Source organism: Arthrobacter melezitosi (genome assembly GCF_054511055.1).
Genome location: NZ_JBTNDJ010000006.1, coordinates 112222 through 214731, shown reverse-complemented (window position 1 = coordinate 214731; position 102510 = coordinate 112222). Strand labels below are relative to the sequence as shown.

101 protein-coding genes (1 of these 101 only partly in view) are annotated in these 102510 nt (G+C 70.8%); 18 read left to right on the top strand and 83 right to left on the bottom strand.

Translation table 11 applies throughout. From position 1 onward, the window contains the following. Positions 1-481: 481 nt before the first annotated feature. Genes tyrS through ACX80W_RS09465 form a run of 4 tightly spaced genes read right to left on the bottom strand, consistent with a single transcriptional unit; the run spans position 482 to position 5338 of the window. On the bottom strand, positions 482-1810 hold the full coding sequence (gene tyrS, locus ACX80W_RS09480) for a tyrosine--tRNA ligase (RefSeq protein WP_459282601.1): 1329 nt from the start codon (positions 1808-1810) through the stop codon (positions 482-484). A gap of 13 nt (positions 1811-1823) precedes the next feature. Next, on the bottom strand, positions 1824-4076 hold the full coding sequence (locus ACX80W_RS09475; protein WP_459282599.1) for a HelD family protein: 2253 nt from the start codon (positions 4074-4076) through the stop codon (positions 1824-1826). Between the two features lie 60 nt (positions 4077-4136). After that, positions 4137-4691: an adenine phosphoribosyltransferase gene (locus tag ACX80W_RS09470; RefSeq protein ID WP_459282597.1), complete on the bottom strand. Its 555-nt coding sequence runs from the start codon at positions 4689-4691 to the stop codon at positions 4137-4139. Further along, entirely contained in the window at positions 4688-5338 is a 651-nt protein-coding gene (locus tag ACX80W_RS09465) for a DNA-3-methyladenine glycosylase (protein ID WP_459282631.1), read from the bottom strand. The genes ACX80W_RS09470 and ACX80W_RS09465 overlap by 4 nt, the downstream gene beginning before the upstream one ends. A gap of 146 nt (positions 5339-5484) precedes the next feature. Between ACX80W_RS09465 and ACX80W_RS09460 the strand changes: the two genes are divergently transcribed. Further along, a complete protein-coding gene (locus ACX80W_RS09460) occupies positions 5485-7098 on the top strand; it encodes a DNA-3-methyladenine glycosylase 2 family protein (protein ID WP_459282595.1) in 1614 nt (537 codons plus the stop codon). Further along, positions 7095-7628, top strand: a complete 534-nt coding sequence (locus ACX80W_RS09455) for a methylated-DNA--[protein]-cysteine S-methyltransferase (protein ID WP_459282593.1) — start codon at positions 7095-7097, stop codon at positions 7626-7628. The genes ACX80W_RS09460 and ACX80W_RS09455 overlap by 4 nt, the downstream gene beginning before the upstream one ends. 6 nt (positions 7629-7634) lie before the next feature. Here the strand turns inward: ACX80W_RS09455 and ACX80W_RS09450 are convergent, their stop codons facing one another. From ACX80W_RS09450 to argC, 9 genes are all read right to left on the bottom strand, one after another. Continuing rightward, complete coding sequence (locus ACX80W_RS09450) at positions 7635-8582, bottom strand: SRPBCC domain-containing protein (protein WP_459282591.1); 948 nt, start codon at positions 8580-8582, stop codon at positions 7635-7637. Positions 8583-8671: 89 nt separating this feature from the next. Further along, positions 8672-10111 (bottom strand): argininosuccinate lyase, encoded by a 1440-nt coding sequence (gene argH, locus ACX80W_RS09445; protein ID WP_459282589.1) that lies wholly within the window; start codon positions 10109-10111, stop codon positions 8672-8674. Between the two features lies 1 nt (position 10112). After that, positions 10113-11315, bottom strand: coding sequence for an argininosuccinate synthase (locus tag ACX80W_RS09440; RefSeq protein WP_459282587.1), 1203 nt, complete (start codon positions 11313-11315; stop codon positions 10113-10115). Further along, a complete protein-coding gene (locus ACX80W_RS09435; RefSeq protein ID WP_459282585.1) occupies positions 11312-11905 on the bottom strand; it encodes an arginine repressor in 594 nt (197 codons plus the stop codon). Before ACX80W_RS09435 ends, ACX80W_RS09440 begins: the two co-directional genes overlap by 4 nt. Beyond that, positions 11902-12852 (bottom strand): ornithine carbamoyltransferase, encoded by a 951-nt coding sequence (gene argF, locus ACX80W_RS09430; RefSeq protein WP_459282583.1) that lies wholly within the window; start codon positions 12850-12852, stop codon positions 11902-11904. The genes ACX80W_RS09435 and argF overlap by 4 nt, the downstream gene beginning before the upstream one ends. Next, positions 12849-14054 carry an acetylornithine transaminase gene (locus ACX80W_RS09425; RefSeq protein WP_459282630.1) on the bottom strand — a complete coding sequence of 402 codons (1206 nt, stop codon included), beginning with the start codon at positions 14052-14054 and terminating at the stop codon, positions 12849-12851. Before ACX80W_RS09425 ends, argF begins: the two co-directional genes overlap by 4 nt. Positions 14055-14140: 86 nt before the next feature. Further along, on the bottom strand, positions 14141-15088 hold the full coding sequence (argB, locus tag ACX80W_RS09420; protein WP_459282581.1) for an acetylglutamate kinase: 948 nt from the start codon (positions 15086-15088) through the stop codon (positions 14141-14143). Positions 15089-15102: 14 nt separating this feature from the next. Further along, positions 15103-16272 carry a bifunctional glutamate N-acetyltransferase/amino-acid acetyltransferase ArgJ gene (argJ, locus tag ACX80W_RS09415; RefSeq protein ID WP_459282579.1) on the bottom strand — a complete coding sequence of 390 codons (1170 nt, stop codon included), beginning with the start codon at positions 16270-16272 and terminating at the stop codon, positions 15103-15105. Then, positions 16269-17300, bottom strand: coding sequence for an N-acetyl-gamma-glutamyl-phosphate reductase (gene argC / locus ACX80W_RS09410; RefSeq protein ID WP_459282577.1), 1032 nt, complete (start codon positions 17298-17300; stop codon positions 16269-16271). The genes argJ and argC overlap by 4 nt, the downstream gene beginning before the upstream one ends. Before the next feature lie 128 nt (positions 17301-17428). On the opposite strand from argC, the gene ACX80W_RS09405 reads away from it, so the two are divergent. After that, a complete protein-coding gene (locus tag ACX80W_RS09405) occupies positions 17429-18394 on the top strand; it encodes a quinone oxidoreductase family protein (protein ID WP_459282575.1) in 966 nt (321 codons plus the stop codon). Between the two features lie 90 nt (positions 18395-18484). Here ACX80W_RS09405 and pheT read toward each other — a convergent pair whose 3' ends face one another. Further along, positions 18485-21028 carry a phenylalanine--tRNA ligase subunit beta gene (pheT, locus tag ACX80W_RS09400; RefSeq protein ID WP_459282573.1) on the bottom strand — a complete coding sequence of 848 codons (2544 nt, stop codon included), beginning with the start codon at positions 21026-21028 and terminating at the stop codon, positions 18485-18487. Then, positions 21029-22111, bottom strand: a complete 1083-nt coding sequence (gene pheS, locus ACX80W_RS09395) for a phenylalanine--tRNA ligase subunit alpha (RefSeq protein WP_459282571.1) — start codon at positions 22109-22111, stop codon at positions 21029-21031. It lies immediately after the preceding gene. A gap of 145 nt (positions 22112-22256) precedes the next feature. On the opposite strand from pheS, the gene ACX80W_RS09390 reads away from it, so the two are divergent. Then, positions 22257-22700 (top strand): eCIS core domain-containing protein, encoded by a 444-nt coding sequence (locus tag ACX80W_RS09390; protein ID WP_459282570.1) that lies wholly within the window; start codon positions 22257-22259, stop codon positions 22698-22700. 56 nt (positions 22701-22756) lie between these two features. Here the strand turns inward: ACX80W_RS09390 and pcp are convergent, their stop codons facing one another. Then, positions 22757-23395 (bottom strand): pyroglutamyl-peptidase I, encoded by a 639-nt coding sequence (pcp, locus tag ACX80W_RS09385; RefSeq protein WP_459282568.1) that lies wholly within the window; start codon positions 23393-23395, stop codon positions 22757-22759. Positions 23396-23464: 69 nt separating this feature from the next. Here pcp and ACX80W_RS09380 point away from each other — a divergent pair, with 69 nt between their 5' ends. After that, on the top strand, positions 23465-24568 hold the full coding sequence (locus ACX80W_RS09380) for an Rv2578c family radical SAM protein (protein WP_459282566.1): 1104 nt from the start codon (positions 23465-23467) through the stop codon (positions 24566-24568). Here the strand turns inward: ACX80W_RS09380 and ACX80W_RS09375 are convergent. Continuing rightward, a complete protein-coding gene (locus tag ACX80W_RS09375; protein ID WP_459282565.1) occupies positions 24533-25021 on the bottom strand; it encodes a (deoxy)nucleoside triphosphate pyrophosphohydrolase in 489 nt (162 codons plus the stop codon). The two genes, ACX80W_RS09380 and ACX80W_RS09375, sit on opposite strands and share 36 nt — an antisense overlap. 39 nt (positions 25022-25060) lie before the next feature. After that, entirely contained in the window at positions 25061-25306 is a 246-nt protein-coding gene (locus tag ACX80W_RS09370) for a hypothetical protein (protein ID WP_459282563.1), read from the bottom strand. Positions 25307-25497: 191 nt separating this feature from the next. On the opposite strand from ACX80W_RS09370, the gene ACX80W_RS09365 reads away from it, so the two are divergent. Beyond that, on the top strand, positions 25498-26721 hold the full coding sequence (locus tag ACX80W_RS09365; protein WP_459282561.1) for an MFS transporter: 1224 nt from the start codon (positions 25498-25500) through the stop codon (positions 26719-26721). 140 nt (positions 26722-26861) lie between these two features. Here ACX80W_RS09365 and ACX80W_RS09360 read toward each other — a convergent pair whose 3' ends face one another. The 4 genes from ACX80W_RS09360 to infC all read right to left on the bottom strand — a co-directional run bounded on the left by ACX80W_RS09360 (position 26862) and on the right by infC (position 29757). Next, positions 26862-27812 (bottom strand): TrmH family RNA methyltransferase, encoded by a 951-nt coding sequence (locus ACX80W_RS09360; RefSeq protein WP_459282559.1) that lies wholly within the window; start codon positions 27810-27812, stop codon positions 26862-26864. 39 nt (positions 27813-27851) lie between these two features. Continuing rightward, entirely contained in the window at positions 27852-28292 is a 441-nt protein-coding gene (rplT, locus tag ACX80W_RS09355; protein ID WP_459282557.1) for a 50S ribosomal protein L20, read from the bottom strand. Between the two features lie 93 nt (positions 28293-28385). Then, positions 28386-28580: a 50S ribosomal protein L35 gene (gene rpmI, locus ACX80W_RS09350; RefSeq protein ID WP_120166546.1), complete on the bottom strand. Its 195-nt coding sequence runs from the start codon at positions 28578-28580 to the stop codon at positions 28386-28388. 115 nt (positions 28581-28695) lie between these two features. Then, positions 28696-29757 (bottom strand): translation initiation factor IF-3, encoded by a 1062-nt coding sequence (infC, locus tag ACX80W_RS09345; protein WP_459282555.1) that lies wholly within the window; start codon positions 29755-29757, stop codon positions 28696-28698. 352 nt (positions 29758-30109) lie between these two features. Between infC and ACX80W_RS09340 the strand changes: the two genes are divergently transcribed. Then, positions 30110-30565, top strand: coding sequence for a DUF1844 domain-containing protein (locus ACX80W_RS09340; protein WP_459282553.1), 456 nt, complete (start codon positions 30110-30112; stop codon positions 30563-30565). 171 nt (positions 30566-30736) lie between these two features. Here the strand turns inward: ACX80W_RS09340 and ACX80W_RS09335 are convergent, their stop codons facing one another. From ACX80W_RS09335 to ACX80W_RS09300, 8 genes are all read right to left on the bottom strand, one after another. Further along, positions 30737-32044, bottom strand: coding sequence for an MFS transporter (locus ACX80W_RS09335; protein ID WP_459282551.1), 1308 nt, complete (start codon positions 32042-32044; stop codon positions 30737-30739). Between the two features lie 30 nt (positions 32045-32074). Further along, a complete protein-coding gene (locus ACX80W_RS09330) occupies positions 32075-32914 on the bottom strand; it encodes an SseB family protein (RefSeq protein WP_459282549.1) in 840 nt (279 codons plus the stop codon). Then, positions 32911-33669, bottom strand: a complete 759-nt coding sequence (gene priA, locus ACX80W_RS09325; RefSeq protein ID WP_459282547.1) for a bifunctional 1-(5-phosphoribosyl)-5-((5-phosphoribosylamino)methylideneamino)imidazole-4-carboxamide isomerase/phosphoribosylanthranilate isomerase PriA — start codon at positions 33667-33669, stop codon at positions 32911-32913. The genes ACX80W_RS09330 and priA overlap by 4 nt, the downstream gene beginning before the upstream one ends. A 139-nt stretch (positions 33670-33808) precedes the next feature. Further along, complete coding sequence (locus ACX80W_RS09320; RefSeq protein WP_459282546.1) at positions 33809-33964, bottom strand: CG2302 family histidine operon protein; 156 nt, start codon at positions 33962-33964, stop codon at positions 33809-33811. Positions 33965-33966: 2 nt separating this feature from the next. Next, a complete protein-coding gene (hisH, locus tag ACX80W_RS09315) occupies positions 33967-34605 on the bottom strand; it encodes an imidazole glycerol phosphate synthase subunit HisH (protein WP_459282545.1) in 639 nt (212 codons plus the stop codon). Then, positions 34602-35219: an imidazoleglycerol-phosphate dehydratase HisB gene (gene hisB / locus ACX80W_RS09310; RefSeq protein ID WP_459282543.1), complete on the bottom strand. Its 618-nt coding sequence runs from the start codon at positions 35217-35219 to the stop codon at positions 34602-34604. Before hisB ends, hisH begins: the two co-directional genes overlap by 4 nt. A 91-nt stretch (positions 35220-35310) precedes the next feature. Continuing rightward, the gene (locus ACX80W_RS09305; RefSeq protein ID WP_459282541.1) at positions 35311-36405 is read right to left on the bottom strand and encodes a histidinol-phosphate transaminase; all 1095 of its coding nucleotides are present in this window, start codon (positions 36403-36405) and stop codon (positions 35311-35313) included. A gap of 77 nt (positions 36406-36482) precedes the next feature. Continuing rightward, positions 36483-36908, bottom strand: coding sequence for a LysM peptidoglycan-binding domain-containing protein (locus tag ACX80W_RS09300; protein ID WP_459282540.1), 426 nt, complete (start codon positions 36906-36908; stop codon positions 36483-36485). Positions 36909-37291: 383 nt separating this feature from the next. Here ACX80W_RS09300 and lexA point away from each other — a divergent pair, with 383 nt between their 5' ends. Both lexA and ACX80W_RS09290 read left to right on the top strand, forming a co-directional pair. Beyond that, positions 37292-37981, top strand: coding sequence for a transcriptional repressor LexA (gene lexA / locus ACX80W_RS09295; protein WP_459282628.1), 690 nt, complete (start codon positions 37292-37294; stop codon positions 37979-37981). A gap of 131 nt (positions 37982-38112) precedes the next feature. After that, positions 38113-39261: a GGDEF domain-containing protein gene (locus ACX80W_RS09290; RefSeq protein WP_459282538.1), complete on the top strand. Its 1149-nt coding sequence runs from the start codon at positions 38113-38115 to the stop codon at positions 39259-39261. Between the two features lie 150 nt (positions 39262-39411). Here ACX80W_RS09290 and ACX80W_RS09285 read toward each other — a convergent pair whose 3' ends face one another. Both ACX80W_RS09285 and hflX read right to left on the bottom strand, forming a co-directional pair. Continuing rightward, complete coding sequence (locus ACX80W_RS09285) at positions 39412-41442, bottom strand: ATP-dependent DNA helicase (RefSeq protein ID WP_459282536.1); 2031 nt, start codon at positions 41440-41442, stop codon at positions 39412-39414. Beyond that, positions 41435-43042, bottom strand: coding sequence for a GTPase HflX (hflX, locus tag ACX80W_RS09280; protein WP_459282534.1), 1608 nt, complete (start codon positions 43040-43042; stop codon positions 41435-41437). The genes ACX80W_RS09285 and hflX overlap by 8 nt, the downstream gene beginning before the upstream one ends. Before the next feature lie 127 nt (positions 43043-43169). Between hflX and ACX80W_RS09275 the strand changes: the two genes are divergently transcribed. Continuing rightward, positions 43170-43781, top strand: coding sequence for a class I SAM-dependent methyltransferase (locus ACX80W_RS09275; RefSeq protein ID WP_459282532.1), 612 nt, complete (start codon positions 43170-43172; stop codon positions 43779-43781). A 129-nt stretch (positions 43782-43910) separates the two neighbouring features. Here the strand turns inward: ACX80W_RS09275 and dapF are convergent, their stop codons facing one another. The 6 genes from dapF to ACX80W_RS09245 form a co-directional block, all read right to left on the bottom strand. Then, positions 43911-44858, bottom strand: coding sequence for a diaminopimelate epimerase (dapF, locus tag ACX80W_RS09270; protein WP_459282530.1), 948 nt, complete (start codon positions 44856-44858; stop codon positions 43911-43913). Positions 44859-44862: 4 nt separating this feature from the next. Next, positions 44863-45750: a tRNA (adenosine(37)-N6)-dimethylallyltransferase MiaA gene (gene miaA, locus ACX80W_RS09265; RefSeq protein ID WP_459282626.1), complete on the bottom strand. Its 888-nt coding sequence runs from the start codon at positions 45748-45750 to the stop codon at positions 44863-44865. A gap of 155 nt (positions 45751-45905) precedes the next feature. Next, positions 45906-47465 (bottom strand): tRNA (N6-isopentenyl adenosine(37)-C2)-methylthiotransferase MiaB, encoded by a 1560-nt coding sequence (gene miaB / locus ACX80W_RS09260; RefSeq protein WP_459282528.1) that lies wholly within the window; start codon positions 47463-47465, stop codon positions 45906-45908. A gap of 180 nt (positions 47466-47645) precedes the next feature. After that, a complete protein-coding gene (locus tag ACX80W_RS09255; protein WP_459282526.1) occupies positions 47646-48740 on the bottom strand; it encodes a regulatory protein RecX in 1095 nt (364 codons plus the stop codon). A 5-nt stretch (positions 48741-48745) separates the two neighbouring features. Then, positions 48746-49795: a recombinase RecA gene (gene recA / locus ACX80W_RS09250; protein ID WP_459282524.1), complete on the bottom strand. Its 1050-nt coding sequence runs from the start codon at positions 49793-49795 to the stop codon at positions 48746-48748. A 195-nt stretch (positions 49796-49990) separates the two neighbouring features. Further along, the gene (locus ACX80W_RS09245) at positions 49991-50227 is read right to left on the bottom strand and encodes a DUF3046 domain-containing protein (protein ID WP_459282522.1); all 237 of its coding nucleotides are present in this window, start codon (positions 50225-50227) and stop codon (positions 49991-49993) included. 149 nt (positions 50228-50376) lie between these two features. Between ACX80W_RS09245 and ACX80W_RS09240 the strand changes: the two genes are divergently transcribed. Next, on the top strand, positions 50377-50850 hold the full coding sequence (locus tag ACX80W_RS09240) for a MarR family winged helix-turn-helix transcriptional regulator (protein ID WP_459282520.1): 474 nt from the start codon (positions 50377-50379) through the stop codon (positions 50848-50850). A gap of 90 nt (positions 50851-50940) precedes the next feature. Here ACX80W_RS09240 and ACX80W_RS09235 read toward each other — a convergent pair whose 3' ends face one another. The 6 genes from ACX80W_RS09235 to dapA form a co-directional block, all read right to left on the bottom strand. Next, entirely contained in the window at positions 50941-51381 is a 441-nt protein-coding gene (locus ACX80W_RS09235; RefSeq protein ID WP_459282518.1) for a helix-turn-helix domain-containing protein, read from the bottom strand. Between the two features lie 133 nt (positions 51382-51514). After that, entirely contained in the window at positions 51515-51988 is a 474-nt protein-coding gene (locus tag ACX80W_RS09230) for a CinA family protein (RefSeq protein ID WP_459282516.1), read from the bottom strand. Continuing rightward, positions 51985-52581 carry a CDP-diacylglycerol--glycerol-3-phosphate 3-phosphatidyltransferase gene (gene pgsA, locus ACX80W_RS09225; protein WP_459282624.1) on the bottom strand — a complete coding sequence of 199 codons (597 nt, stop codon included), beginning with the start codon at positions 52579-52581 and terminating at the stop codon, positions 51985-51987. The genes ACX80W_RS09230 and pgsA overlap by 4 nt, the downstream gene beginning before the upstream one ends. A gap of 12 nt (positions 52582-52593) precedes the next feature. Beyond that, positions 52594-55422 (bottom strand): FtsK/SpoIIIE family DNA translocase, encoded by a 2829-nt coding sequence (locus ACX80W_RS09220; RefSeq protein ID WP_459282514.1) that lies wholly within the window; start codon positions 55420-55422, stop codon positions 52594-52596. A gap of 105 nt (positions 55423-55527) precedes the next feature. Continuing rightward, the gene (locus ACX80W_RS09215; protein WP_459282512.1) at positions 55528-57216 is read right to left on the bottom strand and encodes a ribonuclease J; all 1689 of its coding nucleotides are present in this window, start codon (positions 57214-57216) and stop codon (positions 55528-55530) included. Continuing rightward, complete coding sequence (dapA, locus tag ACX80W_RS09210; RefSeq protein WP_459282510.1) at positions 57213-58157, bottom strand: 4-hydroxy-tetrahydrodipicolinate synthase; 945 nt, start codon at positions 58155-58157, stop codon at positions 57213-57215. Before dapA ends, ACX80W_RS09215 begins: the two co-directional genes overlap by 4 nt. Before the next feature lie 102 nt (positions 58158-58259). On the opposite strand from dapA, the gene ACX80W_RS09205 reads away from it, so the two are divergent. Further along, the gene (locus ACX80W_RS09205) at positions 58260-59453 is read left to right on the top strand and encodes a heparan-alpha-glucosaminide N-acetyltransferase domain-containing protein (protein ID WP_459282508.1); all 1194 of its coding nucleotides are present in this window, start codon (positions 58260-58262) and stop codon (positions 59451-59453) included. Between the two features lie 94 nt (positions 59454-59547). Here ACX80W_RS09205 and ACX80W_RS09200 read toward each other — a convergent pair whose 3' ends face one another. Genes ACX80W_RS09200 through ACX80W_RS09175 form a run of 6 tightly spaced genes read right to left on the bottom strand, consistent with a single transcriptional unit; the run spans position 59548 to position 63487 of the window. Beyond that, positions 59548-60003, bottom strand: coding sequence for a tetratricopeptide repeat protein (locus tag ACX80W_RS09200; protein ID WP_459282506.1), 456 nt, complete (start codon positions 60001-60003; stop codon positions 59548-59550). Continuing rightward, complete coding sequence (gene dapB, locus ACX80W_RS09195; protein ID WP_459282504.1) at positions 59996-60772, bottom strand: 4-hydroxy-tetrahydrodipicolinate reductase; 777 nt, start codon at positions 60770-60772, stop codon at positions 59996-59998. Before dapB ends, ACX80W_RS09200 begins: the two co-directional genes overlap by 8 nt. A 16-nt stretch (positions 60773-60788) precedes the next feature. Further along, on the bottom strand, positions 60789-61220 hold the full coding sequence (locus ACX80W_RS09190) for a molybdenum cofactor biosynthesis protein MoaE (protein ID WP_459282502.1): 432 nt from the start codon (positions 61218-61220) through the stop codon (positions 60789-60791). Next, entirely contained in the window at positions 61207-61692 is a 486-nt protein-coding gene (locus ACX80W_RS09185) for a MogA/MoaB family molybdenum cofactor biosynthesis protein (protein ID WP_459282500.1), read from the bottom strand. Before ACX80W_RS09185 ends, ACX80W_RS09190 begins: the two co-directional genes overlap by 14 nt. Further along, positions 61689-62174, bottom strand: a complete 486-nt coding sequence (gene moaC, locus ACX80W_RS09180) for a cyclic pyranopterin monophosphate synthase MoaC (RefSeq protein ID WP_459282498.1) — start codon at positions 62172-62174, stop codon at positions 61689-61691. Before moaC ends, ACX80W_RS09185 begins: the two co-directional genes overlap by 4 nt. Continuing rightward, positions 62171-63487, bottom strand: coding sequence for a molybdopterin molybdotransferase MoeA (locus tag ACX80W_RS09175; RefSeq protein WP_459282496.1), 1317 nt, complete (start codon positions 63485-63487; stop codon positions 62171-62173). The genes moaC and ACX80W_RS09175 overlap by 4 nt, the downstream gene beginning before the upstream one ends. A 205-nt stretch (positions 63488-63692) precedes the next feature. Here ACX80W_RS09175 and moaA point away from each other — a divergent pair, with 205 nt between their 5' ends. Together moaA and ACX80W_RS09165 are read left to right on the top strand one after the other, a co-directional pair. Continuing rightward, entirely contained in the window at positions 63693-64763 is a 1071-nt protein-coding gene (gene moaA / locus ACX80W_RS09170; RefSeq protein ID WP_459282494.1) for a GTP 3',8-cyclase MoaA, read from the top strand. Further along, a complete protein-coding gene (locus ACX80W_RS09165; protein ID WP_459282492.1) occupies positions 64764-65018 on the top strand; it encodes a MoaD/ThiS family protein in 255 nt (84 codons plus the stop codon). It abuts the gene before it with no gap. 70 nt (positions 65019-65088) lie between these two features. Here the strand turns inward: ACX80W_RS09165 and ACX80W_RS09160 are convergent, their stop codons facing one another. The 8 genes from ACX80W_RS09160 to truB all read right to left on the bottom strand — a co-directional run bounded on the left by ACX80W_RS09160 (position 65089) and on the right by truB (position 73263). Beyond that, positions 65089-66459, bottom strand: coding sequence for a M16 family metallopeptidase (locus tag ACX80W_RS09160; RefSeq protein WP_459282490.1), 1371 nt, complete (start codon positions 66457-66459; stop codon positions 65089-65091). Positions 66460-66564: 105 nt separating this feature from the next. Continuing rightward, positions 66565-68823, bottom strand: coding sequence for a polyribonucleotide nucleotidyltransferase (locus tag ACX80W_RS09155; RefSeq protein WP_459282488.1), 2259 nt, complete (start codon positions 68821-68823; stop codon positions 66565-66567). Positions 68824-69095: 272 nt separating this feature from the next. After that, positions 69096-69365, bottom strand: coding sequence for a 30S ribosomal protein S15 (gene rpsO / locus ACX80W_RS09150; protein ID WP_120166611.1), 270 nt, complete (start codon positions 69363-69365; stop codon positions 69096-69098). A gap of 133 nt (positions 69366-69498) precedes the next feature. After that, on the bottom strand, positions 69499-70494 hold the full coding sequence (locus tag ACX80W_RS09145) for a bifunctional riboflavin kinase/FAD synthetase (RefSeq protein ID WP_459282485.1): 996 nt from the start codon (positions 70492-70494) through the stop codon (positions 69499-69501). A 260-nt stretch (positions 70495-70754) separates the two neighbouring features. Next, on the bottom strand, positions 70755-71435 hold the full coding sequence (locus ACX80W_RS09140; protein WP_459282483.1) for a DUF4345 domain-containing protein: 681 nt from the start codon (positions 71433-71435) through the stop codon (positions 70755-70757). Positions 71436-71534: 99 nt separating this feature from the next. Next, entirely contained in the window at positions 71535-71996 is a 462-nt protein-coding gene (locus tag ACX80W_RS09135) for a hypothetical protein (RefSeq protein WP_459282481.1), read from the bottom strand. Further along, positions 71993-72364: a hypothetical protein gene (locus ACX80W_RS09130; RefSeq protein ID WP_459282479.1), complete on the bottom strand. Its 372-nt coding sequence runs from the start codon at positions 72362-72364 to the stop codon at positions 71993-71995. The genes ACX80W_RS09135 and ACX80W_RS09130 overlap by 4 nt, the downstream gene beginning before the upstream one ends. Continuing rightward, on the bottom strand, positions 72361-73263 hold the full coding sequence (truB, locus tag ACX80W_RS09125) for a tRNA pseudouridine(55) synthase TruB (protein WP_459282477.1): 903 nt from the start codon (positions 73261-73263) through the stop codon (positions 72361-72363). Before truB ends, ACX80W_RS09130 begins: the two co-directional genes overlap by 4 nt. 86 nt (positions 73264-73349) lie before the next feature. Here truB and ACX80W_RS09120 point away from each other — a divergent pair, with 86 nt between their 5' ends. After that, positions 73350-74525, top strand: coding sequence for a pyridoxal phosphate-dependent aminotransferase (locus ACX80W_RS09120; protein ID WP_459282475.1), 1176 nt, complete (start codon positions 73350-73352; stop codon positions 74523-74525). 11 nt (positions 74526-74536) lie between these two features. Here the strand turns inward: ACX80W_RS09120 and ACX80W_RS09115 are convergent, their stop codons facing one another. The 16 genes from ACX80W_RS09115 to rimP form a co-directional block, all read right to left on the bottom strand. Then, positions 74537-75487, bottom strand: coding sequence for a metallophosphoesterase family protein (locus tag ACX80W_RS09115; RefSeq protein WP_459282473.1), 951 nt, complete (start codon positions 75485-75487; stop codon positions 74537-74539). Between the two features lie 234 nt (positions 75488-75721). After that, positions 75722-76672: a metallophosphoesterase family protein gene (locus tag ACX80W_RS09110; RefSeq protein WP_459282472.1), complete on the bottom strand. Its 951-nt coding sequence runs from the start codon at positions 76670-76672 to the stop codon at positions 75722-75724. 101 nt (positions 76673-76773) lie between these two features. Then, positions 76774-77823 carry a hypothetical protein gene (locus ACX80W_RS09105; protein ID WP_459282470.1) on the bottom strand — a complete coding sequence of 350 codons (1050 nt, stop codon included), beginning with the start codon at positions 77821-77823 and terminating at the stop codon, positions 76774-76776. Then, a complete protein-coding gene (locus tag ACX80W_RS09100) occupies positions 77820-78047 on the bottom strand; it encodes a hypothetical protein (RefSeq protein ID WP_459282468.1) in 228 nt (75 codons plus the stop codon). Before ACX80W_RS09100 ends, ACX80W_RS09105 begins: the two co-directional genes overlap by 4 nt. Positions 78048-78055: 8 nt before the next feature. Further along, positions 78056-78388 carry a hypothetical protein gene (locus tag ACX80W_RS09095; RefSeq protein WP_459282466.1) on the bottom strand — a complete coding sequence of 111 codons (333 nt, stop codon included), beginning with the start codon at positions 78386-78388 and terminating at the stop codon, positions 78056-78058. Next, a complete protein-coding gene (locus ACX80W_RS09090; protein ID WP_459282464.1) occupies positions 78385-80163 on the bottom strand; it encodes a glycosyltransferase in 1779 nt (592 codons plus the stop codon). Before ACX80W_RS09090 ends, ACX80W_RS09095 begins: the two co-directional genes overlap by 4 nt. Beyond that, positions 80160-81449: a lipopolysaccharide biosynthesis protein gene (locus ACX80W_RS09085; RefSeq protein ID WP_459282462.1), complete on the bottom strand. Its 1290-nt coding sequence runs from the start codon at positions 81447-81449 to the stop codon at positions 80160-80162. The genes ACX80W_RS09090 and ACX80W_RS09085 overlap by 4 nt, the downstream gene beginning before the upstream one ends. After that, positions 81439-82257, bottom strand: a complete 819-nt coding sequence (locus ACX80W_RS09080) for a glycosyltransferase family 2 protein (RefSeq protein WP_459282460.1) — start codon at positions 82255-82257, stop codon at positions 81439-81441. The genes ACX80W_RS09085 and ACX80W_RS09080 overlap by 11 nt, the downstream gene beginning before the upstream one ends. 9 nt (positions 82258-82266) lie before the next feature. Beyond that, on the bottom strand, positions 82267-83358 hold the full coding sequence (locus tag ACX80W_RS09075) for a hypothetical protein (RefSeq protein WP_459282458.1): 1092 nt from the start codon (positions 83356-83358) through the stop codon (positions 82267-82269). A gap of 89 nt (positions 83359-83447) precedes the next feature. Next, a complete protein-coding gene (locus ACX80W_RS09070; RefSeq protein WP_459282456.1) occupies positions 83448-84443 on the bottom strand; it encodes a glycosyltransferase family 2 protein in 996 nt (331 codons plus the stop codon). A 1-nt stretch (position 84444) separates the two neighbouring features. Beyond that, a complete protein-coding gene (locus tag ACX80W_RS09065) occupies positions 84445-85296 on the bottom strand; it encodes a glycosyltransferase family 2 protein (RefSeq protein ID WP_459282455.1) in 852 nt (283 codons plus the stop codon). 675 nt (positions 85297-85971) lie between these two features. Further along, the gene (gene rbfA / locus ACX80W_RS09060; protein ID WP_459282453.1) at positions 85972-86430 is read right to left on the bottom strand and encodes a 30S ribosome-binding factor RbfA; all 459 of its coding nucleotides are present in this window, start codon (positions 86428-86430) and stop codon (positions 85972-85974) included. A 109-nt stretch (positions 86431-86539) separates the two neighbouring features. Then, the gene (infB, locus tag ACX80W_RS09055; protein ID WP_459282451.1) at positions 86540-89485 is read right to left on the bottom strand and encodes a translation initiation factor IF-2; all 2946 of its coding nucleotides are present in this window, start codon (positions 89483-89485) and stop codon (positions 86540-86542) included. A gap of 152 nt (positions 89486-89637) precedes the next feature. Further along, positions 89638-89895, bottom strand: a complete 258-nt coding sequence (locus ACX80W_RS09050; RefSeq protein ID WP_459282622.1) for a YlxR family protein — start codon at positions 89893-89895, stop codon at positions 89638-89640. Positions 89896-90049: 154 nt separating this feature from the next. Further along, the gene (nusA, locus tag ACX80W_RS09045; protein ID WP_459282449.1) at positions 90050-91030 is read right to left on the bottom strand and encodes a transcription termination factor NusA; all 981 of its coding nucleotides are present in this window, start codon (positions 91028-91030) and stop codon (positions 90050-90052) included. 11 nt (positions 91031-91041) lie between these two features. After that, positions 91042-91671 (bottom strand): ribosome maturation factor RimP, encoded by a 630-nt coding sequence (gene rimP, locus ACX80W_RS09040; protein ID WP_459282447.1) that lies wholly within the window; start codon positions 91669-91671, stop codon positions 91042-91044. 106 nt (positions 91672-91777) lie between these two features. Between rimP and ACX80W_RS09035 the strand changes: the two genes are divergently transcribed. From ACX80W_RS09035 to ACX80W_RS09025, 3 genes are read left to right on the top strand one after another with little or no spacing between them, the layout of a single operon-like run. After that, positions 91778-92863 carry a DUF4439 domain-containing protein gene (locus ACX80W_RS09035; protein ID WP_459282445.1) on the top strand — a complete coding sequence of 362 codons (1086 nt, stop codon included), beginning with the start codon at positions 91778-91780 and terminating at the stop codon, positions 92861-92863. Beyond that, positions 92860-93582 (top strand): VIT1/CCC1 transporter family protein, encoded by a 723-nt coding sequence (locus ACX80W_RS09030; RefSeq protein ID WP_459282443.1) that lies wholly within the window; start codon positions 92860-92862, stop codon positions 93580-93582. The genes ACX80W_RS09035 and ACX80W_RS09030 overlap by 4 nt, the downstream gene beginning before the upstream one ends. A gap of 9 nt (positions 93583-93591) precedes the next feature. Next, positions 93592-94635 (top strand): aminoglycoside phosphotransferase family protein, encoded by a 1044-nt coding sequence (locus tag ACX80W_RS09025; RefSeq protein WP_459282441.1) that lies wholly within the window; start codon positions 93592-93594, stop codon positions 94633-94635. 55 nt (positions 94636-94690) lie between these two features. Here the strand turns inward: ACX80W_RS09025 and ACX80W_RS09020 are convergent, their stop codons facing one another. The 9 genes from ACX80W_RS09020 to dxr form a co-directional block, all read right to left on the bottom strand. Then, entirely contained in the window at positions 94691-95500 is an 810-nt protein-coding gene (locus ACX80W_RS09020; RefSeq protein ID WP_459282439.1) for a sulfite exporter TauE/SafE family protein, read from the bottom strand. Positions 95501-95505: 5 nt separating this feature from the next. Beyond that, entirely contained in the window at positions 95506-97305 is a 1800-nt protein-coding gene (locus tag ACX80W_RS09015; RefSeq protein ID WP_459282437.1) for a proline--tRNA ligase, read from the bottom strand. A 152-nt stretch (positions 97306-97457) separates the two neighbouring features. Next, complete coding sequence (locus ACX80W_RS09010) at positions 97458-98339, bottom strand: GNAT family N-acetyltransferase (RefSeq protein WP_459282435.1); 882 nt, start codon at positions 98337-98339, stop codon at positions 97458-97460. Then, complete coding sequence (gene ispG / locus ACX80W_RS09005) at positions 98314-99480, bottom strand: flavodoxin-dependent (E)-4-hydroxy-3-methylbut-2-enyl-diphosphate synthase (protein WP_459282433.1); 1167 nt, start codon at positions 99478-99480, stop codon at positions 98314-98316. The genes ACX80W_RS09010 and ispG overlap by 26 nt, the downstream gene beginning before the upstream one ends. Positions 99481-99580: 100 nt before the next feature. Next, entirely contained in the window at positions 99581-99871 is a 291-nt protein-coding gene (locus tag ACX80W_RS09000; protein ID WP_459282431.1) for a YciI family protein, read from the bottom strand. Positions 99872-99888: 17 nt separating this feature from the next. Then, positions 99889-100356: a hypothetical protein gene (locus ACX80W_RS08995; protein ID WP_459282429.1), complete on the bottom strand. Its 468-nt coding sequence runs from the start codon at positions 100354-100356 to the stop codon at positions 99889-99891. Beyond that, positions 100356-100976, bottom strand: a complete 621-nt coding sequence (locus ACX80W_RS08990) for a MarR family transcriptional regulator (protein ID WP_459282427.1) — start codon at positions 100974-100976, stop codon at positions 100356-100358. The genes ACX80W_RS08995 and ACX80W_RS08990 overlap by 1 nt, the downstream gene beginning before the upstream one ends. A 65-nt stretch (positions 100977-101041) precedes the next feature. After that, positions 101042-102388, bottom strand: coding sequence for a M50 family metallopeptidase (locus ACX80W_RS08985; RefSeq protein ID WP_459282425.1), 1347 nt, complete (start codon positions 102386-102388; stop codon positions 101042-101044). A gap of 26 nt (positions 102389-102414) precedes the next feature. Continuing rightward, positions 102415-102510, bottom strand: partial view of a 1-deoxy-D-xylulose-5-phosphate reductoisomerase gene (gene dxr, locus ACX80W_RS08980; protein ID WP_459282423.1) — the final stretch only. It continues 1200 nt past the right edge of the window; the window shows 96 of its 1296 coding nt (coding positions 1201-1296); the start codon falls outside the window, past its right edge; its stop codon occupies positions 102415-102417.

Sequence of the window (102510 nt, the reverse complement as noted above, 5' to 3'; positions counted from 1 at the left end):
CAGCCAAAAAAACCAGCCCACCACACGGGGTGCGGCAGACCAGCCAATTCAACCAATCAACAAACAATCGGTATCAACAAACTTGGCACACTATTGAGTTCTCAAACAACAGGCACTACCGGCACCAAACAACCCGCAAAACCAGGCCATCATCGCTCCGGAGCAACTTTACAAGCTTACCCGCACCAACCCATCCCCGCAAATCCGCTCCCCCGCCCCGGCACCGGACACACCGGCACCACCGACAGACAAACCAACCCGCAACAACAGACACCAAACCAAGACCACCCCGGCACACGTGCACAGCACACGCCGGAAACAGCCTCAGAAAGTAGTGTGGGTTTCGCCGCCCTCACCGGGGCAACTCAACAACTATACGACGCCCCACCACCAAACACAAATCCCCACCCCACCCCCCAAAACCCCGGGGATCCCCGCGCCCGGCAACCGGCTCCGACCGCCCGCCCGGTCAGGTCGGGATTCAGGCCGGCCCGACCTCCACCATGGCGAGGGTGCGCTTGCCCCTGCGCACGAGCGCGTAGCGGCCGTGCAGGAGCGCCTCGGGGCCGATGGCCGCGTCGGGGTCGGTGACCTTGATGTTGTTCACGTAGGCTCCCCCCTCGCCCACGGTCCGCCGGGCGGCCGAGTTGCTGGCGGAGAGGCCACTGGCGGTGAGCAGCTCAACGACGGTGGGGTTCCAGGCCGGAAGGGTCACGGCCGGCAGTTCCGCGGTGGCCGCCTTCAGGGTGGGCTCGTCCAGCCCGCCGAGATCGCCCTGGCCGAACAGGGCCGCGGAGGCGGCGATCACCTTCTCGGTGGCGTCGACCCCGTGGATCAGTGAGGTGACGTCGTAGGCGAGGGTGCGCTGGGCCTCGCGCAGGTGCGGCCGCTCGGCGGTAGCCTGCTCGAGCGCCTCGATCTCAGCGCGCGTCCGGAAGGTGAACACCTTGAGCCGGTCGATGACGTCGGTATCGGCCGTGTTCAGCCAGAACTGGAACATCGCGTAGGGGCTGGTCATGGCGGCATCGAGCCAGATGGCGTTGCCCTCGCTCTTGCCGAACTTCGTTCCATCGGAGTTGGTGATCAGCGGCGTGCCGATGGCATGGACGGCCTTTCCCTCGGCCTTGCGGATCAGCTCCGTGCCGCTGGTCAGGTTGCCCCACTGGTCCGAACCGCCGGTCTGCAGCACGCAGCCGTAGCTGCGGAACAGTTCGAGGAAGTCCATGCCCTGAAGCACCTGGTAGCTGAATTCGGCGTAGCTGATGCCCTCGTCGGAGTTGAGGCGGGTGGCGACGATGTCCTTCTTGATCATGGTGCCGACCCGGAAGTGCTTGCCGACCTCGCGCAGGAAGTCGATGGCGCTCATCGGCGCGGTCCAGTCGAGGTTGTTGACCATGCGCGCCCCGTTCGGGCCGTCGAAGCTGAGGAAGCGCTGCACCTGGCCCTGGAGGTAGCCGACCCATTCGGCCACCGTCTCCTTGGTGTTCATGGTGCGCTCGGCCGTGGGCCGCGGGTCCCCCACCAGCCCTGTCGAACCGCCGACCAGGGCCAGCGGCCGGTGCCCGGCAAGCTGGAGCCTGCGCATCACCAGCAGCTGCACGAGGTTGCCCAGGTGCAGGCTCGGCGCCGTCGGATCGAAGCCACAGTAGTAGGTGGCCGGTTCGCCGGCCAGGAGCTTCTCGAGTTCGACCTCGTCCGTCGAAACGTGGACGAGTCCGCGCCAGCGCAGCTCCTGCCACACGTTGGGGAATGAGGGGTCGTTCTGCTGGGCTGTCAGGCCCCGGTCTGAGGATTCTGTCGTCTGCGGCACAGCATCCAAATTATCAGCCCTCGATGCCCTCCGGGATCGTGCCGGTCGTAATCAGCCGCAGCCGCTGGGTGGGGCGCGTCATGGCCACGTACAGGTCCCCCACCCGGGCGGTGGCCGAATCGAGCATGAGCTGCGGCTCCAGGATGGTCACGCCGTCGAACTCGAGGCCCTTTGAGCCGCGCGGGGTCAGCAGCACGATGTCCTGGGTGGGGCCACCGGCTCCGGAGCCGACGCGGTCGCCGTATTCGGCCGTGAGCGCGCGCCGCACGGCCTCGAGCTGGTCCTCGGGGGCGATGACGGCGAGCAGACCGCCGTCGACAATCCCGAGTTCCTCCGGCACGGCCTTCAGCAGGGCGGGGATCAGGTCGGAGACCCGGTCGATGACGGGCGCGTACCGGCCCTCGCGGACGGCCTTGGGCGCGGAGATCACCAGGCCGGCGGCGGTGGCCATCCGGACGGCGGCCTCCGCGATCTGCGCCGGGGTCCGGTAGTTCACGGTCAGCTCCTCGAGCTGCCAGCGGTCGCCCACGAAGGGTTCGAGCGCCTGGCCCCAGGAGCGTGAGCCGGCGGCGGAACTGGTCTGGGCGATGTCCCCCACCACGGTGAAGGACTTCACCGGGCAGCGCCGCATCAGCAGCCGCCACTGCATCGGCGAGAGCTCCTGGGCCTCGTCGACGACGATATGCCCGAACGCCCAGGTCCGGTCCCCGGCCGCGCGCTCGGCGGCGCTGAGCCGGACGGCCGACACGGCATTGTGCTGGGCCAGGGCCTCGGCGGTGACGACGCCGTCGACGCCGGAGTCCGCCAGGGACGCGTTGACGTTCTCCAGGGTGCGCTCGGCGTTGGCGAGGTCCCGCCGGCTCTCCGCCTCGCGGGCGGCGGTGTCCCTGCCGGCGGAGGCGTCGAGTTCGCCCAGCAGTTCGGCGGCCTCATCGAGGAGCGGGACGTCGGCCTCGGTCCAGGGGGCGTCGGCCGGCCGCAGCAGCAGCGCACGGTCCGCCTCGCTCCAGTGCGGCGCGGCCGCTGCGAGGTGGGCCGGCTTGCTCAGCAGTTCGGTGATGAGCTTCTCCGGGGTGAGCGGCATCCAGGCGAGGTTCAGCGCGATCCGTACGTCCCGGGAACTGCGCACGTCTTCGGCGAGGTAGGAGCGGTCCGCGTTGTTCCCGGGGCCGGAGGACGCCTCGAGCTGCTCGGTCAGCTGCTCGGTCAGCTCGCGCAGCAGGATCTTCACGAACGTGACCCTGGCTTCGTTGTGCGGCTTCCCGGTGGCGCGCGCCCGGTCCCGTGCCCGTGCCACCTGGCGCGGGGTGAGGGTCAGCAGTGTGCCTTCGACATTGAGCCGCCGGGGCTCGGCCGGGATGCGCTGGCGGTTGGCGACGGCGTTCCGAACGATCTGCGCCATCTCGAGCCGGCCCTTGAGCGCCGCGGCCCCCTCATTGTGCTCGGGGACCGTGCTGATGCCGGGCATCAGGGTGCCGATGCCCGCCATCACCACGCCCGTCTCGCCGAGCGAGGGCAGCACCCTCTCGATGTACTTCATGAACGCGTCGGTGGGGCCGACGAGGAGCACCCCGGCGGACTTGAGGCGGTCGCGGTGGGTGTAGAGCAGGTAGGCGGCACGGTGCAGCGCCACGGCGGTCTTGCCGGTGCCCGGCCCGCCCTGGACGACGGTGACCCCGGAGAGCGGGGCCCGGATGATGCGGTCCTGCTCGGCCTGGATCGTGCCCACGATGTCGGACATCTGGCCGGTCCGGCGGGAGTTGAGGGCGGCCAGCAGCGCGCCCTCGCCCTGCAGCGACTCGTCGTCGCTCAGCAGTCCGGCGTCGAGGACATCGTCCTCGATGGCAACCACGTCGCGCCGGGAGAGGATCAGGTGCCGGCGGCGGCGGACGCCCATCCGCTCGAAGGCCGTCGCCTGGTAGAAGGTTCCCGCCTCGGGCGCCCGCCAGTCGATCATCAGCTGCTGGAGGTCCTCCGTGGAGAGCCCGATCCGGCCGATGTACCGCTCCTCCCCGTCATCGAGGTCGAGGCGGCCGAAGACGAGCCGGTCGTCCACGGCGTTCAGCTGGGCGAGGCGGTCCTCGTACATGGTGGCGAAGGCGTCGCGTTCGGAGCGGTTCTGGTGGGAACCCGCGGCGACGCTGCGGCGCACCTCCGCGAGCTGCCGGGCCTTCTCCTCCCGCAGCTGGTCAAGCCGCCGGTACAGGCCGTTCACGTACCCGCGCTCGTGCTCGAGTTCGCTCTTGGCCTGGGACGTTTCATGCATGATGGGTTCCCTCCCGGAAAGGCAGACCGTCAATTCTATCTGACTATCGTGCGCAGAACCCTACATGGTCGAGAGCGCATGCACCCGGTGCCCCGGCAGCAGGTCGCGCCCGGCCAGGGCCGCCAGTTCGAGCACGACGCCGCACCCGATCACCTGCGCGCCGCCGCGCTCGAACAGGCGGGCGGCCGCCGCGAGGGTCCCCCCGGTGGCGAGCACGTCGTCGAGCACCAGGACACGGGCGCCCGGGGCGATATCGTCCCGGTGGATCTCCAGGGTCGCCTGGCCGTACTCGAGGTCGTACTGCTCGGAGTAGACGCTGCGCGGCAGCTTGCCGGCCTTACGGACGGTGACCACCCCGGTTCCGGCGGCGTAGCCGACGGCGGCCGCGAGCAGGAACCCGCGCGCCTCGATGCCGGCCACCACATCGAAGGCGCCCCGGAACGGCTCGATGAGGGCGTCGATGACGGTGCGGAACGCCGAGGCATCGGCGAAGACCGGGGTGAGGTCGCGGAAGACGATCCCGGGCAGGGGAAAGTCCGGCACCGGGGCGCAGAGTTTTTCGACGAGGTCGCGGGCGGAGCCGGGTTCCGGGGGGCCCGCTGGGCTGATCTTCACCCCATCACCTTACGGGCACTCCGGGGTTTCGCGGGCCGGTACTTCGAGACGGTGGGCTCGTCCGGCAGCCAGAAGCGCCAGGGGTACTCCGCGGTCCCGCCGGGGCCGCTCAGCCCGACCCGCGGACCGGTGGCGTACCCTCCTGCCGGTACGGGCGTCCCGGGCAGCTCGAGGCGGAGCGGCGCGGCGAAGACGTCGGCGCCGTCGAACCGGCGGTCGAGGCCGAGCGCCTGCGCCAGGCGGGCGGGCCCCCGGGCGAGGTCGAGGTCGGTCCGGGGCTGCCCGCGGCGGGCGCAGGCCGTGGCGATTCCCTCGACGACCTCCCCGGCGCGCAGCAGCAGGCCCCCCGCGCGGCCGTCCTCGCCGCACACGACGTTGGCGCAGTAGTGCATGCCGTAGGTGAAGTACACGTAGAGGGTGCCCGCCGGTCCGTGCAGGGCACCGTTCCGCGCGGTCCTGCCCCGGAACGCGTGCGACCCCGGGTCCTCCGTCCCGAGGTATGCCTCGACCTCGGTGATGCGGATTGTCACCGGCCCCTCCTCGCCGGTATGGGTGAGGAACGCGCCGAGCAGCAGCGGGGCCGCCTCAAGCGGGCTCACGGCAAGGCGGCTGCGCGCCGGGTGGGAAACGGGCGCGGCAGCAGGCACTTCGGCAGCAGGCGCATCGGGGGCAGGCAGGTGGACCACAACGGTTCACGGTAGCAAGCCGGCCCGTCCGCGCTCCAACCCGCGGCACCGACGGCGATGTCCGAAACCCGCTAGGTCGGCGTCCGGAAAGCTGAAAGGATGAAGCAATGGACTTCTGGCAGCAGTACCGCGCGATCGACGCCCGTGACGTCCGTTTCGACGGCCAGTTCGTCACGGCGGTGTCGAGCACCGGTATCTACTGCCGGCCCTCGTGCCCCGCGAAGACCCCGAAGCCCGCGAACGTCCGCTTCTACCGCACCTCCGCCGCGGCTCACCAAGCGGGGTACCGCGCCTGCAAACGCTGCCTGCCCGAGGCCGTGCCCGGCACCCCCGAGTGGAACCTCCGCTCGGACGTGGCGGCACGCTCGATGCGGCTGATCGCCGACGGCGAGGTCGACCGCTCGGGCGTCGGCGGCCTCGCCGGCAAGCTGGGGTATTCGACCCGGCAGCTGAACCGGATCCTGCGCGGGGAACTCGGCGCCGGTCCGCTGGCCCTGGCCCGGGCCACCCGGGCGCAGACGGCGCGGACGCTTCTGACGGCGACGTCGATGAAGCTTTCGGAGGTCGCGTTCGCCGCCGGCTTCAGCAGCATCCGCCAGTTCAACGACACGGTGCAGGAGGTCTTCGACCTCACGCCGTCCCAGCTGCGCGGCGCTGACTCACGCCGCCGGCCGGCGGCCGGTTCCGCTTCCCGGCAATCAGGCGGTGCGGCCGCCGCCTTCCCCTCCCTGGTCCTGACACTGCCGGTGCGCGCCCCCTACGACAACGGCATCTTCGGCTTCCTGGCCGCCCGCGCGGTGCCCGGGGTGGAGCAGGGAAGCGGGGAAAGCTATGCGCGGCTGGTGCGGCTTCCCGGCGGGCAGGGCTGGTTCCGGGCGTTTCCCGTACCGACGGGCACTCCCGGCGGCCTGCGGGTGGAGCTGCGCCTTGAAACGCTCAGCGACCTGCCCGTGCTGCTGGCCCGCATCCGCAGGCTCTTCGACCTCGACGCCGATCCCGCGGCCGTCGACGGCGTCCTCTCCGGCAGCCCGCTGTTCGCACCGCTGGCGGCAGCGGTTCCCGGAATACGGCTCCCCGGCGCGGTGGACCCGGCGGAACTGCTGATCCGGGCCATCATCGGCCAGCAGATCACGGTGCGCGCCGCGACGGGCGCGCTCGCCGCCCTCGCCGGGGCGGGCGCGCCGTCGGCCCTGTCCCAGCCCGGCTTCGAGCGGCTCTTCCCCGACCCGGCCCAGATCGCGGAGGTGGCAGGAAGCGTGCTGCGCGGCCCGGCCCGGCGGATCGAATCGGTGCGCCGGACCGCCGCGGGCCTGGCCGACGGCAGCATCGGACTCGGCGTCGAGGACGACCTTCAGTCACTGACGGAGCGGCTGCTGCCCCAGCCGGGGATCGGCCCCTGGACGGTGAACTACGTGGCCATGCGCGTGCTTGGAGCAACCGACATTCATCTGGGCAACGACGCCGCGGTCCGGAACGGGTGGGCGGCCCTCACCGGGACCGGGAGGCCTGCCGGCGGGGCTGCCGCGGACCGGGCGCACGCGGCGGCCGCCCTTGCCGGGGGAATGGCGGCCGTCAGCCCCTGGCGTTCGTATGCGACCATGCACCTGTGGCGCGTGGCCGCCGGACCCCCGGCGCGGGCGGGCACCGGCCGCCCCTCAGCAGCCGGCCACCCCTCCCCCGAACCTCCGGCCCCCGCCAAGGAACCAAAGGACACTCAATGACAACCTCCATGACCACGACCATCCCCACCCCGGACGGACCCTTCACGATCATCGAGCACGATGGGGTCGTACTCGCCTCGGGCTGGACCGCCGACACGGCGGACCTCACCGGGCAGATCCACCTCACCCTCAAGCCGGTCTCGATGAGCGCCGCCCCCGCCGAACTCCGGCACATCACCAGCGCGGTCGAGGCCTACTACGACGGCGACCTCGCGGCCATTCTCGAGGTTCCCGTCCACCAGCTCTCCGGGCCGTTCCGGACCCGCGCCTGGGAGGTGCTGCGGGAGGTGCCGCCGGGCGAGCCCGTCACCTACGCCCAGTACGCGGCCCTGACCGGCAAGGCGACCGCCGTGCGGGCGGCCGCGGCGGCCTGCGCGCGCAACGCCGCGGCCCTCTTCGTTCCCTGCCACCGGGTGATCCGCACCGACGGCAGCCTGGGCGGGTTCCGCTGGGGTCTTGAGGTCAAGCGCCGGCTCCTCGACCGGGAGGCTTCGGCGGACCGGGCGCAGGGGCAGCTCGCGCTCGGCTGACGCGGTTCAGCCGGCGGGCTGCAGCTGGCGCCGGTAAAACTCCTCGAGGACCCGGATCTTGCGCTCGCTCCGGTGGGGTGAGCCGCCGGCCAGGCTGACGGTGACCGCGTCGAGGTGTGCATGCCAGCGGGCCATGAGCCGGGGAAGGCCCTCGCGGTCCTCCACCACGGCGCGCACCGTCACGCGGGTGCGCTTCTTGCCCTCGCGGGTGAGGTCCACCTCGGCCAGTTCGACGAAGGGCTGGTCCTCCGGGTCCGCGGTCAGCGCGTCGTTGACGAGGAGCAGTTTCCCGTCATAGCGGCGGTCGAAGCGGACCAGCGGCACGCCCTCCTCCTCTTCGAGCACGCCCATGCTGGGCGAGAGGGTGAAGCGCCGGCAGTAGGCGTCCCGGAGTGCCGTCCAGTCCGCGGCCGGTCCCCCGGCGGGCGCACCCGCGGCGGCCGCCCGCAGGGCATCGAGCATCAGCTGCCACCCCGCCGCCCCTTCGGCCAGGAAGTCGTCGGTCTCAGGGTGCAGCCGGAGCTGGAGCAGGGTCCCGCCGTTGCTGGGAAGCACCCGGAACTCGACGATGGAGACGAGGCCGAACCCGTCCTCCCAGGTGAACTGCAGGCTGGTCGGCGGCTCGATGTGCACTACGGTGCCGGTGACCGTCCCGCCGCCTAGCTCCAGGGAGAATTCCTTCCCCAGCTTCAACCCGGGGGTGAGCCGCCCCAGCCAGCGTTCGAGCTTCGGCGGCGAGGTCAGCAGCTCCCACAGGTAGGACCGGGGATAGTCGAACTGCTCATCGAAGGCCAGCACGTGGTTCCCCTGGACCTGCTCGACGCGCCCGGTGGGAACGGGGAGGGGCGCAACCGGGGCCCGGCCGGGCAGGGTGCCGGCCGGGGCACCCCCGGACGGGGCCGGGCCGGGCAGGGTGCCGCCGGCAGGGGTTTCGGTTTCGGTGCTGGCGTCCATTGTCCCTCCCGGTCGGTTAGCCACAACCTACCCCGGCTCCGGGCCCGGCGGAAGACTCCCCCGGCAGCCCGTCAGGGCCGCCGGGCGCCTCAGGGGACCGCGGGAGCCGCGAAGGCCGCCGCCTGCCGCAGTTCGCGCCCGAGGGCCTCGAGCTGGCGGGCCACGGCGGCCGGTGCGGTGCCGCCCTGGGCGTCCCTGCTGGCGAGCGATCCCTCGACCGTGAGGACCTCCCGGACCCCGGGGGTCAGGGCGGGCGAGATTCCCGCGTAGTCCTCGTCGGTGAGATCCTCCAGCTCCACCCCGCGGCCCTCCGCAAGCCGCACCGCCGCGCCGGACAGTTCGTGCGCCTCGCGGAACGGCACCCCCTGTCGAACCAGCCATTCCGCGATGTCGGTGGCCAGCGCGAAGCCCTGGGGCGCCAGTGCCGCCATCCGCTCGGTGGAGAAGGTAAGGGTGGCAATCATCCCGGACACCGCGGGGAGCAGGAGCTCCAGGGTGTCGACGGCGTCGAACACCGGCTCCTTGTCCTCCTGGAGGTCCCTGTTGTACGCGAGCGGAAGTCCCTTCAGGGTGGCGAGGAGCCCGGTGAGGTCCCCGATGAGCCGGCCGGCCTTGCCGCGGGCCAGCTCGGCGACATCGGGATTCTTCTTCTGCGGCATGATGGAGGACCCCGTCGAGAAGGCGTCATCAAGGGTCACAAAGGAGAACTCCCTGGTGGCCCAGAGGATGACCTCCTCGCTGATGCGGGAGAGGTCGACGCCGATCATCGCCGCGACCCAGGCGAATTCGGCGTAGACATCGCGCGACGCCGTGCCGTCGATCGAGTTGTGGGTCGCCGAGTCGAACCCGAGGTCGGCGGCCACCGCCCCCGGGTCGAGTCCCAGGGACGAGCCGGCCAGCGCGCCCGAGCCGTAGGGCGAAACCGCCGCGCGGCGGTCCCAGTCCTGCAGCCGCTGGACATCGCGCAGCAGCGCCCAGGCGTGGGCGAGCAGGTGGTGGCTCAGCAGGACCGGCTGGGCGTGCTGGAGGTGGGTCCGCCCCGGCATGGGGGCTGCCGGGTGGGCCCGGGCCTGGCCAACGAGGGCCTCGATCACCGAGATCACCCCGTCGGCGATGATCCGCGCATGGTCGCGCAGGTACATGCGTCCCAGCGTGGCGACCTGGTCGTTCCGGGAGCGCCCGGCGCGCAGCCGGCCGCCCAGCTCGGCGCCGGCCCGCTCGATCAGCCCGCGCTCGAGGGAACCGTGGACATCCTCGTCCGACTCCGCCGGGGTGTAGGCCCCCGACCGGACATCGGCGTCGAGCGCGTCCAGGGCCTTCAGCATCCCGGCCAGCTCGTTCTCATCCAGCAGCCCGGCCCGGTGCAGCACACGGGCGTGGGCACGGGAGCCCTCGATGTCGTACGTGGCGAGGCGCCAGTCGAAGTGCGTCGACTTGCTCAGCGCCGCCAGGGCGTCGGCGGGCCCGCCGGCGAACCGGCCACCCCACAGCGACCCGGCGTTGGTGCTTCCGCTGGCGCGGGCCTCCATGTCAGGCCCCCGCCCGCTGGTCGCGGCCCGAGGCCACCTTGGAGGACAGGCCGAAGATCTCGATGAAACCGCGCGCCATCGACTGGTCGAAGGTGTCCCCGGTGTCGTAGGTCGCCAGGTTGAAGTCATACAGCGCCGTCTCGGAGCGGCGGCCGGTGACGGTGGCCCGGCCCCCGTGGAGCTCCATGCGGATGTCGCCGCTGACGTACTTCTGGGTGTCCTCGAGAAAGGTGTCGAGGGAGCGCTTCAGCGGGGAGAACCACTGGCCGTCGTACACGAGTTCGGTCCAGCGCTGGTCCACCGTTTTCTTAAAGCGGGCCTGTTCGCGCTCGACGGTGACGTTCTCGAGTTCACGGTGCGCCGCGATCAGCGCCATCGCGCCGGGGGCCTCGTAGATCTCCCGGCTCTTGATGCCCACGAGGCGGTCCTCGACGATGTCGATCCGGCCCACGCCCTGGGCGCCGGCCCGGCGGTTGAGCTGTTCGATCGCCTGCAGCGGAGTCACGGGGCTGCCGTCGATGGCGACGGGGATGCCGGCCTGAAAGGTGATGACGACCTCGTCGGGCGCCGGCGAGAACTCCGGGGCGTCCGTGTAGTCGTAGACGTCCTTGGTCGGACCGTTCCAGATGTCCTCGAGGAAGCCGGTCTCCACGGCGCGGCCCCACACGTTCTGGTCGATGGAGAACGGGTTCTTCTTCGTGGTCTCGATCGGGAGGTTGTTCTCCTCGGCGAAGGCAATGGCCTTGTCGCGGGTCAGCGCCAGGTCGCGCACCGGGGCGATGCACTTCAGGTCTGGACCGAGGGTCTGGATGCCGACCTCGAAGCGGACCTGGTCGTTGCCCTTGCCGGTGCAACCGTGGGCCACGGTGGTGGCACCGAACTGGCGGGCCGCGGCGACGAGGTGCTTCACGATGACCGGGCGGGAGAGGGCGGAGACCAGGGGGTAGGCGTCCATGTACAGGGCGTTGGCCTTCAGGGCCGGCATGCAGTACTCGTTGGCGAACTCGTCGCGGGCGTCCGCGACATAGGCTTCGACGGCGCCGCAGCCCAGGGCGCGCTGGCGGATCGCCTCGAGTGACTCCCCGCCCTGCCCGACGTCGACCGCCACGGCGATCACCTCGGCGCCGGTGGCCTCGGCGATCCAGCCGATGGCCACGGAGGTGTCGAGTCCGCCGGAGTAGGCGAGAACAATGCGTTCGGTCACGGGGTGTGCTCCTTGGGTGTATCCCCGGACACGGCGTCCGGGTGGGGGTTTGGGGGGACAGCGGGTTCTCCCGCGCTGAGGGGGTCGCGGGCGAAGTTGAGGAAGCGTTCGGCGACCTCCGCGCCGCCGTTCGGGTCGCGGGTCACGAGCATCACGGTGTCGTCCCCGGCGATGCTGCCAAGGACCGAGGGCATCACCGAGTGGTCGATCGCCAGGGCCAGGAAGTTGGCGGCGCCCGGCGGGGTGCGCAGGATGACGAGGTTCGCCGAGGCTTCGGCGGTGACGAGGAGTTCGGCGCACAACCTGCCCAGCCGCGCGTCGAGGATCTCCTGGGTCAGCCCGGTCTGCAGGGCGCGGCCGCCGCCCTCGCCCGGCACCGCGTACACCAGGGCGCCGTCCTTGCCGCGGATCCGCACGGCGCCGAGCTCGACGAGGTCCCGGGAGAGGGTCGCCTGGTTCACCTGGACGCCGTCGGCGGCCAGCAGCGCGGCCAGTTCGGCCTGCGAGCGCACCGACTGCTCGGTGAGCAGGGAGGTGATCCGGGCCTGGCGGGCGGTCTTCGTCGCCGGCCGGTGCGATTCGCGGGTCATGTCGAACCCTCCGCCCGGTCGCGCAGCAGCCACGCCAGCAGCGCCTTCTGGACGTGGAGGCGGTTCTCCGCTTCGTCCCACACCACCGACTGGGGCCCGTCGATGACGTCCGCCGAGATCTCGTAGCCGCGGTAGGCCGGCAGGCAGTGCAGGACGATGGCGTCGGGGCGTGCTCGGCCCATCGCGGCCGTGTCGACGCCGTAGGGGCGGAACAGCTCGAGCCGTGCCGCCTTCTCCTCCTCCTGGCCCATGGAGACCCAGGTGTCGGTGGCGACGACGTCGGCGTTCCGGAGGGCCCCGGCCGGGTCCGTGGTGACGAGCACCGAGCCGCCGGTCGCCGCGGCCCGCTGCCGGGCCGCCTCGACGACGGCGCCGGCGGGCAGGTGGCCCGCGGGCCCGGCGATCCGCACGTGCATGCCGGCGGTGGCCCCGGCGAGCAGGTACGAGTTCGCCATGTTGTTGCCCGCGTCGCCCAGGTACGCCAGGGTGAGCCCGGGGAGGTCGCCCTTGCGCTCGCGGATGGTCATCAGGTCCGCGAGCAGCTGGCACGGGTGGTAGTCATCGGAGAGGGCGTTGATGACGGGCACCGAGGATGCCGCGGCCATCTCCTCGAGCCCGGCCTGCGCGTAGGTCCGCCACACGATGGCCGCGGTCATGCGCTCGAGGACCTTCGCGGTGTCGGTGATCGACTCCTTGTGCCCGAGCTGGGATTCCCCGGCGCCGATGATCAGCGGGGAGCCGCCCAGGTCGGCGATGCCTGCGGCGAAGGAGATGCGGGTCCGGGTGGAGGTCTTGTCGAAGATGACGGCCACCGTGCGGCGCCCGTGCTCTCCGCCGGCCAGGGGGGCGAGCGCGTAGGGGTCCTTCTTCAGCTCATCGGCGAGGTCGAGGACCTCCCGCTGCTCCGCGGGGCTGAGGTCGGTGTCGACGAGGAAGTGTCGGGTCATGATGCGGCTCCTTGCGCGGCGGTGAGGATCCCGGGGAGGGCGGCCAGGAAGGAGTCGGCCTGCCCGGGGGTGAGGATCAGCGGGGGCGCGAGCCGCAACGTGCGCTCGGAGGTGCTGTTGAGAATGAACCCGGCGTCGAGCGCGGCCGAGACCGCCGCGGGTGCGTACGCCCCGTCGAGGTCGAAGCCGATGAGCAGCCCGGCGCCGCGGGTCTCCACCACCCCGGGTACGGCGGCAAGCCCCGCGCGCAGGTGCGATCCCAAGGCGCGGGCATGATCGAGGGCGCCGGTCTCCTCGAGGACGGCCAGGGTGGCGAGGCCCGCGGCGCCGGCCACCGGGTTCCCGCCGAACGTCGTGCCGTGCTGTCCGGGCGTGAGCAGGCCCGATGCGGGCCCGTAGGTCAGCAGCGCGCCGATCGGGAACCCGCCGCCGAGTCCCTTGGCCAGGGTCATGGCGTCCGGGACGATGCCCGCGTCCTGGTGGGCGAACCAGGAGCCGGTGCGGCCGATGCCCGTCTGCACCTCGTCGATGATCAGGAGCGCGCCGTGGCGCGCCGTGACCTCCCGCGCGCGCCGCAGGTAGCCCGCAGGCAGGGGCCGGACGCCGGCCTCGCCCTGGATCGGTTCGAGGAACACGGCGGCAACCGTGTCATCGACGGCCGCGGCCAGGGCCTCGATGTCGCCGAAGGGAAGGTGCTCCACTCCGCCCGGGAGCGGGGCGAACGGTTCCCGGTAGGCCGGCTTCGAGGTGAGCGCCAGGGCACCCATGCTGCGCCCGTGGAAGGCGCCCTCGAGGGCCAGGATCCGGGTGCGGGTGGGCGGGCCGTTACGCCGGGCCAGCTTGAACGCGGCCTCGGTGGCCTCGGTCCCGGAGTTGGTGAAGAAGACGCGGGAGCCGTCCGGGGCTCCCGCCAGGGCCAGCAGCTTCTCGGCGAGCGCGACCTGGGTGGGGCTCGTGAAGAAGTTCGACACGTGGCCCAGGGTGGCCAGCTGGGCGGAGACCACCGAGGTGATGAAGGGGTGGGCGTGGCCCAGCGTGTTCACCGCGATGCCGCCGAGCAGGTCGAGGTAGGTGTTGCCGTCGGCGTCCTCCACCGTGCATCCGCTGCCGCGCACGAGGGCACGCTGCGGGGTGCCGAAGACGCCGAGGAGGGAGGAGCCGTACCGGGCGAGCCAGTCCGCGCCGGAAGCCTGAGTGCCCATTGGTGAGCCGAGCCGCGCCAGGAACTCCGCTCCCCCGGCCTCGGGCACTCCCCCGGTCCCGCCGCCCATGCCCGGACCTCCGCCGCTCATGCCCGGGCCCCCGCCCGGTGTGCGGCCGCGTCGGCCACGACCTGGGTGCCGATCCCCGCGTCGGTGAGGGTTTCGAGGATCAGCGAATGGGCAAGGCGCCCGTCGATCACGGAGGCGCTCCCGACGCCGCCGTCGACCGCCTTGAGGCAGGCCTTCATCTTCGGGATCATGCCCGCGGCCAGGGCGGGCAGCAGGTCCCGCAGCTCGCCGGCCGGGAGGGAGGAAATCAGCGAGTCCCTGTCGGGCCAGCTGCGGTACAGGCCCTCGACGTCCGTGAGGATCACCAGCCGGGAGGCGCCCAGGGCCTCGGCGAGGGCCGCGGCGGCGGTGTCGGCGTTGACGTTGAGCACCTGCCCGGTTCCGGCGCCGGCGCCGTCGATCTCCGGTGCGACGGTGGAGATCACGGGAATGCGCCCGGCTTCGAGGATGTCGAGGATGGCGCCGGGGTTGACACCGGTGACCTCCCCCACGAGGCCGAGGTCGACCTCCTGCCCTTCGACGACGGTGCCGGTGCGCACCGCCTGCAGCAGGCCGCCGTCCTCCCCGCTCAGGCCCACCGCGTAGGGGCCGTGGGCGTTGATCAGGCCGACGAGTTCCCGGCCCACCTGGCCGGTGAGCACCATGCGCACCACGTCCATGGCCTCGGCGGTGGTGATCCGCAGGCCGCCGGCGAATTCGGATTCGATGCCGAGGCGGCCGAGCATGGAGCTGATCTGCGGGCCGCCGCCGTGCACGACCACCGGGCGGACGCCGACGTGGTGGAGGAACACGATGTCCTCGGCGAAGGCGCGCCGGAGCTCGTCGTTGATCATGGCGTTGCCGCCGTACTTGATCACCATGGTGGTGCCGGCGAAGCGCTGGATCCAGGGCAGGGCCTCGATCAGGGCGGCGGCGGTGCCCTGCGCCCGGAGCAGGCCGGCGGTGGAGGCGGCGGAGTGGGTCACGGTGGGTCCTCGCGTCAGCTCGAGTATGCGGAGTTCTCGTGCACGTAGTCGTGCGTGAGGTCGTTGGTCCAGATGGTGGCGCTGGCCGTCCCGGCGGCGAGGTCGATCTCCACGGAGACCTCCCGGCCCGACAGGTCGACGAGCTCACGGGGATCCCCGATGCCGCCGTTGCGGCAGATCTGGACCCCGTTCATGGCGACGTTGAGGCGGTCGGGTTCGAACGCGGCGTCGGTGGTGCCGACGGCGGCGAGGACCCGCCCCCAGTTGGGGTCGTTGCCGAAGATCGCCGTCTTGAAGAGGTTCGAGCGGGCCACGGCCCGCCCCACCGTTTCGGCGTCGGCCTCCGAGGCGGCGTTCACCGTGGTGATGGCGATGGTGTGGCTCGCCCCTTCGGCGTCGGTGATCAGCTGGGAGGCGAGGTCCAGGCAGACTCCGGTGAGGGCCCGGGTGAACTGCGCCGGGTCGGCGGGAACACCGCTGGCACCCGAGGCGAGCAGCACCACCGTGTCGTTGGTGGACATGCACCCATCGGCGTCGGTCCGGTCGAAGCTGACCCGCACCGCGGCCCGCAGCGCGGCGTCGAGCTGGGCGGGGGCGAGCACGGCGTCGGTGGTGAGCACCACGAGCATCGTCGCGAGTCCGGGCGCGAGCATTCCGGCGCCCTTGGCCATCCCCCCGATGGAGTATCCCTCGCTCGGGGCGTCCGGGGAGCCGGGGTAGCGCGCCTCCTTGGAGACGGTGTCGGTGGTCATGATGGCCTCGGCGGCGGCCGCGCCCCCGCCGGAGCTGAGGGTGCCCGCGGCCGTCGACACCCCGCGCAGCAGTTTGTCCATCGGCAGCTGCTCCCCGATGAGCCCGGTGGAGCAGACGAAGACGTCCGCCGCGGAGACGCCCAGCAGTTCCGCGGTGACCTCGGCCGTGCGGTGGGTGTTGGCGAAACCTTCGGGGCCGGTGCAGGCGTTGGCGCCCCCGGAGTTCAGGACGACGGCGTCGACCCGGCCGTCGGAGACGACCTGGCGCGACCAGAGCACCGGCGCGGCGGCGACCCGGTTGGTGGTGAACACCGCGGCGGCATGCTTCAGGGGTCCGTCGTTGACGACGAGGGCGACGTCGGGCCCGCCGGAGGCCTTGAGTCCGGCGGCGGCGCCGGCGGCGCGGAAGCCGCCCGGGGCGGTGATGCTCATGGTGCTGTCCCCTGGAGGGTCAGGCCCGTGGTCTCTTCGAGGCCGAGGGCGATGTTCATTGACTGGACGGCCCCGCCGGCCGTTCCCTTGGTGAGGTTGTCGATGACGCAGCTGACGATCACCCGCCCTGCGTGCTCGTCGAAGGCAAGCTGGAGGTTCGCATAGTTGGAGCCGAGCACGGCCTTCGTCACCGGCCACTGCCCCTCCGGGAGGAGCCGCACGAACGGCTCGCCGGCGTAGGCGCCGTCCCAGGCGGCCCGGAGCGCCTCCGCAGTGGTGCCGGGGCGCACCCGCGCGGTGGCGGTGGTGAGGATGCCGCGCGCCATCGGGGCGAGGGTGGGCGTGAAGGAGATCCGGACCGGCTCTCCGGCGGCGGCGCTGAGGCCCTGTTCGATCTCCGGGGTGTGCCGGTGGCTTCCGCCGACACCGTAGGGGCTCATGCCCCCCATCACCTCGGAACCGAGGAGGTGCGCCTTGGCGGCCTTCCCTGCCCCGGAGGTGCCGGAGGCGGAGACCACGACGACGTCGTCGGGCTCCAGCAGGCCCGCGGCGAAGCCGGGGACGAGGGCGAGCAGGACCGACGTCGGGTAACAGCCGGGCACGGCGATGCGGCGGGCACCGCGCAGCGCCTCGCGGTGCCCGGGAAGTTCCGGCAGGCCGTAGGGCCAGGTGCCGGCGTGCGCCGAGCCGTAGAAGGCCTCCCAGGCGGCGGGGTCCTCGAGGCGGTGGTCGGCGCCGGCGTCGATCACGAGCGTGTCCGGGGACAGCCGGGCGGCGATCCCGGCGCTTGCGCCGTGGGGCAGGGCGAGGAAGACGACGTCGTGGCCGCTGAGGATCTCGACGGAGGTTTCCTCCAGCACGCGGTCGGCGAGCGCGTGGAGGTGCGGCTGGAGCGCACCGAGCCGCTCACCGGCGTTGCTGTGGGCGGTGATGGCGCCGATTTTGACCTGCGGATGGGAGGCGAGGAGGCGCAGCAGCTCCCCGCCGGCGTACCCGCTGGCTCCCGAGACGGCAACAGAAAGACTCATTCCGCCAGCATACGGCAGTTTTATGCACTTATCTACATAGTTATGCAGACTGCGGCCGCCGTCATGCGTGGCGGCACGGGATACCTGCGCCTAGCATGGGGAACTCAACCCAACGAACGGAGCCCAGCATGCCGAAGGCCATTGTCGTCACCGAGACCGGCGGACCCGGGGTCCTGGTCAGCACGGAGGTGCCGCGCCCGGTCCCGGCGGGCACCCAGCTGCTGGTCGAGGTCGCCGCGGCAGGAGTCAACTTCATCGAGACCTACCAGCGCAGCGGCGCCTACCCCGTGGAGCTTCCCTTCACCCCGGGCGCCGAGGCAGCCGGTGTCGTCGTCGAACTCGGGCCATCGGCGGCGGGGTTCTCCGTCGGTGACCGGGTGGCCTTCGCCGAGGGCGCCGGCACCTACGCCGAGTACGCGCTGGTGGAGGCCGACAAGGCCCTGCCGGTGCCCGACGGGGTGGAGCTGGAGACGGCCGCCGCCGTCGTCCTGCAGGGCCTCACCGCCCACTACCTGAGCAACTCCACCTTCCCGGTGGCTTCCGGGCAGACCGTGCTGACCCACGCGGGCGCGGGCGGCGTGGGCCTGCTGCTGATCCAGCTGCTCAAGGCCAAGGGGGCCCGGGTGATCACGACGGTATCCAGTCCCGGCAAGGAGGAACTGGCCCGCGGGGCCGGGGCGGACGAGGTGCTCGGCTATGACGGGTTCGACGAGGCGGTCCGGGAACTGACCGGCGGCACCGGCGTCGACGTCGTCTACGACGGGGTGGGCAGGGACACGTTCGAGGGCTCGCTGAAGTCGCTGCGGGTCCGCGGCACGATGGTCCTCTTCGGGGCCGCATCGGGTGCGGTGCCGCCGATGGATCCCCAGCGCCTGAACCACGGCGGGTCGCTGTTCCTGACCCGGCCCTCGATCAACCACTACCTGCGCACCGCCGAGGAGCGCCGCTGGCGCTCCGGCGACCTGTTCGGGGCCATCACCGCCGGCGCCCTGGACGTGCGCATCGGCGCGAGGTATCCGCTGGCCGATGCGGGGCGCGCCCATGAGGACCTCCAGGCCCGCCGGACCACCGGGAAGGTGCTCCTGATCCCCTGACCCCCTGAAATCCCGAGCCCGAAGGACCCGGCGGAAGACGACGGCGGCACCGGGTGCAGCCGCGCTGCATCCGGTGCCGCCGTCGTGCCCCTAACGCTGGACGGCGCCGAACCGGTCCGCGGCCACCGCGATGGCGGCGCCGCGGGCGGCGCTCGCCTCCTCCGCGGTCAGCGTACGGTCCGGTGCGCGGAAGCGCAGGGCAAACGCGAGGGACTTCTTGCCCTCATCGATGCCCGGGCCCAAATACACGTCGAACAGGCTCAGGTCCTCGAGCAGATCCCCCGCGCCCTCGCGCAGGGCCTCGAGCACCGCCGAGGAGGGAACGTCGTCCCCTACGACGAGCGCCACATCCTGGGTGGAGGCGGGGAAGGTGGAGAGGTTCCGCGCCACGATGACATCCGGCGCGGCCTCGAAAAGGAGGTCCGCGTTGATCTCGAGCGCGACGGTCCGGGCCGGCAGGTCCGAGGCCGCCGTCAGCTTCGGGTGCAGCTCACCGGCGTAGCCGAGGATCTCCCCGCTGCGCAGGCGGATGCGTGCCGTGCGCCCGGGGTGGAAGGCCTGGTGCGCGCCCTGCTCCACGACCACGTCGACGCCGGTGACCTCGCCCATCAGGCGCACGGCGTCCACCGCGTCGGCCCAGTCCCAGGCCCGCGGCGTCAAGCCCGGCGCGGCGGACGCCTCATGGCCGGCGTAGACGGCGGCAATCATCTGGGGCTGGTACGGGATGCCCTCGTACAGGGCATCGAGCACCTCCTCCGGCGGGCGCACGCCCAGCGGAGGGATGCTCCCGGTGCCCATGGATTCACCCGGGAGGAACACCAGGCCGGTCTCCATCAGGGCGAGGTCCCGGAACCCGCGGGAGACGTTGCGCCGGACGATGTCGAGCAGGCCCGGCAGCACTGAGGTGCGTAGGTACCCGAGTTCGGCGCTGAGCGGGTTCGCCAGCTTCACGGCCGGGGCCGGGACGCCCTCCTCGGCGGACCCGAAGGTGTTGTTGGAGTCCTTGGAGACGAACGGGTAGGACAACACCTCGGTCAGCCCGGCGGCGGCGAGCGCGTTGAGGAGGCGGCGGCGCTGCTGCTGGAGGCGGGTGAGCCCGCGCCCCGGCGGCGCCGTCGGCAGCGAGGAAGGGATCTTGTCGAAGCCGACGAGCCGGATGATCTCCTCGGTGAGGTCCTCGCGGGTCTCGAGGTCCGGGCGCCAACTCGGAGGGACCACCCGGTGGCCGCCGTCGTGCGCGGTGACCGTGGCACCCAGGTCCTCGAGTGTGCCGGTGATCTGCTCCGGGGTGAAGTCCAGCCCGATCAGGCGGGCGGGGAAGCCTTCGGGCAGGTCGATGCGGCGCGGCTCCGGGGCGGTCCCGACGTCGGTGGCGGCCGTGTCGGCGGTGCCCCCGGCGAGTTGGACGATGAGTTCGACGGCGCGCTGGGCCGCGATGTCGGCGACGTGCCAGTCGACGCCGCGCTCGAAGCGCTTCGAGGCCTCCGAGGGCAGGCGGTGGCGGCGGCGGGAGCGGCCGATGCTGACTTCCTCGAAGTGCGCCGATTCGATCAGCACGTTGGAGGTGGCGGCGGAGACCTCGGTCGCCGCACCGCCCATCACCCCGGCGATGCCGATCGGCCCTGAGGCGTCGGTGATCAGCAGGTCGCCCGGGTCGAGGGCGCGCTCCTTGTCGTCGAGGGTCTTCAGCTTCTCGCCCTCGGTGGCGCGCCGCACCACGATGTCGCCGGACAGCCGGTCCAGGTCGTAGAAGTGGAGCGGCTGCCCCAGTTCGAGCATCACGTAGTTGGAGATGTCGACGACCAGCGAGATCGAGCGCATTCCGGCAAGGCGCAGGCGTGCGGCCATCCAGGGCGGGGTGGGCCGGGTCGGATCGACGCCGCGCACGGTGCGCGCCACGAACCTGTCGCATCCGGGCCGGCCGTAGATCGGGGCCGCATCCTCGAGCCGCACGGGGTAGCCGGGTCCGGAGGCCTCGGGCACGGTGACGGCGTCAGCCGGATCGGTGAACTTGGTGCCCGTGGCGTGGGCGTATTCGCGGGCGACCCCCCGGAGGGAGAAGGCGTACCCGCGGTCGGGGGTGACATTGATCTCGGCGGCCTCATCGTAGAGTCCGAGCAGTTCCATCGCGTCGGAGCCCACCTCGGGGTCGAGGCCCAGGGTGGAGAGCACCAGGATGCCGTCGTGGTCCTCGCCGATGCCCAGCTCGCGCACCGAGGCGATCATGCCGGCCGAGAGGTGGCCGTAGGTCTTCCGCGGGGTGATGGCGAAGTTGCCCGGCAGCAGGGCGCCGGGCAGGGTCACGACGACCTTGTCGCCCTCGGCGAAGTTGTGGGCGCCGCAGACGATGCCCTGCACGCCCGAGGGGTCGATGCCCTCGCCGGTCAGGGTCTGCTCGGCGCCTACGGGTACCACGCGCACCTGGCACCAGTTGATCGTCTTGCCGTTGGACTGGGGCTCCTTCACCACGCTGAGCACCTGGCCCACGACGATGGGGCCGCGCAGCTCGGCGGTGGGCCGGTGGACCGCCTCCTCCTCGAAGCCGACGGTGACCAGGTCGGCCAGAACGTCTTCGGCTGTGGCGTCGGCGGGCACTGCGGCGAACTCCCGCAGCCATGAAAGGGGGATTCTCACTTAGATCTCCATCCCGAAGTGTTGGCTGAAACGTACGTCGCCCTCGATCATGTCGTGCATGTCGCTGACCTCATTGCGGAACATGAGCGCCCGCTCGATCCCCATGCCGAAGGCGAACCCGGAGTACACCTCGGGGTCGATCCCGGCGGCGCGCAGCACGTTCGGGTTGACCATGCCGCAGCCGCCCCACTCGATCCACTGCGGTCCGCCCTTGGCTCCGGGGTGCCAGATGTCCAGCTCGGCGCTCGGCTCGGTGAAGGGGAAGTAGTTCGGCCTGAGGCGGACCTTGGCCTCCGCTCCGAACAGCTGCCGGGTGAAGTGCTCGAGGGTTCCCACGAGGTCGGCCATCGTGAGGCCCCGGTCGATGGCGAGGCCCTCGAACTGATGGAAGACCGGCGTGTGGGTCGCATCGAGCTCGTCGGTGCGGAAGACCTTCCCGGGGCACAGCACGTAGATGGGCAACTCGCGTTCAAGCATGGAGCGCACCTGCACCGGGGAGGTGTGGGTGCGCAGCACCAGGTGGGCGCCGGGCGGCTCGACGAAGAAGGTGTCCTGCATCTCGCGCGCCGGGTGGTCCGGCTTGAAGTTCAGGGCGTCGAAGTTGAACCACTCCGACTCGAGCTCCGGGCCCTCGGCGATCTCCCAGCCCATGCCGACGAAGATGTCGGTGACGCGTTCCTGCAGGGTGGACAGCGGGTGCCGGGCACCCAGGCGCCGCCGCCGGGGGGCGGCGGTGACGTCGACGGCCTCCTCGACGAGGATCCGGGCGTCGCGCTCGGCTTCGAGTTCGAGGGTGCGGGCGGCGAGCGCGGCGTTGATCCTGCCGCGGGCCGGGCCGATGTTCTTGCCGGCGGCGGCCTTCTGGTCCTTGGCGAGGGCGCCGATGCCGCGGTTGGCCAGGCTGAGGGCCGACTTCTCCCCGGTGTGGGCAATCCGGACAGCCTTGAGGGAATCGAGGCTTTCGGCCGCCGCGATGTCGGCCAGGGCCTTCTCGACCGCCGCCGAAACGGCCGCGGCGTCAAGGGGGTCCGGGATTTCGGCGCCGGGGCTCCCGGCCCCGGCTTGCTCGTGGGAGTTAGACATCGGGATGGCTTACCTAGCACTCTCGTTTGCGGGTCCGGCGGACGCAGGAGGCCTGCGGAGCCGTTCGGGGAAGATCCGGGGGCGGCGGTGGAACTTCAGCTTCCCGGCATGGCCAGTCTAATTGACCGGGAACTAGGATAACCGCATGAACTCCGGCGGCGCCGTGGCCAGCGCCCTGAACTGGGTCAACCTCTCGACCCCCTGCGCCCTGCTGCTCGCCCGGGCCAAGGGGTGCACCCTGTCGGCCGGGCCGGGTGGACTCATCATCGCCGAGGGCTGGACCGGCCGGCTGCCCATCGCCCGGGCCTTCACCGTGGGCAGCGTCGTATTCCTGCGCGGGCCCCGCTCACGGGCGGGAACGGCCCTGCTCGCCCACGAGGCCCGGCACAGCGTGCAGTACGCGGCGTGCCTGGGCCTGCCGTTCCTTCCGCTGTATTTCGCCGCCGCCGCCTGGTCGGTGCTGCGCACCGGCGACCCCGCCTCGCTCAACCCCTTCGAACGCCGTGCCGGCCTGGCCGACGGCGGCTACCGGGAGCGGCCCGTCCGCGGCCTGCGCGCCGCCGCGGCGGCGGTGATCCGCCGGCGCTGAGGACGAACCGACCCTGATCCCCCGGAGCCGGCCGCCGCGGCTTCGAGTATCCAGGGCTAGTGTTCGGCGCCGGCGGGGACCTCGATGTCGACGGGGTTCTCCAGCGCGGTCACGGCGATCAGGGCGAGCGCGAAGGCCATCTGCCCGACGTCGAGCCCCGGCTTGCCGTGCACCGCCCCCTGCCCGGTTGAGTACGGCACGTGCACGAAGCCCCCGGTGATGCCTTCCCGCGAGGCGAGCAGATCCATCAGGGCGTAGAAGGTCGCGTTGCAGACATAGGTGCCGGCCGTCTGGGAAACCTCGACGGGGATCCCTGCGCCGGTCAGGTTTTCCAGGGCCGCCTTGATCGGGAGCGTCGTGAAGTACGCCGCGGGGCCGCCGCCGCGCACCGGGCGGTCGACGGGCCGCTCCCCGCGGTTGTCCGGAAGGCGCGCGTCGATGACGTTGATCGCCACCCGCTCCAGGGAGATGGCGCTGCGGCCGCCCGCCTGCCCCGCGCACAGCACGAGGCGGGGCTGGAACTGCTCAAGGGCGGCGGCAAGGGCCACCGGTGCCTCCGCGAAGGAACACGGCAGCTCGACCGCGGCCGCCTCGTACCCTTCGGACGCCAGCCGGTCGGCGGCGCGGCGGGCCGCCGTCCAGGAGGGATTGGTGGCCTCACCGCCAAACGGCTCGAAGCCGGTCAGGAGGATCATGGAACAAGCGTAGGGCATCGGCTGCCGCCCACCCCTGCTTTTGTGTCGAATATGTGTTCTAATTTCCTCATGCGTTGGGATGCCCAGAAGACCGCACCGGCCCTGCCGGTGGCCGGCACCGAGCCCCTGCTGCCCCTCGCCGGGTTGGTCCGCACTGTGCGCACCCCGGAGTTCGCCGGCATCACCTTCCACGAGGTCGTCTCCAAGTCCGTGCTGAACCGGGTCCATGAGGGCTCCGGCATGCCCTTTTCCTGGACGATCAACCCGTACCGCGGCTGTTCCCACGCCTGTGTCTACTGCTTCGCCCGCAAGACCCACAGCTACCTCAACCTCGATGCGGGGCTCGACTTCGATTCGCAGCTCGTCGTGAAGACCAATGCCCCGGAGGTGCTCCGCAGGGAACTGGCCCGGCCCTCCTGGCGGCACGAGCACGTGGCCATGGGGACCAACACCGACCCCTACCAGCGGGCCGAGGGGCGCTACCGCCTGATGCCCGGCATCATCACCGCGCTCGCGGACTCCGGGACGCCGTTTTCGATCCTGACCAAGGGCACGTTGCTGGCGCGGGACATTCCGCTGCTGACGGCCGCGGCCGGCTCGGTCCCGGTGGGGATGGGCATCTCCCTGGCGCTCACCGACGCCGCCCTGGCCGAGGCGGTGGAGCCCGGGACGCCGTCGCCGAAGGCGCGTCTTGGACTCATCCGCCGGCTTCGGGACGCGGGCCTGCCCTGCGGAGTGATGGCGATGCCGATCCTGCCGTGGCTCACCGACTCCGACGAGGCCCTCGATTCACTCTTCGGTGCGCTGGCCGGGGCGGGCGCAACCGGGGTGAGCGCCGGTCCGCTCCATCTGCGCCCGGGGGCGCGCGAATGGTTCCTGGGCTGGCTTTCGAGGCATCACCCGCACCTGGTCCCGCGCTACCGGGAGCTCTACGGGGGCGGCTCCTACGCCTCCAAGGAGTACACGCAGTGGCTCACCGGGAGGATCCGCCACTTCCGGAGGGCCCATGGCCTTCGGGCCGGAGCCGGTTTCCTGCGCAACCTGCGGACGGAGGACCGTCGGGAAGGCGCGGCGCCCACCCCGGCGGGCGCGCCGGCACCCAGGCCGCCCGGGCGCCCGCGTCGGCCCGGTGCGCCCTCAGCCGGGGTTCCGGCGGAACCGACCCTGTTCTAGCGGCTCCTCTGAGCGCACCAGCTCGAGGAGCGCGTCGACGATGGGGCGGTCGGCCGGGATCCACGGGAGTGCCTCCAGTGCCCCCGCGTCTGCCAGCCCGATCCAGCGCAGTTCGTCATGGTCCTCAAGGGGGCGCGGGTCGCCGGAGGCCACCTCGGCGAGCCAGACGCGCATCACGGCCGAGGCATTGAGCGGCCACCCGCCGGGCAGGGGGCCGGTGAGCTCGGGACCGAGGTCCGCCTCGACGCCCAGTTCCTCCCTCAGTTCACGGTGGAGGGCGTCGGTGCAGGCCTCTCCGGGTTCGACCTTGCCGCCCGGGAACTCCCACATGCCGGCGAACTGCTCGGGCGCCGTCCGGCGGGCGACGAGGAGGGCCGTGGGCCGGGCCAGGGAGTCCACGATGGCGGCGCCGACGATCTGGCGCACCGCGGGGGGCGTTTCGCGTAGGGTCACGCGTCGAGTCTAACCAGCGTCCGGACCGGGGCCGGCGCCTCAGCTCTCCTCGGGGTGGACGAGCCGCCCGTCGCCCGGCTCGTCGAAGTGCTCCGGATTGTCCTCATGCCGATATTCGCCGTGCGGGCTCAGCCCGGGAACGAACTGCCCCGCATTGAGCTGGGTCGAGGTGTAGGCCTCCTCCGAGAACTCCCCGGTGGTCCCGTGCCCGGCTTCCAGAAGGTTGATGTCCTCCCGGAGGTGCTCGCTCTCCGGCAACTGGTCTTTCGGGTGAAACCAACTCATGGATAAAGCCAACCAGACCTCACCGCTTTGCACCAGAACTCCGGGCCCCGCCACCACGCGGAGTCCGGACCCGCCGCTTCTGTGACCCATCCAACCCGCGTGCCGCACCCGCTCCCGTTACAGTGGGGGAAGACAACGGCGTCAAGTGCCGGAGCTCCGGCGCCGATTTCTCCTTCCGCCGAAAGTCGTTCATGTCTTCCTCCCGGTCCGCCGCCGCCATTTCGCCCCGCCAGCTGGGCCTCGCCATCGCCGCCCTCGCCGTCGGGGGCTTCGCCATCGGCACCACCGAATTCGCCATCATGGGGCTCCTGCAGGAAATGGTCGATGACCTCGGCCTCAGCTACAGCCAGGGCGGCCACGTCATCTCCGCCTACGCCATCGGCGTGGTGGTCGGCGCCCCGGTCCTGGCGACGCTCGGCGCGCGCAGGCGCCAGCGCACCATGGCCGTGGTCCTGATGGGCGTTTTCACCCTGGGCAACCTCTTCTCGTTCCTGGCCGCCGGCTACGGCTGGCTGCTGCTCTCCCGGTTCCTCTCCGGGCTCCCCCACGGCGCCTACTTCGGGGTGGCCGCCGTGATCGCCGCCTCGCTGGCCAAGCCGACCCGGCGGGCGTGGGCGATCTCGATGGTCATGGTCGGCCTCAGTGTCGCCAACGTGATCGGGGTGCCCTTCGCCACCTGGCTCGGCCAGCAGTTCGGGTGGCGCACGATGTTCCTGCTGGTCGTGGTGACCGGCGTCGCCACGGTCCTGCTGGTCCTGAAGTTCGTCCCGCTGCAGGAGGTGCACCCGGACGCGAGCATCCGCAGCGAACTCTCCGCCCTGCGCCGTCCGCAGATGTGGATGACCCTGCTGATCGGCACCGTCGGCTTCGGGGGGTTCTTCGCCGTCTACTCCTTCATTGCGCCGATCATCACCGAGGTCACCGAACTGCCCGCAGGCATCCTGCCGCTGGTGGTCGCGCTGTACGGGATCGGGATGCTCGTCGGGAACGTCGTGGGCGGGCGGATCGCGGACCGGTCCGTCCTGGGCAGCATCTACGCGGTGATGGCGGTCATCGTCGTCGTGCTCGTCCTCTTTCCGCTGGCGATGCGCTACCCGCCGACGGCTTTCCTCTTCGTCTTCCTGGTGGGGGCCAGCGGGGCCTCCCTCATCCCTTCGCTCCAGACGCGGCTCCTCGATGTCTCCCCCGGTGCACCCTCGCTCGCCTCCTCGCTGAACCACGCCGCCCTCAATATCGCCAACGCACTCGGCGCGGCGCTCGGCGGCGCGGTGATCGCCGCGGGCTGGGGATTCACCGCGCCGGCCCTGATTGGTGCGGGGCTGGCCGTCGTGGGCCTGCTGGTGGCGCTCTCGAGCGGCAGGATGGACGCCCGTCAGGCCCGGAGCGCCGCGCGTACGCTCGAGGCGGTCGGCTAGGCACTCAGGCATGCGCGGGCGCAGTACGGGCTCAGGCGGGGCGGGACGAAATACCGCACCACGGTTGCGTGCTCCGCTCAGGCCGGTACGGGTTCAGGCGGGGCCGGACCGAAATACCGCAGGACGGGTGCGTGCTCCGCTCAGGCCGGCGCGGGACCGCCCGCCGGCCGGCGCTGGGCCCGGGCCGAGGCGTAGAGGCACACAGTGGCGGCGGTACCGACATTGAGGCTTTCCGCCTGCCCGTAGACGGGCACGGCGACCCGGTGCCCGGCCGCCTCGACGAGTTCGCGCGGCAGGCCCTGGGCCTCGTTGCCGAAGAGCCAGGCGGTTGGCTCCTCGAGCCGGGCGCGGCTCCCTACGGTGGTGCCCGCAGTGGCTGCGTCACCGCCCGCGCCGAGGCGGCGTGCCGAAGATTCATCCTGCAGCGCATCGAGGTCGACGTCGCCGTACCCGTCCGCCGCGAGGACCGTGAGGGAGTGCTCCGCCAGAGCGGCGAGGACCAGGTCCCGGTCGGCGCCGAGCACCACGGGCAGGTGGAACAGCGACCCGGCGGTGGAGCGCACCGCCTTGGGATTGTAGAGATCGACGCTTGAGGCCGTGAGGATCACGGCGTCCGCGCCGGCGGAATCGGCTGCGCGGAGGATGGTGCCGGCGTTGCCCGGGTCGCGGACCTCGACGAGCACCGCCAGGAGCCGGGGGCGCCCGGCGAGCACGGTTTCAAGCGGCACGTCGATGAAATGGCACACCGCGATGAGGCCCTGGGGCGTGACCGTTGAGGACATTCCGGCGAGGACCTCCTCGGTCACCAGCCGGGGGGCCGGCAGGCCCGGTGCGTCGGCGAGGGCGGCGATGTCCGGGTTCCGCTCAAGCCCCGTCTCGGTGGCATAGAGGTCGGTGACGACCTCCGGCCCGCCGGACGCCGCGCGCGCCGCGTGGAGCCGGAGCGCCTCCCGGACCGCCTGCGGGCCCTCGGCGAGGAACTGCCGCCGCTTTAAACGCGCCGGACGCCCCGCAAGCCGCGCGACCTCCTTCACCCGATCGGCTCGGGGGTTGGTCATCGCTGGTGCCTGGGGGCGTCCGGATCCATTCATGAAATTGCAGGCTGCCGCCGGACGTGCCGGCGGGGAAGCCTAGGCCTTCGCTGCAGCCTTGGCCTTGGTGGCGCGGGGCGCCTTGACGACCTTCTCCTCCGCGACCGCGGGAGCCGAGGTGTCGGCGGGCAGGGCGGCCTTGGCGAGGGAAACCAGCGTGGCGAACGCGGCGGCGTCGGTGACGGCCAGGTCGGCGAGCATGCGGCGGTCCACCTGGATCTCGGCGGCCTTCAGGCCCTGGATCAGGCGGTTGTAGGTGAGGCCGTTCGCGCGGGACGCAGCGTTGATGCGCTGGATCCAGAGGCGGCGGAAGTCGCCCTTGCGCTTGCGGCGGTCACCGTAGCTGTACACGAACGAGTGCAGCAGCTGCTCTTTGGCCTTGCGGTACAGGCGCGAACGCTGTCCGCGGTAGCCCTTGGCGCGCTCAAGAATAACCCGACGCTTTTTGTGGGCGTTTACCGCCCGCTTCACACGTGCCACGTGCGTACTCCTTCAGTAGTTCGTCCGTCCGGCCTGCTGGCCCCGGCGCTGTCCGCGGTGCGGTGCGCCTGAAACGGAAAGGTTGGTGTGGTCTTAGACGCCCAGCATCTTCTTGATGACCTTGGTGTCGGCCTTCGAGACGATCTTGTCGCTGGCCAGACGGCGGGTCAGCGTCGAGGACTTGTGCTCGAGGTAGTGGCGGCGGTTGGCCTGCTGGCGCTTCAGCTTGCCGCTGCCGGTCAGCTTGAAGCGCTTCTTGGCGCCACTGTGGGTCTTCATCTTCGGCATGGGAACCGATCTCCTTCTGCTAGCCGCGGACGGGTGTCAGCGGTGGGACGGCGCCCGGGGGCGCCTGCGGTTTTACTTGGTCACCCGGAAGGGGATTCCAAGAGCTGGGAAATTCCTACTCGGAAGTTCCAGGCTTCGGCCGGCTCGACGGGCTCTTCGACGGAGCCGTCCTTCCGGCAGGCTTGGGTGCGGCGGCGGGCTTGGGGACCGCCATCGGCTTCGGTGCACCGCCCGGCTTGGGCGCCGACATCGGCTTCGGGGCCGCGGCCGGTGCAGCCTGCGCGGCCGGTTTCGCCTCCGGCCGTGCTGCGGCCGGCTTTGACGGCGCTGCCGCGGGCTTCGACGGCGCGGCCGCGGGCCGGGCAGCCCGGGCGGGCGCCTGCCGCGGGGCCGGCGCCTTGGCGGGCTCGGCGGCCGGCGCTGCCGGCTCGACGGCGGGTGCCGCCGGCTCGACGGCCGGAGCTGCCTCCTGGACGGGAGTCGCGGGCTCGGGGGCCGCGGGCGCCGCCTCGGCGGGGGCTGCGGCCTCCGCCGGCTGGCTTCCGGTGATCGAGTAGCCCTCGGGCAGCAGGTCCGCGAGGGTCTGCGTCAGCGGAGCGCCACTGGCACCCGAGACGTCGACCCGGGGGGTGCCCGACTTGGCCGCCTCGTTCGCCGCCTTGGCGTCGGCGCGCTGCGTGGCGCGGCGGGCCTCGGCCTTCGCCTCGGCCTTGTTCTTGACCGGGCCGATCACCATGACCATGTTGCGGCCGTCGATCCTCGGCGAAGATTCGACGACGCCGACCTCGGCGACATCCTCGGCGAATCGCTGCAGCAGTCGGATGCCCATTTCGGGGCGCTGCTGTTCGCGGCCGCGGAACTGGATCATGGCCTTGACCTTGTCGCCCGCGCCGAGGAACCGGATGGCGTGTCCGCGCTTGGTCTCGTAGTCGTGGGTGTCGATCTTCAGGCGGAAGCGGATTTCCTTCAGGACCGTGTTGGTCTGGTTTTTCCGCGCTTCGCGCGCCTTGACCGCGGCTTCGTACTTGTACTTGCCAAAATCCATGAGCTTGGCGACCGGAGGCTTGGCCTGCGGTGCAACCTCAACAAGATCCAGGTCGGACTCGGCGGCAAGTCGGAGTGCGTCCTCGATACGGACAATTCCTACCTGTTCGCCGGCAGGTCCAACCAACCGCACCTCGGAAACGCGGATACGATCATTGATTCTTGGCTCGCTAATGTGTAGCTCCTGTTTGTTCGAAACCTGTAAAACCGCCTGCACATGGAGAAGGCCTCCAATCGCATGCGCAATCGAAGGCCTCGGGTATCAGTGCGGCGGACCTGCCCGGCAGATACCGGCATGTCGTCAGGCACGCATCGCGCCTGCTGCACCGACCTGGACCCGGCTGCCTGAAGCGCTTCCCGAAGAAGCACCAGGCAATCGCGGGTGGGAGAGGACTCCGCTTGCATCCTGCACGTGTCTTTTCCCATACCCGCGAAGGGGCGCCGGGAGTAACGACGTGCAGTTGGTCTGTGACAAGCTTACCAGTATGAGCACTCCGAACAGCAATCCCGCCGAAACCGGGCCGGGCACCCCCGCTTCCGCCTCCGACCCCTCTCCGATCCGCCGCAGCTTCGCCGATGAAACGGTGCCGCAGGATGGCGCCGGGGACGAGGTCCGCCAGCACATGCGCGACATCGCCGAAGTGGCGGCCGTGGAGGTCATCACCACCTCGGCCGTGCACCTGATGAGTGCCGCCGCCGTCAAGTGCGGGCTGGCCGCCGGAGACGACGCGGAGGAACTCAAGGACCTCGATGAGGCGCGGAAGCTCATCACCGCCCTGGCCGGTTTCGTGACGGCCGCGGCTCCGGAGATCGGAAGCCAGCACGCCGGACCGTTGCGCGACGGCCTGCGCTCGCTGCAGTTGGCCTTCCGGGAGGCGTCGGTGATCCCCGACGCGCCGGGCAAGGGCCCGGGCGAGAAGTTCACCGGCCCGGTCAACTAGGACCATCCTTCCGGCGGCCGGCCCACCACGGGCCGGCCGCCGCTGCGTTTAACGGCCCGGGCCCCGCAGCTCCGCCGCCGGTGGTGCTGTTGTCGCCTGGTGCTGCGGCCGGTGCTGCTTCCGGCGGGCGCTGGTGCTGCTGCCCGCCGGTGCCGCTTCCGGCCGGTCCTGTCAGCCGACGGGCGCCCGGCGCCGCCGCACCTGCTGGGCGGCGAGGCCGGCGGTCCCGATGAGTGCAGCGGCCCCACCGACGGCGACGAAACCGCCCCACGGACCCACCGCGTCGATCAGGACCCCGGCGAGCGGGGCCCCGACGGCCACCCCCGACGTCAGCGCCGAACCGTACCAGCCCATCGCCTCTCCCCTGCGCTTCTCCGGCACGAGGTCCGCCACCTTCTCCGAGGCCGCCGACAGCACCGGCGCGCAGAGCAGGCCCGGTGCGATGGAGAGCAGGCTCAGGGAGACGGTGTCGGTGGCGAACGCCATGGGAATCGTCAGCACGCCCATGCCGAGCAGCAGCACGAGCGGCGAGATCGGTTTGTGCAGGGCCCCGTAGAGCAGCCCGCCCACGATCGAGGCGGCGCACCAGGCGGCGAACACCAGGCCGAGCTGCCCCTCCCGCCCGGTCTGTTCGAGGGTCGCGATGATGCCAACCTCGGTGCCGGAAAGCGCGAGGCCGGCTCCGGCGGCGACGGCCATGACGACGGCCAGCGGAATGGTGACCCAGGTGAACCGGGAGCCCACCCTGCCGCCCACCCGGCGCAGCACGGGCACCGCCGCGCGCGGCACGAGTTCGGCCGAGGCCTCGTTGACGCGGGCGGGCGCCGCAGCCACCACCGACTCGACCGCCAGGGCCTGGTCCTCGGACTCGCTCGGCGCGGGAAGCGCCCCGGGCTGCCCGGTCCGGGTCGGCGGGTTGTAGATCATCAGCAGGATTCCCGCGGCGGCAGTGGCGAAGCCCACCAGGGTCAGGCCGAGCACCGTGGACACCTGCGTCGCGAGCACGATACCGACCGCCGGGCCCACCATGAAGATGGTTTCGGTGGAGATGGCGTCGAGGGTGAAGGCCGTGCGGCGGGACTGCCCCTCCACCAGCACGCCGAGCGACTGGCGCACCACGGAGAAGACCGGAAGGGTGAACAGCCCGCCCACGAGCGCCGCGAGCAGCAGCCATTCGTAGGGCAGCCGCGGGGCGACCGACCAGATGACGGCCTCGGCGATGACCGAGGGAATCAGCGCCTTCCGCAGTCCGACGCTGTCCACCCGCCGGCCGCGCCAGGGCGCGCCGACGGCGATCCCGATGGTGACGAGCGCGGCGACGGACCCCGCCGCGGCGTAGCCGCGGTCCAGGGTCTGGACGACATGCAGGGTCAGGAGGACCCCCGCGGCGGAGTGGGGGAACCGGGCGATCATGCCGACGAGCAGCAGCCTCCGGACAGGAACGATGCGCAGCAGTTCCAGGTAGACGGCAAAGTTCACGGCGGCATCTCTCTTGCTGATCCTTCGCGGTCAGCTGGTTATTCGGATCTCCAGGGAGTCGACACGCTCGACGAACTCCCGGCGGGCCTGCAGGGAGGCGCGCAGGCGCTCCACCAGGTCCCGGACGGCGGTCGGGCTGAGCCCGGGCTGCAGGCGGACGCTCATCCGAAGCTCGGGGCCGGCTCCGCCGCCGGAGACAAGCCTACCGCCAGCGGTCCGTGCAGGTACCCCGGACCCCGGCTCAAGCACGACGTCGACGACGGCCTCCTCGCCGCCGACGATCGGGGCGACGATGCCGCTCAGGTCGGGGCTCCGGTAGGACGGCGTCCAGGTCTCCTGCTGGGCCAGGGCCCACACCGCCGGGCGGCGCACCACGAAGGTGAAGTCGGCTCCCGGGTCCACCACGAGCAGTTCGGCCTTCTCGGCGACGGCGGCAAGGGCCGCGCGCGCAGCGTAGGCGGCCACCGGGCGGGCCTCGGAGTGCCACGCCGCGAGCAGGTCCGAGGAGGTGAACACCGGCAGCGCCGACCGGCCGTCCGGAGCCCGCAGCGTCACCAGGGCCATGTCGGCTTCCTTGTCGGTGGCGATCCCGTGGGCGCCCTCTGCGGTGCCGGCGAGCTGGGCCACGATGGGGATGAAGACCCGCGCCGGGGCCAGCGCCTGGATCACCTGCTCCTCACTGCCGGTGCCGCCGATCAGGGCCCGGACTGCGTCCGAGCAGCCGGGGTCGGCCTGCCCGTCGTCCTCGTCGAAGTTATGGAGTGGGTTTCCGCTGCCCGAAAGGTCACGTCCGGCCCAGGGCCGCCCGGCGGAGTCGGTTGTATTCCCCGCCAGGGCGGCCGCGATGTGTGCCGGGAGTTGGCGGGTCATTCCCGGGACGCCGGGCGCCCGGCAACATCCAGGGCCTGCGGCAGGGTGAACGCCCCGGCGTAGAGGGCCTTGCCGACGATCGCTCCCTCGAGGCCGCCGGGCACCAGCTGGCGCAGCGCCGCAATATCGTCGAGGGTGGAGATGCCCCCCGATGCCACGACCGGCCGGCTCGTCCGCTCGAGCACCTGCTCAAGGAGGGCTAGGTTCGGTCCCTGCAGGGTGCCGTCCTTGGTGACGTCGGTGACGACGTAACGGGCGCATCCGGCGTCTTCGAGCCGCTTCAGCACCTCCCACAGGTCCCCGCCCTCCTGGGTCCAGCCGCGGGCGGCCAGGGTGGTGCCGCGCACATCGAGGCCGACGGCGATCGCGTCGCCGTAGCGGGCGATGGCGCTGGCGGTCCATTCCGGGTTCTCGAGGGCGGCCGTGCCGAGGTTCACCCTGGTGGCCCCCAGGGAAAGGGCGGCGTCGAGCGACTCGTCGTCGCGGATTCCACCGGAGAGCTCCACCTTGATATCGAGCCTGCGGACGACCTTCTCGAGGAGCGGCCGGTTCGAGCCCCGCCCGAAGGCGGCGTCGAGGTCCACGAGGTGGACCCATTCGGCGCCGTCCTCCTGCCAGGCCAGCGCCGCGTCGAGGGGGTCCCCGTAGCTGGTTTCGCTGCCGGCGGCCCCCTGCACGAGGCGGACGGCCTGGCCGTCGGCGACGTCGACGGCGGGGAGGAGTTCCAGGTTGGGTGAGTCGGTGAACGGGCTCATGGGCTTCTTTCGGTGGACGGCGGCCGGTGGGCCGGATGGTGTGGGGGCAGGGGTCGGGATCGGGGACGGCGGAGGCGGGCGGGCGCCGGCCCGCTGGGGGCCCCGCCGCGCCTGCGCACCGCGTGGGGCCCAGCAGGGCCTACGCCTCCAGGGTGAAGAGGTACGCCCCGATGAGGGCCATGCCGGCGAGGACCCAGAAGCTGATGATGAGCGCCTTGGGAAAGCCCTGGGACCGGAAGGACAGCGCTCCGCCGATCAGCAGGCCGGCGACGCCCATCAGGATGACGCTGAGCACGGCTAGCCCACCCTGCCGATCCAGTTGCGCAGCAGTTGGGCTCCGGCGTCGCCGGATTTTTCGGGATGGAACTGGGTGGCCGAGAGCGGGCCGTTCTCGACGGCGGCGATGAACCGGCCGCCGTGGTCGGACCAGGTGACCTGCGGTGGCTTCATCATCGGCTGGCTGACGTCGAAGTCCCAGTGCTGGACCCCGTAGGAGTGGACGAAGTAGAACCGCTCGTCCTCGATGCCCCGAAAGAGCACCGAGCCCTCGGGCGGGCTGACGGTGTTCCACCCCATGTGGGGCACCACCTCGGCCTGGAGCCGCTCGACCTTGCCCGGCCACTCCCCCATCCCGGCGGTGCGCACCCCGTGCTCAACGCCTTCGTCGAAGAGGATCTGCAGGCCCACGCAGATGCCGAGGACGGGCCGTCCGCCGGCCACGCGGCGGCCGATGAGGCGCAGCGCATCGACATCCTTGAGGCCCTTCATCACGGCCGCGAAGGCCCCGACACCCGGCACGACGAGCCCGTCGGCGTTCAGCACGTCCTGCGATTTGGCGCTTAGGGTGACCTCGGCGCCGACGTGTTCGAGGGCCCGCACCACGGAGCGGACGTTGCCCGAGCCGTAGTCGAGCACCGTCACCTTGGGCGCGCTCACAGTGCCCCCTTCGTCGACGGAATGCCCTCGACCCGAGGGTCGGACTCCACCGCGGCCCGGAGGGCGCGCGCGAAGGCCTTGAACTGCGCCTCAACGATGTGGTGGGGGTCCCGGCCGGCGAGCACCGTCAGGTGCAGGCAGATCCCGGCGTGCAGCGCGATGGCCTCGAAGATGTGGCGCGTCAGCGACCCGGTGAAGTGGCCCCCGATGAGGTGGTATTCCTGGCCCGCCGGTTCGCCGCCGTGCACAAGGAACGGACGGCCCGAGATGTCGACGACGGCATTCGCCAGAGCCTCGTCGAGGGGAACCGTCGCCTCGCCGAAGCGCCGGATCCCGGCCTTGGTGCCCAGGGCCCCCCGCAGGGCCTCGCCGAAGGCGATGGCCGTGTCCTCGACGGTGTGGTGGACGTCGATGTGCGTATCGCCGGTGGCCTTCACCGTCAGGTCGATCAGGGAGTGCTTGGCGAGTGCGGTGAGCATGTGGTCATAGAACGGCACTGTGGTACTGATGTCCGAGGTACCCGTGCCGTCGAGGTTCACCTCGAGGTACACGCTGGATTCGCTGGTGGTCCGCTCGATCCGCGCGGTGCGGGCGGCGGAGATCTCCACGGTCATTGGTGTCCTTCGCTAGGGTTTTCGCATCGGTGCGGGCCGCCGTCCGGACGGAGGGGCGGCGCACGCTCCCTTCCAGTCTAGGAGACGCCGCTCAGAGCAGGTGCTTCAGTGACTCGAGGAACACTGTGGTTTCCCTCTCCGTGCCGGCCGTCACCCGAAGGTGGCCCGGAATCCCGACGTCGCGGATCAGCACCCCCGCCTCGAGCAGGCCCCGCCAGACCCGCTGTGGGTCCGCCAGGCCGCCGAACAGCACGAAGTTGGCGTCGGACGGGGCCGGCGACAGGCCCAGCCCCGCGAGTTCGGTCACGATGCGGTCGCGCTGGACCTTGATCGCCTCAACGTTGGCCAGGAGGGTGGCGGAGTGGGTCAGGGCGGCGTTGGCGGCGGCCTGGGTGATCGCCGAGAGGTGATAGGGCAGGCGGACCAGGCGCAGCGCATCGGCGACCTCGGGCGCGGCAGCGAGGTACCCGAGCCGGGCTCCGGCCAGTGCGAACGCCTTGCTCATGGTGCGGGAGACGATGAGCCGCTCCCGTCCGGGCAGCAGGGTGATGGCGCTGGGCGTGCCGGCGTGGGAGAACTCGGCGTAGGCCTCGTCCACGATGATGATGGCGCGGGCCGCCGCCCCGGCCTCGTAGGCGGCCTCCACGACGTCGAGCCCCAGCGCCGTCCCCGTGGGGTTGTTGGGAGAGCAGAGGAAGACGACATTGGCGCCGGAGGAGGCGACCTCGCGGGCGACGTACCCGGCGTCCAGCTGGAAGGCGGCGTCGCGGGCGGCCGTGACGTAGCGGGTGTCGGTGGCGCTGGCGAGCAGGGGATACATCGAGTACGTCGGAGGGAAGCCGATCGCGGTGCGCCCCGGCCCTCCGAACGCCTGGAGGATCTGCTGGAGCACCTCGTTGGAGCCGTTGGCGGCCCAGACCTGCTCCGCCGTGACTCCCCCACCAAGGTAGCGGGCAAGGTTCCCGCGCAACTCGGTGAACTCGCGGTCCGGATAGCGGTTCAGCCCGAGGGCGGCCGCCTGCACCGCCTCGACGATGGCGCTGCGGACCTCGGCAGGCACCCCGTGGGTGTTCTCGTTGACGTTGAGCAGGATCGGAACGTCAATCTGCGGGGCACCGTAGGGAGATAACCCCACAAGGTTCTCGCGCAGCGGAAGGCGGGACAGGGACTCAAGGCGGTTCCTCACCCACCGAGCTTAAGCGAAGGTCCGCCGGAGTGCTGAATTGAGGCGGGGCGCCGACCGGCCGCCACGGGCGGTCCGGGTTACCTGGAGACGGGCAGTGCGACGATCTGGCCCGCCTGCACCGTCGAGGAGCCGAGCCCGTTGAGTTCGACGATCTCCGAGACGACGTCGCGCGGATCCCGGTCGGGGGCGAATTCGCCCGCCAGCGACCAGAGCGTCTCCCCCGGCGCCACGTTGACACTCACCGTGTCGGCCGGCTGGGCGGTGTCGCTGCCGGCCTTGGCCGGCGCCGTCATGGACGCCGCGAGGAGGACAAGGGAGGCCGCGAGCAGCACCAGCGGCACCCCCACCAGGAGCACCCTGCCGCGCCGGGTCAGCCGCAGCCGCGGAAGGTCCGTATCCCGCTGACTGGGAAGACGGCCCCCGCCCGTTGCACCGAGGGACCGGAGGCCACCCGCCGCGGCGGATCCTGCGGGGGCACTGAGCGGGCCTGGTATTGCGGTCATGACGTGTACCTCTTCTGGAGTTTCGAATAAGTCCAACGGGTTCGAACGGTTAATTCGAACATGTCTTCTATTTCGTCCTGCTTATTCTTAGCACCTGTCATCGAGCTTTGTCGAGACTCGCTCGAACATATGTTTGAAAACAGGTCCGTGCTGGCCTACCGTTGGCCTCATAGGAAGACGCGTAGTCCGGCCCTGCCGGCGGACGGCGGCAACCTGACAACACCACGTGCCACCGACACAATGGGTCAGCCGGGACTTCCCGGCGCAGGTGGCGGCGCAGCGAAGGGACAGAACCAGTGGCAGAGCGGGCAGCGGAAGAGGGGCGGGCGGCTCCGGCCGTCCCGGCGGGAGAGGCGGCCGCAGCGCTTCCGACCGGCGCCCCCGTGCGGGGACGTCCACGGGGCCGGACGGTGCCCAAGGGCCTGACGCCGCGCCAGATGAAGATCCTTGAAACCATCCAGCGGTCGATCGGCGCCAACGGGTATCCGCCGTCGATGCGCGAGATCGGCGACACCGTCGGACTTGCGAGCCTCTCAAGCGTCACGCACCAGCTGTCCCAGCTGGAGCGGCTCGGATATATCCGCAGGGATCCCAAGCGGCCCCGGGCCATGGAGATCCTCCTGCCCCTGACCCTGGCCGACGCCGCGGCGCCTCAGCAGGACAGGCCGGGCACCGGCCCGGAGTTTTCCGGCGCGGTCGACACGGCGATGGTTCCCATGGTGGGACGGATCGCCGCCGGCGGCCCGATCCTCGCCGATCAGGTCGTCGAGGATGTCATGCCGCTGCCGCGGCAGCTCGTCGGGCACGGCGAACTGTTCATGCTCCGGGTTTCCGGGGACTCGATGATCGACGCCGCCATCTGCGACGGCGACTGGGTGGTCGTGCGCCGCCAGCAGAGCGCGCAGAACGGCGAGATCGTCGCCGCCCTGCTTGACGACGAGGCGACGGTGAAGACCTTCCGCCAGCGGGACGGGCACACCTGGCTGCTTCCGCAGAACACCCGGTACGAACCGATCCTGGGCGATCACGCGAGCATCATGGGCAAGGTCGTCTCGGTGATGCGCGCCCTCTAGCCCGGGCGGCTTTCACCGCCGGCGCCGACGGCACAAGGGGCTCCGGGGCCGCCACGCGCCGGAGCCTCGGGGGAATGTCGCCGCCCGGTGCGATACTGGCGGCATGTCGCACGGAACGGAGGGCCCGCCGGATGCCGCTTGATACCTCAACCCTGAGGGTCGCATTCGGCGTGGTGGCACTGATCCAGCTCGTGCTGTTCTACCTCGTGACCTTCCGCCGCACCCGCTCGGCCTACAGCGCCTGGTGGTGTGCGGCCATCGGACTGTTCCTGGCCGGCTCGGCGGCCTTCCTCCTCGACGGCACAATCCACCAACGCTGGGCGAACCCGCTGGGCAACACGCTGCTCGTGGCCGGCGCGGCGGCCGTCTGGGCGGCGGCGCGCTCCCTGCATAAGGGCCGTCCGCCGGTGGCACAGCTCGCCGCCGCGCCCCTGCTGACCGCCCTCGCCTCGGCACTGGGCCACCCCGCAGTGAACCCCTGGTCCGGCGGGGAAGTCTTCCTGGCCATGATGTCGCTGCTCTTCGGCCTCGCCGCCTGGGCGGTGTGGCGGCCCGCTCCGCACCTCGTCCGGACCCAGCTGCCGCTGGCGGTGGCATCGGGCTTCCTCTCGGTGTTCTACCTCGGGCGCGCCGTCGCCTTCGTCGTCGGGGGCGTGGACGGGCGCGTCTTCCAGACCCTCTTCGGATCCGCCGTGACCACACTGATCACCCTCACCCTCCTGGTGGTGGTGTCCTTCACCATGGCCGCGCTGAGCAATGACCAGGTCACCCGCAACCTGCGGCGCAAGGCGGCGCGCGACGGCCTGACCGGGCTGCTCAACCGCTCCGGGTTCCTTGACCGGGCGACCCGGGAACTCGAGCGCCTCAAGGGCGCCGGGATCCCGGCGGCGCTGATCCTGGCGGACCTCGACCGGTTCAAGGAAGTGAACGACACCTACGGGCACGCCGCCGGCGACACGGCACTCCAGGCCTTTGCGGCGGCGTGCTCCCGCTCGGTGCGGTCCACCGACCTGGTCGGGCGCTACGGCGGCGAGGAGTTCATCATCCTCCTCAGCGGCGCCGACGCGGAACGCGCGGAGGCCGTCAGCGCGGAGATCAGCCGGGTCCTGCTGGGGTCGCGGACGCCGCAGGGGTTCCCGCTCCCCACCGTCAGCTTCGGGATCGCCGACGCCGGGCCGGCCGACGGCGGATTGGAGGCGGTCATCGCGGCGGCGGACGCCGCGCTCTACACCGCGAAGTCTCAGGGCAGGAACCGGGCGGTCCGCGCGGCGTCCACCTAGCACCGGGCGGTCACTGACGGTGGGACCGGCGGGCACGGCGGGTTGCCTCCGGGACCCGGCCCGGCCCGGCCCGGGACCCGGGCGCCCGCACAGGGCGCCCCACCGGCAGTCATCAAGCCGGTCGGGCACGGTTCCCGCGGCCGGACTCCCCTAGCCTGCGGCGACCCGCTCGAGGATCCCGAGCGCCGTCGTCCGGTCGGTGGTGTGCCAGAACGGCGGCAGGGCTGCGCGCAGGAAGGATCCGTAGCGGGCATTGGCAAGCCGCGAGTCGAGGACCGCGACCACGCCGCGGTCTCCGGAGGCCCGGATCAGGCGCCCCGCCCCCTGCGCGAGCCGCACTGCGGCGTGCGTGGCGGAGACGCTCATGAACCCATTGCCGCCGGCGCGGGCCACCGCCCGGGTCCGGGCGGTCATCAGCGGGTCGTCGGGGCGCGGGAAGGGAATCCGGTCGATCACCACGAGCCGGCAGGACTGCCCCGGCACATCGACTCCCTGCCACAGGGACAGGGTGCCGAACAGGCAGGTGTCCGGCTCATCGGCGAACTGCTGGACGAGCGAGGGAAGCGAGGCCTCGCCCTGGCACAGGATCTCGAAGTCGACGAGTGGGCGCAGCGCCTCGGCCGCCTCCTCTGCGGCGCGGCGGGAGGAGAACAACCCGAGCGCTCCGCCGCGGGATGCCTTCAGCAGCGCGGCCAGCTCGGCCAACTGCGCCTCGGAGGTGCCCCGCTCGGGCTTGGGCAGGTCCTTGGCCACATACAGCACCCCCTGGCGGGGGTAGTCGAAGGGGCTTCCCACGTCCACCCCGGTCCAGGACGGCGCGCCCGCACCGGTCAGCCCGAGGGAGCCGGCCACGGGCCCGAATTCGGCGCCGATCGCGAGGGTCGCCGAGGTCAGCACGACGGTGTGGTCTTCGAACAATCCCTCACGGAGGCGCCCGGCGACCGACAGCGGCGCCACGTTGAGGATGGCCGGCGCGCTTTCGTCGGCCATCGAGTAGCCGGCGCCCGGGGTGAAGGTACTGGGGCGGGAGGCCCAGACGACCTCACCGGCCTCAGCTGCCGCGAGCAGCCGCTCGGCCACCTCGAAGACGAGGCCGAGCCGCCCCCGGGCCTGCTGCCGGCCGCCGTCGGCGTCCCCCGGGCCGTCGGCCTTGCCGTCGGGCTTCGTGTCCGAAAGGGCGGTCCGGGAGGCATCGCGCACCTGCTCCAGGGCGAGCCCGAGCTCCTCGGGAAGGCGTCCGGGCATCAGCCCGGAGGGCAGGAGCGCACAGGCCTCCTCCAGGGCCTTGCCGGCGGAGTCGAGCGCGTCGGTGCGCAGGGAGGCGTGCCGGCGCACCGCCGTCGCGGCCGCTGAGACCATCGACGCCGAGAGCTGCCCGGAGACCGCCCCGGTGACCCGGTCGTGGAGTTCGTGCGCCTCGTCGATGACGACGACGTCGTAGTCCGGGAGCACGGCGAGGCCCTCGAAGGCGCTGATGGCCAGCATCGCATGGTTGGTGATGACGATGTCGGCGGTCGCGGCGGCCTCCCGGGCACGTTCACTGAAGCACTCCTTGGCCACCGGGCACCGCTGGGCACCAAGGCACTCGAGGCTGCTGACCGACACCTGGCGCCAGGCCCGATCACTGACGCCCGGCAGCAGTTCGTCGCGGTCACCGGTCCCGGTCTCCTCGGCCCACTCGCGGAGGCGCACCACCTCGCGGCCGAGCGCGCTGCCCGGCGCGGCAGGTGCCGCGCCGGGGTGCTGGACGGCGTCCTCGCCGAGGCTGAACAGGGCGTCGGGGGCGTCCTCCTCCGGGAATCCGCCCGCCGTCTTGTGCAGGCACACGTAGTTCGACCGCCCCTTGAGGAGGGCGACGTCCACGGGCCGGGGAAGGTGCGGCTGAACCGCCGACAGCAGCCGGGGCAGGTCACGGCCCACGATCTGCGCCTGCAGGGCCAGGGTTGCCGTCGAAACGATCGAGGGTTTGTCGCTGTCGATGGCGTGCGCGATCAGCGGCAGCAGGTAGGCCAGCGACTTTCCCGTTCCGGTGCCGGCCTGGACGAGCAGGTGCTCCCCGGTGTCGATGGCCTCGCTCACCCGGCGCGCCATCTCATGCTGGCCGGCACGGCTTTCACCGCCCATCGCCGCGACGGCGGCATCCAGCAGGTCCAGCGCGTCGGGCTCGCGCCCTTTACTCATGCCTCAGGTACGGCTCGAGCTCCGCGGCCAGGCCCTCCCTCACCATCACCTCAAGCAGGGTTCCCTCCTCGGCGTGGTCAAGCGAGAGGATTTCCGCGTCCTCCTCGTGGAGCCTGCTGATGATCTCCCCGTGGTCGTAGGGAACCAGCAGGGACATACGCACCCCGGGCCTGGGGATGGAGGTGCTGATCTGCATGCGCAGTTCGTCGATGCCCTGGCCGGTGCGGGCCGAGACGACGACGTGGCGCGGCTCCCGCTGGCGGAGCCGTTCGAGGACGAACGGGTCGGCGGCGTCGGCCTTGTTGAGCACGATGATCTCGGGGATGTTCCGGGCGTCGACCTCCGCGAGGACCGTGCGCACGGCGGCAATCTGCCCTTCGGGGTCGGGGTGGGAGGCGTCGACGACGTGGAGGATCAGGTCGGCGTCCGCCACCTCCTCGAGGGTTGAGCGGAAGGCCTCGACGAGCTGGGTGGGCAGCGACCGGACGAAGCCGACGGTGTCCACGAGGGTGTACCCGAGGCCGTCGGTTGTCTCGGCCCGGCGCACCGTCGGGTCAAGGGTCGCGAACAGGGCGTTCTCCACCAGCACGCCGGCGTCGGTGAGCCGGTTCAGCAGCGAGGACTTCCCGGCATTGGTGTACCCGGCGATGGCGACCGAGGGCACCTGGTTGCGGCGCCGGTTCGACCGTTTGGTCTCCCGGGCCGGCTTCATGCCGGCGATCTCGCGGCGCAGCTTGGCCATGCGGGTGCGGATCTTCCGGCGGTCAAGTTCGATCTTCGTCTCACCCGGACCGCGGGAGCCCATTCCGGCACCGGCGCTGCCGACCTGGCCTCCGGCCTGCCGGGACATCGATTCGCCCCAGCCACGCAGCCGCGGCAGGAGGTATTCGAGCTGGGCGAGTTCAACCTGGGCCTTGCCCTCGCGGGACTGGGCGTGCTGGGCGAAGATGTCGAGGATCAGGGCGGTCCGGTCGATGACCTTCACCTTCACGATGTCCTCGAGGCCCCTGCGCTGGGAGGGGGACAGTTCGCTGTCGACAATGACGGTGTCGGCTCCGACGGCCGCCACCACGTCCTTGAGCTCCTGTGCCTTACCGGAGCCGAGGAAGGTGGCCGGATCGGGCTTCAGGCGCCGCTGGACCATGCCATCGAGCACCTCCGAGCCGGCGGTCTCTGCGAGGGCGGCGAGTTCCTGGAGCGAGTTCTCGGCGTCCTGCGCCGTGCCGTCGCTCCACAGGCCGGCGAGGACAACGCGCTCGAGGCGCAGCTGCCGGTATTCGACCTCGGTGACGTCCTCGAGTTCGGTCGACAGGCCGGCGACCCGGCGCAGGGCGTGCCGCTCGGCGAGGTGCTCCTGGTCGCCGTCGAAGTCCGAGTGCTCCTGTGCGGAGGACGAAAGGGCCTGCGCACGGGAGCGCCACGTTGCCGGGGCTCCGCCGGCCGATCCGTCACCGGCCGGGGGCTTGGCTGCCGCCGAGGATTTGGACGCGACCGCCTCGTCGTGGGCGAGAATCCGGTCGATGACAGCCTGGATCTCCGCGGGTCCCATCTCGGCTCCGGTCGATCCTTCGTGGTTCGTGGTCATGTTCTCCTTTGTCATTGCGTCCTTACATGCTAGTAGCAGGTGAACCGGGCGCCCAGCGAATTCACTCTGCGCGCAACAGCAATTGACGGTCCTGGCGGCCGGAATCCGGGGCACGGCCCGGTCGGCACTAGGCTTGACGCTTATGGAATCCCAGCACTACTTCAGCCCCCAGCCCGCCGGCCCGGGCGTCCGGCGGCCGCTGTCGGTTGTCCTCGACGGGGAGCAGCGCGACCTGGTGACGTCGTCGGGCCTCTTCAGTCCCGACGGCATCGACAAGGGCACGGCCATCCTGCTCGGCTCGGTCCCCGAGCCGCGCGGCACGCGCCTGCTCGACGTCGGCAGCGGCTGGGGCCCGCTCGCCCTGACCCTCGCCCTGAAGGCCCCGGAGGCCCAGGTGTACGCCGTGGACGTCAATGAGCGGTGCATCGCCCTGACCCGGGACAATGCGGCCCGCCTCGGCCTGTCCAATGTCCGGGCCGGCACCCCGGACGACGTCGACCCTTCCCTCGAGTTCGACACCATCTGGTCGAATCCACCCATCCGGATCGGCAAGGCCGAACTCCATGGGCTCCTGCTGCGCTGGCTGCCCCGGCTGGCGCCCGGCGGCGAGGCGTGGCTCGTCGTGCAGAAGAACCTTGGGGCCGATTCGCTGCAGCGCTGGCTCTCCGAGGCGCTCCCGGACGGCTTCGCCGTGCGCCGCGCAGACACGGCGAAGTCCTTTCGCATCCTCCACGTCACCCGTCCGGCCGGCTGACCCGCGGCCGCAGGCCCGGGGTGCATGACCGGTAGCGCCCTGCATGCGGAGGGTGCGTCGCGTTGAACAGTGGGCCTGTCGCGGTGAACAGTCGGCCTGTCGCCCGGGCCCCGCGCATCCGCGGCCCGCTCAGGCGCCCAGCAGTGTGCCCTCGGCGACGAGGACGGCGGGCCCGCTGAGGTCGACGTGCTCGCGTCCGTCGGCGCCGGCATGGAACACGACCCCGAGCACTCCGCCCGGGACGCGGACGGCCCAGCGCAGGGGCGACTGCGGGCCGGCCCAGTAGCGGGTGGCCGCAGCGGCGGCGCACGCCCCGGTGCCGCAGGACCAGGTCTCCCCCACCCCGCGCTCGTGCACCCGCATCGTGAGCCTGCCGACGCCGTCCTCGATGAGGGGCTCCGCGGGGACGACGAATTCGACGTTGGTTCCGTGCGGAGGCACCGGCGTGACCACCGGGGCCTCCACCAGCGGGGGCGCCGCGAGCTCGTCGAGCCCCGCGAGGGCCACGACGGTGTGCGGATTGCCCATGCTCACCGAGAGCGCCGGCCGCGGCACACCCAGGCCCGCCGCCTCGACCGTCGAGTCCGTCGCCCGGGAGGCGGCCTCCCCGGGATGGATGAACTCCCAGGGGCCCATGTCGACGGAGTATCCGTCCGTCGACCGGGAGACCACCTTGACGCCGGCGCGGGTCGCCACGGACACCGCGGCCCCGTCGTCCAGGGTGACCAGCCCCCGGCTGATCAGGTAGTGGACGAAGACCCGGACACCGTTGCCGCACATCTCGGATACCGACCCGTCACCGTTGCGGTAGTCCATGAACCACTCGGCGTCGGGGTGCCCTGCGAGCAGCGCGCGCCCTTCCGGGAGGTGCTCGGAGCGCACCGCACGGATCAGTCCGTCGGCACCGACCCCGAGGTGGCGGTCGCACACCGCGGCGACGGCGTCGGGGCGGAGGTCCAGGGCGGCCTCCGGGTCGAGGAGGAGGACGAAGTCGTTGCCCGTCCCGTGGCCCTTCGTGAAGGGCACACCGGTGAGGGGCGATACGGTCGGGGCCTGCTGGATGGGTGCGGTGCTCACCCCTCTAGGATAGGGTCCCCGCGGCGCGGGCGAGCCGGAGGGAGCGTGCAAGCAGGTCCGGCGCGCGCCACGGGATCCACTGCACCCGCGGGTCTCCCCGGAACCAGGTGCGCTGGCGCTTGGCGAACTTCCGGGTCGCCACGACGGTGTCCTCGATAGCCGCCGATTCGCTGAGGGTGCCGTCGAGGACCTGGAGGAACTGGGAGTATCCAAGCGCCCGGGAAGCGGTGCGACCTTCGCGCAGCCCCCGGGCGTCGAGGGACCGCACCTCCTCCAGCAGGCCACTGCGGACCATCGCATGCACCCGCTCCGCGAGCCGCACCTGCAGTTCCTGCGGGTCGACCGACAGGCCGATCTGCACGGCCGGTGCATAGTACTGGCGGTCGGGCATGAAGGAGCTGAAGGGTCGCTTGGTCAGCTCGGCGACCTCGAGGGCGCGCACGAGCCGGCGGTCATCGGCGATCCGGGCCGCCGACACCGGATCGACCTGAGCGAGGCGGATGCGCAGGGCGGCAGACCCCCCTGCCGCGAGCTCGGACTCCAGGCGCGCCCGCAGGGCAGGATCGGTGCCGGGGAACTCGAGGCGGTCGAGGGCGGCGCGGACGTAAAGGCCCGAGCCGCCGACCAGCACCGGCACCCTGCCACGTGCCCGGACCGCGTCGATGGCCTGCCGGGCCTCTGCCTGGTAGGCGGCGACGCTCGCCTCCTGGCGGATGTCGAGGATGTCGAGCAGGTGGTGTGGAACCGCGCGGCGCTCCTCCAGCGGCACCTTGGCCGTACCGATGTCCATGCCCCGGTAGAACTGGAGCGCATCGGCATTGATTACCTCGCCGCCGAGTTCCAGGGCGAGGGCGATGGCCAGGTCGGATTTTCCGGTACCGGTCGGGCCCACGACGGCTACGACGGGCCCGCCGGTGACCTTCTCCGGGGCGTCCGGGACAGGCCCACCGGCGGCGTCACCGGCGGCGCGGGCCCCTGCGGAGCTGCCGGGCGTGGATTGGGTTCCGCCGGGGCCGCCGGAGGGTCCGGAGGTTCCGGTCCGGGACGTCAAGGCGTGGAGCGGCGTGGCGGCAGTCCCGGCATGCCCAGGGACACGCCCGCCGCCGCGCCCGGCCGGCCACCGGGGACCGGAGCTCCGCACGAGTCCGCCTGGCTGCGGTCCCAGGCGTCTCCGGCACGGGAGCGCCGGAGCGAATACTCCGCGGCTGTGGGATCGGACAGCAGGTGGAAGGGTGCGGCGTGGGTGACCGGAACCGTGACGAGGTCGCCGGGCCGCGGCACCTCGGCGCCGGAGGGAACGCTGAAGTGGACAAGCCGCTGGTCCTGGGCCCGACCCGTCAGGCGGTGGGTCTCACCGCCCTTGCGGCCCTGGTGGGCCGTCACCAGGACCTCGACGCGGCGGCCGACCTGGCGGGCGTTTTCCTCCTCCGCGATGCGGTCCTGCAGCGCGGTGAGGCGCTCGAAGCGCTCCTGCACCACGTGCTTGGGCAGCTGGTCCGGCAGGTCCGCCGCGGGGGTGCCGGGCCGCCGGGAGTACTGGAAGGTGAAGGCGGTCGCGAACCGGGACTTCTCGACGACGTCGAGGGTGGCCTGGAAGTCCTCCTCGGTCTCGCCGGGGAAGCCGACGATGATGTCGGTCGAGATCGCGGCGGAGGGCATCCGCTCGCGCACCCGGTCCAGGATGCCGAGGAACTTCGCCGACCGGTAGGAGCGCCGCATCGCCTTCAGGATGCGGTCGGAGCCGGACTGAAGGGGCATGTGGAGCTGCGGCATCACATTCGGGGTCTCGGCCATGGCGTCGATGACATCGTCGGTGAACGCCGCCGGGTGCGGACTGGTGAAGCGGACCCGTTCCAGGCCCTCGATGCCGCCGCAGGCCCGGAGCAGTTTCGCGAACGCGCCACGGTCGCCGAATTCGACGCCGTAGGAGTTCACGTTCTGTCCCAGCAGAGTCACTTCGATGGCGCCGTCGGCCACGAGCGCCTCGATCTCGGCGAGGATCTCCCCCGGCCGCCGGTCGCGCTCCTTCCCGCGGAGCGAGGGCACAATGCAGAAGGTGCAGGTGTTGTTGCACCCGACCGAAATGGAGACCCACCCCGCGTACACGGAATCCCGCTTCGTGGGCAGCGTCGAGGGGAACACATCGAGGGATTCGAGGATCTCAAGCTGGGCCTCGTCGTTGTGCCGGGCGCGTTCAAGCAGGGCCGGCAGCGCCCCGATGTTGTGGGTGCCGAAGACCGCGTCGACCCAAGGCGCCTTGCGGAGGATGGACTCCCGGTCCTTCTGAGCCAGGCAGCCGCCGACCGCGATCTGCATCCCCGGGTTGGCCTCCTTCACGGGGGCGAGCATGCCGAGGTTCCCGTAAAGCTTGTTGTCGGCGTTCTCCCGGACGGCGCAGGTGTTGAAGACGACGACGTCGGCCTGTCCGCCGCTGGCCGGAGTGAGTCCCGCATCCTCGAGGAGCCCCGAGATGCGCTCCGAGTCGTGGACGTTCATCTGGCATCCGAAGGTGCGCACTTCATACGTGCGCTGGCTGCCGGGGGACGCCGCCGCAGCCGGGACTGCCGACGGTTCAGCGGGGAAGGGTGCGGGGACAGTAATACTCACGGGTTAAGGGTACGACCGCTCCACCACCGGCCCACAATCGCCGCCGGCCGGTCAGGGCCGGGCCACCCGTGACCGGCCACCGGGAAGCGGGTCGCGGTCTCCACGGCCGGCCCGGGACACCCGGCGCAGCGGCTCAACCGTGCAGGCGGTGCCGGCGGGAATTCCTGCGTTGCGGCATCATCAGTCGGGGGCGGCGTGCCGTTCGTCCAGGGCGTCCTTGACGAGCGCGAAGGCCAGACCCGGGGCATAGCCCTTCCGGGCGAGCATTGAGACGAGCCGGCGGATCTCCTTATCCCGTGCCGCGCGGTCCGACAGGTCCGCGCCGGGCCGCAGCTTCCGCTGGATCAGCTCCCGTGCGGCATCGCGTTCGTCGTCGTCGCTGACCTGGGCGAGGGCGTCTTCGGCGAGGGCAGGGTCCACCCCCTTGTCGGCCAGTTCCCGCTTCAGGGACGAGCGGGCCAGGGAACGGGTGGCGGAGCGGCTCCGCACCCACATGCGGGCGAATTCCGCGTCGTCAATGAGCTGGACCTCTTCGAAGCGGTCGAGGACCGCGGCGGCGGCCTCCGGCGGAACGCCGCGCTCCGAAAGCTTGGTGGCCAGCTGGTGCCGGCTGCGCGGGGCCATCGCGAGCTGGCGCAGCACGATCGACCGCGCGAGGGCGAGCGGATCCGACGCATCGGGGGAATCACCGGACCGGGTCTTCCCTGGTGCTGGTTCTGCGGGCGCCGGCTCCCCGGGCCCGGGCTCTCCGAACGCCTGCCCGCCGGAGAGCGGCCCGCCGGAGAGCGCCTCCCCGGCTGCGCCGTCCCCGGCGCGCGTTCGCCGGCGCCCGCGGGCTGTGGTCCTTCCGGCCGCTGACCTGCGGGCCGCGCCGGGTGCTCCCTCGCCGGCATGGCCGGGATCCGAGGAGTCCCAGGGCCCGGGGGCGTCCCCTTCGTGCTCAGGCGGGAGGTCCGCGGAGCGGCCGACGACGGGCCCGAAGGAGGAGTCCTTGGCCTCGCGTTCGGCCTTCCGCCGGCGGCGCGGCCGCGCCCCCTGCCCGCCCACGGACGACTGGCCGGTCGAGGAGCCGAAGGAGGACCTACCCGAGGATGACCCGAAGGAGGACCTGCCGGTCGAGGAGCCGAAGGACGACCTGCCGGAGGAGGACCTGCCGGAGGATGACCCGAAGGACGATGAGCGGCCGGAGGACCCGAACGGCGCCTTTTCGGAGGAGGACCCCCCGGAGGGCGGCGGACCGTCGGCCGGCCGCCCCCAGGACCCACTTGCCGCCACGGCGGCTACTCTCCTCCGACGGCCTTCAGCTTGGGCCCGTCCTCATGCTCTTCGGGCTGTTCGTCGATTCCGAGCTTGACGCGGATCTTCCGCTCCAGCTCGTCGGCGAGGTCCGGGTTGTCGATGAGGAACTTACGGGCATTCTCCTTGCCCTGGCCGAGCTGGTCGCCGTCGTAGGTGAACCAGGCGCCGGACTTCTTGACCAGCCCGTTCTCCACGCCCACGTCGATCAGCCCGCCCTCGCGGGAGATGCCGTGGCCGTAGAGGATGTCGAACTCGGCCTGCTTGAAGGGCGGAGCCATCTTGTTCTTGACGATCTTGGCGCGGGTGCGGTTGCCGACCGGGTTCACGCCCTCCTTGAGGGTCTCGATCCGGCGGACGTCGATGCGGACGGAGGCGTAGAACTTCAGCGCCTTGCCACCGGTTGTGGTCTCGGGGCTGCCGAAGAATACGCCGATCTTCTCGCGGAGCTGGTTGATGAAGATCGCTGTGGTCTTGGTCTGGCTCAGGCGGCCGGTGATCTTCCGGAGGGCCTGGCTCATGAGCCGGGCCTGCAGGCCGACGTGGCTGTCGCCCATCTCGCCTTCGATTTCCGCGCGGGGAACCAGCGCCGCGACGGAGTCGATGACCACGATGTCGATGGATCCGGATCCAACGAGCATGTCCATGATTTCCAGCGCCTGCTCACCCGTGTCGGGCTGGGACACCAGGAGGGCGTCGGTGTCCACCCCCAGCTTCTTGGCGTATTCGGGGTCGAGGGCGTGCTCGGCGTCGATGAACGCCGCGATGCCACCGTTGCGCTGGGCGCTGGCCACCGCGTGGAGGGCCACCGTGGTCTTACCCGAGGACTCCGGGCCGTAGATCTCGACGACGCGGCCGCGGGGCAGGCCTCCGATGCCGAGTGCGGCGTCAAGGGCGATGGAGCTCGTGGAGATGGTTTCGATGGGAGCCCGGGTCTCATCACCAAGCCGCATGACTGAGCCCTTGCCATACTGCTTGTCAATCTGCGCGAGGGCAGCTTGCAGTGCTTTCTCGCGGTCGGCTGGTGCGGCCATTGTTCACCTCGGTTGGTTGTGCCCTGGGCTTACGAAACCCGGCGGGCCGTTTGCGTGTTCGTTCCGACCCTACCGGCCGGCTCTGACAGTCTTGGGAGCCCGCCCGGTATGTGAAAAAACCGGCAGAACCCGTCCTCCAAGCATATCGCTGTCCGAACAGATATTCGAATGAATTAGGTGGATTACCGGCGTGTCCTACTCGGCCCGGCTGCGCGCCCGCGGTTTGACGTCCCGCCCCAGCCACCGCTCGCGGGGCACGTCCTGCGCCGCGCAGACGGCCTCCCAGACACGCCGCGGGTCGATGCCCGCCCGCAGGGCGTCAAGGGCCGTACGGTCCCCCAGTTCACCGATCACGAGATCACCCGCAAGGCTCCGTGAGTAGGAGGCGCCGAACTCGTCGTCCATCAGCCGCCAGAAGTCGCTGAGCCGCATTGTCCATCCTTCGTTGTTGGCTGTTCCTACAGGATGCCCCATCGGCGCGCGGGGATGCATCCCCGTGTTCGGGCGGCGCCGGGCGGGGTTGCGGATCCGTTACGCGCAGCGGGGCGGCTGCGGGGACCGCGAACCATAGAATAAGCGGTATGACAGTCGACCCCAGCAGTTCCGACGCCGCAGTGGATTCCGCCATCGTGGCGCTTGAGCAGCAACTGAGCATGCTCTGGAGGCGCGCGCGGTCCAATTCCTACAAGGTGGCCCGCCGGGTGCACCCCGAGATGGAGCCCGCCGCCTACGGCCTCCTGGTGATCCTGCAGCAGGAAGGCTCGATGCGGCTCACCGATATCGCCGCGAGCGTCGGTGTGGGCAAACCGTCGGTCAGCCGGCAGATCGCCATGCTCGAACAGCTCGGGCTGGTCCAGAAGGAGGCCGATCCGCTCGACGGGCGCGCCCAGGCCATCTCGCTCACGCCGGCGGGCACCGAGCAGCTCGTCAGTGCGCAGACCGCCCGCAAGCAGGCCTTCCACGAGTTGATGGCCGACTGGGACGTTCACGACCTCGAGCAGCTCGGCCACCTGATCGCCCAGCTCAACGCCACCTACGCCAAGGACAACTGGTAGCCCCGGGCCCGCAGGCCGCCCTCAAACAGGGCCGCCCTTAAACAGCGACAGGGCCCGCCGGTGGGCGGGCCCTGGATCGATCGCTGCTGCCTAGCGGTTCGTTGCCGCCAGGCCCCTGCGGAAGTTTTCGGTGAGATCGTCGGGGATGTTGTTTTCGAACTCGCGGGAGAATTCCTGCGGGACGGTGTCCGGCACTGAGACACCCTCCGCCTCCGCGAGCCGGTCGCTGACCTCCCGCAGCATCGAGGACAGTGGTACGTCCAGCGCGCTGCAGATCGATGAGAGGAGTTCAGATGACGCTTCCTTCTGGCCGCGCTCCACTTCGCTCAGGTAACCCAGGGAAACCCTTGCACTGTGGGAGACTTCACGCAGCGTACGGCCCTGGCGCTGGCGCACGTCCCGGAGGACGTCGCCGATCTCATGGCGTAGTACGACCAATTTGCGCTCCTTAGGCTTGCGTTGTGCGTCATCTGCCAACCCCACATCGCGCCAACGGACCACGCCGTTTACGGATACGGGTTGTCTTACCATCTGTATCGCCTTGCTCCCTCGTAAATGCGGACCCGCCGGGAAGCGGAGAATGCATAGTCGGTCCAGCCCGAAATTCTAGGGCCTGAGTCGTCAACCTTATCAACGGCTCGCTGTATTGATAACTAGTGTGTCTTCACATTTGTTCCCTAAGGATGGCCCCTCCGAGCAGGTCGAGGGCGGCCGCGCAGGATGCGGCGCGGATGGCCGCCCGTCCGCCGGGGAAGCCGAACCTTCGCACCTCGGTCCCGTCCGCGGTGGCCACGGCGATGAAAACGGTGCCCACCGGCTGCCCGTCGTGCGGGGCTGGCCCTGCCACTCCGGTGGTGGAGACGGCCGCATCGACGCCGAGCACCCGGCGGGCACCCTCGGCCATCTGCGCGGCCACGCCGGGATCCACCGAGCCCGCTGAGTCGAGCAGCGCCGCGTCGACTCCAAGCACGTCCCGCTTCACTTCGTTGGCATAGGCGACGATCCCGCCGCGCAGCGTTCCTGACGCTCCCGGCACATCGGCCAGCGCCGCCGATACCTGCCCGGCGGTCAAGGATTCGGCGGTCCCGACGGTGACGCGCGCGGCCAGGGCGGCCGCGACGACGTCGGCAGCGTTCACTGCTGTCCGTTGGAGCGGGCCTTGGCCCGCAGCTGTGCGGCCTGCCGGATGTAGTCGAGGCCGGTCACCACGGTGATCACCAGGGCCGCCGCCATGAAGGCCGCCGCGATCCACCAGCCCCACGCGCCGGGGGTGCTGGCGAACGGGAGGAGGAAGACCAGGATGGCCACTGTCTGGACGACGGTCTTGAGCTTGCCCCCGCGCGAGGCCGGCATGACGCCGTAGCGGATCACGGCGAAACGCAGCAGGGTGATGCCCACTTCGCGGACGAGGATCACGATGGTGACCCACCACCAGAGTTCCCCGAGGATCGAGAGCATGATCAGTGCAGAGCCGATCAGCAGCTTGTCCGCGATCGGGTCGGCGATCTTTCCGAAGTCGGTGATCAGCCCGCGGCTGCGCGCGAGGTCACCGTCGAGCTTGTCGGTGTAGATCGCCACGGCGAAGGTGACCACAGCAAGCCAGCGGAACAGCCCGCCCGTGCTTTCATCGGCGGCGAGGAACCAGACGAAGAAGGGGACGAGCACGATCCGCACGACGGTGAGGATGTTCGCGATATTCAGAACGGGCACTTCTTTGGCTGGGGTGTTCATCACGCGATAAGGCTACCTTCCCGTGAGGCTCCAGGCGTCCTCGCCGTCCTCTTCGGCGTCGTCATTTCCGTCGTTCCATTCGACCGCCTGGGAGCGCGCCGCGAGGTCGTCGGCCACAAGGTCGACCGGTGCGGACGGAACGGCCGGTGCGCCCGCGGGGGCCGACGGCAGGGCGGCGCCGTCGTCGCCGCGCATGGCGGCGAGGACTGGTGCGAGGTCGTCGGGCTTGACGAGCACGTCGCGGGCCTTCGAGCCCTCCGAGGGGCCCACGACGCCGCGGGATTCGAGCAGGTCCATCAGCCGGCCGGCCTTGGCGAAGCCGACCCGCAGCTTGCGCTGGAGCATCGAGGTCGACCCGAACTGGGTTGTCACCACGAGCTCGGTGGCCTGCAGCAGCACCTCGAGGTCGTCCCCGATGTCGTCGTCGATCTGCTTCTTGGGCGCCTCGACGGCGACGTCCTCGCGGTACACCGCCCCGAGCTGGCCCTTGACGTGCTCCACGACCCGGTGGATCTCGGATTCGGTCACCCAGGCGCCCTGGACGCGCATCGGCTTGGAGGCGCCCATCGGGAGGAACAGCGCGTCGCCCTGGCCGATGAGCTTCTCGGCGCCGGGCTGGTCGAGCACCACGCGGGAGTCGGTGACCGAGGAGGTCGCGAACGCCATCCGCGAGGGCACGTTGGCCTTGATCAGGCCGGTGACGACGTCGACGGAGGGGCGCTGGGTGGCGAGGACCAGGTGGATGCCCGCGGCGCGGGCCAGCTGGGTGATGCGCACGATCGAGTCTTCGACGTCGCGCGGGGCGACCATCATCAGGTCGGCGAGCTCGTCCACGATCACCAGCAGGTACGGGTAGGGGCGCACCACGCGCTTGGAGCCCTCGGGCGGGACGACCTTGCCGTTGCGCACGGCCTTGTTGAAGTCGTCGATGTGCTTGAAGCCGTAGTTGGCCAGGTCGTCGTAGCGCGTGTCCATCTCGCGCACCACCCACTGCAGCGCCTCGGCGGCCTTCTTCGGGTTGGTGATGATCGGGGTGATCAGGTGCGGCACGCCCTCGTACGCGGTGAGCTCAACGCGCTTGGGGTCGACCATGACCATGCGCACCTCGTCGGGGGTGGCGCGCATCAGGATCGAGGTGATCATCGAGTTCACGAAGGAGGACTTGCCGGCTCCGGTGGCGCCCGCGACGAGCAGGTGGGGCATCTTGGCGAGGTTCGCGACGACGAAGCCGCCCTCGACGTCCTTGCCGACACCCATCACCATCGGGTGTTCGGTCTTGCGTGCGTTGCCCGAGCGCAGCACGTCGCCCAGGGAGACGGTCTCGCGGTCGGTGTTGGGAATCTCGATGCCGATGGCCGACTTGCCGGGGATCGGCGAGAGGATGCGCACGTCCGAGCTGGCCACGGCGTAGGAGATGTTCTTCGACAGCGCCGTGACGCGCTCGACCTTGGTGCCGGAGGCGAGTTCGATCTCGTACCGGGTGACCGTGGGGCCGCGGGAGAAGCCGGTGACCTTGGCGTCGACGTTGAACTGTTCGAGGGTGTGTGTCAGGGCGGCCACGACGGCGTCGTTGGCCTCCGAGCGCTCCTTGGGCGGGGTGCCCGCCGGCAGGTAGTCGGACGGCGGGAGGGTGTAGGCGACGTCGCCGGCCAGCTGAAGCTGCTCGGTGCGCTGCGGGATCGGCGAGGGCGGGGTCTGCGGCTGGACCGGCGTGGAGGGGACGATGAGCGCCTTGGCGGCCGGCACCACGTCGATCGCCTCGGTCATCGGCTCGCCCGTGGGCTCGTCTCCCAGGCCCTGGGCGCGCTTGATCTTCTCGGTGGCGAGCTCCTGCTGGGTGGGGCGGCGCACCCCGGCGGGGACCTGCCGTTCGGCCTCGCGGGCCTTGCGTTCCTCGTCCTCGATGAGGGCGCGTTCGAACGCCTCGTCGCCGACGAACCCGTCTGAGGAGGGATCCTCCACGGGGTCCGCGCCGCGGTTCCTGCCCGACCGGTCCTTGCGCTTGGACTTGGGTTTGACGGCGGTGGAGCCGTGCGCCTCGTAGAGGTAGCTCTGGTCATGCCCGTCCCGGTCGGCGGCTTCGCGGTCGGTGAGGTCCTGGCCCATCAGGTGCTCATAGAGGCTCCGAAGCCGGTCCGGGATGTGGCGGAACGGCGTGGCCGTGATGATCAGCAGGCTCAGGAAGACCGTGAAGCCGAGCAGCACGCCGACCGGCCAGGGGGTGAGCACGGCGCTGAGGGGACCGGCGGTGAGGAAGCCCACCACTCCCCCGGCGCGCCAGAGCAGCGGCAGACCGGCGGCGAGGCCCGGCTGTCCCCCGACGAGGTGGGAGATGCCCGAGCCGGCGAAGAGGAGGATCAGCAGGCCGATGGCGATCCGGTTGTTGGCGCGGTGCGCCTCGGGGTACCGGAAGAGGCGGACGGCGCCGATGCCGAGCAGGAAGGGGACGAGCAGCGCCATCCAGCCGAAGGTTCCGCCGGCGACGGCGTGGATGACGTCGGCGACCGGGCCCTTGAGGGCCCACCATTCGACGGCGGCGACGGCCACGGCCAGCAGCAGCAGGAAGAACCCTGTCCCGTCCCGGCGCAGTTCACGCTCCGGGTGGACCTCGTGGCCGAACTTCCGCACCCCCGCACCGGTCATCCGGGCGACACCGAGCCAGGCACCGCGCACGGCGCGGACGGGAAGCGGCGGGCGCTCCTCGGCCGGCACGGCGAGGGCTTTGGTGGTCTGCGTCCTGGCGCTGGAGGAACCCCGGCCCGAGGATGAGCGTCCGGCGGGCGCGTTCTTGGCGCGCGACCGCTGGGGGCCCCGCGGGGCAGGGGAAGTACGAGTCGCCATACTGCTACGGTACCGGACCGGGCCCGGCTTTACCGGGATATCCGCGGTTCCCGGCGCAGCGACGGGCCCCCTGGACCGGGCTCCGGGGCGGTGCCCGGAGCCCGTTCAGGCCTCCAGGACGACCGGAATGATCATGGGGCGGCGGCGGTACCTGCGGTTCACCCAGGTGCCGATGATCCGGCGCACCACCTGCTGCAGCTGGTACGTCGTGTGATCCTTGTTACTGCGCACCGCCTCCTCGAGGGCCTCGTTGAGCCTGCCGGTGATCTCGTCGAACACCGAGTCGTCCTCGGCGAAGCCGCGGGCATGGATGTCGGGGCCGGAGACGATCTTCCCGGTGGTGCGGTTGACGACGGCCACGATGGAGATGAAGCCCTCCTCGCCGAGGATGCGGCGGTCCTTGAGGTCGGCGTCGGTGATTTCGCCGACGCTCGACCCGTCGACGTACACGAAGCCGCACTCGACGGCGCCCACGGTCCGGGCCCTGCCGTCGGCGAGGTCGATGACCGAGCCGTTGTCGGCGAGGATCACGTTCTCCGCCGGCACCCCCGTCTGCTCTGCGAGGCGGCCGTTGGCGATGAGGTGCCGGGTCTCGCCGTGCACCGGCATCACGTTGCGCGGGCGCAGGATGTTGTAGCAGTAGAGCAGCTCGCCCGCCGCGGCGTGCCCGGAGACGTGCACCCGGGCGTTGCCCTTGTGGACTACGTCCGCTCCGAGCTTCAGCAGGCCGTTGATGACCCGGAACACCGCGTTCTCATTGCCCGGAATGAGCGATGAGGCAAGGATCACGGTGTCGCCCGGGCCCACCGTGATGCGGTGGTCGCCGTTGGCCATCCGGGACAGGGCGGCCATCGGTTCGCCCTGGGACCCGGTGGACATCAGCACCACCCGATCGTCGGGCAGGTCATCGACGTTCTTGATGTCCACGAGGATCCCGTCGGGCACCCGCAGGTACCCGAGTTTCGCGGCGATGCCCATGTTGCGCACCATGGAGCGCCCGGCGAAGCAGACGAAGCGCCCGTGGGCGGCGGCGGCGTCGAGGACCTGCTGGACCCGGTGGACGTGGGAGGAGAAGGAGGCGACGATGATCCGCTTGCGGACGTCGGCGAACAGCCGCTCGAGGACCGGCCCGATGTCCCGCTCGGCGGCCGTGAAGCCGGGCACGTCGGCATTGGTGGAGTCGACGAGGAAAAGGTCGACGCCCTCCTCCCCCAGCCGCGCGAAGGCGCGCAGGTCGGTGATGCGCCCGTCCAGGGGAAGCTGGTCCATCTTGAAGTCACCGGTGTGCAGCACGTTCCCGGCCGCCGTGCGGAGGAACACGGCCAGGGCGTCCGGGATCGAGTGGTTTACGGCGACGAACTCGCACTCGAACGGGCCGAACTGCTCGATCTGCCCCTCGGACACGGTGAGGGTGTAGGGACGGATGCGGTGTTCCTGCAGCTTCGCCTCGATCAGGGCCAGGGTCAGCTGGGAGCCGATCAGCGGGATGTCCTCCTTGAGCCGCAGCAGGTAGGGCACCGCACCGATGTGGTCCTCGTGGCCGTGCGTGAGGACCAGGCCGACGACGTCGTCGAGGCGGCCCTCGAGGTAGGAGAAGTCCGGCAGGATCAGGTCCACCCCGGGCTGGTGCTCCTCGGGGAACAGCACCCCGCAGTCGACGATCAGCAGCTTCCCCCCGAGCTCGAAGACGGTCATGTTGCGGCCGATCTCGCCGAGCCCGCCCAGGGCGACGACGCGGAGCGTCCCCGGAGCCGGCGGAGGCGGGGCCTGCAGCGCCGCTGCGGGACTGCTCATGCCCGGGCCGCCTCGGCGGTCCGCCCGGCCGCGCCGGGGGGAAGGTCCCAGCCGGCCTCGGCGAGGTCGGCGAACACCGGCTCGAGCTCGCCCTCGGTGGGGACGACGAGCGGGAGGCGCACGGCGGCGCTCGCGAGGATGCCCTGGCGGTGCAGGATCTGCTTGGCCGAGATGGCCCCGGGCAGGTGCGTCATCACGGCACGGATCACCGGGTCGAGCTCGAAGTGGAGGCGCCGTGCGGTGGCGAAGTCCCCGGCGGCGGCGGCGTCCACGAGCGCCCGGAACTGGGCGGTGGCGACGTGCGCGGTCACGCTGACGACGCCGACGGCGCCGGCGGCCATCCAGGGCAGGGTGAGCCCGTCATCCCCGGAGTAGACCTCGAGGTCCGTGTTGGCCAGCACCCTCGTCACCTCGCCGAAGTCCGCCTTGGCGTCCTTCAGGGCGAGGATCGCCGGATGGTCCGCGAGCCGGATCATCGTCTCGGTCGCGATCGGGATGCCGGAGCGGCCCGGGATGTCGTAGACCATGATCGGCAGGTCCGTCGCGTCGGCGACGGCGGTGAAGTGGGCGAGGACCCCGGCCTGGGTGGGCTTGTTGTAATACGGGGTCACGACGAGCTGCGCGTCGGCGCCGGCGCGGACCGCCCGGTGCGCCATTTCCACCGAGTGGGAGGTGTGGTTGGTGCCGGTTCCGGCGATCACCCGCGCCCGGCCGCCGACGGCCTCGGCGACGACCCGGAACAGGTCCTCCTTCTCGGAGTCCTCCAGGGTCGAGGTCTCCCCCGTGGTGCCCGAGACGACAAGGCCGTCGCAGCCATCGTCGACCAGCCGCGACGCCAGGGCGGCGGCGCCGTCGAGGTCCACCGTCCCGTCGGCTGTGAACGGGGTGACCATCGCGGTGACAAGGGTGCCGAACGGGCTGCGGGGTGGGGTATCGACCATGGATAAAACGTTACCCGCTCGGGCGCTCCGGCGCAGGGCGGGGCCCGCCGGGACGCCGCGGAGATCGCCCGCCGCGGTGCCGCGCTGTGAGACGATCGAGGCATGGTGTCCTCCCCGGCCGTCCGGCGTTTGACCGGTCTTGACGCAGCCCGCGGCATTGCCCTGTTCGGGATGATGAGCACCCACATCTTCCCCCTCTACATCCCGGGTACCGCCGACGCGTCGTGGATCGCCCTGGTCTTCTCCGGCCGGGCCTCGGCGCTGTTCGCCGTCGTCGCCGGCATCGGCCTCGCCCTGCTGACGGGAGGCAAGGCGCCGCACCGGGCGCTCGCCCTCTCGCGGGACCGGCGCGGGATCGCGGTGCGCGCCGCCGTCATCGCCACCGTGGGGCTCGTCCTCGGCGGGGTCGAGACGAACATCGCCATCATCCTCTTCCACTACGGGATCCTGTTCCTGCTTGCGCTTCCCTTCCTGGGCCTGAGGCTGCCGGTCATCGCGGCGTGGGCGGCGGGCTGGCTGCTGCTCTCCCCCGTGGCGGCCTTCCTGCTGCGCCCGTGGGTCGAGCGGACGGTCGTTCCGCCCTCGCTCGGTGAGAATCCGATCTGGGAGCACTTCCTGGAGCCGGCGACCCTCGCGGCGGACATTTTCCTCACCGGCTACTACCCGGCGCTGCAGTGGCTGGGCTTCCTGCTCATCGGCGTGGCCATCGGGCGCCTCGACCTGTCCCGGCTCCCGGCGCAGGTGGGCCTGATCCTCGGCGGCGCCGCCGCGGCCGTGGCCGCGAAGGCGGCCAGCAGGTACCTGCTGGGCCCCGGCGGCGGCCTCGCGGCGCTGCTCCGGACCCCCGATGGCGCCCGGTACCCCCTTGAGGCGATGCTGCAGGTTGATGTGGGCGGCCTCGACCAGACCGGGTCCTGGTGGTGGCTGGCGATCAGCACCCCGCATTCCGGCACGCCGTTCGACCTGGTCCATGCCGCAGGGACCGCCGCCGCCGTGACCGGGGCATGCCTGCTCCTCACCCGCCGGTACCGTCAGCTGCTCCTTCCGCTGTCCGCCCCGGGGGCGATGACCCTGACCCTGTACTCGCTCCACATCTGCGTCATGAGCTGGGTCGACCAGCAGGAGCCCGTCCTCGAACCGGCTCCGGTGTTCTGGTTCCAGGCGGTCGGGGCCGTCGCGCTGGGCATCCTGTTCCAGCGCATCAACGCCCGGGGGCCGCTCGAGCTGATCGCCTCGGGGGCCTCCCAGGCCGCCCGGAGCGGCCCGCATCCGGCGCCGCGCCGGGACCGGCACTGACCCCACCGGGACCGCTCCGGCAGGTGTCCCCTGGCCTCACCCCGGGCCTATACCCCTGGCTGGCGCAGGAGCGGGCAGGAGTGGCCCGCCCGGCTCAGCGGAACAGCCGCGCGGCGTCGCGCATCGCCTTCCGCGCCCTCGTGCGGTCGCCGGCGGCGTCGTAGGCGCAGGAGAGCCGGAACCAGCTGCGCCAGTTCTCCGGATCGTTCTCGACCTCCTCCCGATACTGCGGGAACCGCTCATCGGCGGCGGAGCGGACGATCCGGCCGGCCGGGGTACGGGGCAGGTCGTCGACGGGGAGGCCGCCTTCGGCTTCGAGGATCTTCGCCATGCGCTCGGTCTGGGCCCCGAAGAGGAGCTCGCGGATCAGCGCCCAGGCCCCGACGACCGGCAGGAACAGGTAGCCCGCGCCCAGGGCCTTGGCCACCGGTTCGGGGTCGGTGAGCAGCAGGACGCCGCGCTGGAACGTCACGCCCAGCCAGAGCAGCAGCAGGAGGGTGATGAACACCACGCCGATCTTGACCCGGTGGCGGCGGAACGTCTCAAGCATGGGGGTCCTTGTCGGTGGAAAGGTCGAGATAGCCCTCGAGGCCGACCGTCAGGCCGGGATGCCGGGCCACGTTGCGCAGCCCGAGCAGGACCCCGGGCATGAAGGAGGCACGGTCGAAGGAGTCGTGGCGGATGGTCAGCTGTTCGCCGGGGCTGCCGAGCAGCACCTCCTGGTGGGCGGTGAGTCCGCGCAGGCGCACCGAGTGGATCGGCACGCCGTCGGCGGCCGCACCCCGGGCCCCGGGAAGCCCGCCGGCGGTGGCGTCGGGGGCCGCGGGCACTCCGGCGGCGCCGCGGGCGGCGCCGATGAGCTGGGCGGTGCGCAGGGCCGTCCCGGAGGGGGCGTCCACCTTGTCGGGGTGGTGGAGTTCGATGATTTCGACGGATTCGAAGTACCGGGCGGCCTGGACGGCGAACGCCGTGGCCAGCACCGAGCCGAGGGCGAAGTTCGGGGCGATGAGCACGCCGGTGGACGGCGAGCGGTCCAGGAGCGCACGGAGCCCGTCGAGCCGGTCTTCGGTCCAGCCGGTGGTCCCCACGACGGCGTGGAGGCCGTGTTCGACAGCGAAGGAAACGTTGTCGTAGGTGGCCTCCGGCACCGTGAGGTCGAGCACGACCCGGGCGCCCGAGGACACCAGGGTGGCGCGGTCGTCGCCCCGGCCCAGGGCCGCCACGAGGGAGAGGTCCTCCGCGGCCTGGATGGCGGCGACCGCCTGGGAGCCCATGCGCCCCGAGGCGCCGAGTACTGCTACCGGGAGTTCCTGCGTCATGGCCTCAAGCCTACTGTTACTCCCCGGCGCCGACCCATTCCACGGTGCCGTCGGCGAAGAACTGTTCCTTCCACACCGGGACGCGCTCCTTGACGGCGTCGACGAGTTCCGAGCAGGCCGCGAAGGCCGCCCCGCGGTGGGCTGCGGCGACGGCGGCCACCAGGGCCGAATCGCCGATCTCCAGCGGGCCGACCCGGTGGGCCACCCAGACGCGGATCCCCTCGTGCCGTGCGGCGATGTCGGCGGCGACCTCGGCGATGACCCGTTCGGCGCTGGGATGGGAGGAATAGCTCAGCGAGGTGACCTCCCGCCCGCCGTCGTGGTTGCGGACGACGCCGCTGAAGGAGACGGCGGCGCCGCACCGCGGGGAGTCCACGGCGGCCAGGGCCTCTTCGGGGGTGATGGGGGTGTCCGAGACGAAGGCCCGGACTACTTCACCGGTGGTCATTTGTTCCTTCCAGTTGTGCGCAGATGTGGCCGATCAGCGGGGCGAGGACGGCGAGCCCGTCCCGCACTCCCCCGGGCGAGCCCGGCAGGTTGATGACGAAGGTGCGCCCTGCGGTCCCGGCGAGCCCGCGGCTCAGGGCGGCGGTGGGCACCTTGTCGGCTCCCGCCCGGCGCACCGCCTCCATGATGCCCGGCAGCTGCCGGTCGAGGTACGGCAGGGTCTGCTCCGGGGTGGCGTCGTCGGGGCTCAGCCCGGTGCCTCCGCTCGTGATGAGCACCGCGGGCCCGGCGGCCAGGACGCGGCCGAGGGCCGCTCCGACGGCGTCCCCGTCGGGAACGACCTCCGCGTCCTGCACGGCGAACCCGTGCTCGAGGAGCCAGCCGGCCACGAGGGGGCCGCATTCGTCCTGGTAGGTGCCGGCGGCGGCGCGGGTCGAGGCGATGATCACCGCGGCGTTCCGAAGCGCGGTCATACGCTCCAGTCCCCGCTCTTCCCGCCGGACTTCGAGAGCACCTTCGTCTCGCGGATGACGGCGCGCGGATCGACGGCCTTGATCATGTCGTAGAGGGTCAGGGCCGCGATTGAGGCGGCGGTGAGCGCCTCCATCTCGACCCCGGTGACCGAGGTGGTCTTCACCAGCGCCGTCACGGTGACGCGACCGGCCTCGGCCGCGAAGTCGACCGAGACGCGGCTGATCGGCAGCGGATGGCACAGCGGGATCAGCGACGGCGTCTGCTTCGCCGCGAGGATCCCGGCGACCCGTGCGACGGCGAGGGCATCGCCCTTGGGCAGGGCTCCGTCGGTGATCAGGGCGGTGACCTCCGGCGTTGTCTCAAGGACCGACTGCGCCACCGCCTGGCGGGCCGTCACGGCCTTCGCGGAGACGTCGACCATGTGCGCCGTGCCGTCCTCCCGGACGTGGGACAGCGCGGGCGCGGATTCGTTGGTTGTCATGGGGGCGGCTCCTGGTCGGTGGTGGCACTGGGTGCGGGCGGGAGGACGGCGTCGATCAGCCAGAGGGTCACCTCGTCACCGGCGGCGGCCTCCTGCAGGCCGACCGGGAAGTGGACGAGGGCGTTCGAGCCGGCGAGGGCGCTGAGGAGGTGGGATCCGGGGCCGCCGACGAGCTCGACCTGCCCGTCCCGGTACCGGCCGCGGCGCACCTGGTGCTTGCCGGCCGGGGACGACGCCGGTGCCGCGAGCCGGGCCCGGAGTTGCACGCGCGGTGCCGGGGCGCCGGTCAGCGCGGTCAGGGCCGGGCGGAGGAACATCTCGAAGGAGACAAGGGCGCTGACCGGGTTGCCGGGGAAGCCGAGGAACGGCACCCCGCCGAGGGTGCCGATGGCCTGCGGGCCGCCGGGCTGCAGCGCCACCGTGGGGAATTCGACACCGCTTCCGGCAAGGGCCTGCTTGACCACCTCGTAGGCGCCCTGGCTGATGCCCCCGGAGGTGAGGATCAGGTGGACCTCGGCCGCGGGCCGGGCCTCAAGGGCCTCCCGGAGCCTTTGGGGGTCGTCGGAGACCACGCGGTGCCGGAGAACGTCGGCGCCGGCCTCCCGCAGGGCGGCCTCCAGGAGGGTGGTGTTGGCGTCGTAGATCCGGCCGTCCGCCAGTGGCAGGCCGGGTTCGGTGACCTCGTCCCCGGTGGACAGCAGGAGCACGCGGAACGGTGTCCGGACGGCGACCTCCGCCAGGCCGCAGGCGGCGAGCAGCCCGAGCTGCGCCGGGCCCAACAGGGTGCCGGCGGGCAGGGCCCGCTCCCCGGCGGCGATGTCGCTGCCGGCGCGCCGGATGAAGCTGCCGGCGGGGGTCCCGGCCGGCAGGTGCACCGCCGGGGCGCCGGACCCGGCTTCCGCCGGGAGGAACCGCGGCGGGTCGGCGCGTTCGATCGGCACGATGGCGCCGGTGCCCTGCGGGACCATCGCGCCGGTCATGATCGGTACGGCGGTGCCCGGCGGAAGCGGCGGCGGGGAGGTGCCCGCGGGAACCGGCGCCCCGACGCGCAGGCGCAGGGGGAACCCCGGCTCCGCTCCGTCCGCCGCCGCGCCGTCCGCCAGGTCGCTGCGGTGCACCGCGTAGCCGTCCATCTGCGAGTTGTCGAAGGGCGGAAGGGCGATCGGGGCATGGACGTCCGCGGCGAGGACCCGTCCAAGGGCCGCGGTGAGCGGCAGCAGCTCCGCACCGGCGTCGTGTCCCCTGCCGGCATACCCGCCGCCGCTCAGGAGCCGTGCCACCGCCGACTGGTGCTCGGTTACGCTGCGGGTCATGGCGTCCTTTCGGCCGGGGATGCGGGTTCCGCGGCGGCTGCTGCTGGAATGCTTCCACCCTAGTCCGCCGGTGCCCCGGCCGCTCCCCTGCAGGGCCGGCGGAAGGGATACGCGCCGGTCCCCGGAAATTCAACCCCCGCGGGTCCCTCCAATTCCGATCCGGATTCGGCCCTGGCGGGCGCGCGAAAGGGCGTAACCTCTCACTATGGGAATATCTCTGGGGCTGCCGGGCCCTGCGCCCACGGACCCGGGCGTGGGCCTGCTCGATACCTTCGGGCGCCGTGCCACCGACCTGCGCGTGTCGCTCACGGACAAGTGCAACCTGAGGTGCACCTACTGCATGCCGGCGGAGGGCCTCGCCTGGCTGCAGAAGGACCAGGTGCTCTCCCGCGCGGAGATCGTGCGCCTGGTGCGCATCGGGGTCGACCTGCTGGGCGTCCGCGAACTGCGCCTGACCGGCGGGGAGCCGCTGGTGCGGGCGGACCTGGTGCAGATCATCTCCGACCTGCGCGCCGCGCATCCGGCCCTGCCCATTTCGCTGACCACCAACGGGCTCGGGCTCGATAAGAAGGCCGCCGCGCTGAAGGAGGCCGGGCTCACCCGTATCAACGTCTCGATGGACTCCCTGCACCCCGACACCTTCGCCCAGCTGACCCGGCGGCCGTTCCTCGACCGCGTGCTGGCCGGCATCGAGGCCGCCGCGGCGGTGGGGCTGGGCCTGGTGAAGATCAACGCCGTGCTGATGCGCGGCATCAACGAGGCCGAGGCCCCGGCCCTGCTCGAGTGGGCGGTCGCCCGCGGGTTCGAGCTGCGGTTCATCGAGCAGATGCCCCTCGACGCCGACCACGGCTGGACCCGCGAGGGGATGGTCACGGCCGCCGAAATCCGTGCGCTGCTTGAGCCGGCCTTCGTCCTCACCCCCGACCCGCGCAGCCGCGACGGCGCCCCGGCCGAGCGGTGGGAGGTCCGCCGGCGCGCGGCTCCCGACGAGGTCGTGGGCTCGGTGGGCATCATCGCCTCGGTCACCGAGCCGTTCTGCGCCGACTGCCGCAGGACCCGGATCACGGCCGAGGGCAAGGTGATGAGCTGCCTGTTCTCCCGCGAGGAGACCGACCTGCGGGAGCTGCTGCGTTCGGGGGCCGACGACGCCGCCGTGGCCCGGCGGTGGCAGGAGGCGATGTGGGCCAAGCCCAAGGCGCACGGGATGTCCCGCACCGGGCTCGGCGCCGAGGGCTTTATCCAGCCGGACCGCTCCATGAGCGCGATCGGTGGCTGAATGCTGATCCGCTATTTCGGTGCTGCCCGCGCGGCCGCGGGCACCGCCGAGGAAACCCTCGACGCTGCCGGCGTGACGGTCGGCGAAATCCTCGCCAAGCTGGCCGTCCGCCACGCCGGAGCGGGGACGCCCTCGATGGAGCAGGTCCTGCGGCGCAGCAGCTTCCTGCTGAACGAGGTGGCGCTGCGCGACCGCGGCCGGGTCCTGGCCGAGCACGACGTCCTCGACGTCCTGCCGCCGTTCGCCGGCGGCTGATCGGTCGCTCCAACGGCCGCCGCGGCGGCCACGCCGGCGCGCCCGCGTCGGGCGCACCACCTCCGGGTGCCTACAGGCCGAAGTCCGCCGGGCCGTCGAAGGGCCCGACCACCATCGTGGTGCGCGGCGCGGCCGCCAGTTCGGCGGCCAGTTCCTGGACCTCGGCGGGGGTGACGGCCCGGACCCGGGCGAGTGACTCGTCCAGGTCGATGAACTCCCCGGAGACCAGTTCGGAGCGCCCCAGCCGGGACATGCGCGAACTGCTGTCCTCGAGGGCGAGCACAAGTCCGCCGGAGAGCTGGCCCACGGCCTTGCGCAGTTCCTCCTCGCCGATCCCGTCGCGGGCGAGGCGGTCGAGCTCCTCCCCCAGCAGGGCGATGACCTGGCCGGTCTTGGCCGGGGAGCAGCCGGCATACATGGCGAAGTAGCCGGCGTCGGCGTAGGAGGCCGAGAAGGAGTAGGTGGAGTACACGAGGCCCCGCTTTTCGCGGATCTCCTGGAACAGCCGCGAGGACATGCCGCCGCCGAGCACGGCGTTCAGCACGCTCATGACGAAGCGGCGCTCGTCCGTGGCGACGAGCGAGGGGCAGCCGATCAGGATGTTGGCCTGCTCGACCGCGCGGCGGATCACGTGCACGCCGGGCGCACCGGAGACCTCGACGGGCTTCGCGGATCGGCGGGGCACCGGCAGCGCCCCCTCTTCAAGGACCCAGCCGGCCTCCTCGAGGGCCTGCTGGACCAGCGTGCACACAGTGTCGTGATCGAGGCCGCCGGCGGCGGTGACGACGAGTTCGGCGGGCGTGTAGTACCGCCGGTAGTGGGCCAGGACGGCGTCCCTTGGGATGGCGCGGATGGCCTCCGGGGTGCCGCCGATGGGGCGGCCGAGGGGGTGGCCGCCGAGGACCGCCGAGACGAACTCCTCGTGCGCGACGTCGGCCGGGTCGTCGCTGTCCATGGCGATTTCCTCGAGGATGACGTCGCGTTCCTGCTCGAGTTCCTCGGGGTCGAGGACGGCCGAGGTGACCATGTCGGCGATCACGTCGATGGCAAGGGGCAGGTCGGTGTCGAGGACCCGGGCGTAGTAGCAGGTGTTTTCCTTGGCCGTCGCCGCATTGGACTCCCCGCCGACCTCGTCGAAGGCCGAGGCGATCTCCAGCGCGGTGCGCTTCCGGGTGCCCTTGAACAGCAGGTGCTCGAGGAAGTGGGTGGAGCCGTGTTCGCCCTCGGCCTCGTCCCGTGAGCCCACGCCCACCCAGAACCCGATGGTGGCCGAGCGCTGCCCGGGCATCGCCTCGGTCAGCACGCGCACCCCGCCGGGCAGCACGGAGCGGCGCACCACGGCCCCGCCGGGGTCACCGGCGACGAAGGTCGGGTCTCCGCTGTTGCCGTCGGCGGCCGGCGTGGGAAGGAGCGGAAGGGAAACAACTGAAGGCAGGGACATCGGGGTCTTTCAGGATTGGGCGTCGATCGGGAAACGGCCAACGGCCCCGCCGTGGACGTTGGAGTCCACGGCGGGGCCGTCGGCGGCGTACGAAACCGCGGGCACCTAGCTCACGGTGTCCTCGGCGGGCACCTCGGGGAGCTCGATTCCGGCATCGCCGGCAGCCTCGTCGGCGACCACGGGCGACAGCGAGAGCTTGCCGCGGTCGTCGATCTTGGTGATCTCGACCTGGACCTTCTGGCCCACGGCGACGACGTCATCGACATTGTCGACGCGCTTGCCGCCCGAGAGCTTGCGCAGCTCGGAGATGTGGAGCAGCCCGTCCTTGCCGGGGGTCAGCGACACGAAGGCGCCGAAGGTCGTCGTCTTGACGACGGTGCCCAGGTAGCGCTCCCCGATCTCGGGGACCTGCGGGTTGGCGATGGCGTTGACCGCCGCGCGGGCGGCCTCGGCGGAGCCGCCGTCGGTCGCGCCGATCAGCACGGTGCCGTCATCCTCGATGGAGATGTCGGCGCCGGTGTCCTCCTGGATCTGGTTGATCATCTTGCCCTTGGGGCCGATGACCTCGCCGATCTTGTCAACGGGGATCTTGACCGAGATGATCCGCGGCGCGAACTCGGAGAGCTCGTCCGGGGCGTCGATCGCGGCCTCGAGCACGCCGAGGATGTGGAGGCGGGCCTCACGGGCCTGCTTCAGCGCGGCGGCCAGCACGGAGGCGGGAATGCCGTCGAGCTTGGTGTCGAGCTGGATGGCCGTGACGAACTCGGAGGTTCCGGCGACCTTGAAGTCCATGTCGCCGAAGGCGTCCTCGGCTCCGAGGATGTCGGTCAGCGCCGCGTAGCGGGTCTGGCCGTCGACCTCATCGGAGACCAGGCCCATCGCGATGCCGGCGACGGGCGCCCGCAGCGGGACACCGGCGTTGAGCAGGGACAGCGTCGAGGCGCAGACCGAACCCATCGAGGTGGAGCCGTTGGAGCTCAGCGCCTCGGAGACCTGGCGGATCGCGTAGGGGAATTCCTCGCGGCTCGGCAGGACCGGGGCGATGGCGCGCTCGGCAAGGGCGCCATGGCCGATTTCACGGCGCTTGGGCGAACCCACGCGGCCCGTTTCACCGGTGGAGTACGGCGGGAAGTTGTAGTGGTGCATGTAGCGCTTGCGGGTCACCGGCGACAGCGAGTCGATCTGCTGTTCCATCTTGAGCATGTTCAGCGTGGTGACACCCAGGATCTGGGTCTCGCCGCGCTCGAAGATGGCGGAGCCGTGGACGCGGGGAAGGACCTCGACCTCCGCGGTGAGCTTCCGGATGTCGGAGAGGCCGCGTCCGTCGATGCGGACCTGGTCCTTCAGGATGCGCTGGCGCACGACGGCCTTGGTGACCGAGCGGAAGGCTGCCGAAAGTTCCTTCTCGCGTCCTTCGAAGGACCCGGCGAGGGACTCGAGGACCTCGGCCTTGAGGGCGTCGGAAGCGGTGTTGCGCTCCTGCTTGTCGGCGATCTGGAAGACCTCGGCGAGCTTCTGCGCGGCGGCGGATTCGACCGCGGCGTAGACGTCGTCCTGGTAGTCGAGGAACACGGGGAACTCGACGGTCGGCTTGGCCGCACGCGCGGCCAGGTCGGACTGGGCCTCGCACAGGGCGCGGATGAACGGCTTCGCCGCCTCGAGGCCGTCGGCGACGATCTCCTCGGTCGGCGCGGTGGCGCCGTTTTCCTTGATGAGGTTCCAGGAGTTGTCGGTCGCTTCGGCCTCGACCATCATGATGGCGACGTCGTCACCGACGACGCGGCCGGCGACGACCATGTCGAAGACGGAGTTCTCAAGCTCGGAGTGCTTCGGGAAAGCGATCCACTGGTCGCTGCCGCTGCCGTCGGAGACGAGTGCGACGCGCACGCCGCCGATCGGGCCGGAGAAGGGGAGCCCGGACAGCTGGGTGGACATGGAGGCCGCGTTGATGGCGACGACGTCGTAGCGGACGTCGGGGTTGATCGCCAGCACGGTGACGACGATCTGGACCTCGTTACGCAGGCCCTTCACGAAGGCCGGGCGCAGCGGGCGGTCCATCAGGCGGCAGGCGAGGATCGCCTCGGTGGAGGGGCGTCCCTCGCGGCGGAAGAACGAGCCCGGGATGCGTCCGGCGCCGTACATGCGCTCTTCGACGTCGACGGTCAGCGGGAAGAAGTCGAAGCCTTCGCGCGGGGAGCTTCCGGCGGTGGTTGCCGAAAGGAGCGCCGTGTCTTCGTCGATGTACACCATCGCCGCGCCGGCGGCCTGCTGGGCAAGCCGTCCGGTTTCGAAGCGGACGGTGCGGGTGCCGAAGCGGCCATTGTCGATGACGGCTTCAGCAAATTGGATTTCGGGACCCTCCATAGAGAGTCACCTCCGTTTCTGTGTGGTGGGGGCGGTCGGCACCATTGTCGGGCGGCCCCTCATGGGCCGCCTGTGCACCCGGTCTTCGATCGAGATCCACGGGACGGGCGCGGCCCTGTCGGCCGGCCTCCCGGAGATCACTACCGAGGACCGCGAATGCGCGGTGCCTGCTGGCTCCGTTGTTGGTTCTGGTGGTGGTGCACCCGGTCTTACCGGGTAGAAGCGGAAGGCGGCTCCGTCTCCTGGGGAGATGGCGCCGCCTTCCAAACAACCTATCGGCGCAGGCCGAGGCGCTCGATGAGCGTCCGGTACCGCGTGATGTCGGTGTCGCGCAGGTAGTCGAGCAGGCGACGGCGGCGTCCCACGAGAAGAAGCAGGCCACGACGGGTGTGGTGGTCGTGCTTGTGCATCTTCAGGTGTTCGGTCAGGTCGAGGATGCGGCGGGAAAGCATCGCGATCTGCACCTCGGGGGAACCGGTGTCCCCCTCGGAGGTGGCGTACTCTTTGATGATTTCCTGCTTGATAGCGGCGTCAAGGGCCACGTGTAACTCCTAGAGTTGTACCGTGAATACGAGGTTTCGGCCCGGCACCGGCCCTCCGCCGGAGCGGCGGTACGCATACCTGACACACAAAAATCCAGCCACCACGGACTGCAGCCGGATCTCAGCCTCCAGTTTAGCCGCTGGCCTGCAGATCTGTCGAAAGCACCTGCCGCGTCTTGCCGACGTCGAGGCTCATCTGCTCGCTCAGCGCCTCGGGTCCGGTGTAGGCGACCTGCCCCCGAAGCCGCTGGACGAACTCCACGACGACGCGCTGCCCGTAGAGGTCGAAGTCGGAAACGTCCTCCTGCGGGCGGTCGATGACGTGCGCCTCGACCTGCCGGCTGACGTCATCGAAGGTCGGGTTCGAGCCGACGGAGATCGCGGCCGGCCACCGGGTGTGCGCTTCGTCGATCAGCCAGCCGGCGTAGATCCCGTCGGCCGGGATGTAGCCCTCGGCGCCGGGGGCGAGGTTGGCCGTGGGGAATCCCAGTTTCCTCCCCCGCGCCGCCCCGTGGACGACTTCGCCGCGCATCCGGTGCGGGCGGCCGAGGATCCGGGCCGCGGTCTCGACGTCGCCGGCCTCAAGCGATTCCCGCACCCAGGTCGAGGAGCAGCGGCGCAGTCCTTTTCCGCCGCCGGCCTCCAGCGGGACGCCCGCCGCGAAGTCGTCGATGGCGAGGACCTCGAAGCCGAAGCGCCGGCCGAGCTCGCGCATCGTGTCGAGGTCGCCGCTGTTGCCCCGCCCGAAGCGGACGTCGTGGCCGATGACGACGGCGGTGGCGTGCAGCGCCCCGACGAGGACCTTCTCGACGAATTCCTCGGGGGTGTAGGAGGCGAGGTCGAGGGTGTAGTGCATCATCAGGACGCCGTCGATGCCGGTTTCGGCCAGCGTGTGCACCCGGTCCTCAAGTCCCATGATCAGGGCCGGCGCGCTGTCGGGGCGGTGGACCTGGGCGGGGTGCGGGTCGAAGGAGATGGCAACGGCCGCGGCGGAGCGTTCCCGCGCCGCCTTCACAAGGTGCTGCAGCACCCGCTGGTGGCCCCTGTGGACGCCGTCGAAGTTTCCGAGGGTGAGAACTGACGGCCCGAAGTCGTGTGGCACATCGGCAAGGTCTCTCCAGTAGAACACGCATCTCCTTCGCCGTTGCGGCTTTCCGCGGCGCGGGCCGGAGCATCCGGATCCCTGCAGCGCCACCCCCCCATTATTGCCGATATTGCTGTGGTTTATTTCCCGTTTGCCGTCGATCCCCTGCGGTTCCGGTCACGGGGGCGCTCCGTCGTCCACCCACCCGCCGGGACCGCAGCTCACCACCCTTCAACCGCGCGGAAGCGTGGTGATGTGCAAGGTGGGCGGATGCCTGCGCATTCCTGGCCGGGTGTTGTGCGAGGCTAGCTGCCGGCGCTGAAGTCCCTGCGCATCTGGGCCGTCTTGGTGATGTACTTGTGCCACACCAGCAGGGCGGCGGGGAAGGCCAGCTCCACGACCATCAGGATGATCAGGAGGTAGTGGGGGGTGCCCGAGAACGCCCACGAGAGCACCCTGCCGATGCCGCCCGCGAAGACCATGAGGCAGACGAGCCAGAGCATGTTGGCCCACTGGAACTTCACGGCGATGGTGACGAACGCGGCACCGACGCCGACCATCATCGCGGAGAAGAAGCGGAACTGGTTCTCGAGGGTCGGGTTGACGGGTCGGCCACCGGTCTCGGGCAGGCCCGCGGTGCCGAGGATCAGGTAGTAGGCGCCGAAGCCGGCAAGGATCAGCCCGACCAGGACGACGACGGTGCGGAACATGCTCCAGTCGCTGCCGCCGATCCCCTCGCGGGTCTTGGACTTCTCCTGAGCAGTCCCCTTCGGGGTGGCCGCTCCCTTAACGGTCCCCTCCTTCGAAGCACCCGCTGCGGTTGACGGACCCGCCGCGGTGCGGGACGGCGACGGCGTGGACAGCGGCCTGGTGGTGGGCGGGGTGCCGGCCGGACCGCTGCCGCTTCCGCCGGTCGCTCCGGGGGCCGGCGATTCAGGACTGGTTGACGCCGGCCGGCCGTGCGGGTCCGGGATGTTCGTGCTCATGGCGCTTCCTCGCTGTCCTTGCTGCTCCTGCCGCAATACTCTCACGCAGCACAGGGACCGGAAAGGGCGATCTTGGAGGCGCCCGGCAGGCGGTGCCGTCTAGGCCGGGACGGGCGCCGCCGGCCGGTTACGGTACAGCCAGGCCAGGCCGAGGACCGGCAGGATCAGCGGGACGTAGCCGTACCCCTGGCCGAAGGCGGACCACACGGTGTCGGCGGGGAAGGCCTGCGGGTCGAGGAGGCTGAAAATGCCCACGCCCAGCACGCCGATGAGTTCGACGCTGACGGCGGCGACAGAGATCCGGTACCAGCGGGCGCCGGGCCGGGCCAGCGAGACGGTCGCGAGGACGTAGACGGCGGCCGCGCAGGCGGTCAGCAGGTAGGCCAGCGGTGCCTCGGAGAACTTGGTGGCGATCTGGAAGGCGGCCCGTGCGGAGGCGGCCAGGGCGAAGATGCCGTAGACGGCGATCAGCAGCCGGCCCGGGCCGTGCGTCCGCCGTCCCTCCCCTCCGCCGTCGGACCCCCCGGCGGGGTTGGCCCCGCCGCTTCCGGTGTGCTTCACAGTCCTGCCACTCCGTCCCAAATCTGCTCCATCCGAACCAGCATGACGAACACGGCGAGCCCGGCGGCGGCCAGCACCAGGTTGCTCCAGCGGCTGCGCTCGAGGATCGCCCACCAGAAGGCGCCCACCGGGAGGACGAGGGCCGTCAGCAGGTAGCCCCAGAACTCCCAGGCCTCCCCCACCACCGGTTCTCCCCCGAGCTGCCGCACTCCGGCGGCCACCGCGTAGACGAGCAGGAACAGTTCGACGGCGGCCACGGAGAGGATGGTGATGTCGTTCGGGGGCTGGCGCAGCACCGCGGCCCCGATGCACAGCAGCGCCGACACGATACCGATCACCGAACCGGCGAGAAGGAAACCGTCAATCATGCTTCACCGTTTCCCGGCGCGAACACCAGCAGGGCGCGGGCATCCTGGCCGCGGTTCTCGAGCAGGGCGACGAGGGTTCCCGCCGGCGAGTAGGCGGCCACCGGCCCGGAGTCCCCACCGGCGGGGATCCTCCGGCCGTGGGAGACGTCGTCGGCCTCCGCGGCGCTGAGCTCCCGGACCGGAAACAGGGCGCGCCCGGCGTCATCGAGCGGAAGCATCGTCAGGTTCTCCGCGAGTTCCTCGAGGGTGGAGGCCTGCCCGATGGTGTACGGGCCGACCTGGGTGCGCCGCAGCGCGGTGAGGTGGCCGCCGACGCCCAGGGCCGCCCCGAGGTCCCTGGCGAGGGCGCGGATGTAGGTGCCGGAACTGCATTCGACGGTGACGTCGACGTCCTGCTGCCGGCCGCCGTTGACGCGGCGGATCCCGTGCACCTCGAACCGGTGGATCGTGACGGGACGGGCCTCCAGTTGGACCTCCTCGCCCGAGCGCACCCGGGCGTAGGCGCGCTGCCCCTTGACCTTGATGGCGCTCACGCTGCTGGGCACCTGGGAGATCGGGCCGGTCAGGGCCCGCACGCCGGCGGAAATGTCCGCGGGGGTGACGGCGGCCGCGATGGAGCCTCCGGTGATCTCCCCCTCGGCGTCGTCCGTGATCGTCGACTGGCCGAGCCGGATGGTGGCGGTGTAGGTCTTGTCGGTGCCCACGATGTAGGTGAGCAGGCGCGTGGCGCGGTTGACGCCGATGACCAGGACGCCGGTCGCCATCGGGTCGAGGGTCCCGGCGTGGCCCACCTTGCGGGTCCCGGCCAGCCGGCGCATGCGCCCGACGACGTCATGGCTTGTCCAGCCCTGGGGCTTGTCCACGATTATCAGCCCTGAGTGGACCTGCCCGGAATTCACGCCTCCCAGTATAGGGCGAAGCCCCGGGCCTTCCCCGCCGGCCCGGGGCCGCCCGCGCGGCGCCGTACAGGCGATAGCATTCCCCTATGCTTCCCGCCGTCCACGCACGCCAGGTGCCGGTCAACCAGATCCGTGAAATCACGCAGGCCGCGTGGGCCCGGCCGCACTCCATCGTGCTGAGCATCGGTGAGCCGGGGTTCCCTGTCGCCCGCCACATCCTTGAGGCCTCGATGGCGGCCCTGGACCGCGACGAGACGAACTACACGCCCAATGCGGGGATCGCGCCGCTGCGGGAGGCCTTCGCCGCCCGTTTCCTCGAGCACAACGGCGTCTCAGTGGATCCGTCGTGCGTCTACGTGACCGCCGGCGCCCAGCAGGGGCTGCACCTGGCGATGAGCACCCTCCTCGGGCCCGGCGACGAGGTCCTCGTCCCCAACCCGGGCTATCCGACCTACCCGATGACCGCGGCCCTGGTGCATGCGGTCCCCGTCCCCTACCCGCTGCGTCCGGACAACGGCTTCCAGCCGCGCCTCGAGGACCTGGAGGCGCTGGTGACCCCGCGCACCCGGGTGCTCGTCCTCAACTCGCCGTCGAACCCGCTCGGAGCCGTGTTCGATGCGGAGCTGACCCGCGCCCTGGTGGACCTGGCGCAGCGGCGGGACCTGTGGATCCTCTCGGATGAGTGCTATGAGGCGTTCACCTACGACGTCGGGCATGTCAGCCCGGCCCGTTTCGACGCCGGGGGCCCCGAGGCCCTGCCGGGCGCCGGCGTCCCGCGGGTCTTCACCTCGCTGACCCTGTCGAAGACCTACGGCCTCACCGGGCTGCGGGTCGGCGCCCTGATCACCCCGCCCGGCATGGAGCCGCTGCTCAACAACATCATGGAAGCCACCGTCTCCTGCGTCGCAGCACCCTCCCAGTACGGCGCCCTTGCCGCGCTGACCGGTCCGCAGGACTACCTGGCGGACGCACTCTCCCACTACCGGAAGAACCGGGACGCGGCCACCGCGGTGCTGCGGGAACTCAATATTCCCTACCTCCCCGCGCAGGGGGCGTTCTACCTGTGGGCCGATGTCTCCCATGCCTCCGGCGGCGATGTCCGCGCCTGGGTTTCCTCCCTGCTGGAAACCCGCGGGGTGGCGCTGGCCCCGGGCACCGCGTTCGGCTCGGGCGGTGAGGGCTGGGTCCGGATCGCGCTGTGCACGGACACCGCGTCGCTGGTGGAGGGGCTCGGCCGGCTCCCGCGCAGGGAAGGCAGCTGACCCACCGGCTCTTATTTCGGCGCGGAACGCGTGCCCGAATCGGTGCTCGAGCCGGAGGTTGGAACGAACTTCCAGGCGAAGGACCCGTCGTCCCGCAGAGTGAGCCGGAGGAACCCGTGGGTGTCGCTGAACCGCTTCACGATGTACGACGGGCTGCTGGTGAAGGGGCGGAGGGTGATCCCGCCCGTCGACACCTGGAAGGCCGTCATCCCGTTCCGGACGCACTCGTCGGCGTTGTTCACCGGACACGATCGTTCGTAGTTGTGCTGCGACCCCGACAGGGTCAGACGGACCCGGTGCTTCCACATCACGTCGATCCACGGCTTGTGCTCGGCGGCCCGCGTATGCGCCGCTGTATCCGACGTGAAGTACGGTTCGTGGTACACCACCGCCAGGTGCTTGCCGTCCTTCTTCGCAGCAGCGAGGTCCTTGTCCAGCCACCTCGTCACCGCCCGGGCCTCCGGCTGGTTGTACCGCCAGGGCGCGGAGGACAGGAACGTGACATGCCAGTTCCCGAAGTCCTTCGAATACGGTTCCCCGTTCGAGATGAACCCGCGCTCCTCGTTGATCGCGGCCTTCTTCTTCGACCCCGGACACTGGCCGTTCATGAAGTTGTCGAGGTCTTCGTTGCGGTCGGGTTGCCAGTCGTGGTTTGGCGCGGACACCCAGTACAGCTTGGACATGGTGCCACCCCACAGCGGCGTCCAGTAATCCACGTAGTCCTCGCAGTAGGCGGTGTCGTACTGGAAGTCTCCGATGCCGAGGAACGCGTCGATCTCATCGTTCTGCACGAGCTCGGCGATCGCCGCACCATTGCGCCCGGACGGGCTGTCCGCCTCGATGGTCCGAACGCCGTTCATGTCGCCGACGGCAGCCATGTGAACCTCCGGGTCGCCGGTGCAACCCGAAGCAGAGACCGCCACAACGGCTGCGACCGCTGCGGCCACGAACCGGAACTTCATCCAACAACCCCTTCGAAAAGCCGGACCGCGGGCCCCCTCCCCACAGCCGGGCACGGCATCCCTGAAATTCAGCCGGCCCGGACCGGCTGTCCAGCACCGCTCAACCACCGCCCCCACCGCCAGTATCCCAGCCCGCCGCCGGTGGTGTCCCCGGAGCCCGGCCGGAAGCACCTCCGGCGCGTCGGAGGCACCGCCCGGCGCGGCCCTCGGGCCGGGGGTCGACGGTGCCGGCTTTCACTCCGGCGCGGGACGCGTACCCGAGTCCCTGCTTGGCCCGGCCGTTGGAACGAATTTCCAGCCGAAGGACCCGTCGTCCCGCAGGGTCAGCCGGAGGAACCCGTGGGTGTCGCTGAAACGCTTCGCAATGTACGACGGGCTGCTGGTGAAGGGGCGGAGATCGATCCCGCCCGTCGACACCTGGAAGGCCGTCATCCCGTTCCGGACGCACTCGTCCTCGTTGTTCACCGGACACGATCGTTCGTAGTTGTGCTGCGACCCCGACAGGGTCAGACGGACCCGGTGCTTCCACATCACGTCGATCCACGGCTTGTGGTCGGCGGCCCGCTTGTGTGACTCCGTCCTCGACGTGAAGTACGGTTCGTGGTAGACGACCGCCAGGTGCTTGCCGTCCTTCTTCGCCGCAGCGAGGTCCTTGTCCAGCCACCTCGTCGCCGCCCGGGCCGCCGACTTGTCGTACCGCCAGAGCGCGGAGGACAGGAACGCGACATGCCAGTTCCCGAAGTCCTTTGAATACGGTTTCCCGTTCGAGATGAACCCGCGCTCCTTGTTGATCGCTGACTTTTTCGTCGACCCCGGGCACTGGCCGTTCATGAAGTTGTCGAGGTTCTCGTTACGGCCTGGTTCCCAGTCGTGGTTGGGGCCGGACACCCAGTACAGCTTGGACATAGTGTCACCCCACAGCGGCGTCCAGTAATCCACGTAGTCCTCGCAGTAGGCGGTGACGTACTGGAAGTCCCCGATACCAAAAAACGCGTCGATCTCATCGTTCTGCACGAGCTCGGTGATCGCCGCAGCGTTCCGTCCCGACGGGCTGTCGGCTTCGGTGTTCCCTGCGCCGTTCATGTCACCGACAGCGGCGACGTGGACGGGCGGATCGCCGGTGCAACCCGAAGCAGAGACCGCCACAACGGCTGCGACCGCTGCGGCCAGGAACCGGAACTTCATCCAACAACCCCTTCGACAACCCGGGCCGCAGATCCGTCCGCGACAGCCTGGAACAGGCACCTTCGATACTCGTCTGGCCCGGACCGGCTGTTCAGCACCGCTCAACCACCGTCCCAACGCCAGTATTTCAGCCCGCCGCTGGTGGTGCCGTCGGGGGCGACATCGATCACGGCGTACGGGAACGCCCGGCGGTCCGAGGAGTCGGGTCCGCGGCCGCGGACGTCCGAAGACCACGTTCCGGTGTTGACGTACCGGGTGGCGGACGCCCCGACCGCCGACTCCAGTGCCCGGTGGGTGTGGCCCGAGACGTACCAGGCCACCCCGGAACCGTACGCCTCGAGGATACGGGCGATCCGATCGGCGGCGGCGGGAGCCGCGCCGGTGACCTTGTGCCCGGCACCGCGGAGCACCATGCGGATCGCGGCGGCAGGGAGCGCCGAGACCGTCCGGAACCGGGACACGCGCGCCAGTTCCCGGACGGCCTCCCCGTCGAGTGCGAGCCGCAGCGACTCCGTCTGCAACAGCGCATCGTACGCGGGCTTCCGAACCCGGCGTTCCGCCCGCTCGGATGACAGGCAGGCCAGGGCAACGGCTACGGCACGGCGCGGGCGCGACCTGGACCGGTGGGCATGCCAGGCCGCGAGCGGTGGCAGGTCCAGCTCCTCGGTGCCGCTGACCGCCGTGCGGAGCACCTCCGGGATCCGGTGCAACGCGTGGTGCTGGTGCCCGTGCTCGGCCAGGAGCACCCGGGGCACGTGCAGGAACCACGGGTGCACCCGGACGCGTGCCGGCTCACCGGGTGAGAGCAGCACCGACAGGCGGGCGGCGACCGAGGGCCTCGCCAGCTCCGTGTCGTGGTTGCCGCTCACGAAGTGCAGGTGCACGCCGCGTTCCGCACCCGCCTCCAACGCCGAGAACGTGTCGGGATGGCGGGCAAGGATGAACTCGAGTCGGGCCAGGCTCTCGTCCTCTGCAAGCCCGGTCAGCTCGAAGGTGTCGCCGACGAAGACGACGTGCTGCTGCGGTCCGTAGGTTGGGAGCACCTCGCGGCGCAGGAACTCGGGCAGCACTCTGCCGGGGCTCCGGGGGTCGTCGTCCGACGCACCCAGGTGGAGGTCGCTGAGGAGCCACCACCGCGCCGCGCGGCTCACACGAGCAGTCCCACAACGCGTGGAAGGAAGAGCAGGACGCAAAGTATCCACATGACGGCGATGAGCGCGCGGCCGCCCATCCTGCCGCCGGCCGGTGCCGACGGCCCGGCACCCGCCCTGGCGTGCCGGACATCGAGCGTGACGAGGGTGACGAGCAGGGCGGCAGCCACGAACAGCCCCGCCAGGTCGATCACCAAGCCGCCAACCGGCGTCAACTCCTCCATGCCGATCATTATGCACCCTCCTGCCGTGCGCGCATTATGCATGCGAGGACTGTGATGACGCCCATCGTGACGACGCACGCCTGCCACGACCACAAGGCGAGGTAGAACATCGCCGTGGACACCACCGTCAGCGAGGCCAGGCCGAGCGCCACGACGAGCAGTGCGCCGAGCGCGAGGTCGGTCACCTTGGTGAGGCGGGCCAGCGCCTGCCCCGGGAGCAGGACGAGGACAGCTATCGCGGCGACCGCCTGAAGCGGTGTTGGCAGCCCGACGACGGTCGCCACCGACAGCACGATGGCTGCGGCACCGAGTGCCACGGTCAGCCGGCTGACGCCGCTCATGGCGCCACCACCTGGTAGACGCGTGCGTCGGTGTTCCTGAACGCGAGCGTCACGCCGGCCTGTCTGCCCAGCCACTCCTCCAGTTCGGCGAAGCCGCTCGTGCTGGTGTCGCCCTGGATGACGAGGCTCGCCTCCGCCGAGCTCATGAGCAGCACATAGGCGCCCTTCTCACTGTTCCGCGCGAAGTCGTAGACGGCTGGGCCGCACGTCGCCGGCGTCAGGTCCTGCTCGCACAGGTCCTCGATCGTCCGGTAACGGTGGTCGAGGTAGGCGTCGTCGCGCCACGGCGTCGGATGTGCAGCCGAGATGATGGCCGCGTCGGAGGGTGCCATCCTCTCCACGGCGTCGACGGCGGCGATCTCATTGTCGGAAAAAACGTCATACTGCGCGTTGCCGAACCGTCCGGTCACGGTCAGCACCGCCAGCAGGAAGCAGGTGAGCGCGAGGCCCCCCGCGGCGCGGACGGAGAAGCGGGTGCCGCCGTCCGTGGGAAGCAGCACCGAGCACGCCTGCAGGGCGATGAACGGCAGGGCGAAGAGGGAAACGCGGATGAGCATCTCCCCGCCGTACATCTGCACGGGGAAGACCAGCAGCGGTGCCAGGGCGAGGAGGACCACCCGGATGTCGAGGCGGCCCCTGCGCCAGTCGCGCACTGTCCCCACCGCGGCCAGCGTCCACAGCACCACGGTGAGAAGGACCCGGAGCTGCACCACGAGCAGGTGCCCGGCGGTTCCCCTCACCCGGTCGGCGACGTTCGCGTCGATCGCGGCCCCCAGTCCTGCATCCTCCAGGGGCGGATGCCCGACGAGGTACGTACTCGCGGGATACACGAACCAGAGCACCAGCACGATACCGGCGATCAGCGGCAGCCGGCTGGGCCAGACACGTCCGCTCAGGGTGAGGGCGGTGATCGCGACGAGCAGCATGAACGGACTCAATTGATGGCTCGCGGAAATGACGACGATGAGCAGGAGGGCCACCACCAGGGCGCCCACGCGGCGTCCCGGGTGGGGATCGGCGGGCTCCCGCCCGAACCACCACTGAGTCAGGGCGGCACGCCGGAAACCGCGGAACGGAGCGGACCGGGCGGCCAGCGGGCCGACAAGCAGCGCGATGACGACGAGGTACAGGAAAAAGCCGAAGGCCTGGGGGGACAGGTAGTCCTGGTCCTGCCAGTTGCCGAGGCAGAAGAGCCAGAGCACCAGCCAGCGCCGCCGCGGATCGCTCGTGAGGTAGCTCGTGGCCACGGCCACGGCAGTGAGCCACAGGCCCACGTTGACCACCGGTGCCCACAAGGCCACCGTCACCGGGTCGAGGCCGGTCGCCGCCAGCATTGTCGCCAGGAGGGCGAAGAAACCCGGCCAGTTGAAGTAGGCGTCGATGTCGGGGTCGACCCCGACCTGCGAGAGGGCGTCGGCGACGCCCAGGTGGCGGAACGCGACCTCACCCCGCGGTATGTCGGTTACGAAGAGCGCGGTCCCGAAGAGCATGAGCACGAGCACGACGACGAGCCACAGCATCACCAGGCGGCGCGCCGGGCCGGCTGCATCCCCGCGCAGCGCCACGAAGAAGGCGATGTTCAGGATCAGGACTCCCACCCAGAACGGGTAGGGCAGCACGCCAACGAGCCCCACGTCGCTGTCCACGGGCACGGCCACCGTCGAGGCGGCCCCCGCGGCAAGGACCAGGGCCACGGCCCCCGCCAGGACGCACGCCAGATCACGGCGGGTCCAGCGCTGCCCGGTCCGGGTGGCCTCCTCAAGTTCGCCAATCATTGGGCCTCTTTCTTGATGCGTCGAAGAACGGCGATCAGCCGGAGGCCCACCACCGCGGCCCCGGCGGAGAGCACCACCAGGAACGCGAGGGCCATCGTGCTGGCGCCCTGGTCGGCGGCCAACAGCGCCGCGGTGCAGACAGCGGTTCCGATCACCACGCCAACCAGGATCGGCTCGAGATAGCGGCCGCGGACCCGGCACACGGCGTTGTAGGTTTGGAGCACGGCGTACGGCACCACCCCGACCGCCAATAACCGCAGGGCGATGGTGGACGAGTCGGCGTAATTGTCCCCGAGCAGGCTGAGCAGCGGGCGGGCGAGGAGGGCGAGGACGGCGGCGGCCAGGCAGCCCAGGGCGAGTGACCAGCGGAAACTCGCCAGCAGGGTCGAAACGAGCCGGCCGGGGTCGCGGACGCCTTCGGAGAACTGGACGATGCCCATCAGCATCGGTGCGGTGTAGGCGGCCCAGGCCATCATCCATGCGGGGTACCAGTAGGCTGCGGTCGTCGGCGACACAAGGTGCGCGAGCAGGAGCGGCAGCAGCAGGCCGGGGGTGCGCTCGGTGAGCGTGATGAGCTGGTTCGGGATGCCAAGCACCAGCAGTGACCGGCCGTGCGCGAGGTGCAGGGACGGCCGCGGCCGGTAGCCGATCAACCGCCGCAGCTGGATGAGGCCGATAACGAACGCCACAACCGACCCGAAGGTCCAGCAGACCATCAGCACGTCGGCGGCGGCGCCGTTCCGCCACCAGGCAAGGAACCCTGCGGCCGCCACCGAGACCACGCCGCTCACCGCGTACCGCGTTGTGGCACTGGCCCCGCGGCCCAATGCCACGAGTGTCTGGTCAAGCACTGTGCACAGAGTCCCGGTGACGACGGCCACGAGGAACGTGAGCCAGAAAAGGATCGAGGTCGAGGCCGTCTCCGCGTCCGCGGTCGTCAGCTGCAGGAAGAGGAAGCCGAGGGCCAGCACGGTGCCGGTCACCCCTACGATGCCGATCGCGGAATTCAACACCCGGGCGGGTGGCTCCCCCCGCCCGATGGAGACGATCACGGCCGATCCGGTGCCCAGCACCGCCAGCTGCGTGGAGAGGATCACCGCCGAGACCGCTGCCGTGGTGAGCCCGACCTCATGGTCGGTGGTCGCGCGGGCGGCCACGATCCAGAAGGCGAAACCCGTGCCCGTCGCCGCGGCCTTGGCCACGACGAGGCCGATTGAGCTGTGCAGGGCCGAACGCCGGACAACGCCTGAGGCATCCGGGACAGCAGAGGTCCGCTCAGCCCGCACGAGCCAGGCCTTTCGCCATCCCCGCATAGTTGTACCAGCAGAAGGCGGCGTAGTAGCGCAGCCACCGGGGCTGACCCCCGGCGAGGCTCAGGGCGCCGCCCCGGACGGCCGCGGCGGCGGGCAGCAGGGCCAGCCTCGCACCGCGCCAGCCGTGCTTGCGGATCATCCGCCCCAGTCCCGTTCCGTCCATGAGGAACTGGTCGAGCGCGAAGTCGAAATCGTCGGCGGCGAACCGATGTTCGACGACGACGCGGCGTGACACGCCTGTCCGCATCCCCGACTGCCGCATCCGCCAGCGCAGCTCGATGTCCTCCCCCGACTTGAACGAGTCGTCGAAGCCCACGCCCAGCATCAGCTCCCGGTCGATGACCGTTGCCACCAGCCCGAACCAGTTGCGGCTGCGGCCGGTGCGGTGGTGATGGGCGAGCGCCTGCCCCCAGTAGCCTGGTCCGGCAACGCTCTCAAGACCGGCCTGGAGCGCGTCGTAGCCCTCCTCGACCAGCTCCGCGAGCAGGTCGGCGACCCCCGTCGGCCCGAACACGACGTCGGAGTCGACGAGCAGGACCCACCGGGTGGTGCTGCTCTTCACACCGAGCGTTCGGGCCCATGGCAGGCCGCGGCCCTCATCGCTGAGGATCCGGGCGCCCGCCGCGCGGGCAATATCGACCGTGCGGTCGGTGGAGCATCCGTCCACCACGATGATTTCGGCGACACCGGACTGGCGCAGGGCCTCGAGGCAGCGCGGGAGCATGAGCTCGGCGTTGCGGGCCGGCACGACAGCGGTGACCTCCCTGGGGCTGGTGTTCACGTGTCCCCCTCAGGCCCGCTCGTCGAGGACCGACGGCAGCAGCTCCTCAAGATAGCGGACGATGTCGTCCGAGGCCTCGTCCGCGGAGTAGGCGGAGGGGACCTGCAGCAGGTAGCAGGGCCGTCCGTCGAGCGCCTTGCTCAGCACGGCCCCCTTCGCGGCGAAGTGCTCGCGCCACGAGATGACTGAGGTGGCCGCCAGGCCGGTCACGACCTTCTGTGAGAAGCCCGCCATCTCGATGTGGAAGTTGCCGATCATGCGGTCGACCATCCAGTCCTTCGTCCGCTCCATGATGCGGGACCGGCTGCCCTCGTAGCGCTCGATGTAGACGGCGGCCGCCAGCGGGGCCGAGGTCGTCACTTCCCGTCCGGGGAAGGCGCGCGACGCATCGACCATGCGGTGCTCCGGGGACCACCGGCGGGAGAACTCCGCGAGCCGCGGGTAGCGGATGACGTACGGGTGCACCACCGTGGTGAGCCGGCCGACGCTCTGCGAGAGCGGTGAGGGCACGAGGGGCTTCCGGACACCTTCGAACAGGTGCGGGTAGATGGCCCGGTGGTGCGGCTTGATGAACATCGGCTTCGCATAACCGAGCTGCGCGCCGTCCTCGGCGAGGAAGGCCCAGTCGTCGCCCATGAACGACCATCCCTCACGCCTCATCAGTTTGGCGGCGGTGCTGGTCTTACCGGTTCCTCCGGCGGCGGGAAGCGCGATCGCGTGACCCCGGTACGCCATGGTTGCCGCATGGAACATTGCGGCTCCCTGACCGACCATGGCGGCATCGAGAACAGGGACCACGGTGGTCAGGAGCTCGCCCGGGCCGTGGATGCGCCACTGCTCGGGTGCCCTCACGACCTGGACCCGGTCGGCCTGGAAACGCACGCTGGTCTCCGTGTACGCGAGCTCGTGCTCGAGCAGACCCGCTTCCGGCATCGGCTCCGGCTGGTCATCGATGATGATGTCGGCCGGCCCTTCGGCGTCGGTGGCGAAACACGCCAACATGCTTCGGAGCTGGGCCGCTGCCGGCGCCTTTGCGTCGACGCGGATCCTTACGCGTCCGTGGATGTCGAAGTGGAGTGCCTGGGTCTGCCCGTTGCGCATGTCGTCCCCTGTCTGGGTGGTATCGGTTTAGGAGTGTTGCTGGATTGCCGGCGTGCACTGTGTCGGACGTGCCACGGCTTGCGCCGTCCTCACTGCACTTCCCGCCATGGAGCGATCCGGGCCAGGACCGGCTGGTTCACGGGGCGTTTCGGTTCCCGCGCAAGCTGCCGTCCCCGGAGGTAGCCTGCCGATGTTGAGGCCACGACCGCCACCACGGCAGCCACGCGGCCGAGCCCTGCGGCATCCCCGCGGCGCCAGTCGTTCATCGAGGAGAGGACCGCTCTCGGCAGCACGCTGCGGACATATCGGCGCTCCGGGGTTAGGGCCCGCTTGTGCCCTACGACGTGGCTGACCTGGGCCTTCGAAATCCCTTCGGACCAGGACCGTGAGAGCATGTAGCGGACGGTGCCCCGATTTTCAGGCACGTGATGGCGGACCAGGGCCGCGGGCTCGTAGACGATGCGGCTCCCCGGGGAACCCACCTTCGCCCGGATGCAGATTTCGGTCTCCTCGCAGCCCAGCGGAAGCGTACCGCGCCGGCCCAGGGCGATATTGAACCCCCCGACATTCCGGATGACGTCAAGCCGGAACGACATGTTGGCACCGATCACGTTTCGGACTTCGCAGGCGACCTGTGGCAGGCCCCGGTAGCTGCAGCCGACAATCCAGTCGAGCTCGTCACCGAAGTAGCCGGGACGCCCGGCCTCCCACACCGGCTCCACCCGACCGCCAACCGCAAGCACCTCAGGATCGTCATAAAGCGCCATCAGGTGTTCGAGCCAGTCCGGAGCGGCCTCCGCATCGTCGTCAAGGAAGGCGACGATGTCGGACTCCGCCAGGTCAACGCCGGTGTTGCGGGCGCCGGCGAGGCCGGGCGGACCCACGCTCCTGATGACCGTGACGTCCTCGGCGACCTGGCTCAGCCGCTCGTAGAGTTCCTCGTTGTGGTCGATGACGACGATGACGTCCTCGGGAACGTAGGTCTGGACGCGTACCGAGTCGAGGACCTTGAGCAGCCATTCCCAGCGTTCCTCCGTATAGGCGCAGATGACCACGCTGACGGTGGCGGTGCGGATGGTCGCCATGTCAGCTCGCGCTCATCAGCCGGAGGACGCTTTGCGGGTCGGTCGGTGTCCGGGGGAAACGCTCGTTCGCGTAGGCGTACTTCACCCGCCGCAGCATTTCGGGGCGGGCGCCGGCGGTTGGCGCCTCCCACAGGAGGCACTCGTGCGCCATGGTCCGGAGCACCCGCCAGCCGTCCCGGAAAGTCTGGAGATTGGATGCCCCGGAGATGCGGTCGAGTTCCAGGCTGGGAACCTCGGCGATCCGGAGGCCGGCCTTCGCCGCCCTGACAATCAGCTCCGTCTCGATTTCGAATCCGTCGGACTCCAGCTGCAGGACGCCCAGGCACTCCCTCCGGAAGGCGATGTATCCGTAGCAGAGGTCGGAGTAGTCGCTGTGCAGGACCATGTTGGCCAGCCCCGTCAGCGCACGGTTCCCTGCACGCCGGAGCCAGGTCAGATCCTCCGAGCCCCCTCCGGTGACATGCCGGGAACCTTTGACGAAGTCGAAGTCGTGCTGGAGGGGCGAAACGAACCAGCCGATTTCCTGGGGGTCCATGCTCCCGTCGGCGTCGAGCATGACGATGATGTCGCCCGTTGCCGCGGCGAATCCTGCCCGCAGCGCGACACCCTTGCCCTTTCGCTTCTCGTTCACCACCACGACATCCGCCCTGACGGCACGTGCCACGTTGACCGTGTTGTCCGTGGAACGGCCATCCACGATCACCACCTCGTCCACGTACGAGGGCATGCGGCGAAGCACCCACGGCAGGTTCATCGCCTCGTTGAGGGTCGGTATCACAACGCTTACCGAGGCATTCGGAGACGGGGTGTTGAGGTTGGAAAGCGAGTTGGGGCCCGCGTATGGGATAGACAAGGTCTCACCACTTTTCATCGGGGACGGTCCTGGCGCCACGGGGGCGTCAGAAGGGGCGTACCGGACGGGATCACCGATAGTCCTCGCGTTTGGCGCCCAAGGCGCCACTTCCGAGGTCGTGCCGGATACCCCTCCGAATGAGATCTCCGGGCCCTGCGCGGACGAAGCGAGAGAAACAGCGGGTGAACCGGAGGTACTAATTCGTTAACTTCTTGTCGGTTGTTTTCACCCTAGAACCAGATGTTTGCAGTGTCGCCAATAGCGGCTACCTGAATTGACTTGGGGGATACCCGAGCCGCCCGCGCGTTACTTGGTGCCTTCGCCAGGCCCTGAGCAGGCTGGGTATTCGGTGCGCTCACGCGCCGGCCGTTGTTTCGTTGCGGCCCCGATCGCGGACCGGGATCTCCGGGTCCGCCCGGGCCGGGGCCTGCGTGGCGGCGGCCATGCGGCGGACCCGGGCCCGCACGCCGCAGGTTCGGAAGCACCTGTTCCCGGGTGGGTGCCCGTGGCGGCGTGGGCCGGTCGGCGGGCCGTCCCCGGTGACCCGGTCAACCGGGCCTCAACGCGAAAAAGGAGGACCTCCAGGCTTGTGCCGGAACCAGTTGGTTCCACCAAGCCCGGAGGTCCTCCTCCATATCGCGGCCCGGACGTCGTCGTCGTCCCGGCCGGGTACCCCTAGAGCCCGCGCGGTGCGTCGGTCGACTCCTCGTCGCGCTCCTCGGCGGTGCGGTAGGGATCTGCGTCCCCCGCGAATTCCGCACCCTGTGCGATGGCTGCCACTTCGGCGTCGCGTTCGCGGGCCTTCCGCAGGAGTTCCTCCAGGTGGCCGGCATTGACCGGGATTTCGTCAGGAACGAATTCCAGCGTCGGGGTGAGCCGCGCCGTGATGTTCCTGCCGACCTCGGCGCGCAGGATCCCCCGCGCCGATTCGAGGGCCACCCGGGTGGCCTGCTGCTCGTCGGCGTCGCCGAGAACCGTGTAGTAGAGCGTTGCGTGCTGGAGGTCGTTGGTGACGCGCGCATCGGTCAGGGTCACTGCTTCGAGCCGTGGATCCTTGACCCTGCGGCGGAGAGCCTCGGCGACAATCACCTTGATCCGCTGTGCGAGCCGCGCAGCGCGTGCCGGATCTGCCATTACTCCTCCTCCTGTTGGGCTGAACTGTTGGATCGTTGAGCCGGCCCGGGAACGGCCGGCGGACAGCGCAGGCGCCCCGGATCCCGGAGCGCCTGCGCTGGTCTACCTGCTAGACGCGGGGCTTCTCCCGCATCTCGAAGGTTTCGATGGTGTCGCCTTCCTTGACGTCGTTGAACGAGCCGAGGCCGATACCGCACTCGAAGTCCGTGCGGACCTCGGTGACGTCGTCCTTGAACCGCTTGAGCGAGTCCACGGAGAGTCCCTCGCCGATGACCTTGCCGTCGCGCAGGACGCGGGCCCTGGCGTTGCGGCGGATGACCCCCGAGCGGACGATCGAGCCTGCGATGTTTCCGAACTTCGAGGAACGGAAGACCTCGCGCACTTCGGCGGTGCCGAGCTGGACCTCCTCGTACTCCGGCTTGAGCATGCCCTTGAGGGCGAGCTCAATGTCATCGATTGCTGCGTAGATGACGGAGTAGAAGCGCATGTCCACGCCTTCACGCTCGGCCAGGTCGGCCACGCGCTCGGCGGGCTTGACGTTGAAGCCGATGATGATCGCGTTGTCCACGGTCGCCAGGTTGACGTCGTTCTGGGTGATGGCGCCGACGCCGCGGTGGATGACGCGCAGCTGCACGCCCTCCCCAACGTCGATCTTGAGGAGGGAATCCTCAAGCGCTTCGACGGCACCGGAGACGTCACCCTTGAGGATGAGGTTGAGGGTGTCGACCTTGCCCTCGGCCACGGCCTGGTCGAAGTCCTCAAGGCTGATGCGCTTGCGGCGCTTGGCCAGGGCGGCGTTGCGGTCGGCGGTCTCGCGCTTCTCCGCGATCTGGCGGGCGGTGCGCTCGTCGTCGGTGACGAAGAACGTGTCGCCTGCCCTCGGGACGTTCGAGAGGCCGAGCACCTGGACGGGCCGCGAGGGTCCGGCGGTGGTGACGACGTCGCCGTTCTCGTCGAACATCGCACGGACGCGTCCGTGGGCCGTTCCGGCGACGATGGTGTCTCCGACGCCAAGCGTTCCGGACTGCACGAGCACGGTGGCGACTGCACCGCGGCCCTTGTCGAGGTTCGCTTCGATGGCGATGCCGCGGGCATCCTTGTTCGGGTTGGCCCGCATGTCGAGGGCCGCGTCGGCGGTCAACAGGACCGCTTCGAGCAGCTCGTCGATGCCTTCGCCCCGGAGCGCGGAGACGTGCACGAACATCGTGTCGCCGCCGTATTCCTCGGGAACCAGTCCGTACTCGGTCAGCTGTCCCTTGACCTTGTCCGGGTTGGCGCCTTCCTTGTCCATCTTGTTCACCGCCACGACGATCGGCACGTTGGCCGCCTGTGCGTGGTTGAGCGCCTCAACGGTCTGCGGCATGACGCCGTCGTCCGCTGCGACAACGAGCACCGCGATGTCGGTGACGCTGGCGCCGCGGGCACGCATGGCGGTAAACGCCTCGTGACCGGGGGTGTCGATGAAGGTGATCGCGCGCTCGGAGTCCTCCATCTCGTGCTGGATCTGGTAGGCACCGATGTGCTGGGTGATCCCGCCGTGCTCGCCCTCCACGACTTTGGTGTTGCGGATGGCGTCAAGGAGGCGTGTCTTACCGTGGTCGACGTGGCCCATGACGGTGACGACCGGCGGACGGGCCTCAAGCTGCTCGTCGCCTTCGGCCTGGAGCTCGGCATCGAAATCGATGTCGAAGCTGCTGAGCAGTTCGCGCTCCTCGTCCTCGGGTGAGACGACCTGGATTACGTAGCCCAGCTCGGTTCCGAGCACCTGGAAGGTGTCCTCGTCGAGTGACTGCGTTGCCGTCGCCATCTCACCGAGGTGGAAGAGCACCGTGACCAGGGCCGCGGGGTTCGCCTCGATCTTGTCGGCGAAGTCGGTGATCGAGGCACCGCGGCGCAGCCGGACGATGGTGCTGCCGTCACCGCGGGGGACGCTGACGCCGCCCAGCGAGGGAGCCGACATCTGCTCGAGTTCCTGCCGCTTGGCACGCTTCGACTTGCGCTGCTTGCCACGGCCGGCTCCTCCCTTGCCGAAGGCGCCGGCGGTGCCGCCGCGTCCGCGGCCGCCCTTGCCGAAGCCGCCGCCTGCGGGAGCTCCACCGGGGCTGGCCGGCGCTCCGCCGGGGCCGCGGCGCGGTCCTGCGCCCGCTCCGGGTGCGCCGCGGCCTGGGGCTGCGGGACGCTCGGTGCGGTTGGGCATCATGCCCGGGGTGGGGCGTGCTCCACCGGGACCGGCCGGACGGGGAGCACCAGGACGCGGTGCGCCCGGACGCGGTCCACCGGCACCTGCCGCGGGACGGGGTCCGCCGGCACCTGCCGCGGGGCGGGGACCGCCCGGGCCTGCGGCGGGGCGGGGCCCGCGGTCGTCCTCACGGCGTCCGCCCGGACGGGGCATCCCCTGCGAGGGTGCGAACGGGTTGTTGCCCGGACGGGGGCCACCACCGGGACGGTCACCGCTGCGGTCGGCCGGACGGTCGCCGTCGCCGCGCCGGGAGCCCATGCCCTGGGACGGTGCGAAGGGATTGTTTCCGGGACGGGGCGCACCGCCGGGGCGGGTGCTGCCCGGGCGGGCCTGGCCTGCCGTCGGAGGGGTCGCCGCAGCACGCGGAGCCGGGCGGGCTCCAGGCTTGGCGGCCGGGCTGCCCTCGCCCGCCGGAGCCTGCGCGGCGGCAGGATCGGAGAACGGTGAGGGGCTGGCGGCGGGTGCCTGCTCCGGGGTGGGGGCCGGGGCCGGCGGCGTCGGGGCCTGCTCGGCTTCGGCCGGCTTGGGCTGCGCTCCGGGGCCCGGGACCGCCGGGGTGGCGGACTGTCCGGCCGCCGGGGCTGCCGGTGCCTGCTCCGGGGCGGAGGGTGCCGAGGCCTTGGGCGCCGAAGCGGCCGCGGCGGTCTTCGATGCACCGTTGGCGGGGAAGGCGCCGCGAAGTTTCTTCACGACGGGGGCCTCAATGGTTGAGGAGGCGGAACGGACGAATTCGCCCAGCTCCTGCAGTTTTGCTACTGCGTCTTTCGAGGTAATACCGAGCTCTTTGGCGAGTTCGTGTACGCGGACCTTGGCCACATTTCTCCTGTCTCGGTCCGCACCGAGTCAGGTACGAACCGTCTAATTCCTACTGCAGAACCCGCCTGCCGGGGCAGCCGGGAAGTCGAATGCAGAGCTCAACGGATTGTTCATCGTTGGGCACTCATCGCTGGGTACTCATCGGGTTTCCATCAGTTTTCTGACCCGCTTTCAGGGAGGACGGTTTCTTGCCCGGGGCCGTGGACGGTCCCAGTGAGTGCATGGAATTGGAGCGCCAGTTGCCCGGTCTCGACAGCACCACGGAAAGCACGGTGAAATGCCTTGCGTCTCAGAGCCGTTTCCATACAGGCCGGATCCGGGTGCAGCCATGCGCCCCGACCGGACAGCCGGCGGTACCGATCAAGCACAGCGACGTTTACCCCGTCGCCGGCCTGTGCCACCACCCGCATTAGTTCCGACTGGTTTCCGCGCTTCCGGCAGCCGATGCAGGTCCGGATGGGATGCGTTCCCGTGTCCGTCCTGCCCAGCCCGCCGGGGCGCTTGAAATCCTCAGTCCTTTCCATTCTACCGCTTCCGCGAACGAAGTTGTTACCCGCGGCCCGCTCAGGCCTTGGCGGGCTGGGCGGCGTCGGAGACGATGTCGATGCGCCAGCCGGTGAGCTTGGCGGCCAGGCGCGCGTTCTGGCCTTCCTTGCCGATGGCCAGCGACAGCTGGTAGTCCGGGACGACGACGCGGGCCGAGCGCGTCGCCTCGTCGGTGATGGTCACCGAGGAGACCCTCGACGGCGACAGTGAGCTGGCGATGAAGGTGGCGGGGTCGTCGCTGTAGTCGACGATGTCGATCTTCTCGTCGTTGAGCTCGCTCATGACGGCCCGCACGCGGGAGCCCATCTCGCCGATGCAGGCGCCCTTGGCGTTGACGCCCGGCACGTTGGCCTTCACGGCGATCTTGGTGCGGTGCCCGGCCTCCCGGGCCAGGGCGACGATCTCGACCGTCCGATCGGCGATCTCGGGGACTTCGAGTTCGAACAGCTTCCGCACTAGGCCCGGGTGGGACCGGGACAGGGTGATGGAGGGGCCCTTCATCCCGCGGTGGACGTCGACGACGAAGGCGCGCAGGCGCGTGCCGTGAAGGTACTTCTCCCCCGGCACCTGCTCGGGCGGCGGCAGCACGGCCTCGACCGAACCCAGGTTGACCTGGATCATGTGCGGGTTGGTGCCCTGCTGGATCATGCCGGCGACGAGTTCGCCCTCCTTGCCGCGGAACTCGCCGAGGATGTTGTCGTCCTCGGCGTCGCGCAGCCGCTGCAGGATGATCTGCCGGGCGGTGCTGGCGGCGATGCGCCCGAAACCGCTGGGCGTGTCGTCGAACTCCCCGACCGGCTCGCCGTCGTCGTCGACCTCGGTGGCCCAGATCGTGACGTGGCCGTTCTTCCGGTCCAGTTCGGCGCGCGCCTTCTCAACGGCGCCGGGGCTGCGGTGGTAGGCCACCAGCAGGGCCTGTTCAATCGTGGGGATCAGCAGGTCAAGCGGGATCTCCCGTTCGCGTTCGAGCAGCCTCAGCGCGCTCATATCTATATCCATCAGGGGGCTCCTTACGCGGGGTGGGCTGTTCCGGGGTCTGCCGGGTCTCCAGCACCGTTGTCTTCGGGGTGTTCGTCCTCGGCATGCGCAAATTCGACCTGGACGGTGCCTTTGCGGATCCGGGAAAATTCAAGGGTCATCGGCTCGCCCTGGCGGGGTTTCATCCCCTTTTTGACGGGCAGCTGCGGAAGCAGCCGGACCCCGTCGGCGGACACTTCGAGCAGCCGCCCCAAGACGGGATCGCCGCTGACCGGTGTCACCTCGACGAGCCGTCCGAGGTTCCTGCGCCAGTGCCGGGGTTCGGTCAGGGGGCGGGAAACGCCCGGGGAGGAGATCTCGAGGCTGTACGGCCGGCCGTCGTCGTGCGGGTCGTTGTCCATGGCCTCGGAGAGGTCGAGGGAGACGCTGGAGATGACGTCGAGGCCGACGCCGCCCTGCCGGTCCTCGGGAAGGTCGACGACGACGTGCACCGTGCGCTGCACGCCGGCCGTTCGGATGTCGATGTCCTCGAGGTACAGGTCGTGCTTTTCGACGACCGGCTGGAGCAGGTCCCGCAGCCTCTGCGCTTCCGCCTGGAGTTCGGCATCACGGGCCGCTTTGCGCGGCGTCGACGGATTTCCCTGGCCGGACCGAACCGCCATTTGCTGCCTCCCACTCGATGATGTTGTCCTCCAAGAGTACCGACTTTCGACAGGCCGGGCGGTACCGGCCGGTCAAAGCGGCCCGATCATGACATGATCTCTTCCTGTGAAGACACCCCCGCCCCGCCCGCGCAGCACCGGGAAAAGGGGGATCTCCCCCACCGGGTCGCGGGCGGCGGGAATGCTTGCACCGGCGCTGGTTTTCCTGCTGGTGACCGGCGCCGGCGTTGCCGCGCTGGGCCCCGGCGGCGCACCCGAACCGACCTTCACCGAACGGGCCCAGCAGGCCGCCGCCGACCGCGCCGGGGATCTTGCCGCCGATGCCGCGGCGCTTGCCGTGTCCTCCCCCACGGCCGGCTTCGAGGGCACGGCCGGGCTGCTGGAGGCCCAGGCCCGCGGCCTGGCTCCCGCGGACGGCCCGGACGGCCCGGACGGCGAGCCCGCGGGAACCGACGGTCCCGGCACCGCCGCGCCGGAGCCGGGTGCACCGGAGGACCCCCTCACCGCCGCGGGGTTCCTCCGGGAGCTCACGGCGTCGGCCGTGTCGAACCTCACCGACGCCGGGCGGGCGGAGCCGGGCATCGCCCGCCTGCTGGCCTCGGTGGGCAGCAGCCAGTGGCAGCAGGCCGCCGCCCTCGGCGCCCGGCTCGGGGTGCCCGTTGAGCCTCCTGCGGTGGCCGGGCCGGGCGGAGCGGACGCGCCGGAGTGCACCGGTGAGCCGCGCGGCAGCGGGGTTCAGCGCAGGGCGCTGCTCTCGGCCGCCCGCACCGAGGACCGGGCGGTGTACGCCTACGAGGTGGCCGCGTCCCGCCTCCCCGACCCGGAAGGCGTGCTGGCGGCCGCCCGGGAGCACGAGGCAGCGGCCGCCGCGGCCTACGCCGCGCTGGCCGGGCTCTGCGCCGCCCCCGGACCCGTTCCCTCCGCGTACGCCCTCGACCCGGAGTTCCTCGCCGACCCGGCCGCGGGATTGGCGCGGCTCGAGCAGGAGCTGGGCGTGTTCTACGGATCGGTGGTCGGCTCGGGCGGGCCGGAGCTGCGGAACTGGGCCGTGGGGCGCCTGCACACCGCCGTGCAGCGCAGTTTCGCCCTCGACGGCGTTTCCGAGCCCTTTCCCGGCATCCCCGTCGAGGAGCAGACGCTTCCCGCGGCACCTCCCGCCGGGGAATCCGGCCCGGAGGATACTGGACCATGAGCGGAAACGATTCCTTCCACGACGGCGAACCCCACCGGGGCGCGCTCGCCCAGCGGTTGAACCGCCTGCGGGCGGGCGTGCTCGGAGCCAATGACGGCATCGTGTCGGTCGCCGCCGTCGTCGTCGGGGTTGCCGGCGTGACGACCGCCCCGGGACCGATCCTCACCGCCGGCGTGGCGGCCCTCGTCGGCGGGGCGCTTTCGATGGCGCTTGGCGAGTACGTCTCGGTGAGCAGCCAGAGCGACAGCCAGCGGGCCCTGATCGAGAAGGAACGGCGTGAGCTCGAGGAGGAGCCGGAGGAGGAACTGCGCGAACTGGCCGGGCTCTACGAGGCCAAGGGCCTCAGCGCCGAGACGGCGATGACGGTGGCCGTCGAACTCACCCGCAGGGACGCGCTCGGCGCCCACCTGTCGGCGGAACTCGGCATCGACCAGGACGACGTCGTGAGCCCCTGGCATGCCGCGTTCGCCTCGGCCGCCGCGTTCACCGTCGGTGCCGTGCTGCCGCTGATCGCCATCCTGCTCCCGCCGACCGGGCTGCGGGTCCCCGTCACCTTCGCCGCGGTGCTCCTCGCCCTCGCCCTGACCGGCGGGCTCGGCGCGCAGGTCGGCGGGGGGTCCAAGCTGCGGGCGGCGGTGAGGGTCGTCGCGGGAGGGTTCATCGCCCTGCTGGCCACCTTCCTGATCGGAAACCTGCTCGGCGCCACAAATCTCGTATAGCGTGCTGGAATGACAGGTTTCGCCATCGAGCTGCCCGAGGCGCTCAAGCGCTCCGCCCGGCAGCTGCCCGGCGGCAGCGCCTGGCTGCGGAACTGGCCGGGCATCCTCGGGCGGTACCTCGAGGAATGGAAGCTGACCCTCGACCTCCCCGCCGGCCGGCCGCCCTGGTCCGGACAGTGCTCGGTGGTCCTTCCGGTGCGCACCGCGGGCGGGGCGGACGCCGCGCTGAAGATCGGCATCCCGCACGAGGAGTCCCGCACCGAACCCGAGGCGCTCACGCTGTGGGGCGGCGCGGGCGCGGTGCGGCTGCTCGCCTCGGGCCCGGCGGACGCGGTGTTGCTGCTGGAGCGCCTCGACGCGGACCGCGCCCTCTCCTGCCTTCCGCTGGCGCGGACGACGGCCGTGTGGGGTGCCCTGATGCGCCGGCTGTGCGTGCGCCCGGACGCACGGGGCGAATGGGCGCAGCTTCCCGTGCTCGCCGCGGAGGCCGAGACCTGGACCGACACCCTCCCGGCCGACTGGGAGGCGGCCGGGCGACCGTTCCCGCGCTGGCTGCTTGAGCACGCACTTGAAACCTGCCAGGTGCGCGGAGCGGTGGGGCGGCGCTCCGCGCGCGACGTCCTCGTGCATTCGGACCTCCACTACGGGAACATCCTGGCCCGCCGCGCTCCGGTGGGGGCGCCGGATGCGGCAGGCGCATCCGCGGTAGACGACGGCGGCGGGGCCGAAGGGTTCGTCGCGATCGATCCCAAGCCCCTCGTGGGTGACGCCGAGTATGCGGTGGCCCCCATGCTGTGGAACCGGATCGGGGACCTCCCCGCCGGCGACCCGGCGTCCGGGGTGCGCCTGCGGTGCGCCGCACTGGCCGGGGCGGCCGGCCTGGATGCGGAGCTGGCGAGGGACTGGGCGGTGGTGCGGGAGGTGCGCAATGCCCTCTACTACCTCGAGACCGCTTCACCGGCGGACGCGCGGCGCTCCCTGTGGGTTGCGAGTTCCCTGCTGGGCCGGACGCTTCCGGACCTTCCACCGGCGCACCTCCTGGCCGTTCCCTAGGCGTGCCCCGACCGTTCCGCAGGCCCGCTGCCCGCGGGCCGGATGCTGCGGGATGTCACCCCCGGGTGAGCGGCCTCAGGTTCTCCACCCACACGTCGTAGCCGAGCTTGACGATGAGCGCGCCCACCACGACGAGGAAGATGATGCGGATGAAGCGGCTTCCCCGCGTGATGGCCATGCGGGAGCCGAGGTAGCCGCCGACCATGTTGGCGGCCCCCAGCAGCAGCCCGAGCCCCCAGAGGATGGAGCCGTGCGGCAGGAAGAAGACGAGGGCACCGAAGTTCGTCGCCATATTGACGATCTTGGCCTTCGCGCTCGCGCCGAGGAAGCTGTAGCCGAGCAGCGTCACCATCGCGATGACGAGGAACGAGCCGGTGCCCGGGCCGATCAGGCCGTCGTAGAACCCGATCACGGCGCCGATGGCGCCCGCCGTCCCGTAGTGCCGCCGCCCCGAGTACTTCAGTTTCGTCAGGGTTCCCACGGTCGGCCTCAGCGCGGTGAACACCGCGACGGCGATCAGGGCCGCGACGATGATCGGCTTGAACACCGAGGAGGGAAGCGACGCCGCCAGCACCGCCCCGCCGAAGCTGCCCGCCAGCGCGATGAGCGCCATGGGGATGGCGGTGCGCAGGTCCGGGTGGGCGCGGCGGTAGTAGGTGATGGCGCTCGTCGTGGTGCCGAAGATCGACCCCATCTTATTGGTCGCCAGCGCCTGGACGGGGGTGATGCCCGGCACCAGCAGCAGCGCCGGCAGCTGGAGCAGCCCTCCCCCGCCCACGACGGCGTCGATCCACCCGGCGGCCAGGCCCGCGACGAGCACCAGCAGGACCGTCGCCAGCTCGATCTCCTCGAGCCCTGAGACCACCGGCGCTAGCCGTTCAGGAGGGTGCGGAGGTGCTCCAGCGCCTCACCGACGGCGACGGTCGAGGCTTCGCCGGTCCGCCGGTCCTTCACTTCGATCACGCCGTCGGCAAGGCCCCGGCCGACGACGACGATGGTTGGGACACCGATCAGTTCGGCGTCGCCGAACTTCACCCCCGGGGAGACCTTGGGCCGGTCGTCGTACATCACGTCGAAGCCGGCCGCCTCGAGGTCGACGGCCAGCTGCTCGGCGGCGGCGAAGATCTCCGCGCCCTTGCCGGTGGCGACGATGTGGACGTCGGCCGGGGCGACGTTGCGCGGCCAGATGATGCCCTTGTCGTCGTGGTTTGCCTCGGCGAGGGCCGCAACGGCCCGGGTGACCCCGACGCCGTAGGAGCCCATGGTGACGGTGGCGAGCTTGCCGTTGGCGTCCAGGACCTTCAGGCCGAGCGCCTCGGTGTACTTGCGGCCGAGCTGGAAGATGTGTCCCATCTCGATGCCGCGGGCGGCCCGGAGCGGCCCGGAGCCGTCCGGGGCTTCATCACCTTCGCGGACCTCGACGGCCTCGATGACGCCGTCCCAGGCGAAGTCGCGGCCGGCGACGAGCCCGAAGACGTGCCGGCCGGGCTCGTTCGCGCCGGTGATCCAGGTGGTGCCGGAGACGATGCGCGGGTCGACGAGGTAGCGCAGGCCGGTGGTTCCCGCGAGCCCGATGACCGGCTCGGCGAGGCTCAGGCCGGGGCCGATGTAGCCCTTCACCAGGCCGGGGTGCTTCTTGAGGTCCTCGTCGGTGGCGGCCTCGACGGCGACCTCGCCGCCCACCTCGAGGTGGGTGCCGATGGTCGCCTCCATGCGCTTGAGGTCGACGGTGCGGTCCCCGGGCACGCCGACGACGAAGATCTCCCGGCCGCCGGTGGGCAGCACGGCGGCGAGCACGACGTTCTTGAGCGTATCGGCCGCGGTCCAGGGCTGACCATCCCGCGGGGCGAGGGCGTTGGCGGAGTCCACCAGCGTGTCGATGGTGGGGGTGTCGGGGGTGTCCCGCACCTCGGCCGCCGGGGCACCGGTGTAGTCGATGTCGGGCGGCACGACGGTGGTGACCGCCTCGACGTTGGCCGTGTAGCCGCCGGCGGAGCGGACGAAGGTGTCCTCGCCGATCTCGGTCGGGTGGAGGAACTCCTCGCTCTTCGACCCGCCCATCGCCCCGGAGGTCGCCGTCACCGGGACGACCTCGAGCCCGAGGCGTTCGAAGATGCGCAGGTACGCCTGCCGGTGCAGCTGGTAGCTGCGCTCAAGGCCGGCGTCGTCGATGTCGAAGGAGTAGGAGTCCTTCATGATGAACTCGCGTCCGCGGAGCAGGCCGGCGCGGGGCCGGGCCTCATCGCGGTACTTGTTCTGGATCTGGTACAGGCTGACCGGCAGGTCCTTGTAGGAGTTGTAGAGGTCCTTCACCAGCAGCGTGAACATTTCCTCGTGGGTGGGGGCCAGGAGGTAGTCGGCGCCCTTGCGGTCCTGGAGGCGGAAGATGCCGTCGCCGTATTCGGTCCACCGGTTGGTCACCTCGTAGGGTTCCTTCGGCAGCAGGGCCGGAAAGTGGACCTCCTGGGCGCCGATGGCCGCCATCTCCTCGCGGATGATCGCCTCGACCCGGCCCAGCACCTTCAGCCCGAGCGGCAGCCAGCTGTAGATTCCGGGGGCGGCCCGGCGGATGTAGCCGGCGCGCACCAGCAGCCGGTGGCTTGCCACTTCGGCTTCGGCGGGATCTTCACGCAGGGTGCGCAGGAACAGGGTGGAGAGTCGTAGGACCACGCTGGGGAATCCGTTTCTTCGAGACAGGCCCCGACCGGGCGGGGAACAACAGGTACCAATCTATCGGCATCCGTGCTCCATCAACGACAGCCGCCGCAACCGCGGCCCCGCCGCTCCGGCGGTGGAGGGGCCGGCGTGCAGGAGGGCAGGTGTTAGAGAAGAACCGTGGCGAAGGTTCCGGCCTCGGTGAACCCGACCCGGCGGTAGGAGGCGATGGCGCGGGCGTTGTAGGAGTTGACGTAGAGGCTCACCGTTGGCGCGAGGGCGCGGGCCGCCACGGCGACGGCGGCCATGTACCCGGCGCTCAGTCCCCGGCCGCGGTAGTCGGGGTTCATCCAGACGCCCTGGACCTGGACGGCCTGGGATGAGACGGTGCCGAGTTCCGCCTTGAAGATCACGGCTCCGTCGTCCGCGAAGGCGGCCAGGGAGTGCTTCCGTCTGATCAGGGAGGCGACGCGGCGCCGGTAGTGTTCGGTGCCGCCGATGTAGGGCGAATAGCCGACCTCCTCCTCGAACATGGCGGCGCAGGCCGGCAGCAGGACGTCGAGTTCGTCGGGGCGGGTGAAGCGCAGTCCTTCCGCCGGCTCCACGGCGGGATCGGAGTCCAGGGTGAGCAGCGGCTGGACCGGGCGCAGGTCGAAGGGCTCCGAGGCATAGTCCTGGAGGGTCGACCAGACCGACAGGACGCCGGCGGCGGGCCCGAAGATCGAGGAGAAGCTGCGGCCCGAACGGCCCAGGTGCTCTCCGAACTCGGCGCCGGTCTCCCCGGTGACGCCGACCGGGATGAGGTTCACGCCGGCCCAGCAGGCGCACTCGAGTTCCCCGCTGCGGTACATTCCCACGATGTGGCCGCCCATGGCCGAGCCCGCGGCGCTTCCGGTGCCCTCGAGGTGCGCCGCGAGGAACACGTTGGCCACCGGGTCGCGGTTGACGAGGTCCCACAGGGCCGCGGTGTCCTGCTGTTCGAGAACGCGGAAGGACCAGGGCCCGACCGGGTCGGCCGGAGCCTTAGCTAACGGTAACCACGGGGCCACCCGGGACAGCATTCTCGCCATCGGTCTCCCCCATCTCCTCCGCGATCCGCATTGCCTCTTCGATGAGCGTTTCGACGATCTGGTCCTCGGGCACGGTCTTGATCACTTCACCGCGGACGAAGATCTGCCCCTTGCCGTTGCCGGAGGCCACGCCGAGGTCCGCCTCGCGGGCCTCCCCCGGGCCGTTCACGACGCAGCCCATCACCGCCACGCGCAGGGGGACCTCCATGCCTTCGAGCCCGGCGGTAACCTGGTCGGCGAGGGTGTAGACGTCGACCTGGGCGCGGCCGCAGGAGGGGCAGGAGACGATTTCAAGCTTCCGCGGCCGGAGGTTCAGCGACTGCAGGATCTGCGCGCCGACCTTGACCTCCTCCACCGGCGGGGCCGACAGGGACACCCGGATCGTGTCGCCGATGCCCTTGGAGAGCAGGGCCCCGAACGCCGTGGCGGACTTGATGGTGCCCTGGAAGGCGGGCCCGGCCTCGGTGACGCCGAGGTGCAGCGGCCAGTCGCCGCGTTCGGCGAGCAGCTCGTAGGCCCGCACCATGACCACCGGGTCGTTGTGCTTGACCGAGATCTTGAAGTCGTGGAAGTCGTGTTCCTCGAACAGTGAGGCTTCCCAGACGGCGGACTCCACGAGGGCTTCGGGGGTGGCCTTGCCGTACTTCTCCATCAGGCGCGGATCGAGGGAGCCCGCGTTGACGCCGATGCGGATGGAGGTGCCGGCGGCCTTGGCCGCGGCGGCGATCTCCTTCACCTGGTCGTCGAACTTGCGGATGTTGCCCGGGTTCACGCGGACGGCGGCGCAGCCGGCGTCGATCGCGGCGAAGACGTACTTCGGCTGGAAGTGGATATCGGCGATCACCGGGATCTGCGACTTCTTGGCGATGATCGGCAGCGCGGCGGCGTCGTCGGCGGAGGGGCAGGCCACCCGCACGATGTCGCAGCCCGTGGCCGTCAGTTCGGCGATCTGCTGCAGGGTCGCGTTGATGTCGGTGGTCGGCGTCGTCGTCATCGACTGGATGCTGATCGGGGAATCCGAGCCCACCCCGACCGAACCGACCTTGATCTGGCGGGTCTTGCGCCGCGGGGCGAGTACGGGCGGGGGTGCTGCTGGCATTCCAAGGCTGACCGAAGTCAAAACATCCTCCAGGTGGCGGCATTCACCGCGTGGCAGTCCGATTTTCCTGATCCCATTATCCACCCCTGCGGATACGGTTCTCCTAGTTGAAGGACGAAGGTCACACGTACTTGGCGAGGGCGCCGATCACGGGGGTCCACTCGGTGGTCTTCACGGCGGAGATCGCCTGCGCCCGGGTGAAGGGGTCCTCCCGCACCAGCTGGTGCAGTTCGTCCTCGGACTCGGCGGCGAAGATCAGCAGGGCGCCGGTGCCGTCGGCGAAGGGGCCCGAGGTCAGGAGCCGGCCCTGCTCGACGAGGCGGGCCAGCCACTCGCGGTGCGCTGGGCGGTGCTCGTCCCGAAGGGCTGACTGGTCCGGACTGTAGACATACTCGACTGCGAAGACACTCATAAAGCCACCCTACGTGATCAGATCAGGTAATTTGCCGCAAGCGAGGCTACCCCGGCGGCCCACAGCATCGAGGTCAGGGTGCCGATGATGAAGCGTTCGGCGGCCGCCGGGGTTTCCTTCAGTTCTGCGTACCGGCCAAGGCCCTTGATCGCCACGACATAGGCGATGGCCACCGGCTCCCCGGTGAGGATGGCGGTCGCGACGGCGAGCCGTTCGAGCACGCCGATGACCAGCCCGCCGCGGAGGACCCCCGCGGGAAGCTCCGGGGGCGGCGGGGCGGGCGCGGAGCCGGCCTCCTGCTCCCAGGGGTTGGGCCGGGGCGGAGCCGGAAAGGCCAGCTGGGGCTGGTCGGCCGGCTCGGGGCCCGCTTCATTGAGGCGTTCCTGCGCATCGACGGTGCGGGCCAGGCGGAGCACCAGGGTGGTCACGGGCCAGCCGAGCCCTCCGGCAGCGAGCAGGGTCAGAGCGATCCAGGCCAGCTCCATCAGCGGTCCCCTTCCGCGGGCAGGGCGGGGACGCCCGTGTCGGCCCACCGCAGCAGCAGCGCCGCCGCAGGGCGCGCGGCCCATTCCTCGGTCCACGCCGAGCGCGCGACCGCCTTGCTCACCGACTGCGGGGCGATGCCGAGCTCGCGGGCGGCGGCCGTCTGGCTACCCCACCGGCCCGGTTCGAGCCGGTCCAGGATGCGCCACTCGGCCGGGGTGCGGTGCATGACATGGCGTCCGACCAGGGTCAGCACCCCCTCGGCTTCGGCGGCCCCGGGCGGCCCTTCGACGGCCAGCGGGGCGCGGTCGCCGGTCTTCTTGGCCCGCTCGACGGCGGTACGCGCCGCCACGAAGGCGCTGCCGCGCCCCTCGCGGGGGCTGGCCGGCAGCGGCCGGTCGATGTCACCAATCCCCAGGCCCACGTACCACCCGCCCTGGCGCAGGCACAGGAGCGCCGCCTCGACCGCCGCCTCCGCGGAGGCGAGGATGCCCTGCGCCTCGTCACCGACCGAGCGTTCGAAGGGCGTGGCGACGTCGACGCCGCGGAGCAGCTCAAGGAGGTCCGGGACGCGGTCGATGTCGTGCTGGCTGCCGGCCTGGTCGATGGTGAGTACGAACACGCACGTGAGCCTATAAGGGTGAAACCCAACTTTCAACCGCATTAGGGTTCAAATGAATTTACACCCTAGCCGAACAGGGCCACCGGCTTCACGATGTCGGCGTAGATGAGCAGGATTCCCATGCCCATCAGGAGAACGGCGACGGCGTAGGTCAGCGGCAGCAGCTTGGCCATGTCGAACGGCCCCGGATCGGGGCGGCGGAAGATGCGGGCCACAGTGCGCCGCAGCCCCTCCCACAGGGCACCGGCCACGTGCCCGCCGTCGAGCGGGAGAAGGGGAATGAGGTTGAAGACGAAGAGCGCGAGGTTGACCCCGGCCACCAGCCCGACGAGCGTCGCCGCCCGGGCCTTCAAGGGAATCTCCTCCATGGCGGAGACCTCACCGGCCAGCCGGCCGACGCCGACGACGCTGATCGGCCCCTCGGGGTCGCGGGGTGCGTCGGAGAAGGCGGCCTTGCCGACATCGACAACGCGCTGGGGCAGGTTCAGCACCACTCCGGTGACGCGCGCCAGGGAGTCCCCCACTGCGGGCAGGACCTCACTCGCCGGCTGCGGCACCAGTTCCTGTTGGGAGCCGACGCCGATGAACCCGACCTCCTGGGTGACCGGGGTACCGTCGGCGTTGAGCCGGGGTTGGCCGTCGGGCCCCGCCACGGGCCGCTCGGTGAGCAGCGGGGTGATCGTGGAGTTCCGGGTGCCGCCGTCGCGCACATAGCCGATGGGAACGCTGCGCCCGGCGGCGTCGCGGATCCAGTCCGAGAGCTGGTCCCAGCTCTCGACGTCGCGGCCGTCGAAGGTGACGACGCGGTCCCCGGGCTGCAGTCCCGCCTCGAAGGCGGGGGCGGCGGGATCGCCCGCGGCGCAGTCGGTCTGGCCGGTCTCCGCCTGCCGCTCGGCCGGAACCACGCACTTGTAGACCTCGGCGACGGTCGTCGTCGCCTGCGCCGTGCCGAAGCCCATGATGAGCACGGCGAACAGCACGACGCCGATCAGCAGGTTCATCAGGGGCCCGCCGAGCATGATGATGATGCGCTTGTAGATCGGCAGCTTGTAGAAGACCCGCTTGTCGTCGCCGGGCTGGAGCTGCACGGCGGCGGCCTGGCGTGCCTCGTTGGTCAGCTGCTGGAACACGCCGGTGCCGGACTGGCGGGCCGCGCCCGCGTCGTCCGTCGGCCCGGGCGGGAACATGCCGATCATCGAAATGTAGCCGCCGGCGGGAATGGCCTTCAGCCCGTACTCCGTTTCGCCCCTGCGGCGCGACCAGAGAGTGGGGCCGAACCCCACCATGTACTGGGTGACACGGACCTTGAACAGCTTCGCCGGCACCAGGTGCCCCACCTCGTGGAGCGCGATTGAGGCACCGATGCCCACCACGACGAAAAGCACTCCAAGGATGAAGAGCAGAATAGACAAGACGTTTCCTTCGATTTCGTGTGCCGTCAGGGCGTTGCGCCGCGCGCCGGCGGGCGCCCGGTATCGGCCTCACCGGCGGGGGTTTCCTGCACTCCACAACGGGCGCGGGCGGCGGCGCGTGC

What these genes read in the sequence shown, in the direction of transcription:
- ACX80W_RS09475 (WP_459282599.1), bottom strand. Translation starts at nt 4,076, where the DNA reads ATGCATGAAACGTCCCAGGCCAAGAGCGAACTCGAGCACGAGCGCGGG.
- ACX80W_RS09460 (WP_459282595.1), top strand. Translation starts at nt 5,485, where the DNA reads ATGGACTTCTGGCAGCAGTACCGCGCGATCGACGCCCGTGACGTCCGT.
- ACX80W_RS09455 (WP_459282593.1), top strand. Translation starts at nt 7,095, where the DNA reads ATGACAACCTCCATGACCACGACCATCCCCACCCCGGACGGACCCTTC.
- ACX80W_RS09450 (WP_459282591.1), bottom strand. Translation starts at nt 8,582, where the DNA reads ATGGACGCCAGCACCGAAACCGAAACCCCTGCCGGCGGCACCCTGCCC.
- argH (WP_459282589.1), bottom strand. Translation starts at nt 10,111, where the DNA reads ATGGAGGCCCGCGCCAGCGGAAGCACCAACGCCGGGTCGCTGTGGGGT.
- ACX80W_RS09435 (WP_459282585.1), bottom strand. Translation starts at nt 11,905, where the DNA reads ATGACCCGCGAATCGCACCGGCCGGCGACGAAGACCGCCCGCCAGGCC.
- argF (WP_459282583.1), bottom strand. Translation starts at nt 12,852, where the DNA reads ATGACCCGACACTTCCTCGTCGACACCGACCTCAGCCCCGCGGAGCAG.
- ACX80W_RS09425 (WP_459282630.1), bottom strand. Translation starts at nt 14,054, where the DNA reads ATGGGCACTCAGGCTTCCGGCGCGGACTGGCTCGCCCGGTACGGCTCC.
- argJ (WP_459282579.1), bottom strand. Translation starts at nt 16,272, where the DNA reads ATGAGCATCACCGCCCCGGGCGGCTTCCGCGCCGCCGGCGCCGCCGCC.
- argC (WP_459282577.1), bottom strand. Translation starts at nt 17,300, where the DNA reads ATGAGTCTTTCTGTTGCCGTCTCGGGAGCCAGCGGGTACGCCGGCGGG.
- ACX80W_RS09405 (WP_459282575.1), top strand. Translation starts at nt 17,429, where the DNA reads ATGCCGAAGGCCATTGTCGTCACCGAGACCGGCGGACCCGGGGTCCTG.
- pheS (WP_459282571.1), bottom strand. Translation starts at nt 22,111, where the DNA reads ATGTCTAACTCCCACGAGCAAGCCGGGGCCGGGAGCCCCGGCGCCGAA.
- ACX80W_RS09390 (WP_459282570.1), top strand. Translation starts at nt 22,257, where the DNA reads ATGAACTCCGGCGGCGCCGTGGCCAGCGCCCTGAACTGGGTCAACCTC.
- pcp (WP_459282568.1), bottom strand. Translation starts at nt 23,395, where the DNA reads ATGATCCTCCTGACCGGCTTCGAGCCGTTTGGCGGTGAGGCCACCAAT.
- ACX80W_RS09380 (WP_459282566.1), top strand. Translation starts at nt 23,465, where the DNA reads ATGCGTTGGGATGCCCAGAAGACCGCACCGGCCCTGCCGGTGGCCGGC.
- ACX80W_RS09370 (WP_459282563.1), bottom strand. Translation starts at nt 25,306, where the DNA reads ATGAGTTGGTTTCACCCGAAAGACCAGTTGCCGGAGAGCGAGCACCTC.
- ACX80W_RS09365 (WP_459282561.1), top strand. Translation starts at nt 25,498, where the DNA reads ATGTCTTCCTCCCGGTCCGCCGCCGCCATTTCGCCCCGCCAGCTGGGC.
- ACX80W_RS09360 (WP_459282559.1), bottom strand. Translation starts at nt 27,812, where the DNA reads ATGAATGGATCCGGACGCCCCCAGGCACCAGCGATGACCAACCCCCGA.
- rpmI (WP_120166546.1), bottom strand. Translation starts at nt 28,580, where the DNA reads ATGCCGAAGATGAAGACCCACAGTGGCGCCAAGAAGCGCTTCAAGCTG.
- ACX80W_RS09340 (WP_459282553.1), top strand. Translation starts at nt 30,110, where the DNA reads ATGAGCACTCCGAACAGCAATCCCGCCGAAACCGGGCCGGGCACCCCC.
- ACX80W_RS09330 (WP_459282549.1), bottom strand. Translation starts at nt 32,914, where the DNA reads ATGACCCGCCAACTCCCGGCACACATCGCGGCCGCCCTGGCGGGGAAT.
- priA (WP_459282547.1), bottom strand. Translation starts at nt 33,669, where the DNA reads ATGAGCCCGTTCACCGACTCACCCAACCTGGAACTCCTCCCCGCCGTC.
- hisB (WP_459282543.1), bottom strand. Translation starts at nt 35,219, where the DNA reads ATGACCGTGGAGATCTCCGCCGCCCGCACCGCGCGGATCGAGCGGACC.
- ACX80W_RS09300 (WP_459282540.1), bottom strand. Translation starts at nt 36,908, where the DNA reads ATGACCGCAATACCAGGCCCGCTCAGTGCCCCCGCAGGATCCGCCGCG.
- ACX80W_RS09290 (WP_459282538.1), top strand. Translation starts at nt 38,113, where the DNA reads ATGCCGCTTGATACCTCAACCCTGAGGGTCGCATTCGGCGTGGTGGCA.
- ACX80W_RS09285 (WP_459282536.1), bottom strand. Translation starts at nt 41,442, where the DNA reads ATGAGTAAAGGGCGCGAGCCCGACGCGCTGGACCTGCTGGATGCCGCC.
- hflX (WP_459282534.1), bottom strand. Translation starts at nt 43,042, where the DNA reads ATGACAAAGGAGAACATGACCACGAACCACGAAGGATCGACCGGAGCC.
- ACX80W_RS09275 (WP_459282532.1), top strand. Translation starts at nt 43,170, where the DNA reads ATGGAATCCCAGCACTACTTCAGCCCCCAGCCCGCCGGCCCGGGCGTC.
- recA (WP_459282524.1), bottom strand. Translation starts at nt 49,795, where the DNA reads ATGGCCGCACCAGCCGACCGCGAGAAAGCACTGCAAGCTGCCCTCGCG.
- ACX80W_RS09245 (WP_459282522.1), bottom strand. Translation starts at nt 50,227, where the DNA reads ATGCGGCTCAGCGACTTCTGGCGGCTGATGGACGACGAGTTCGGCGCC.
- ACX80W_RS09240 (WP_459282520.1), top strand. Translation starts at nt 50,377, where the DNA reads ATGACAGTCGACCCCAGCAGTTCCGACGCCGCAGTGGATTCCGCCATC.
- ACX80W_RS09235 (WP_459282518.1), bottom strand. Translation starts at nt 51,381, where the DNA reads ATGGTAAGACAACCCGTATCCGTAAACGGCGTGGTCCGTTGGCGCGAT.
- pgsA (WP_459282624.1), bottom strand. Translation starts at nt 52,581, where the DNA reads ATGAACACCCCAGCCAAAGAAGTGCCCGTTCTGAATATCGCGAACATC.
- ACX80W_RS09220 (WP_459282514.1), bottom strand. Translation starts at nt 55,422, where the DNA reads ATGGCGACTCGTACTTCCCCTGCCCCGCGGGGCCCCCAGCGGTCGCGC.
- ACX80W_RS09215 (WP_459282512.1), bottom strand. Translation starts at nt 57,216, where the DNA reads ATGAGCAGTCCCGCAGCGGCGCTGCAGGCCCCGCCTCCGCCGGCTCCG.
- dapA (WP_459282510.1), bottom strand. Translation starts at nt 58,157, where the DNA reads ATGGTCGATACCCCACCCCGCAGCCCGTTCGGCACCCTTGTCACCGCG.
- ACX80W_RS09205 (WP_459282508.1), top strand. Translation starts at nt 58,260, where the DNA reads ATGGTGTCCTCCCCGGCCGTCCGGCGTTTGACCGGTCTTGACGCAGCC.
- ACX80W_RS09200 (WP_459282506.1), bottom strand. Translation starts at nt 60,003, where the DNA reads ATGCTTGAGACGTTCCGCCGCCACCGGGTCAAGATCGGCGTGGTGTTC.
- dapB (WP_459282504.1), bottom strand. Translation starts at nt 60,772, where the DNA reads ATGACGCAGGAACTCCCGGTAGCAGTACTCGGCGCCTCGGGGCGCATG.
- ACX80W_RS09190 (WP_459282502.1), bottom strand. Translation starts at nt 61,220, where the DNA reads ATGACCACCGGTGAAGTAGTCCGGGCCTTCGTCTCGGACACCCCCATC.
- ACX80W_RS09185 (WP_459282500.1), bottom strand. Translation starts at nt 61,692, where the DNA reads ATGACCGCGCTTCGGAACGCCGCGGTGATCATCGCCTCGACCCGCGCC.
- moaC (WP_459282498.1), bottom strand. Translation starts at nt 62,174, where the DNA reads ATGACAACCAACGAATCCGCGCCCGCGCTGTCCCACGTCCGGGAGGAC.
- ACX80W_RS09175 (WP_459282496.1), bottom strand. Translation starts at nt 63,487, where the DNA reads ATGACCCGCAGCGTAACCGAGCACCAGTCGGCGGTGGCACGGCTCCTG.
- moaA (WP_459282494.1), top strand. Translation starts at nt 63,693, where the DNA reads ATGGGAATATCTCTGGGGCTGCCGGGCCCTGCGCCCACGGACCCGGGC.
- ACX80W_RS09165 (WP_459282492.1), top strand. Translation starts at nt 64,764, where the DNA reads ATGCTGATCCGCTATTTCGGTGCTGCCCGCGCGGCCGCGGGCACCGCC.
- ACX80W_RS09160 (WP_459282490.1), bottom strand. Translation starts at nt 66,459, where the DNA reads ATGTCCCTGCCTTCAGTTGTTTCCCTTCCGCTCCTTCCCACGCCGGCC.
- ACX80W_RS09155 (WP_459282488.1), bottom strand. Translation starts at nt 68,823, where the DNA reads ATGGAGGGTCCCGAAATCCAATTTGCTGAAGCCGTCATCGACAATGGC.
- ACX80W_RS09140 (WP_459282483.1), bottom strand. Translation starts at nt 71,435, where the DNA reads ATGAGCACGAACATCCCGGACCCGCACGGCCGGCCGGCGTCAACCAGT.
- ACX80W_RS09130 (WP_459282479.1), bottom strand. Translation starts at nt 72,364, where the DNA reads ATGATTGACGGTTTCCTTCTCGCCGGTTCGGTGATCGGTATCGTGTCG.
- ACX80W_RS09120 (WP_459282475.1), top strand. Translation starts at nt 73,350, where the DNA reads ATGCTTCCCGCCGTCCACGCACGCCAGGTGCCGGTCAACCAGATCCGT.
- ACX80W_RS09115 (WP_459282473.1), bottom strand. Translation starts at nt 75,487, where the DNA reads ATGAAGTTCCGGTTCGTGGCCGCAGCGGTCGCAGCCGTTGTGGCGGTC.
- ACX80W_RS09110 (WP_459282472.1), bottom strand. Translation starts at nt 76,672, where the DNA reads ATGAAGTTCCGGTTCCTGGCCGCAGCGGTCGCAGCCGTTGTGGCGGTC.
- ACX80W_RS09100 (WP_459282468.1), bottom strand. Translation starts at nt 78,047, where the DNA reads ATGGAGGAGTTGACGCCGGTTGGCGGCTTGGTGATCGACCTGGCGGGG.
- ACX80W_RS09095 (WP_459282466.1), bottom strand. Translation starts at nt 78,388, where the DNA reads ATGAGCGGCGTCAGCCGGCTGACCGTGGCACTCGGTGCCGCAGCCATC.
- ACX80W_RS09090 (WP_459282464.1), bottom strand. Translation starts at nt 80,163, where the DNA reads ATGATTGGCGAACTTGAGGAGGCCACCCGGACCGGGCAGCGCTGGACC.
- ACX80W_RS09075 (WP_459282458.1), bottom strand. Translation starts at nt 83,358, where the DNA reads ATGCGCAACGGGCAGACCCAGGCACTCCACTTCGACATCCACGGACGC.
- ACX80W_RS09070 (WP_459282456.1), bottom strand. Translation starts at nt 84,443, where the DNA reads ATGGCGACCATCCGCACCGCCACCGTCAGCGTGGTCATCTGCGCCTAT.
- rbfA (WP_459282453.1), bottom strand. Translation starts at nt 86,430, where the DNA reads ATGGCAGATCCGGCACGCGCTGCGCGGCTCGCACAGCGGATCAAGGTG.
- ACX80W_RS09050 (WP_459282622.1), bottom strand. Translation starts at nt 89,895, where the DNA reads ATGCGGGTGGTGGCACAGGCCGGCGACGGGGTAAACGTCGCTGTGCTT.
- nusA (WP_459282449.1), bottom strand. Translation starts at nt 91,030, where the DNA reads ATGGATATAGATATGAGCGCGCTGAGGCTGCTCGAACGCGAACGGGAG.
- rimP (WP_459282447.1), bottom strand. Translation starts at nt 91,671, where the DNA reads ATGGCGGTTCGGTCCGGCCAGGGAAATCCGTCGACGCCGCGCAAAGCG.
- ACX80W_RS09030 (WP_459282443.1), top strand. Translation starts at nt 92,860, where the DNA reads ATGAGCGGAAACGATTCCTTCCACGACGGCGAACCCCACCGGGGCGCG.
- ACX80W_RS09025 (WP_459282441.1), top strand. Translation starts at nt 93,592, where the DNA reads ATGACAGGTTTCGCCATCGAGCTGCCCGAGGCGCTCAAGCGCTCCGCC.
- ACX80W_RS09000 (WP_459282431.1), bottom strand. Translation starts at nt 99,871, where the DNA reads ATGAGTGTCTTCGCAGTCGAGTATGTCTACAGTCCGGACCAGTCAGCC.
- ACX80W_RS08995 (WP_459282429.1), bottom strand. Translation starts at nt 100,356, where the DNA reads ATGGAGCTGGCCTGGATCGCTCTGACCCTGCTCGCTGCCGGAGGGCTC.